The sequence below is a fragment of the Arenimonas fontis genome (assembly GCF_008386465.1).
Lineage (GTDB): Bacteria > Pseudomonadota > Gammaproteobacteria > Xanthomonadales > Xanthomonadaceae > Arenimonas > Arenimonas fontis.
The window spans coordinates 1-112,170 of the sequence record NZ_VUOD01000001.1 but is presented as its reverse complement, the minus strand read 5'-3'; the positions used below and the strand labels follow the sequence as shown (position 1 = coordinate 112,170).

Here is a 112,170-nt window from a genome sequence, read left to right as displayed (position 1 = left end):
GCGGGTGCTCCAGCGTGCGGTCTACCACGTGCAGTCCTCCGGCAAGAAGGAGGTCACCGGCGCCAACGTGCTGGTGGCCATATTTGGCGAGAAGGATTCCCACGCGGTGTACTTCCTCAACCAGCAGGAGATCACCCGCCTGGATGTGGTGAACTACCTCTCGCACGGTATCGCCAAGGTCGGCGACGGCAGCGAGGAAAAGGCCGCGCCCGAACCCAAGCCCGAAGGCGAGGAGGGGGGTGAGTCCAGGTCCAATCCGCTGCAGGAATTTGCCAGCAATCTCAACGAGCTGGCCCGCGAAGGCAAGATCGACCCGCTGATCGGCCGCGAGGCCGAGGTCGAACGCACCATTCAGGTGTTGTGCCGGCGCCGCAAGAACAACCCGCTGTTCGTCGGCGAGGCCGGCGTCGGCAAGACCGCCCTGGCCGAGGGCCTGGCCTGGCGCATCGTCGAGGGCAAGGTGCCTGCCGTGCTGAAGGACGCGGTCATCTATTCGCTGGACCTGGGCGCGCTGGTGGCCGGCACCAAGTACCGCGGCGACTTCGAGAAGCGGCTCAAGGCGGTGATCCAGCAGATCCGCAAGGAGCCCGGCGCCATCCTGTTCGTGGACGAGATCCACACCATCATCGGTGCCGGCTCGGCCTCGGGCGGCACCATGGATGCCTCCAACCTGATCAAGCCGGTGTTGCAGAGCGGCGAACTGCGCTGCATCGGCTCGACCACCTTCCAGGAGTATCGCGGCGTCTTCGAGAAGGACCGGGCGCTGGCGAGGCGGTTCCAGAAGATAGACGTGGTGGAACCGACCGTGGCCGAGGCCGTCGCCATCCTCAATGGCCTGAAGGCCCGTTTCGAGGCCCACCACGAGGTCGAATACGCGCCGGATGCGCTGCAGGCGGCGGTGGACCTGTCAGTCAAGCACATCACCGACCGGCTGTTGCCGGACAAGGCCATTGACGTCATCGACGAGGCCGGCGCCCGTCAGCGCCTGCTGGACGAGGACAAGCGCAAGAAGGTGGTGGACGTCGAGGAGATCGAGCTGATCGTGGCCAAGATGGCCCGGATCCCGACCAAACAGGTCAGCGCATCGGACAAGGACGTGCTGAAGAACCTCGAGCGCAACCTGAAGATGGTGATCTTCGGTCAGGATCCGGCCATCGAAACCCTGGTGGCGGCGATCAAGCTGGCCCGGTCCGGCCTGGGCAATCCGGACAAGCCGATCGGCAACTTCCTGTTCGCCGGCCCCACCGGCGTGGGCAAGACCGAGGTGACCCGGCAGTTGGCCCTGCAGTTGGGCATCGAGCTGGTGCGCTTCGACATGTCCGAGTACATGGAACCGCATTCGGTCAGCCGCCTGATCGGCGCGCCCCCGGGCTACGTCGGCTTCGACCAGGGCGGGCTGCTGACCGAGAAGGTGGTCAAGACGCCGCACTGCGTGCTGTTGCTGGATGAGATCGAGAAGGCCCACCCGGACGTGTTCAACATCCTGCTGCAGGTGATGGACCGCGGCGTGCTCACCGATACCAATGGCCGGGAGGCGAATTTCCGCAACGTGGTGCTGGTGATGACCACGAATGCCGGCGCCGCCCAGGCCTCGCGCCGCAGCATGGGTTTCATCGAGCAGGACCATGCCACCGACGCGATGGAGGTGATCCGCCGCTCGTTCACGCCGGAGTTCCGCAACCGCCTCGACGCGGTGGTGCAGTTCCGGCCGCTAGAGCAGGAGCACATCCTGCGGGTGGTGGACAAGTTCCTGATCGAGCTGGAAACCCAGCTGCACGAGAAACACGTGGTGCTCAACGCCACCGCCGAAGCCAGGCAGTGGTTGGCCCTGCACGGCTTCGACCCGCAGATGGGCGCCCGGCCCATGGCCCGGCTGATCCAGGACCGGATCAAGCGCCCCCTGGCCGACGAGCTGCTGTTCGGCAAGCTGGCCGACGGTGGCCGGGTCACGGTGGACGTGCGTGAGGACCAGCTGGTGGTGGAGGCCCAGCCCGAGCCGGAGAAGCTGCTGCCGGCAACGGTCTGAGCGCCGGAGCGAAGGCGGGCGGAAAACGAAACGGCGGCCCGGAGCCGCCGTTTCGCTTCCTGCCGGGCCCGTCACTTCATGCGGTAGGTGATGCGGCCCTTGGTCAGGTCGTAAGGCGTCATCTCGACCTTGACCCGGTCGCCGGTGAGGATGCGGATGTAGTTCTTGCGCATGCGCCCGGAGATGTGGGCAGTGATGATGTGGCCGTTTTCCAGCTTGACCCTGAACATGGTGTTCGGAAGGGTCTCCAGGACCGTGCCTTCGAACTCGATGGAATCGTCTTTGGACATTCGCGCCTTGTTTGGGCGGTTGGACGGAAGTCGGAAGCCGCGCATTCTGCCACGGTCGCTTCGGTGATGCAAAAAAATGGTTAAGCGGCCGGGGCTTGCGTGAGCGAGGCGGCCGGAATCGCCCCCACGGCTGCTGTCCAGGGCCCCAGCCGGCCCCCAGCATCCACCAAGGCCGGCAGACGCGCCAGGAAGTCCTGGCGGGGAATCGCACGGCCGCCCAGGAAGCGCAGGTGCGGGTTCTCGACCTGGGCGTCGATCCAGGGCCAGGACCAGCCGGACAGGATCCGCCCCAGAGCCGCCAGGGCCACTTTCGAGGCGCCGGACTGGCCACTGAACATGCTTTCCGCGCAAAAGAGCCGCCCCACCGCCACCCCGTACAGCCCGCCCACCAGGCGTTCGCCATCGAAGACCTCGATGCTGTGGGCGTGGCCGAGCCGGTGCAGCCCGGCGTAGGCCGCCTGTATCTCCGGGGTAATCCAGGTGCCGTCCTGGCCCGGTCTCGGCGCCATGGCGCAGGATCGGATCACTTCCCAGAAGCAGGTGTCGGCCCGCACCGTCCAGGGGCAGCGGCGCAGTTCCCGGCGGAAACGTGATGACAGGTGGATACCGTCGGTGTCGAAGACCAGGCGCGGGTCCGGGCTCCACCACAGCAGGGGTTCGCCCTCGGAGTACCAGGGGAAGATGCCGCGGCGGTAGGCCGCCAGCAGCCGGCGCGGGGACAGGTCGCCGCCCCAGGCCAGCAGGCCGTTGGGCTCGTCCAGGGCTCGCGACGGCGGCGGGAAATCCTCGGGCCGGTCAGGCCGCAGGCGGGGTATCGGCAGGATGCTCACGGTAGGGACTATGCCGCATCAGCCGATCCCGCCAGCGGGCTACGGCCCGGGATTCGTCCGCGCACCAGTCGGCCACTGCGGCGAAGAAGGCGGGGTTGGCCAGCCAGTGGCGGCTGCGGGTCGGTTCGGGCAGAAAGCCGCGGGCGATCTTGTGTTCACCCTGGGCGCCGGGCTCGAACACCGCCAGGCCCTCGCGCAGGCAGTAGTCGATGCCCTGGTAGTAGCAGGTCTCGAAATGCAGGCCGGGAGCGGGCCATGGGTCGCGGCAGCCCCAGTAGCGGCCGTACAGGCGATCGCGGCCGCGCAGGCAGAGGGCGCCCGCCACGGTTTCGCCGTCCCGCTCGGCCAGGATCAGAAGCAGGCCACGGGGCAGGGCCACGGCCAGGTGCCGGAAGAAGTCCAGGCTCAGGGCCGGGTGGTTGCCGTAGGCGGCAAAGGTGCCGCAGTAGAAGGCATGCATGTCGGCCAGGTCGGCGTCGCTGGCCTCGTCACCGTGGACGATCCGGAAGCGGAAGCCGGCCCGCTGCACCTTGTCGCGTTCCTGGCGGATGTTCTTGCGCTTGTGCCGGCGCAGATCGGCGAGGAAGGCGGCGAAGTCCGGCCAGCCGCGATTGCGCCAGTGGTACTGCAGGTCGGTGCGGAGCAGCCAGCCCTCGTCGAAGGCGGCGTCCTCGCCCGCTTCGTGGAAGTTCACATGCAATGAGGACAGGCCGTCGCGCCGGGCCTGTTCACGCATCGCCTCGGCCAGGAGGGCGCGGTCGCCGTCGCGCCGTGCCAGCAGGCGCGGCCCTGTCACCGGCGAGTAGGGCACCGCCACCAGCCACTTCGGGTAGTAGTCCAGGCCGGCTCGGCGCCAGGCCTGTGCCCAGGCCTGATCGAAGACGAACTCGCCGTGGGAATTGCCCTTCAGGTAGGCCGGCGCCGCCGCCACCAGCTCGCCGTCGCGCCACAGGCTGGCGTGGCGGGGCCGCCAGCCCCAGGCCGGGCGCAGGCAGCCGGTGCGCTCGAGGCCGGCCAGGAAGGCATGGGTCAGGAAGGGGTTGCCACCGTCGTGCAGGCGGTCCCAGGCAGGCGCGGGGATCTCGTCGAGCGCGTCGTGGAGACAGAGTTCTTCCATCGCCGCATCGGGATCGGCCGGTCGGGCCGGGACGAGTTCAGTCGCCCTGGTCCAGGAACTTCTCGGCGTCCAGCGCCGCCATGCAGCCGGAACCGGCCGAGGTGATCGCCTGGCGGTAGACCTGGTCGGCGACGTCGCCGGCGGCAAACACCCCCGGTACGCTGGTCGCCGTGGCATTGCCCTCCAGCCCCGACTTCACCTGGATATAACCGTTGCGCATGTCCAACTGCCCCTCGAACAACGAGGTGTTCGGGGTATGGCCGATGGCCACGAAGAAGCCCTGCACGGCGATCTCGCGGGTGCTGTCGTCCTTCGTCGAGCGGATACGCATGCCGGTGACGCCGCTGTCGTCGCCCAGCACCTCGTCCACGGTGTGGTCCCAGATGATCTCGATCTTGCCGGCCTGGGCCTTGGCGAACAGCTTGTCCTGCAAGATTTTCTCGGCCCGCAGCTTGTCGCGCCGGTGCACCAGGTAGACCTTGCGGGCGATGTTGCTGAGGTACAGGGCCTCTTCGACCGCCGTATTGCCGCCGCCGATCACTGCCACGTCCTGGTCGCGGAAGAAGAAGCCGTCACAGGTGGCGCAGGCCGAGACGCCCTTGCCCATGAACCTGCGCTCGCTTTCCAGGCCCAGGTACTTGGCGCTGGCGCCGGTGGCGATGATCAGGGCGTCGGCGGTGTATTCGCCATTGTCGCCGACCAGGCGGAACGGCCGCCGGGACAGGTCGGCGGTATGGATGTGGTCGAACACGATCTCGGTGTCGAAGCGCTCGGCGTGGGCCTGCATGCGCGCCATCAGGTCCGGGCCCATCAGTCCGTGCGCGTCGCCGGGCCAGTTGTCCACCTCGGTCGTGGTCATCAGCTGACCGCCCTGCTGCAGGCCGGTGACCAGCACCGGCTTGAGGTTGGCGCGGGCGGCATAGACGGCGGCGGCGTAACCGGCGGGGCCGGAGCCGAGGATGAGCAGGCGGCAGTGCTTCGGGGCGGTCATGTATGATGCTTCGGTGTCTGCGAAAGCTCCGTAGCTTGGAGGGCGCAGGGGGGCAAATCAAGGCGGACCGTGATTCCGCCGTGTTGCGGGCGCGGTTCCGGTGCCGGCCGGGCGCCGGGCGGCGAAATGCTGTATATACAGGCGCATAGAACAGTTTCCTGAGGTTATTTCTCGCGGTGGCGCGCTCTCCCGATCGAAGCTCACTCAATGGCACGGATCGCCGCCAGAAACTCTGGCGCGAACTGGCGCTGGTCGCGCTTTCGCCCCTGCTGCTCTACATGCTGGCCAGCCTGGTCAGCTATCACGCCGATGATCCGGGCTGGTCGCGCACCGGCAGCGTGACCGGGCCCTTGCACAACTTCGGCGGCTTGGTCGGCGCCTATTTGGCCGACCTGGCGTTCTGGTTCTTCGGATATGTGGCCTACAGCGTGCCCCTGCTGCTGGGAGGCGTCGCCTGGATCGCGCTGTTCGGGCTGGATTCCGACCGCGACGGCCGGGTGGATTTCGGCCCGGCCCTGCGCCTGGTGGGCATCGTCGGCTTCCTGGTTTCGGCCTGCGGACTGCTGCACGTGGTCGCCGGCTCGGCGCCGAACCTGCCTGCGGAATCCGGCGGCATTCTCGGCCAGCAGGTCGGCCGGGCCATGCGGGCGGTCTTCGGCGGACTCGGCGGCAACCTGTTCCTGTTCACGGTATTGCTGATGTCGGTGACCCTCGCGACCGGGCTGAGCTGGTTCGCGCTGATGGACTGGATCGGTGGCAAGGTGCTGGCCCTGGTTGGCCGCTTCGGCCAGGGCGCCCGCCAGGCAGCCGAGTGGCAGCGGGCCCGGGCCATGCGCGAAGAGCGCGAAGAAATCCGCAAGGTCGAGACGGAAAAGCGCGCCCGGCGCGAGCCGGTCAGGATCGCTCCGCCGCCGCGCCCGGTCATCGAGAAATCCGAGCGCGCCCAGCGCGAGCAGCAGATCCCCCTGTTCAATGTCGGTGGCAGCGGCGATCTGCCGCCGCTGTCGCTGCTGGACGAGCCCAGGGAGCAGGTCAAGGGCTGGTCCGAAGAAACCCTGGAAGCCCTGTCCAGGCAGATCGAGTTCAAGCTACGGGATTTCCGGGTCGAGGTGCAGGTGGTCGGCGCCTATCCGGGCCCGGTGATCACCCGTTTCGAAATGGAGCCGGCGCCGGGGGTGAAGGGCAGCCAGATCAGTTCGCTGGACAAGGACATCGCCCGCGGCCTGAGCGTGAAGTCGGTGCGCGTGGTGGATGTGATCCCGGGCAAGTCGGTGGTCGGCCTGGAGATCCCGAATGCCCACCGCGAGACCATCTACCTGAGCGAGATCCTGCGCTCCAAGGAGTACGACAAGGTCAACTCGCCGCTGGCCATGGCCCTGGGCAAGGACATCGCCGGCCGGCCGGTGGTGGTGGACCTGGCCCGCATGCCGCACCTGCTGGTGGCCGGTACCACCGGTTCGGGCAAGTCGGTGGGCATCAACGCCATGGTGCTGAGCCTGCTGTACAAGAGCAGCGCCAAGGACGTACGCATGCTGATGATAGACCCCAAGATGCTGGAGCTGTCGGTCTACCAGAACATCCCGCACCTGCTGGCACCGGTGGTCACCGACATGAAGGAGGCCGCCAACGGCCTGCGCTGGTGCGTGGCCGAGATGGAGCGGCGCTACAAGCTGATGAGCGCGGTCGGCGTGCGCAACCTGGCCGGCTTCAACCGCAAGGTGAAGGAGGCACAGGATGCCGGCCAGCCGCTCACGGACCCGCTGTTCCAGCCCGATCCCGACCTGGGCGGCGCCCCGCGGCCGCTGGAGGCCTTGCCCTACATCGTCGTGATCATCGACGAGTTTGCCGACATGATGATGATCGTCGGCAAGAAGGTGGAGGAGCTGATCGCCCGCCTGGCGCAAAAGGCGCGCGCCGCCGGCATCCATCTGATCCTGGCCACCCAGCGACCGTCGGTGGACGTGATCACCGGCCTGATCAAGGCCAACATCCCGACCCGGATCGCTTTCCAGGTCAGTTCCAAGATCGACTCCCGCACCATCCTCGACCAGTCCGGTGCCGAGACCCTGCTGGGCAATGGCGACATGCTGTACCTGCCGCCCGGCACCGCCATGCCCGAGCGGGTGCATGGCGCCTTCGTCAGCGACGACGAGGTCCATCGGGTGGTGGCGCACCTGCGCCAGGTCGGCGGCGGCCCGGACTACATCGAGGGAGTGCTCGAGGAAGTGCAGTCCCTGGGTGACGGCGTGGTGATCGGCCCAACCGGATTGCCGGAGGCCGGCGGCGCTGGCGGCGACGAGTCCGACCCGCTGTACGACGAGGCGGTGAAGGTGGTCACCGAAACCCGGCGCGCTTCCATTTCAGGGGTGCAGCGCCGCCTGAAGATCGGCTACAACCGCGCCGCCCGGCTGATCGAGGCGATGGAGGCGGCAGGCATCGTTTCGCCCCCCGAGCACAACGGCGACCGCACCGTGCTGGCGCCGCCGCCGCCGCGTTGACCGTCGGTGCCGATCGCCTCCCGCCGGTCCGGTCGCGCGGCCCGGCGGGAAGGCGGCCGGATCGGGGCCGGGGCCGTTCCGGTCGCTGCGCACATCGGCCGTTCAGGCGGGTTTGCACAGACTTCCGCCTGGTTCACGCCGTCCCGATTCCGCCATGCGCCGACTGATCGTCCTGCTGATCCTTGCCCTGGTCGTGCCCGCTGCCGAGGCCGCAGCGCGTCAGCGATTGCATGCCTTCACCGCCGCCATCGACGGCCTGGCCGGCGAGTTCCGGCAGTCGGTGTACGGGCCGCAGGACGAGGTGATCGAGGAATCCGGCGGCGCCGTCAGCCTGAAAGCGCCCAGGCAGTTCCGCTGGGAGTACCGCGCGCCTTATCCGAGCCTGATCGTCGCCGATGGCGATCATGTATGGATCTATGAGCCGGACATGCAGCAGGTCACGGTGCGCCGACAGGGTCTCGAGGAGCAGGACAGCCCGCTGGCCGTGCTGCTGGACCCGGACGAACTCGACCGCCAGTTCCGGGTCGAGGAGGCCGGCGTTTCCGACGGCCTGGAATGGCTGGCACTGACACCGCGCAAGCCCGACGAGGCGCCGTTCGCCCGGGCCAGGCTGGGCTTCGATGCTGGCGGCCTGGCGCGCATGGAACTGGTGGACGCCCTGGGCCAGCGGACGGTGATGACGTTCTCCGGCTGGCGCCGCAATCCGCGGTTTCCGGCCGATGCCTTCGTGTTCACCCCGCCCGAAGGCGTGGACGTGGTCGGCGAGGTCGGCCTGTCGGCCGAAGTGATTCCACTGGCGGAGTAGGGTCCGGGCAGGTCCGGGTTCCCGTCGGCCCGCTGGCCGGCGAGAATGGCCTCGTGGCCCGCAAACCAAAATCCGCGCCCGTCGGTTCCGGGGCCTTGTTCAACCCGCCGGAGGCGCTCAAGCCGCTGGCCGAACGCATGCGTCCGGCCTCCCTGGACGAGATGGTCGGCCAGGCGCGACTGCTGGCGCCGGGCTCGGCCCTGCGCCGGGCCCTGGAAGCAGGCCGGGTGCACTCGATGGTGCTTTGGGGACCGCCCGGTTGCGGCAAGACCAGCCTGGCGCTGCTGATCGCCCGTTATGCGGAGGCCGAGTTCGTGGCCATCTCGGCGGTGCTCGGTGGTCTGCCCGAGGTGAGGCAGGTGCTGGCGGTGGCCGAGCAGCGTTTCGCCGGGGGCCGGCGCACCGTCCTGTTCGTGGACGAGGTGCACCGCTTCAACAAGGCGCAGCAGGACGCCTTCCTGCCGCATATCGAGCGCGGCAGCATCCTGTTCGTCGGTGCCACCACCGAGAACCCCAGCTTCGAACTGAACTCGGCGCTGCTTTCACGCTGCCGCGTGCACGTGCTGGAGCCGGTGTCGGCAGCGGACATCGTACGGGCGCTGCGGCGCGCACTGGACGACCGTGAGCGTGGCCTGGGCGGCTTGGGCTTGCGGGTGGCGGAGCAGCGCCTGCAGGAGATCGCCGCCGCCGCCGACGGTGACGTGCGCCGCGCCCTGACCCTGCTGGAGATCGCTGCAGAGCTGGCCGGCGGCGAAGGCGGCGAGATCACCGGGGCCACCCTGGCGCAGGTGCTGGCCGACCGCAGCCGCCGCTTCGACAAGGGCGGCGAGCAGTTCTACGACCAGATTTCGGCCCTGCACAAATGCGTGCGCAGCTCCAACCCGGACGCCGCCCTGTACTGGCTGGCGCGCATGCTGGATGGCGGCTGCGATCCGGCCTACCTGGCCAGGCGCATCACCCGCATGGCGGTGGAGGACATCGGCCTGGCCGACCCGCGCGGCCTGCAGCTGGCCATGGAGGCCTGGGAGGCCTACGACCGCCTCGGCAGCCCCGAGGGGGAGCTGGCCCTGGCCCAGGCGGTGATCTACCTGGCCTCGACGGCCAAGTCCAACGCCGGCTACGTGGCCTGGAAGGCGGCACAGGCCGATGTGCGCGAACATGGCACCCAGGAGGTGCCACTGCACCTGCGCAACGCGCCGACGAAGCTGATGAAGCAGCTCGGCTACGGCGCCGGCTACCAGTACGACCACGAGGCCGAGGGTGGGGTAGCCCTGGACCAGACCGGTTTCCCTGAGGCCTTGGGCGAACGCGTCTATTACCAGCCGGTCGAACGCGGCCTGGAGACCAGGCTCAAGGAGAAGCTAGACCGGCTTCGCGGCGAGCGGGCCGAGGCCCGCAAGCGCCGGGGCTGACGCAGCAGCGTCCGGCGCCGCACCCTGCTTCGGCGCGCCGGCGCTAGGCCTGGCCGCAGGGCCGATTGCCGCCCGCAGGGGGCGGGCGTAGGCTGGACCGGCCTTGGGGAGCGGCGCAGGGAGGAGAAACGGATGAGGCGTTGGCTGGTCGCCGCCGTGCTCGGCGGCATCGTGGTGTTCTCCTGGGGATTTCTGTCGCATGTGGCCCTGCCGCTGGGAGATGTAGGCCACTACCGTGCGGACAGGGAGGAACCGATCCTGCAGGCCATGCGGGAAAACCTGCCGCGTGAGGGGGTGTACATCCTTCCCGGCCTGGATCCGGAGCAGTGGGGCAATCCCGAGGCCGAGGCCGATTATGTGGCCCGGGCCAGGGCCAATCCCTACGCGATGGTGATCTACCAGCCGGTCGGCCGGGACGGCCTGGACATGACCCGGGAGCTGCTTGTCGAACTGGTCTCCAACCTGCTGGCGGCCGGCCTGGTGGCCTGGGTTCTGGGCCTTGGCACCTTCGGCTTCGGCCGGCGGGTGGCCATCTCCACCGGCATGGGCCTGTTCGGCTGGCTGATGATCGGCGTGCCTTACTGGAACTGGTACCGCTTCCCCCTGGACTTCACCCTGGCGGGCCTGGTTCAGCACGTGGCGGGTTGGAGTCTCGCCGGCCTGGCGATGGCCTGGTGGCTGGGCCGGAAGGGCGGCTGAGCGGCTCGGCCCTGTTCGTTGCGACGACGGGCTGGGAATGGCGATAATGCCCGGCCACGTTTCATTTCCGGAATGAACCCATGCTCGACCCTCATCTGCTTCGCGGCCAGCTTGCCGATACCGCGACCCGCCTGAAGGCCAGCCGCGGCTTCGAGCTCGACGTGGCCGGCCTGGAACGCCTGGAGGCCGAGCGCAAGCAGATCCAGACCCGCACCCAGGACCTGCAGAACCTGCGCAACACCCGCTCCAAGGCCATCGGCCTGGCCAAGACCAAGGGCGAGGACGTGGCGCCGCTGCTGGCCGAAGTCGCCGGCATCGGCGACGAGCTGAAGGCCTCCGAGGAGCGGCTGGAGCAGATCCGCGCCGAGTTGGAGGCCATCGCCCTGCGCATCCCGAACCTGCCGGACGAGAGCGTGCCGGCCGGCGCCGACGAAAGCGCCAATGTCGAGCTCAGGCGCTGGGGCGAGCCGAGGCAGTTCGACTTCCAGGTAAAGGATCATGTCGAGCTTGGCGCCCGCGAGGGCTGGCTGGACGGCGAGTCGGCGGCCAGGCTCAGCGGCGCCCGCTTCACCGTGCTGCGTGGCCCGCTGGCGCGCCTGCACCGGGCCCTGGCCCAGTTCATGCTGGATCTGCACGTGGGCGAACACGGCTACCTTGAGTGCAACGTGCCGCTGATCGTCGGCGCAGACAGCATGCGCGGCACCGGCCAGCTGCCGAAGTTCGAGGACGACCTGTTCGCCATCCGGGTGGGTGACAGCCGTCGCTACCTGATCCCCACGGCGGAAGTGCCACTGACCAACCTGGTGCGCGACAGCATCGTCGAGGCCGAGGCCCTGCCGATGCGCCTGGTCGCCCATTCGATGTGCTTCCGCGCCGAGGCAGGCAGCCATGGCCGCGATACCCGCGGCATGATCCGGCAGCACCAGTTCGAGAAGGTCGAGCTGGTCTCGATCACCCGTCCGGCCGATTCCGATGCCGAGCACGAGCGCATGACCCGCTGTGCCGAAGTGGTGCTGGAGAAGCTGGGCCTGCCGTACCGGCGCATGCTGCTGTGTGGCGGCGACATGGGCTTCTCGGCCCGCAAGACCTACGACCTGGAAGTCTGGCTGCCCAGCCAGAACACCTATCGCGAGATCAGCAGCTGCTCGAACTGCGGCGATTTCCAGGCCCGGCGCATGCAGGCGCGCTGGCGCAACCCGGAGACCGGCAAACCCGAGCCGTTGCATACCCTCAACGGTTCCGGTGTCGCGGTTGGCCGCGCGCTGATCGCCGTAATGGAGAACTGCCAGAACGCCGACGGCAGCATCAGTATCCCCGAGGTGCTGCGACCCTACATGGCCGGACAGGAGCGCATCGGATGAACCACCCGGACCTCAACGACCTGCAGTTTTTCGCCATGGTGGTCGAACATGGCGGTTTCGCCGCCGCCGAGCGCGCCCTGGGCGTGCCCAAGTCGCGCCTGAGCCGGCGCATTGCCCAGTTGGAAAACGACCTGGGCGTGCGCCTGCTGCAGCGCTCGACCCGCAAGTTCGCCGTCACCGAAGTCGGCCAGAGCGTTTACCGCCATGCCCAGACCATGCTGGCCGAGGCCCAGGCCGCCCGCGAGGCGGTGGACCGGGTCAGTGCCACGCCGCGCGGCCTGATCAAGGTCAGTTGCCCGGTGTCCATTTCCCAGGAGCTGTTGGGGCCGATCCTGCCGGACTTCATGCGCCAGCACCCGCAGGTGCGTATCCAGCTGCACGTCAGCAACCGGCGTGTGGACGTGATCCAGGAGGGTTTCGACGTCGCCCTGCGCGTGCGCAGCCAGCTCAACGAGGACGGCGAGATGGTGGCGCGCAGCTTCGGCCAGCTCCGTGAACTGCTGGTGGCCAGCCCGCGTTACCTCGACCGCGTGGGGCGTCCCCAGGTGCCGGCCGATCTGGCCGGCCACACCACCCTGAGCATGCGCGAGGACGATGCCCGCCAGCGCTGGACCCTGCATGGGCCCGACGGCCAGGTCGAGAAGGTGGATCTGCAGCCGGTGCTGATGGCGCACGATTTTTCGACCCTGATGGCCGCCGCCCGCGAAGGCCTGGGTGTGGTGCTGCTGCCGGAGCTGACCTGCGCCGAGGCCATCCGCAAGCGCGAGCTGGAGGTGGTGCTGCCGCACTGGAACCTGCCGCAGGGCATCTTCCACGCCATCTACCCCTCGCGCCGCGGCCTGCTGCCGGCGGTGCGCGTATTCATCGATTTCCTGGCCGAGCGGCTGCCGCCGGCGGTGCAGGAAAGCAAGCTCAAGTGCGGCACCCCGGGCGGCATTCCCTGCGAGTGAGCGCCTGAGGGGCAGGGCGGCCGGTTCGCGCAAGGCGCCGGCCGCCGAAAATCGAAGGAAGGGTGGCCGAGCGGTTTAAGGCAGCGGTCTTGAAAACCGCCGTGGCAGCGATGTCACCGTGGGTTCGAATCCCACCCCTTCCGCCAATCCTCAGACCGGCGCCAGCATCCGCAGCGCCGTGCAGGTCGTCAGGGCGATGACGCATTCCGGCAGGGCCTGGCGGCGCAGGAACAGCCGGCCGAGCAACAGCCCGGATACCAGCGCCTGTACGGCGGCGGAGAACGATCCGGCATTGATCAGCACCTGCAGGCCGCTGCTCCAGAACAGGGCGAAGCGCGGTCCATGCGATTGCATGGCCAGGGCCAGCGCCCAGGCGCGGAAGGCCAGTTCGTGCAGCAAGGGGAAAAGCAGCAGGCTCAGGGCCAGGAAACCCGGTCCGGGCGTTTGCGCGGTCGCCGGATACGGAGGCGGCAGCAGCCAGTCGAGCGCCATCGGCGCGAGTGTCAGCAGGAGCCCGGTGGCCAGACCCTGCCGCAGCGCTTCCAGATCCCAGCGCGACCAGGCCAGCGAAGCGGCCAGGCCGAAGCGGTCCATCGCCGCCCAGAACAGCAGTCCCAGCGCCGCCGTCGGCATCGCCGCCCAGAGCACGGCCTGGACGGCGAAGTCGCTCGGGTCCCGTGCGTCCAGCGGGCCGGGCAGATCGTCGAACACGAATACCGGCTGCTCGCAAGGGTGCAGACCGGCCGCAATGGCCTTGGCCCGGAGGATGTCGTAGGCGATTTGCAACTCGTTGTCCCGCAGCCCGCGGAAACCCAGGCCGACCGCGCTCCGGCAGCCGGGCGGCGGCGTAACCGACCGGGTTGCCAGGATCACGTCGGCAATGCCGAAGGCCGGATCGTCGAACCGGACAGCGGAAACCGTGACGAGCGCCTCGGGTGAATCTTTCAGCCACAGCTCCACCCGGCCATGGCCTTCGGCGAACCGGCTTGCCTGGTCGGCGATCGCCAGGCTGGCCAGCAGGACGAAGGGAAGCAGCACTGACAGGGCAAGCAAGCGTGAGCGCCGCCAGAGACGGGTGCGCAGCGGCCAGGGTGGCCTACGAAAGCGGATGCGTGGTTCGTGCCTGCTGATCACGGCGACCTGCGCGCTTTTCCGTACACGGGTACGAGCTTTGCGAAGTATGCCGGGAGCGCTCGGGCCGGAATGTAGGAAAACGACTACCACGGTCGGCGCGGAAACACGGCTTGCCGTCGCTGCCGGGCTTCCACTAGTTTCTTCCGCAAGCCGGAACGGCACGCGAGGGGAGCGCGATGATCCGAGTGTTCATAGTGGACGACCATGCGCTGGTGCGGACGGGGTACCGCCTGATCCTGTCCGGCGAGCGCGACATGGAGGTGGTGGGCGAGGCGGCGACCGGGGAGGAGGCGCTGCCGCAGTTGCGCCGGCTCAAGCCCGACGTGCTGCTGTGCGATCTGCATCTGCCGGGCATCAGCGGCCTGGACGTGACCGAGCGGATTGTCCGCTCGGCCCTGGAGACCCGGGTCGTCGTCGTGTCCATCCAGGAGGACGGGCCGATGCCGCGGCGGCTGATCGAGGCCGGTGCCTGCGGTTACGTCGGCAAAGCCTGCGATGCCGAGGAACTGCTGCGCGCCATCCGCGAGGTGGCGCGTGGCCGCCGCTACCTGGCCAGCCAGGTTGCCCAGCATCTGGCCTTCTCCGGCCTCAGGGGGCCGGAATCGCCCTTCGACAAGCTGTCACCGCGCGAACTGGAGGTGGCACGCATGCTTTGCACCGGCATGCGCATGGAGGAGATCGGTCGCCGGCTGAGTCTGAGTGGCAAGACCGTCGCCACGCACAAGTACCGCCTGTACGACAAGCTGGGTATCCGCGACGCGATCGCACTGGCGCGACTGGCGGCCCAGCACGGCCTGTCCGATCCGGCCTATTCGCTCTGACCGAACGCCCGCCCCAGGGCGCCGGCGGCGTCAGCCGCTGCGTCCTGGGAGGTCAGGCGGAGACGCTCAGGCGCCTCCGGTCTTGCCGGTCCGGGAATCCGGTTCCTCCAGCGCCCACTGGGCCGGCGCCACCGGCGTTGCAGGCGTCACCGCGGTGCCCGCCGGTTCGGGGCCGGCGATGTCGGCTCCTGCCTCTTCGGCAGACGCCGCCTCGGGCGGGGGCGCCGAAGCAGGGTCCGGCACGACGACAGTTGCCTGCTCCGGGGCATGCGTGGCCGGCTCGGGAGGGATCAGGCTGGGCTGGATCGGACCCAGCTGAGCCGGGGCGGGCTGGGCCGGCACGGGCTGGACCGGGACCGGTTGTCGCGGAGGTGCGGCGTCCGCTGAAGTCGGAGCTTCGGCTTCCGAAGCCGAAATCTCCACGGCAGGCGCAGCGTCCGGAGCCGGCGCTTCCACCGCGACCGCTTCCGCAGCCACGGCCGCCGGTGCAGTGGGCGCCTCCGCAACCGGCCCGTTCGCGACCGGCACGTTCGCAACCGGAGACCTGCCGGTCGGGATCTCTGCAGTCGCTTCTCGCGCAGCCGGGATTTCTGCGGTCTCGCTTTCCGCGCTTGCCATGTCCGCGCTCGGTTCCGCCGTTGCCGCGGCGGCCGTCACTTCAGCCGGGGCGTTCTCAGCCGGCTTCCGAGCGGCCGCCTGGGTGCCGGTAGGCTCCTCCTGAGCGGGCCGCGTCGGCAGGAGGGTGTCGGACGGGGCGGCGGCATGCACCGGTTCGATATCGTCGAAATCGGACTCCACCGACGCTACCGGCGCGGTCGTCCGGACCGCCCCGGCGGCGATCTTGTCGGCGTCGTCGTCTGCGCCCGGTTCTTCGTCTTCCGCGTCCGACCGTTGCTCGGCGGACGTCCCGTTGGCCTGTTCCGGGGCTCCCGAGGCGGCGGCCTGGCGCCGGCGGCGACGTCCTCCCCGACGACCGCGGCGGCGACGGCCACCGCCCTCGCCAGCGGCGGCCTCGGTGCCTGCGGTGGTCGCCTGATCGGCGCCAGCCGCAGCCTCTACCTGGGCCTGCACGGCTTCGGTCATGCCGGCCTCGGCATCTGCCTCGGAGGCCGCCGCGGCGGCGGCAGCGGCGGCCTGGCGGGCGGCCCGGGCCTCGCGGCGCTCCTGCTCGCGCCTCTGGTTCTCCAGGCGCTGCTGCTCGCGGCGTTCGGCATCCTTCTTCTGTTGCTCTTCCCGACGCAGTTGCGCTTCCTGGCGTCGCCCTTCGTCCTGGCGACGCGGCTCCTCGCTGCGCTCCGGCTTGCCCTGACGCTGCTGCTGCGCCTGCTGCGGCTGCTGCGGCTGCTGCGCGCCGCCCCTGCCACGACCGCGGTCGCGACGGTTGCGGTCGCGCCGACTGCCGTTGCCGTCACCATTGCGCTCGGTCCGGGCCGGGGCGGAGGTTGCCGTGGCCGCAACCGCCTCGTCGCCCAGGAACAGGGCCTTGAGGCGGGCGAAAAAGCCGCGTGGCTGCATGGGTGCCGGGGCGGGAGCGGCGACCGCGGGCGCCGATGCCGTCTCCGGCTCCTCGCGTACCGGAGCCGGCATGGCCGGGCGCACGGCGGTCACTGCCGGCAGTTCGGGCACATTGATGTGGGCGCGGGTCAGCGCATGCACAGCCAGCTTGCGCGGTGTGGTGCGCTGGTAGCTGGGCTTGCCGGTTTCCTCGCCCAGCTCGTTCTCCCGCACCCGGGTGATGTTGAAGTGCGGGGTCTCGAGCTGATCATCGGCCACTACCACCACCGGCGCGTCGTGCCGGGTCTCGATCTCGACCAGGGCGCGGCGCTTCTCGTTGAGCAGGAAGTTGGCGATCTCCGGCGGCGCCTGCACCAGCACCTGGCCGGTGTTCTCCTTCATGGCGTGCTCTTCGGCCAAGCGCAGGATGGACAGTGACAGCGATTCGACACTGCGCATGCGGCCATGGCCCTCGCAGCGCGGGCAGACGACCTGGCTGGACTCGCCCAGGCTGGGGCGCAGGCGCTGGCGCGACATCTCCAGCAGGCCGAAGCGGGAGATCCGGCCGATCTGCACGCGGGCCCGGTCATGCTTGAGGGCCTGCTGCAGGCGTTCCTCGACCATGCGCTGGTGCTTGCCGGAGCCCATGTCGATGAAGTCGATCACCACCAGGCCGCCGAGGTCGCGCAGGCGCATTTGCCGGGCCACCTCATCGGCAGCCTCGAGGTTGGTGTTGAGCGCGGTTTCCTCGATGTCGCCGCCTTTGGTGGCGCGGGCCGAGTTGACGTCGATGGCGGTCAGGGCCTCGGTCTGGTCCACCACTATCGAGCCGCCGGAGGGCAGGCGCACCTGGCGCTCGTATGCCGCCTCGATCTGCGATTCGATCTGGTAACGGTTGAACAGCGGGGTCGGATCCTCGTAGAACTTCAGCTTGCGCAGGTTCTGCGGCATCACCGACTGCATGAAGTCGCGCGCTTCCTCGTACATCTCTTTGGTGTCGACGAGGATTTCGCCGATGTCGGCGCGCAGGTAGTCGCGCAGGGCACGGACGATCAGCCGCGATTCCTGATAGATCAGGAAAGGGGCGGGCTTGGACAGGGCCGCGTCGGTGATCGCCTTCCAGACCTGCAGCAGGTAGTCCAGGTCCCACTGCAGCTCCTCGGCGTCGCGTCCGACGCCGGCAGTGCGGATGATCACCCCCATGTCGTCGGGGATCTGCAGCTTGTCCAGGGCCTCCTTCAGGGCCTGGCGGTCCTCGCCCTCGATCCGGCGGGAGACGCCGCCGGCGCTGGGCGAGTTCGGCATCAGCACCATGTAGCGGCCGGCCAGGGAGATGAAAGTGGTCAGGGCGGCGCCCTTGTTGCCACGCTCCTCCTTATCGACCTGGACCACCACCTCCTGGCCTTCGCGCAGGAACTCCTTCAGCCCGGCCTTGTTCGGGTCGACGCCGGGGACGAAGTAGTCGCGGGAGATCTCCTTCAGCGGCAGGAAGCCGTGCCTGTCGCCGCCGTAATCGACGAATGCCGCCTCCAGCGAGGGCTCAAGGCGAACGATGCGGCCCTTGTAGATGTTGGACTTCTTCTGTTCCTTCGAGGGCTGCTCGATGTCGATGTCGTACAGGTGCTGGCCATCGACGATCGCCACGCGCAGTTCTTCGGCCTGCGTGGCATTGATCAGCATGCGCTTCATTGTCTTGGATTCCTCACGCGCTCTAACCGCGAGGAACGCCGGGGTCCGCGCCCGATACAGCCGGTCCGGGGCGCCTGGCGCGCCCGGACCCGGGAGGAACTTCCAGCGCTTCGGTACCTCGGGCGTACCCGCGGGAGCGCTACGTTTTCTGTGTCCGGTGGGGCCCGGGACCCGCCTGGCGGCCCCGGTGTTCGCGACCCTCGGGGGCCACGGCAATATCCGTCCGCCTCCGGCACCGGCTAACATGGTCACCCCCGTGGGGTGTGGTAGCGGTTCCTCGGGATTCGCCAGGGGCGGGTTTCGGCCTGCAGCCCTGCGAAATCAGGACGTTATCTCGCGAAGCGATTGTATAGGCGGAAGCCCCATGGCGGCAAATGATGTCTCCAACGGCGTGAGACTCGTTCGGGTGCCCGAGGACCGGGACGGCCAGCGCCTGGACAACTTCCTGTTGCTGCAGCTCAAGGGTGCGCCGCGCAGCCTGGTCTACAAGCTGGTGCGCAGTGGTCAGGTGCGGATCAACGGCAGGCGGGCCAAGGCCGACAGCCGGCTGGCGGGCGGCGACGAAGTGCGCATACCGCCGGTGCGCCTGGTCGAGGCCGGGGAGCAGGCACCGCCGCCAAAGGCGCTGCTGGACAGCCTGGCCGGGCAGATCCTCTTCGAGGACCGCTGGCTGCTGGCGCTGAACAAGCCCAGCGGCCTGGCCGCCCATGGCGGCAGCGGCGTACGGGTTGGTGCCATCGAAGCGCTGCGTGCGCTGCGACCGGGCGAGCGGCTGGAACTGGTGCATCGCCTGGATCGCGATACGTCGGGCGTCTTGCTGGTGGCCAAGCGTCGTTCGGCCTTGCTGGAACTGCAGGCCTTGATGCGCGGCGACGACGACGAGGACGGGCCTGGCAAACGTTACCTGGCCCTGCTGGTCGGCCGCCTGCCGCAGGGGCGGACGACGGTGGACGCGCCGCTGCGCAAGTCGGTGCTGCAGGGCGGCGAACGCATGGTACGGGTGGATCCGGCCGGCAAGCCCTCGCGCAGCCATTTCACTGTGCTCGAACGCCGCGGCGGGCATAGCTTCTGCGAAGTGCTCATAGAGACCGGGCGTACGCATCAGATCCGCGTACATGCCGCCCACCTGGGGCATCCGGTGGCCGGCGACAGCAAGTACGGCGACCGCGAGGCGAACAAGCGCCTGGCCGAACAGGCCGGCCTGCGCCGGCTGTTCCTGCACGCGGCCTCGATCGAGTTCGCCCTGGAGGGTGGCAAGCGGCCCTACCTGATCAACGCGCCGCTGCCGCCCGAGCTGACGGCGGTGCTGGACCGCCTGGGCTGAGCGGTCGGCCTCAGGCCAGCAGCAGTTCGGCCTTGGCGGCGCAGATCAGATCGTTGCGGCTGGGCCCGCCGACATCGTGGGTCGAGTAGCGCACTACCACCCGGTCGTAGTGCACACCGAGGTCGGGGTGGTGGTCTTCCCGGTGCGCCACCCAGGCCAGGGCGTTCACGAAGGCCATGGTCCGGTGGTAGTCCGGGAAGCGGAAGGTCTTGCCGATGGCGGCACCGTTCCCGATGACCTCCCAGCCGGGCAGGGCGGCCAGCCCCTCGCGCAGCTGCGCGTCGGACAGGCGGTGTTCCGGGCCCTTCAGGGGCTGGCAGCGCTGCTGCGCGAGTTCATTGATCGTGGTCATGACAGCGTTCTCCCTGGAAGCCCACGAAGTATAGGCGCCGGCCGTACAATGCGCGCCATGATCAGCATCTCCGAAAGCGCCCAGGGCTATTTCCGCCGCCTGCTCGAGCAGCAGGGCGGCGATGCCGTGGGCATCCGCCTCTCCGCCGTCAATCCAGGCACGCCGGCCGCCGACGCGCGGCTGGAGTTCTGCGAAGCCTCTGACCTGGATGGCCAGGAGTGGGCGGTGGAGTGCGCGGGTTTCGTCCTCTACGTGGACGGGCCCAGCGTGCCGTACCTGGATGCCGCCGAGATCGACTTCGTGCAGAACGCCACCGGTGGCCAGTTGACCATCCGGGCACCGCGCATCAAGGGCCAGGCGCCGGGCGAGGGCGCCTCGCTGGTCGAGCGCGTGCGTTGGCTGCTGGACAGCGAGATCAACCCGCAACTGGCGGCACACCGGGGGCGTGTTTCGCTGGAGGCGGTGGATGCCGACGGGGTCGTCTGGCTGCGCTTCGGCGGCGGTTGCCACGGCTGCGGCATGGCCGACGTGACCCTGAAGCAGGGCATCGAGAAGACACTGCGCGCGCGCCTGCCGGAGGTGCGCGAGGTGCGCGACGTCACCGATCACGACTCAGGCACCGACCCGTACATTTCCCGGGGCTGAACGCCGATCGGGGCGTCTGGCCGGTTTAACCCTTCCTTATCGGGGTCGCTGGTTAGGCTCTCGCGGTCTTTCCCAGGGATCGGGTGCAGGTGAGGTCGGAAGAACCGCTGCAGGACCCAGCGCTGGTCCTTTCCGAATGGCAAGGCCGCCGGCCGGGCCGATCCTGGGCGGAGCCGCCCGTGCTTGGCCGCAGGCAGCGGGTGGTGCTGTTCCTGTTGCTGGCTCTGGGTCATGGCCTGGCCATCGTCGCGATGGTGCTGGGCAGTCGCGCGGACGAGTCACTGGCCCAAGCGCGGGTGACAGTTCTCGAGTTCGTCAGTCCCGAGCCGGTACCTTCGCCGCCGCCGCCCACGAAGCAGGCGCCTGTTCCGGTCACATCGCCGGCGCCAAAGGCGGGGCGCCGCCCACGTCAGGTCCGGGCAGAACCGCCGGCGACCACAGGGGGCGCCGAAGCGCCGCCGCCCGGAAGCCTCCGCCTGTTCGAAGCCGATGGCTCCCTACACCTGCCCGACGAGGTCAAGGACCAGCTGGCGGAGGTGGAATCGGCCGACCGGGAGTTCCCCTGGAAGTTGGCAGGCGTGGTCGAGGCCGGAGCCTTCCTGGAGCGCCCGCCCGCCATCGAATACCGGGAAACCGAGTTCGAGCGGTACTGGCGACCGCACGACAAGGACCTGTTGACGGACCTGCTCGAGGCCGCCGTGGAAGCGACCACGGGCGAGGTCAGGATCCCGGTACCGGGCAGCCCCGGAACCTCCATCGTCTGCAAGGCCTCGCTGCTGGCAGTGGCGGGCGCATGTGGCGTGGTCAAGCACGACGAGGGCTACCGCTACCCCGACCCCAATGTGCTGACCCCCGAACAGGACCGGCAATGCGATCTGCTCTGGGAACAGATCGTGCAAGCCGGCAGCCAGGAGCGTTGGCGGCGCCTGCGGGCGATCTACGACGGTACCTGCCGCAAGCCACTGGCCAGCCCTTCGCGCATGCCCCCGCCCGCGGACTGAGGGGTGCAGGCAAGAAAGAAGGGGCCCTGAGGGCCCCTTCCGTCATCGTTCCTTCGAGGTCGGCGTCAGCGCTGTCCGACCTTGCTCAGATCGTGCAGGTCGCCGGGCTGGCTGGCGTAGAACGCGGCGAGGTCATCGATGTCCTGATCGCTCAGGCCACCCGCGAAGCCGGCCATGATCGGATTGTTGCGCTCGCCGGAGCGGTAGTCGCGCAGGGCCTTGACCAGGTAATCGGCATGCTGGCCGGCCAGCTTGGGGTAGGTGCCGTCCAGGCTCTCGTTGCCGGTCGGGCCGTGGCAGGAGGCACAGGTCTTGGACTTTTCCTGACCGGCCACCGGGTTGCCGGCCGGGACGGTCGCGAAGGCGGGCAGGGTCAGGGCAAGCAGGGCCAGGGCGGAAACGGTGCGAATGCTCATGTCGTCGGGCCCTCAGTTGCTCGTGGCCGGCTTCAGGCTGGCCAGGTAGGCAGCGATGTCGGCAATTTCCTGGTCGGAGAAGCTTTCCGCCTGGGCCTTCATGGTCGGATGCTTGCGATCGCCGTTGCGGTAGGCGGTCAGTGCGGCGATCAGGTACTGCTCATTCTGGCCGCCGACCTTGGGAACCCGGTAGCTGGGGTAGGCGTTCTTGTAGTCGGCGATGCCGTGGCAGCCGGTGCAGGTATAGAACAGGGCCTTGCCCTTCTCGGGGTCGCCCTTGGCATGAACGGGCAGGACGGCCATGGCAAGGGCCAGGCCGGCGGCAGGCAACAGGATTCGCTTCATCAGGTGGATTCCGGCTCGAGAATGGGTCGGACGGGCGTAAACCCGAAGTATAGCCGCAGCATCCGAGCCCAGACAGGGGGTTGCGTCGGGACGCCGGGTGCCGGGCGGCCGCGACGTCTCGGCCCCGGAGGTCATCCGTACTTCCGGCATATGTGCCCCCGGCCAGACCCATGTACTGTTCTATTCAACTAAAACACCACCGCCAGAGCCCGCGACAATGAAGACTTCCAGCGCTCCTTCCCCACTTCATGCCTTGGCCGTCCTGGCCCTCGCGGCAAGCCTGGTCCTGGCGGGCTGCGGCGGTGGTTCCGCGCCTGATGCGCAGGCCGCCGACGCCAGCGGTGCCAAGGCCGGCGAGACCGGAAAGGATGAGGCCCCTGCAGTTCCGGTCGAGGTCGCCCGGGTCACCCGCCGGCCGATCTCCGCCAGCTACACCGGTACTGCCAACCTCGAGGCGCCCGCCGAGGCACAGGTGGTCGCCAAGACCTCCGGCGTGGTGTTGCAGATACTCGCCGAGGAGGGCGACGTGGTCCGCGCCGGCCAGGTGCTGGCCAGGATCGACCCGGAGAAGCCGCGGCTCGAGATGGAGCGTGCAAGGGCCACGGTACGCAAGCTGGAGAACAATTACCGTCGCGCCCAGGAGCTGCTCGCTTCCCGCCTGGTCAGTGCCGAATCGGTGGAGCAGATCCGTTTCGACCTGGAGTCCGCCCGCGCCAGCTACGAGTTGGCGCGCCTGGAGCTGTCCTACACCGACATCGTCGCGCCCTTTGACGGCGTGGTGGCGCAGCGCATGGTCAAGGCAGGCAATCTGGTTCCGCTGAACGCGCCCGTGTTCCGCATCGTGGACAACACACGCCTGGAGGCAGTGCTGAACGTGCCCGAGCGCGAGATGGCCACGCTCAAGCCGGGCCTGCCCCTGCGCATGAGAGTGGACGCCATCCCCGGTCGGATATTCGACGGGCGGGTGGATCGGGTCAGCCCGGTGGTGGACGCCGGTAGCGGCACGTTCCGCGTGGTAGCGGCTTTCGCCGGCGGCGATACCCTGCGGCCGGGCATGTTCGGTCGTATCGAGGTGGTGTACGACGAGCGCGACGATGCGCTGACCATGCCGCGGGTGGCCTTGCTCGAAAACGAAGGCGAGCCGGCCGTGTTTGTCGTGCGCGAGGAGAAGGCAGTGCGGGTGCCGGTGCAGTTGGGCTACGTCAACGGCGAGTTCGCTGAGGTTCGTGCCGGGCTCAGCGAAGGCGATGCGGTGGTCACCGCCGGCAAGGTTGCCATTCGCGACGGCTCGACGGTCGAAGTGATCAATGCCGATGGCGCCGCCGAGTCCGACGGCGGCGCCCAGGCCGTCGCCCAGGCGTACTGACCATGGGCATCGTCGAGTTCTCGACCCGCCGCCGCGTGACGGTGGCGATGGCCACGGTCACGCTGGTGCTGTTCGGCCTGATTGCCGCCTTCGGGTTGAAGGTCAATCTGCTGCCGGACTTGAGTTACCCGACGCTGACGGTGCGGACCGAGTACACCGGCGCCGCCCCGGCCGAGATCGAGACGCTGATCAGCGAGCCCGTCGAGGAAGCGGTCGGCGTGGTAAAGAACCTGCGCAAGCTCCGTTCCGTATCGCGCACCGGCCAGAGCGACGTCGTACTGGAATTCGCCTGGGGCACGGACATGGACCAGGCCAGTCTGGAGGTGCGCGACAAGCTCGAAGTCCTGAATCTGCCGCTCGAGGCGGAGCAACCGGTACTGCTGCGCTTCAACCCATCTACCGAGCCGATCATGCGTCTTGTCCTGGCCGGCACCGGCGAGCTGAGCGGCAGCGAGGAAGCCGAGCTGATGCGGCTGCGCCGGTATGCCGAGGACGAGCTGAAGAAGCGGCTGGAGCCGGTGGCGGGCGTGGCCGCAGTCAAGGTGGCGGGCGGCCTCGAGGACGAGGTTCAGGTACTCATCGACCAGGGCAAGCTGGCGCAGCTGAATCTGTCGGTGGGTGCGGTGATCGATCGCCTTCGGCTGGAGAACGTCAATGTCTCCGGCGGCCGCATTGAGGAAGGTTCGCAGCGCTACCTGGTGCGTACGGTCAACCAGTTCACCGACCTGGAGCAGATGCGTGCGCTGCTTGTGGCCAATGTGGACGGCGTTCCGATCCATCTGCGCGACGTGGCGACCGTCCAGCAGGGCTACAAGGAGCGCGAGGCGATCATCCGCCTGGGCGGGCGCGAAGCGGTGGAGCTGGCGGTATACAAGGAGGGCGACGCCAATACGGTGGCGGTTGCGGAGGCGGTGAAGGCGGCGCTGGAGCGGCTGCGTGCCGACCTGCCGCCCGGTTCGGCGCTGACCACCATCGAGGACCAGTCCATCTTCATCAAGGCCGCCCTGGCAGAGGTGCGGCATGAGGCGGTGATGGGCGGTCTGTTCGCGATCCTGCTGATCTTCTTCTTCCTGCGCGACGGCTGGAGCACCTTGGTCATCGGCCTTTCGCTGCCGGTTTCCATCATCGCCACCTTCTTCTTCATGGCGCAGTTCGGTCTCGACCTGAACGTGATGTCGCTGGCCGGCCTGGCGTTGGCCACGGGCATGGTGGTGGACGATTCGATCGTCGTGCTCGAGAGCATCGCCAAAGCGCGCGAGCGCGGACTGGGCATCCTGGAGGCGGCGGTGACCGGCACCAGGGAAGTGGCCATGGCGGTCACGGCGTCTACCTTGACTACGGTCGCGGTGTTTCTGCCGCTGGTGTTCGTCGAGGGGGTCGCGGGCCAGCTGTTCAAGGACCAGGCCCTTACCGTGGCGATTGCCCTGGTGATCTCCCTGGCCGTATCGCTGACACTGATTCCGATGCTTTCCTCGATGAAGGCGCGGGCGCCGATGGCGTTCGATCCCGAAACGGACACTGGCCGGCCGATCTGGCGCGAGGTGGTGGCGTTGTGGGCGGATTTGCTTAGGTTGCCGTTGCGCCGGGTCCGGGCGGCGTTCGCGCGGAGCCTGCCCAAAGGGGTTCTGACGTCGCTGGCCGCAGTCGCACTGCTGCCGATCTGGTTGTTCTGTCTCGCGGTCGTGTTGCTGGTGCTGCCTTTCGCCTTCCTGCTGCCCTGGCTGGTGATGGCCTTCGGTTGGCTGTTGGCCAGCAACGGCCGCGGCCTTTCGTTGGTGATCGGTACGGCGCTGCGGGCGGTCGGCCGGGTAGTGCTGAAGCCCTATGACTGGGCCGAGAGTGCCTACCGTCGCCTGCTGCCGAAGGCCCTGGACCGTCCTTTGCCGGTCCTGGTCTTCGCAGCCTTGGCATTCGTTCTGGCGCTGCTGATGGCCCGCAGTCTCGGTACCGACCTGATTCCCCAATTCGCCCAGGACCGGTTCGAGATGACGGCCAAGCTGCCACCGGGTACGCAGTTGCGCGAGACAGATGCGCTGGTCAAGGCGATCCAGCAGGCCCACGGCAAGGACGACGGCGTTCAGGCGCTTTATGGCGTCAGCGGCACCGGTACCCGGCTGGATGCCAACCCGACCGAGTCCGGAGAGAACATCGCCAAACTGACGGTCGTGATGGGCCAGGGCTTCGGCCCGAGCGCGGAGGCGCGTCAGACCGAACGCATGCGTGAGACCATGGCTTCGTATCCGGATGTCCAGGTGAAGTTCGGACGGCCGCAGGTGTTCAGCTTCTCCACGCCGCTGGAGATCGAGTTGCGCGGCCACGATCTGGCCTCGCTCGAGCGCGCCGGCAGGCAACTGGCGGCGATGCTCGAATCGGACCCGGGCTTTGCCGACGTCAAGTCCACGGTGGAGCAGGGCTTTCCGGAGATACAGATCCGGTTTGACCAGGAACGGGCGGCTCAGCTCGGGCTGACCACGCGCGAGATCGCCGACCAGGTGGTGCGCAAGGTTCGAGGCGAGGTGGCCACCCGTTACAGTTTTCGCGACCGCAAGATTGACGTACTGGTGCGGGCCAGGGAGCAGGACCGCGCCTCCGTGGAGGACATTCGCCGGATCATCGTCAATCCCGCCAGCGACCGGCCGGTGACGCTGGCGGCGGTGGCCGATGTAGTCGCCACCACCGGTCCCAGCGAGATCCACCGCGTGGACCAGGTGCGGGTCGCGGTGATGTCGGCAAACCTGCGCGATCTCGATCTCGGCACCGCGGTTCAGCGCGTTCGGGCGATGGTGGCGGAGAATCCGCTCGGTGCCGACATCCGCATGCATATCGGCGGGCAGGGCGAGGAGCTGGACGCGTCCATCAGGTCATTGCTTTTTGCGTTCGGGCTGGCGGTGTTCCTGGTTTACCTGGTGATGGCCTCGCAGTTCGAATCGCTGCTGCACCCGTTCGTGATCATGTTCACGATCCCGCTTGCCATCGTCGGCGCGGTGCTTGCGCTCTGGCTGAAGGGCTCGCCGATTTCGGTGGTCGTTTTCATCGGCCTGATCCTGTTGGTTGGTATCGTCGTCAAGAACGCCATCATCCTGATAGACAAGGTCAATCAGCTGCGCGAGGAAGGCGTGCCCAAGCGTGAAGCGTTGCTGGACGGCGCCTATTCCCGCCTGCGGCCGATCATCATGACCACCGCCACCACCCTGTTCGGTTTCGCGCCGCTGGCCTTCTTCGGTGGCGAAGGAGCCGAGGTCAGGGCACCGATGGCGATCACAGTGATCGGCGGGTTGGCGGTATCGACGCTGCTGACTCTGGTGGTTATTCCGGTCGTCTACCAAATATTGGACCGCAGCAGCGACGCGGTTTTCCGTGAGCGTCGGGAGCGTGCCCGGGCATTGCTGCGGCTGCGCAACCAGCCGGTGGAGGACGTGCCGTGAGTCCGGCCGAGCTTAGCCTGCGTCGTCCGGTCACGGCAGTGATGTTCTACGTCTCGCTGGTCGTCATTGGACTGATTGCGGCGTTCAGGCTGCCCCTGGAGATGTTCCCGGACGTCAACGTTCCGTTCGTGATGGTGGACATTCCCTATCCGGGCTCGACTCCCGAGGAAGTCGAGCGCACTATCACCAGGCCGGCAGAGGAGGCGCTGGCAACCCTGTCCGGCATCCGTCGCATGGGCTCCACCAGCCGACCGGATGGCGCGAACATCTTCATCGAGTTCTCGGACTGGGATCGCGACATCGAAGTTACCGCCAGCGAGGCGAGGGACCGGCTGGACGCCATCCGCAACGAGCTGCCGGACGACCTGCAGCGCTATCACGTGCTGAAGTTCTCGCCGGCGGATCAGCCGGTGCTTCGGGTGCGTTTTGCCGGCGATCGGGACTTCCGCAACGAATACGCCCTGATCGACGAACAGTTCAAGCGGCGCATCGAACGCCTGTCAGGTGTCGCCCGGGTGGACATCTCGGGTGCGGCGCCACCGGAAGTCGAAATCGCAATAGACCCGGATCGCCTTTCCGCACACGGGCTTGGCCTGAACGAGCTGGCCGAACGCCTCCGATCGGTGAACTTCTCCGTGTCAGCCGGCGAGATCGACGAGGGAAGGCAGCGGCTTCGCGTGCAGCCGGTGGGCGAACTTGGCAGCCTGGACGAGCTGCGCGGGTTGGTGCTGACCCGCGAAGGCCTGCGTCTCTCCGACATCGCCGTGGTCAGGCTCAAGGGCCAGAGCGTGGATTATGGACGCAGGCTGGATGGCCGTCCGGCCGTGGGCATAGACATCTTCCGGGAGCGCAACGCAAATCTCGTGGAGGTTTCCCGCGAGGTCATGGCCGAGCTCCGGCGCATCAATGCCGAGCCGGAGTTCCGGGACGTCCAGCTCAACGTCATCGACGACCAGGCCGACGGCGTGACCGGGTCGATAAGGGAGCTGGTGGAGGCGGGTCTGGTCGGGTCTCTGCTATCGCTGATGGTGCTGTTCTACTTTCTCAGGCACTGGCCGTCCACCTTGATGGTCACTCTGGCCATTCCGATCTGCATCGTGATGACCTTGGGGGCCATGTACTTCTTCGGTATGAGCCTCAACATCCTGTCCATGATGGGCATGCTGATCGGCATCGGAATGCTGGTGGACAATGCCGTGGTGGTGGTGGAGAGCATCTACCAGTACCGCGAGAAATACCCTGGCAATCCTGTGCGTTGCGCCATCGAAGGCACCCGGGGGGTGCAGGTGGCGATAAGCGCCGGCACCCTGACCAGCATCATCGTGTTCGCTCCAAACCTGTTCGGCGAACGGAACTTCCTTAGCATCTACCTTGGCCAGGTAGCTATCACCATCACCATCGCGCTGCTGGCGTCGTGGCTGGTGGCAGTCAGTCTGATCCCGATGATTTCCGCGCGGCTGAGGACGCCGCCGGCAGTGACTGCCGAGCATGGTTTCGTGCCCGCGCTGACCCGGCGCTATGCACGTCTGCTGCGATGGAGCCTTGATAATCGTGGCAAGGCATTGCTGGCAATGATGCTGGTGGTTCTGGTCAGCATCGTACCGATGACCAGGACCCAGATGGACTTTTTCCGCAACGAGGTCGGGCGGCGTCTGGAGATGTACTTTGACTGGAAAGGCGCCTACAGCCTCGAACAGATATCCGACGAGGTGCTCAGAGTCGAGAACTTCCTGCACGCCAACCGGGACAAGTATCAGATCAAGCAGGTCTACTCCTGGTTCAGCGAACGGGGATGGGCTGGTATCCAGGTGACCCTGCGTGATCCCAACCCAAGTCTTTGGGACAAGCTGCTGCTGCGCAAGACCGAGCCCGGGCTGCTTTCTTCGGAGGAAGTTCAGGAGATGCTGCGCAAGGACATCCCGCGTACCGCCCGGGCCGACATCGGTTTCCAGGGCGGGGGCAACCGCGACGGCGGCGACGAAGGGATCCGGGTTTACCTCAACGGAGACTCGACGGAAACGCTGCAGGAGATTGCGGAGAACCTGATCCCGATGTTGTCGAGCAGGCCGGAGCTGCGCGACGTGCGGGTGGACATCGGCGACGAGAATGCCGAGGTGCAGGTAAGCGTGGACCGGGAACGCGCCGCCGCGCTCGGCTTCAGCGCCCAGGAGGTGGCCACTTACGTGGGAATCGCCCTGCGCGGCACCCCGCTACGGGAGTTCCGGCAGGGGCAGAGCGAGGTGCCGGTGTGGGTCCGGTTCGACGGGTCCGAGGAGTTCCGGATGGAGGATATGGCGGCGCTCACGCTGCGGCGGTCCGATGGAACCAGTGTGCCACTGCTGTCGGTCGTTGACGTCCAGGTGCGTCGCGGCGCCACCCAGATCCGTCGCGAGAACCGCCAGACGTCGCTCGTGCTGCAAGCCAACCTGGCCAAGGATGTGACCCTGCCAGACGCCCGCAAGGCGATCGAGGCAATCCTGCAGACGGCAAACTTCCCGTCGGGCTATCGCTGGAGTTTTGGCGGCTCGTTCCAGCAGGACGACGATGCCGGTAAGCAGATGGTGTTCAACCTGCTGCTGGCAATGGTGATGGTCTACCTGGTGATGGCGGCGCTGTTCGAATCCATGCTGTTTCCGTCGGCGATCATTAGCTCGATCTTTTTTTCCGCCCTGGGCGTATTCTGGTTGTTCGCCTTCACCGGCACCACGTTCACCATCATGGCGTTCATCGGTTGCCTGGTGCTGATGGGCGTTGTCGTGAACAACGGCATCGTGCTGTTCGAACACATCAACGGCTTCCGCCGTGCCGGCATGGCGCGCACGGACGCACTGGTCCATGGCTGCAAGGAACGCCTGCGGCCGATCCTCATGACCACCTGCACCACCGTGCTGGCGATGCTGCCGCTGTGCATCGCCGGAACCCAGCTCGGTGGGGATGGCCCCGCCTACTACCCGATGGCCCGCGCCATCGCCGGAGGCCTGGTGTTCTCGACCCTGGTCAGCCTGTTGTTCCTGCCTACCATCTACGCATTGATGGACGATCTGCGCAGCTGGACCGGAGCGCTGCTGGCCAGGGCACGCGCCCGGGCACTGTTCGCCCGAGGCGCGGGCAGCGGGGGCTGACCGTATTCAGGCCAGGCGGCCGACCAGATGGGCACCGGCGAGCCAGACGGCGATGCCGGTGCCCAGGCTGGTGAGGAAGAAGTTCAGCAGGACACGTGCAACCCGGTTGCGCCACCAACCCGACAAGTGGCCGGTATCCTCGCGCAGTCGCAGAAAGTCGGCATAGGTCGGTTTGCGCACCCATGCCTCGACCAGCGCGCTGACCGTGCCGGAGGCGAGGGCAGGGTGCAAGGGTGTCAATGGCGAGGCGACGAAGGCGGCCAGGATGCTCAGGGGGTGACCGCCGGCGGCCAGGCAGCCCAGGGCGCCACCGACGGCGGTGATCAGGGCCCATTGCAACAGCAGCTCGCCGCCAAACTGCAATCCACCCTGCCAGGCGCCCCAGGCGAAGCCGCCCAGCAGGAACACGGCCAGGAGCACCGTAAACCAAGGGAAGTTGCTGCGAGGCGGCAGGGCTTCGAGCTCGGACAGTTGCGCGGCTGGTTCGCCATGATCTTCGGCCAGGTGACTGGTCAATCCCGCCAGGTGGCCGGCTCCCACCACCACCAATACTTCCCGGCACCCCTCGGTGCCGATCTGGCGCAGGCTGGCCGCCATGTAACGGTCGCGCTCGGCTATCACTGCCTCGTAGACCTCCGGCGTACCCTGGGCGAACTCGCTGAAGCTTGCTTCCAGCACGTCGCCCTGCTTGAGCCTTTCAATTTCGTCCGCCTCGACCTCATGATCGGCGAACAGGCCTGCGGCGAGACCGGCAAGCAACTTCGCCCGACGCCACCAGCCCAGCCGACTGAAGGCGCGGCGCAGGGTGATGCCGACATCGCGATCCACCAGGGCCAGCCGCAGCCCGCGCTCGGCAGCGCCGACGGCAGCCGCCTTCAATTCGGCGCCAGGCTCCACGCCCAGGTGTTCGGCCAGCCGGCGCTGGTAGGCGGCGAGGGCCAAGTTGGCGGCCACCAGGCCGGTCTTGCCCTCACGGATGATCTGGAACAGGTCCAGCCCCGCCAGCGCGTCGGGGTCGGTCAGCGCGCGGTGTCTCTGGGCATCGAGCTCGACCGCGATAGTGTCGTAGCGGCCACTGGCGATTGCGGTCTCGACCGCGACGACGCTCGCGCGCGACACGTGGGCCGTACCTAGCAAGGTATAGCGCACGCCGTCGCGTTCGACGATCCGGTACGGCTGGCCGTCCAGGCCGGTCCGGCTGTCAGACAACGCGTTCAATCCCGGTACCGCTTCAGCAGATCCTGATAGGCGTCTATGCGCCGGTCCCGCAGGAAGGGCCATATGCGCCGGACCTGCTCGCTGCGGCCCAGGTCCACGGCAGTGATGAGTACATCCGGATCATCCGTGCCGGCCTCGGCCAGCAGCTCGCCCTGCGGGCCAAGGACATGACTGCTGCCCCAGAAACGGATACCGGACGTGCCCAGCGGCGAGGGTTCGTGACCGATCCGGTTGCAGCTCAGCACCGGCAGACCATTGGCCACGGCGTGGCCGCGATGGCTGAACATCCATGCCTCGCGCTGGCGGGTGCGTTCCTCGACCGCGTCGTCCGGATCCCAGCCGATGGCGGTCGGATAGAGCAGCAGCTCCGCCCCGGCAAGAGCCATCAGGCGGGCCGCTTCGGGGTACCACTGGTCCCAGCAGACCAGCACCCCGAGCCGGCCGACACTGGTGTCGATCGGCTCGAAACCCAGATCGCCCGGCGTGAAGTAGAACTTCTCGTAGAAGCCCGGGTCGTCGGGAATGTGCATCTTGCGGTATTTGCCGGCCAGGCGGCCGTCCCGGTCCAGCACTACCGCAGTGTTGTGATACAGGCCGGCGGCGCGACGTTCGAACAGCGAGCCGACGATGACCAGGGCATGCTTCTTCGCCAGGGCGCCCAGGCGGTCGGTACTCGGGCCGGGAATGGGCTCGGCCCGGTCGAACTCCGCCGTGGATTCGTGCTGGCAGAAGTAGGCGCCGTTGTGCAGTTCCTGCAGCAGCACCAGTTCCGCGCCGCGGGCAGCGGCTTCGGCGACGCGGGTTTCGATGCTGGCCAGGTTTGCGTCCACGCTTCCGTGGTCGCGGTCCTGTACCAGGGCAACGGTAAGAGTTCGCTTGCTCATGCCAGCAGGCCTTCGGGAAGTTGCATGGTGACGCAGTGCAGGCTGCCGTTCTGCCAGATCAGCGGGCGGCAATCCACCGGGACGATCTCGCGGCCGGGGAAGGCGCGGGCCAGTACGGCGGCGGCTTCCGCATCCGCGGGATCGTCGTAGGCCGGCATCAGCACGGCGCCGTTGACGATGAGGAAGTTGGCGTAGGAAGCGGCCAGGCGTCGGCCCTCGTCGAGGATCGGCCGCGGCCAGGGTAGTGGGAACAGCCGGTAGGGCCGACTGTCGGCGGTTCGCAGGGCGGCGATCTCGCCGGCCATGGCGGTCAGTTCGTGGTAGTGGCTGTCGGCCGGATCGCCGCAGGCCTGGAAGACGATGCCGTCGTCCGGGGCGAACCGGGCCAGGGTGTCGATGTGGGCATCGGTGTCGTCGCCTTCGAGATACCCGTGCTCGAGCCAGAGCACCCGGGACTGGGCCAGGCTGTCGGCGAGCACCTGGGCGAGCTCGTTCCGGGACTGGTCCGGATGGCGTTCGTGCAGGCAGCGCCAGGTGCTCAGCAGAGTGCCGGCGCCGTCCGTTTCGATGGCGCCGCCTTCCAGAGCGAACTCGACGCGCCGATAGGCGGCCGCCACCAGCAGACCGGACTCCCTGAGCCGGGCCACCAGCCGGTCGTCCCGGCCGGCCTGGAACTTGCCCCCCCAGGCCGTGAACCGGAAGTCCATCAGCCGGAAGCCGGCGCCTTCGCGCAGGGTGATCGGTCCGGAATCGCGCAGCCAGGTGTCGTCGTACTCCACTTCAAAGAAGCGGACCCGCTGCATATCCACACCGGCAGTGGCAAGGACCCCGCGGGCATGTTTGCGCAGGGCGGCGTCGGCGACGCAGACCAGGGCGGGCTGGAAGCGGGTGATGGCCGAGACCAGGGCGACATAGGTCCTCTCCACTCGGGCCAACCGGGGCGCCCAGTCAGTGCCTTCATGCGGCCAAGCGAGGAGGACGGCGGACTGGGGTTCCCACTCCGCCGGGAAACGCAGGGGTGCCGTCATCGCGGACTTACTCGATCGGCTTGGGTCCGATTTCGGCCTGGTGGGCCTTGTTGAGCACCGCGTTCACCACATGGTTGTGCTCGAAGTACACCGTGAACTCCGGGTAGACCCAGCGGGTGATCGGCGGGTTGTGCCGATGGTCGCCGGGGCCGGCCACCGGCGGAAACTTCTGCTGCGGCGCGCCGAAGGCCTTTTCGACCTGGGCCATGCTCTGGCCCCGGGCCGGCAGGGTCTTGCCCTGTGCGGCCTGGACGCGCTCGATCAGCAGGGTGTCGGCGGCGGCGGGTGCCTGCAGAAGCAGGCCGGCCGCCAGGGCGAGGGATACGGTCAAGGCCTTCATGTCCACCTCCGCGGTCTGGTCGGGTTGACGTTCCGGACCGGGATGATGGCAGAAGCCGCCCGGACCCGCCATCGGCGCTTGCCGTGTCGGGGCGCCGTGCCCGGCAGAAAAGGAAACGCCGGCTGACGCCGGCGTCCCGTAAGCTCCTGGGCAGCCGGCGCTCAGCGCTGGCGGGCCTTGAAGCGGGGGTTGGACTTGCAGATCACGAAGACCTTGCCGCGGCGGCGCACGACCTTGCAGTCGCGATGGCGGGTCTTCGCCGACTTCAGGGACGAGAGCACTTTCATGGCGGATCCTTGGTGGCAGGGCGGTTAAAGACGCGGGATTATAGCTGCCTCGAAAACCGCTTGCAATACAGACTCTTGGGCCTCCGCCAGGGGGGCGGTTCAGGGCGTGTAGGCCCGGGTCAGGGTGTTCAGATGCACCCGTTCGGCGTCCCGCAGCAGCGGCGAGAGCAGCATCATCACCTGGACGATGCCCTGGCGGATGGCCTCGTGCTCGTCCCGGTCGCCGCGGACGCTGGCATAGTTCAGCCAGAAGGTGGCGACCACCAGGATGTTGGTGGCGGTGGCTTCGACCTCGGCGGCCGAGGCCCGCATCACTCCGGCCTGGACCAGGCCGCGCATGCTGGTCTGGGCGTTGTCCGCGGCCCGCTTGAGTATCCGGCCAAAACGCAGGCGAAGACGCCGGTTGCGGCTCAGTATTTCGACGATGTCCCGGTACAGGAACCGGTACTCCCAGATGCACTCGAACACCAGGTGCAACTGCAGCCAGATGTCCTCCAGGTCGCGAAGCCGACCCTCCGGCGCGGCGAGGGCTGCATCCATGCGCTCTTCATAGCGCTGGAACAGTTGCTCGATGATGTCGTCCTTGTTGCGGAAATGGTAGTAAAGGTTGCCCGGGCTGATGTCCAACTCGTCGGCGATATGGTTGGTGGTGACATTTGGCTCGCCCTGTTCATTGAACATGGCCAGTGCGGCATCGAGGATGCGCTGGCGGGTCTGCCGGGCCATCGCTGGCGTCGTCAGCCGCGCAACTGCCTGACCAGGGCCACGTACTTCTTCATGGCCTCTTCCGCGGGCATGCCGGCCAGCTTTTCCCAGGCCTCGTACTTGGCGGTGCCGACGAAGTCGAAGAAGCCGGGGCGGGGCCCCTTCACGTCACCCTCCGAGCCCTGCTTGTACAGGGCATAGAGCCTGAGCATGGTGTCGTTGTCGGGCCGCTCGGGCAGGTCCATCACGTCCTTAGCGGCTTGCTGGAACTGTTTCTTCAGATCGGCCATTGCGGTTCCCCCGTGCCTGTGCCGGTGAATAGCACGCACCCGCGGGGCGGTCAACGCGGGGTTTGCCGGCTCCCCGGGGCTCTGGCAACTTAGGCGTGCCGGCCGGCCGTCCCGGCACGGCGGCAACCACAGGCGGCAATCAGGGCAGGGGATAGGTCAATGAGCTATTTCGTCACCGGCGGTACCGGTTTCATCGGGCGTTTCCTGGTCAGCAACCTGCTCAAGCGCAAGGGCACGGTCCATGTGCTGGTGCGCAAGGGATCGGAGAAGAAGCTCGACGACATCGCCGACCGCATGGGTTGGGATCGCAAGCGCGTGGTTGCGGTAGCCGGCGACCTCTCCAGTCCGAGACTTGGCCTGAGTCCGGCGCGGATCAAGGGCCTGGCCGGCAAGGTGAAACATTTCTTCCACCTCGCTGCCATCTATGACCTAACCGCCGATGCCGAGAGCCAGCGCATTGCCAACGTCGAAGGCACCAGGCATGCGGTCGAGCTGGCCATGGCGCTGAAGGCCGGTTGTTTCCACCATGCCAGTTCGATCGCCGCGGCGGGCCTGTATCCCGGGGTGTTTCGCGAGGACATGTTCGAGGAGGCAGAGGGTCTGCGCGATCCGTACCTGCGCACCAAGCATGAGTCCGAGGCGATCGTCCGCAAGGAATGCCGGGTGCCGTTCAGGATCTATCGGCCCGGCATCGTCATTGGCCACTCGCGCACCGGCGAGATGGACAAGATCGACGGCGTCTACTACCTCTTCACGTTGATCAAGAAGCTGCGCCAGGCGCTGCCACAATGGATGCCGACCCTGGGTGTCGAAGGCGGGCGCATCAACGTCGTGCCTGTGGATTTCGTCGCCGACGCCATGGACCACATCGCCCACAAGCGCGGCCTGGACGGACAATGCTTCCATCTGGTGGACCCGCAGCCGATGCGGTTCGGCGAGTTGATGAACGTGTTCTGCCGCGCCGCGCACGCACCGGAGATGACCATGCGGCTGGACGCTCGCATGTTCGCGGTGGTGCCGGCGCCGGTGCGCGGTGCACTGGTCAATCTGCCGCCGGTCAAGCGGTTCACCGGCATGCTGCTCAAGGACCTGAAGATCCCGGAAGCGGCGCTCGGTTTCATTACCTACCCGACCCGGTTCGACACCCGCAATGCCGAGCGCGCGCTAAAGGGCAGCAAGGTGCGCCTGCCGGATATCGGGGACTATGCCTGGCGGATATGGGACTACTGGGAACGGCATCTCGACCCGGACCTGTTCGTTGACCGTTCGCTGCGTGGCAACGTGGAGAACCGCGTGGTGCTGATCACCGGCGGCTCGTCCGGCATAGGCAAGGCGACGGCCGAGAAGGTGGCGGCGGCCGGCGCCAGGGTGATCATCGTGGCCCGGGGCAAAGAGGAGTTGTTCAAGACACGGGACGAGATCACTGCGGCGGGAGGCAAGTGCTGGGCCTATCCCTGTGACCTGACCGACATGGCGGCCTGCGACGAACTGGTCAGGACGGTGCTGGCCGAACACAAGGCGGTAGACATCCTGATCAACAACGCCGGCCGTTCGATCCGTCGTTCCATCGAACTCAGCTACGACCGCTTCCACGATTTCGAGCGGACGATGCAGCTGAACTACTTTGGCAGCCTGCGCCTGATCATGGGGTTCCTGCCAACCATGGCCAAGCGCCGCAAGGGCCACATCATCAACATCAGTTCGATCGGCGTGCTTGCCAGCTCGCCGAGATTCTCGGCCTACGTCGCCTCCAAGGCGGCGCTCGACGCCTTCAGCCGCTGTGCCCAGGCCGAGTTCAGCGGCAAGAACATCGCCTTCACCACCATCAACATGCCGCTGGTGAAGACACCGATGATCGCTCCGACCAAGATCTACGACGCCGTGCCGACGCTGACGCCGGACGAGGCTGCCGACCTGGTGGTCAAGGCGATCATCGAACGGCCAAGTCGCGTCGCTACCCGCATGGGCATCTTCGCCGCCACGCTGAACGCGCTGGCGCCGAAGGCTTACGAGGTGATCATGAACACGGCCTTCGAGATGTTCCCGGACTCGGCGGCTGCCAAGGGCGATCGCAAGGCAATCAAGGACGAACGGCCGACCAACGAACAGGTGGCTTTCGCCGCCCTGATGCGCGGAGTGCACTGGTAGCGTGCCGGGGCGAGGGGGGCGGCTCGCCGGGTTCGCCCGGCCGCCGTCGCTACTTGCACTGACGCCAGCGTACCGGCGACTGGCTGCCCGGAGGCGGTTCGAGTTGCAAGCGGGAGAAACGCAGCTCTTCGTACTCGACGAGGATGGCGCAGGCGTCGTTGACCAGGCCGCGATCCATACTGTCGGGGCGGGCCATGTTCACCACCAGGGTGGACTGGGTGGACCAGACCGCCGACTTCGCTTCTTCCAGCACCGCCACCCGGGCCGCCGCGGTGGCGCGGCGATTGGCCCTCTCTTCGTCACTGAGGCTTTCAACCTGTTCGAGGACGCGCCTGGCCTCGGCGACCTGCCGGCTGGCTTCGTCCGCGGGTGATGCGGGACCGGCAGTTGCCGCTGCCGGTTCCGGTGCTGGGGCGGCCGACGAGGCCGGTACACCGGTCACGGCCGCTGCCGCGGTCGCCGGCGGTGCCGGCTCGGCGACCCACGCCGCCAGGTACACCAGCAGGCCCAGCGCGAGACTGCCGGTCATGCCCCATTGTTTACCCCGCCGCGTTTCCGATGCGGCCTTTTCGCGCACCGCCTCTACCATCGCGGCGGGCGCGAACGGCTCCACCTGCGGCCACAGGCTCGGTCCGTCGATCAGTTCCACTTCGTAGCGGCGGGCCAGATCACGGGCAAATCCCTCGGCGCTGCCGAGGGTGACGAGGATGCCGCTGGCCGCTCCCTGCAGTTGCACGGCATTGGCGAAATCCCGGACGTTCGCTTCGCCCAGGCGGTAGGCCGTGCCATGCTTGTAGCCGACCAGGCAACGCTGGCCGTCCTTGAGCAGGACGAACTCGGTACCGCCGTCGCCCGGCTGACCGCTGGAAGGCGCTTCCCGGTACCCCTTCTCGGCCAGCGCCTGCAGGACCAGGCCGGCACATTCCCGCCACTTCATTCCGGCCAGGGCCTGGATTCCGGCCAGGGTCTCGGCCTTGCGACGACGATGCACTCCGAACCACCAGAAACTTCCGGCCAAGGCCGCGAGCGAGGTGGCGATCGCGAGGATCAGGGGGGGCATGCCGAGCATCCGACCGACTCCGGGTCACCAAAGGGGTGCAAAGCATAACGCCAAAAGACGACGGGCCCGGCTAGACCGGGCCCGTCGCCAGGCAGGTAAAGGGTCCGCCAGCCCGAAGCCGAAAGGGGAGGGAGCGAACGACTCCGTTCCGGCTGGCGGACGTCAACGGTGCGGCTCAGGCCTCCTGCGGAGGCACCGGCCTCGGCGCCTTGGGCAGGGCCGGCTTGCGCGGCCGGGCGGTGGCCTTCGTCGCGGACTTCTTGCCGAGGCTGCCGGGACGCCGGGTCGCCTTCCTTGCCGCCTTCTTGCGGGCTGGCGCCTTTCCGCCCGAGAGCTTGCGCAGCTCCGAGGTCAGCGCGTCCACCCTGGCGCCCAGCTCGTCCAGGTCTTCCTTGCCCGGCACGCCCAGGCGGTTCAGCGCACGCTGGACGCGCTCCTCGAACACCTTCTCCAGACGGTCCCAGGTGTCCGCGGCGCGCTCGCGTACCACGCCCACCCTGTCTTCGACCGCATCGCGCACCGCGTCCACCTTGCCGGTGGCCAGCTTGCGGGTGGACGTCTCCAGGCTCATGCCTTCCCTCACCAGCGCCTCGAACAGCTTCGAGCCTTCGTTCTGGGCGCGCTGGAAGGCGCCGATGCCGGCAGCCCAGATCTGCTGGGCGGAGCCCATGATGGAACGGGACAGCTGCTCGGCACGGGCCTGCAGGTCGGCGGCGCTCGGCTTGGCATTGGCCTTGGCGCGGGCGGTCTTCTTCAGCTTGGCCATGAGTGTGTCGGCTCCTGTACTCGGATCGGCCCGCACGCGGGCCTAGTGTGGCGCAAGATGCGCCGGCGGTCTAGAGCATTCACACCACCGGGGCAAACGGTTCAGCCGCGGCGAGGGTTCGCCCGGCCGCTGCCCCGCAGCAGCGCGTCCACGTCGTCCAGGGCACGTTCCAGTTTTGCCTCGGTGACGGTGCGGCGCCGGGCCGGCGCCAGGCCGGCGAGCAGGGAAGGTGCCGGGTCGTCCAGCACTTCGGCGCGCAGGTGCAGGCCGTGCCTGGCCAGCAGTGGCCCGATCTCGGCCCGGCGGCGGCGCAGGTCGTTCAGTGTGCAACGGAAGGCGTGCTCGCAGACCCGCTGCCGGGCCGAGTAGCCGAAGACATTGGTGTAGAACATCTCGCCGTCGTCCTCGTTGGGCTCGAACACCAGCTGGTCCACCTGCGGATAGCGCTCGGCGTACTTTTCCAGGCCGACCCGCATGCGCGACTGCAACATGGTGCGCACGGTCTGGGAAAGCACCATCGGCAGACCACCCTCGGCGAGCTTGTCCCTACCCTGGCGGGGTTTCTCGGTGGCGCGCTTGGCGTTGTAGGGCACGAACGGGTTGATCCCGATCATCAGGTCGATGCCATGGTCCAGCACGACCGACGCATGCATGGTCCGGCGCAGCGCGCCGTCGACGAAATGGTGGCCGCGGATGTCCACCGGCGGGTACAGGCCCGGCAGGGCGGAACTGGCCTGCACCGCCTTGGAGATCGGCACGTCGTCCCAGCCCGGGGCGCCGAAGCGCACCGCTTCGCCGCTATCCAGGTCCACCGCCACCACGTAGAGTCTGGCGGCCAGCTCCCGGAAATCGTTGCTGCGTCCATGCAGGGTGAATACCTGGCTCAGGAAGCGTTCGATGCCGGAGTTGTCGAAAAGGCCGGTGGGGATGGCGCCGCCGATGCGGCCGACCAGGTCGGCCAGGTGCGAACCGGTCGGGTCGGTCAGGACACCCTGCCACCATTCGACCGCCAGTCGCGGCAGGGCGATGGCCCGGCGCAGGTACTCGCCGAAGGCCGGGCGCAGAAACATTTCCGGACGGAACTTCACGTCCGGGCTGTCGCCGGTGATGAAGATGCGGCACATGTCGGCGGTGTCCAGCCGATTGGCCAGGCCGGCCGCCAGGAAGGCGCCCGAGCTGACCCCGACGTAGACGTCCAGCCGGGTGAGGTCCAGCCCGTCCATGGCGACGTCCAGGGCCCGCAAGGCACCCAGTTCGTACATGCCGCCGATCGGGCCGCCGCCGGCCACGGCCAGGCCGATGCGGCCCGGGCTGGCGCGCCGGCGCTTCCGGGCGGGTTGGATTACGAGCATCCTGTGTGCGTTCCTGGACCAAGGGCGCCCGGATTGTAGCCCCTGGCCCGCCCCCTACAAGCGATGCCGTCCGCCTGCCCATTCCCGCATCCGTGAGCGAGATCCTGCTGCGCCGGCGGCTTGCCAGGCGTTTGGCCTGGCAACGCCGCCTGAACGACCCGGTGGCCGAGCCCCGCAACCGGCTGGCGACCCTGCCACCGCTGCGCGCCTGGCAGGCCGACCGGCTGCGGGCGAGCTTCCGGGACTTTCTGGAGCGGCCGGGAACCCGGGCTGCCGCGCAGTTTTTCCTGGACGACCTGTACGGTGACCGGGATTTCTCCGGTCGTGACCGCGATGCCGCGCGAGTGTTGCCGGCGATGGTCCGGCTGCTGCCGGCGGCCCTGTCGGAGGCGGCGGTCGAGGCGGTCGAGCTGGCGGTGCTCAGCCATGCGTTCGATCTGGCAATGGCGACTGTGCTGGCCAAGCGCCCTGACCCGCATGCGCCGATCACCATGGCGGATTACGGGCAGGCCTACCGGGAAACGGGCTGCCCGCGCCTGCGCCGGCATCAGATCGGCCTGATCCTGTCGCTGGGCAGGACACTGGAGGCCGCCGTGCGCCTGCCGGGCGTCGGGCGATTGCTGCGTGCCTCGCGGCTGCCGGCGCGCCTGGCGGGGGTGTCGGAACTCCAGGGCTTTCTGGAGAGGGGGTTTGCCGCCTTCGCCGGCCTGGAGGGCGCGGGCCGGTTCCTGGACGCGATCGCGGAGCGGGAATACGCCGCGTCGCGGCGGCTGTTCGCGGGCGACCCCGACCCGTTCCGGCTCAACCGAAAGCCTCGTCCAGGTAACGGTGGATCTCGTTCTCGACCGTCGGCTTGAGCGCGAACAGCAGAAAACCCAGCCGGGCTACCACCCGCACTTCCGTCGGCCCGACCTCGATGCTGCCGTCGACGCCGCTGCGGGAGAAATGCAGCGTATTCCCCTGCCAGCGGCAGTCCACCTCGAAGCGCTCGGCCAGATGGTCGGCGACCTTCTGGATGGCCGCCTTGGCGCGGTCGGCGGGCAGGGCATGCTTTCGGCGGATGTCTATGTCGGACATGGCGGTCTCCGTGAGCGGCCCATTCTGATCGGAATTGCCGTATCCACCAAGCATGCCGACGCCGACCCCATGTTAGATTGCGCCGCGGAGGACACCGGATGCAGTTGAGCTTTCCCAACGGCGAACACCCGAACCTGCCCCTGCAGGGGGAGGTCACGATAGGCAGCCGCGGTAGCCGGGTGCAGTTGAGCGGACTGGGCCTGGCGCCCCTGCATGCAAGTTTCGTCGCCGACCGGCGCGGGCTTTGGCTGCGGGTGCCGGCGGGCGTACCGGTGGTGCATGTCAACGCCCGCCCGGTGCGGAGGCTGGCCCAGCTGCGTCCGGGCGACCTGGTCTGCCTGGACCGTCTGCGGGTGCTGGTCCGCGACGACGACGACCCGCCGATCGAGCGGCGCATACCCGCCGCCGCACCGGCACCAATGAGCGAAGCGCAGCGCGTATCGGCGGCACGGGTGGTGCTGCGTGGGCAGAGTGGCCCGCATTTCGGCCGCAGCCTCACCCTCAGCGAGCCACGTCTGATCGGCCGCTCGGCCGCAGCCGATCTCCGTCTCGACGATCCGGCGGTGGCCGAGCGGCATGCCGTGGTGGAACTGCACGGCGACCGCATCGTGTTGCGCTCCCAATGCGCGGAGCCGACCCTGGTCAACGGCGTGCCGGTGCTGGATGCGGTGCTGGCTCCGGGCGACCAGTTGCAGGTCGACCAGTACCGCTTCGTGCTGGAGGCGCCGGGCCTGCCTCAGCGTGGCCAGGCGGGAGCCGCCCGGATCGCCGCCAATCCGCACACCCAGACGGTGCCGGCGGTACGGGTGCCGGTGGCCCGGGATCCGGTTCCGGGCGAACCCTCGGGAGAGGCGCCGAAAGAGGCCGGCGGCGGCCGCGACCCGGGCGCACTCTGGTGGCTGATCGCAGCCGCCACCGTGCTGGCGGCGGCCTTGACTGCGCTGCTGGTCTACGCGCCCCGGGTCGGCTGAGCGGCTACAGGACGCCGGCGGTGGCGCCAGTGCCAGCCCAGGCGCAGGCCCAGCAGCACGGCCAGCAGCGCCGCATACAGCAGCGGCTCGCGCAGGTCCGCCTTCACCAGCCACAGGTAGTGCAGCACCGCCAGGATGCCGGCTGCGTACACCGCCTTGTGCAACTGTCCCCAGCGCCTGCCGAGGCGGCGCATCCAGCCGCGGGTCGAGGTCAGCGCCAGGGCCAGCAGCAGTAGCCAGGCAGAAAACCCGGCGGTGACGTAGGGCCGCAGCACGATGTCCTCGAGGATCTGCCGCCAGTAGGCGCCGAGGTCCAGCACCAGGTACACCCCAAGGTGCAGGCAGGCGTAAAAAAACGCGTACAGGCCCAGCATCCGGCGGAAGCGGATCGGCCAGCTTCGGCCGGACAGCCGGCGCAGCGGCGTCATTGCCAGGCAGACGAGGAGCAGGCGCAGGGCCCAGTCGCCGGTGCCGTGGGTCAGGGCCGCGACCGGATCGGGACCCAGGTCGGCGCGGATCGCCCGCCAGGCCAGGTGTGCAAGCGGGGCCAGCAGCAGGACATGGGCAGCGGCCTTGAACCAGAACCAGCGCCAGTCCACCCGGCTCAGAACCATTTGCGCAGGTCCATGCCGGCGTACAGCGAGGCCACTTGCTCGCCGTAACCGTTGAAGGGCAGGGTGGGAATGCGTCTGGCGAACAGGTTTCCGCCCTCGCCGGCGATGCGCCGTTCGCTGCGTTGGCTCCAGCGTGGATGCGGCACGTCGGGATTCACGTTGGAATAGAACCCGTACTCGGAAGGCTGCGCCATGTTCCAGGCGGTGGGCGGCATGGACTCGGTGAAATCGATGCGGACGATCGATTTGATGCTCTTGAAACCGTATTTCCACGGTACGACCAGCCGCAGCGGCGCGCCGTTCTGGTTGGGCAGGTTGCGACCGTACATGCCGGTTGCCAGCAGCGTCAGCGGGTGCATGGCCTCGTCCATGCGCAGGCCTTCCCGGTAGGGCCAGTCGAGTACCGGCAGGCGTAGACCAGGCATCCGGGCCCGGTCGGCCAGGGTGGTGAAGGCGACGAAGCGGGCACGCGAGGTCGGCCGGAAGCGGCGGATCACCGCCGCCAACGGAATGCCCAGCCAAGGGATGACCATGGACCAGCCCTCGACGCACCGCAGCCGGTACACACGCTCCTCGACGGTGTGCGGTCGCAGCAAGTCGTCGAGGGCGAAGGTGCCGGTAACCTCGGCCTCGCCACCGACCACCACCACCCAGGGCTCGGTCGGCAGGGTATGGGCGTGGCGGGCCGGGTCGGCCTTGCCGGTGCCGAACTCATAGAAGTTGTTGTAGCCGGACGCGTCCTCGAAGCGGGTCAGCGGTTCGGCGCTGCGGAATCCGTCGGGCCCGTCGTCGGGTTCCGCAACCGCCAGGGCCTCCTCGTCCTCGGCGCCGGCGCAGCCGGCCAGGCCGGCCAATGGCACTCCGGTGGCGGCCAGGATCAGGCGCCGTCGGGCCAGCCAGACCGGTTCCGGGGTGATTTCCGAGGCGGCAACGGGGGGCAGGCGGAGGCGAGGCATGGGCGGCTCCCGGCGGTTCGGGCCGATTCGGCTGGCTATACTCCCCCAAGAGTGCGAACAGGGGGTCCGGGATGCGCCTGACCGAGGCTTTCGCGTCATCGGAAAGCATCGTGGCGGTGATGCGCGCCAGCGACGGCGTGTTCCTGGACGTCAATCCCGCCTTCGAGCGTAGCACCGGCTGGCGTCGCGAGCAGGTGATCGGCCGGATTCCGGTGGAGATCGGCCTGTGGCAGGACCCGGGGTTCCGCTCGAAGATATGGAGTGTGCTGCGCGGCGACCACCGGGCGGTCGCGGTGCCCACCCGCATCGTCTGCGCCGACGGCAGCGTCCGGACCGGGCTGCTGAGCGCGGAGTTCGCCAGCGAGGCCGGCCAGCCGGTGGTGTTCTGCCTGCTCTACCTTCTGCCTGAAGGCGAAGACGCTGCGGGCGAGGAGACCGATCACCGCTTCTACCGCTCGCTTTACCTGGCCGCGTCCGAGGGGCTGTACCGCAGCCTGCCCGGCGGTGGATTCCTGGACGTGAATCCGGCCATGGCCCGCATCTTCGGCTATGCCTCGCCGCAGCAGATGCTGGCCGAGCTGGCCCGGGACGCGTCCAGTCTTTACGTGGACCGGGAGCAGGTGTCGCAGCTGCACGAGGTGCTGCGCTCTGGTGGGCGGCTGGAACGGGCGCGGGCCCGGGTTCGCCGTCGCGATGGCAGTGTCATCTGGATCAGCGAGAACGCCCGGGCGATTTTCGACGAAAACGGCCAGGCGCTGTTCTTCGAAGGCTCGGTGGTGGACATCACCGCCCAGGTCGAGGCCGAGGAGGCCCTGAAACAGTCCCAGGCCCTGTATCAGGTGCTGGTCGAGAACAGCCGCGACGGCGTGTTCCTGATCCAGCGCGGCAAGGTGGTCTTCGCCAATGAAGCGATGGCGGGCATCCTCGGCTACCCGGTGTCCGAGCTCACCGGCATGGAGTACATGAACCTGGTGGATCCCGAGGACCTGGCCGCGCAGGCCGAGCGGCGGGCCCGGCGCGAAGCCGGCTCGCGCGAACTTCAGGTCTACGAGGTGCACCTTCTGCGCAAGGACGGCCAGCGGATCCTCTGCGAAGTGAGGGCGGACGCGGTCGAGTACCGCGGCGACATCGCCTCCACCGGCACCTTGCGCGACGTCACCGAGGAGCGGCGGCGGCAGCGGGCGGTCGCCGAAGCGGAACGGCGCTACCGCGAACTGTTCGAGACGTCCCCGGCCGGCCTGTTCCGCAGTGCCCTCGACGGCCGGATCATGGAGGTCAACCAGGTGCTGGCCCGGTTGCTGGGTCACGAGAGCCCGGACCACCTCAAATCGGCCGTGCGGAACATGACCGGCCTCTATGCCGATCCCGCGGAAAGGCCGCGCCTGGTGGAGCGGGCCTTGCGGGAAGGCGGCTTCAGCAATCATGAGACCCGGGCCCGCATGCATGACGGGCGGGAGAAGTGGGTCAGCGCCAGCGTGCGGCTGATCCGGGACGAAGCCGGCCAGCCCCTGCACTTCACCGGGTCGATCCTGGACGTGGACGAACGCCACGCCATCCAGCAGGCCCTGCAGCGCTCCGAAACCCGCTACCGCACCCTGGTCGAGCATAGCCAGGTCGGCGTCTACGTCATGCGGGGCGAGCGCTACACCTATGTCAACCAGGCCTTTGCCCGGATGATCGGCCGCAGCGAGCACGAGATCGAGGGCCAGGACTTCCGCGCCATCATGGCACCGGAATCGGTGCCGGTTTCGGAAGAGCGCGACCGTCGGCGGGCCGCTGGCGAGCCGGTGCCCGGCGACTTCGAAACCTGCCTGCTGCACAAGGATGGACGCCGGGTCTACGTGCGGGTCAGTATCGGACCGGTGCTGCTGGATGGCGTGGAGCACCTGACCGGCACGGTGCTGGACATCACCCGGCAGCGCGAGGCCGAGGACCGGTTGCGTTTCCATGCCACCCACGACCCGTTGACGGGCCTGCCCAACCGCATGCTGTTCAACCAGCGCCTGGCCGAGGCCATGTCGGCAACGGTGGGGCAGGGCGACGGCGGTTATGCGGTGTTGTTCCTCGACCTGGACGGTTTCAAATGGGTGAATGACAGCCTGGGTCACGGTGCCGGCGACCGGCTGCTGGTTCAGATCGCTCGCCGCCTGGAGGACAACTTGCTGCGGCACGCCCTGATCGCCCGCTACGGCGGTGACGAGTTCACCTTGCTGCCGGACGGCCCCTGCAGCCTGGACCGGGCCGTCGAAATCGCCAGGACCGTGCTGAGGGTATTCGAACAGCCCTTCGAGATCGCCGGCCAGCAGGTGTTTTCCGCGGCCAGCGTCGGCATCGTGCTCGGACGGCGCGAGTACGAGTCGCCGGACCAGGTCCTGCGCGACGCCGACACCGCCATGTACCGGGCCAAGGCCGCCGGCAAGTCCGGTTTCGTGGTGTTCGACGAAGCCATGCACCAGGAGGCGCTCAGTCGGCTGCAGCTCGAGACCGATTTCCGGCTGGCGCTGGAACGCGGCGAGTTCCGTATTCATTACCAGCCGATCGTGGACCTCGGCAGTGGTCGGCTGGTCGGCGCCGAGGCGCTGGTGCGCTGGTGCCATCCGCTGCGCGGCCTGCTGGTGCCGGCCGATTTCCTGGCGGTGGCGGAGGAAACCGGGCTGATCGTCGAGATGGACGCCTGGGTCCTGAAGGAGGCCTGCCGCCAGCTGGCCGTCTGGCGAAACCGCTTTCCGGACTGGCCGGAGCTGACTGTCAACGTCAACGTGGACGAGAAGCAGATGGTGTCGGCCGGGATCGTCGAGGAAGTGTTCTCGCTGCTGCAACGGCACGGCTTGCCGCCGGCCAGCCTGCGCCTGGAAGTCACCGAGACGGCCTTCCGCACCGGCCGCGCCCAGGCCGAGCAGCGGCTGCTGGCGCTCAAGGCCCTGGGCGTCGGCCTGGTGGTGGACGATTTTGGCACCGGTTACTCATCCCTGGAGTCGTTCGCGGCATCGCCGTTCGATGCCCTCAAGATGGACCAGGTGTTCATTCGCGACATCGCCAGCAATCCGCGTCACCGCGCCATCGTCCGCACCATCGCCGGCTTCGCCCGCGAGCTGGGCCTGGCCATGACCGCAGAGGGCATCGAAACCGGAGAGCAGCGCGTGATCGCGGCCGAGCTCGGTTGCCAGTACGGCCAGGGCTACCTGTTCGCGCGGCCGTTGCCGGCGCAGGAATTCGAGCAATTGCTCCTGGGCGACGCCCGCATCCTCGGCTGACCCGCTGCCCGAAGTGCGGGCGCCGTGTTAGCCTGCATCCGCAGTTCCGAGGTGAATCCATGACGCGTGCCTTCAACTTCAGCGCCGGCCCGGCCGCGCTGCCCGAACCCGTGTTGCGCCAGGTCCAGGAGGAACTGCTGGAATGGCGGGGCGAACGGGCATCGGTGATGGAGGTCAGCCATCGCGGCAAGGCTTTCGTGGCATGTGCGGCCGAAGCCGAGCGCGATCTGCGCGAGCTGGCGGGGGTGCCGGACGACTACGCGGTGCTGTTTCTCCAGGGTGGCGCCACCCTGCTAGCGGCGTTGTTGCCCATGAACCTGGCCGGCCCGGAGGCGGGCGCGGACTACGTGCTGACCGGCCATTGGGGCGAGAAGGCGCTGGACAACGCCAGGGTCTCGTTGCGGGCGCGCGTGGCGGCCAGTGCCAAGGCCGACGGCTATGACCACGTGCCCGACCCGGCGGGCTGGGACCTGGATCCGGACGCGGCCTATGTGCACATCACCAGCAACGAAACCATCCACGGCGTGGAGTTTCGCCAGGTACCGGACACCGGCGACGTGCCCCTGGTGGTGGACGCGTCCTCGAACCTCTTGTCGGAGCCGTTGGACGTGCGCCGGTTCGGGGTGATCTACGGTGGCGCCCAGAAGAACCTGGGGCCGTCGGGCCTGGCCGTGGCCATCGTCAGACGCGACCTGCTCGGCCGGCATGGCCGCTTGCTGCCGCCGATATTCGAGCTGCTGAACCAGGTCAAGAACGACTCCATGTTCAACACCCCGCCAACCTTTGCCTGGTACGTGCTGGGCCTGGTGCTGAAGTGGATGAAGGCGGAGGGCGGCCTGGCCGCCCTTGGCGAGCGCAACCGGCGCAAGGCCGAGCGCCTGTACGCAGTCATCGATGGCTCTGGCGGCTTCTACCGCAACCCGGTCCGTCCGGAGGCGCGCTCGCGCATGAACGTGCCCTTCACCCTGCCGGATCCGGCGCTTGATCCGGTCTTCCTCAAGGAAGCGGAAGCCGCCAGTCTGGTCGGCCTGAAGGGTCACCGGGCGGTGGGCGGAATGCGCGCCTCGATCTACAACGCCATGCCCGAAGCCGGCGTCGCGGCACTGGCGGACTTCATGGCCGACTTCGCCCGACGGCACGGCTGAACCATGGCGGGACGGCAGGACTGGCTGGCCGGGCCCGGCGGAGCGCTCCGCGGCGAGATCAGGGTGCCCGGCGACAAGTCGGTCTCGCATCGGGCGATCATGCTGGCGGCCCTGGCCGACGGTTGCAGCCGCATCGAGGGTTTCCTGGAGGGCGAGGACACCCTGGCGACGGTAGCGATCTTCCGGCGCATGGGGGTGGACATCGGGGCGCCGTCCCCCGGCGAACGGATCGTGCGCGGGGTCGGGCTGCACGGCCTGCGGGCCCCGCAGGAACCCCTGGACTGCGGCAACTCCGGTACCGCCATGCGATTGCTGGCGGGGTTGCTGGCCGGGCAGTCCTTCGACAGTACCCTGGTCGGCGACGCGTCGTTGTCGCGCCGGCCGATGCGGCGCGTGATCGAGCCGCTGGCACGCATGGGCGCCCGCATCGAGGCCGGGGAAGGCGGTTTTCCGCCACTTACAATTCGCGGCAAGAATGATCTTCAATCAATTGATTTCAATAATGAAATAGCTAGTGCGCAGGTGAAGTCGGCGGTGCTGCTGGCCGGCCTGTACGGCCGTGGCGAAACCCGGGTCCGCGAGCCCCGGCCCAGCCGCGACTACACCGAACGCATGCTGGCGGCCTTCGGTTGGCCGGTGCGCTTTCGTACCGGCGAGGCGGCGCTGGAGGGCGGCCACCGCCTGCGCGCCACCGAGGTGCGGGTGCCGGCCGATTTCTCCTCCGCGGCCTTCTTCCTGGTGGCCGCCAGCCTGGTGCCGGGCAGCGAGCTGCTGCTGCGCGGCGTCGGCATGAACCCCCGCCGCACCGGCCTGCTGGCCGCGCTTCGCGCCATGGGTGCCGACATCCGCGTGGAAGCCGAGGGCCGGCAGGGAGGGGAGCCGGTGGCCGACCTGCGGGTGCGCCACGCACCGCTGCACGGCATCGAGCTGGACGAGGCGCTGGTGCCGGACATGATCGACGAGTTCCCGGCCCTGTTCGCCGCCGCCGCCCTCGCGCGGGGGCGCACGGTGGTGCGCGGTGCCGCCGAACTGCGGGTCAAGGAATCCGACCGCATTGCTGCCATGGCCAGTGCCCTGCGCGCCCTGGGCGCCCGGGTCGAGGAACGGCCCGACGGCGCCGTCATCGAGGGCGGCCGCCTGCATGGCGGTGACGTCGACAGCCTGGGCGACCACCGCGTGGCCATGAGCCTGGCCGTGGCCGCCCAGCTGGCGGACGGCGAGGTGCGCATCCGCGACTGCGCCAACGTCGCCACCTCCTTCCCGGATTTCGCCGGGCTCGCCGCCGCCGCCGGTTTCGGCCTGCGGCCCGCAGGCTAGAATGGCCGCCATGCAGACGATCCCCGTGCTGACCATCGATGGTCCCTCCGGCTCCGGCAAGGGCACCATCAGTCGGGCCGTGGCCGATCGCCTGGGCTGGCACTACCTGGATTCCGGCGCCCTGTACCGGGCGGTCGGCCTGGCCGCCGCCTGGGAGGGCCTGGACCTCAGCGACGCCGAGGCGGTGGCGAACTGCGCCGCCCGCACCGACATCCGCTTCGAAACCGCGGGGGAAGGCGAGCCCCGGGTGATCGTCAACGGCAAGGACGCCACCCGCCTGATCCGTACCGAGACCGCCGGCGCCGCTGCCTCGGCGATCGCCGCCCATCCCCAGGTTCGGGCCGCCCTGGTGGCGCTGCAGCACGGTTTCCGGCGCGCGCCCGGCCTGGTCGCGGACGGTCGCGACATGGGTACGGTGATATTTCCGGACGCCCGCTGGAAGGTGTTCCTGACCGCCAGCGCCGAAGAGAGAGCCAAAAGGCGCCATAAACAGTTGAAGGAAAAAGGGGTTTCGGTTACCCTTGCCGGCCTGCTGAACGAAATCGCCGCTCGGGACGAGCGCGATGCGAGCCGTTCGGTGGCGCCCCTGAAGCCCGCGCAGGACGCGGTCGTCGTGGACTCCACCGGCACGCCCATCCACGAGGTGGTCGAGCGTGTCCTGGCGGTGCTTCCGGAACAGCTCCGGCAGCCTCGCCGCTAGAACCGCAGCATGCCGCCGGCGGCGGCGATTCCCCAGGCAGGCCAGCCCCCGTGCCAGGACGGCGCGGGCTCGTTGTTTCCAACCAATGCGCGCAAGCGCCAACAGGTGGGTCGCGGCGGAGCCGCAGCCCGTGTGTCCAACCCGAGTAACCTGACAATGACTGAATCTTTCGCTGAACTGTTCGAGCAGAGCCAGACCGAGCTCGCCAAGCTCAAGCCGGGCGCCATCGTCACCGGCACCGTGGTCGAGGTGCGCGCGGACGTGGTCGTCATCAATGCCGGCCTCAAGTCCGAGGGCATCATCCCGATCGAACAGTTCCGTAACGAGGCCGGCGAGATCGAAGTGGCCCCCGGCGACACCGTGAAGGTGGCCCTCGAGTACCTGGAGAACGGCTTCGGCGAGACCGTGCTGTCGCGCGAGAAGGCCAAGCGCGCCATGGTCTGGGACGAGCTGGAGGCCTCGATGGAGGCCGGCGAGATCGTGACCGGCCGCATCTCCGGCAAGGTCAAGGGCGGCTTCACCGTGGACATCCGCGACGTGCGCGCCTTCCTGCCCGGTTCCCTGGTGGACGTGCGCCCGGTGCGCGACCCGGGTTATCTCGAGGGCAAGGAACTCGAGTTCAAGATCATCAAGCTTGACCGCAAGCGCAACAACGTGGTCGTCTCCCGCCGCGCCGTGGTCGAGAGCGAGAACAGTGCCGAGCGCGAGCAGCTGCTCGAGCGCCTGCAGGAAGGCGCGATCGTCAAGGGCGTGGTCAAGAACCTCACCGATTACGGCGCCTTCGTCGACTTGGGCGGCATCGACGGCCTGCTGCACATCACCGACATGGCCTGGAAGCGCGTGCGGCATCCGTCCGAGGTGGTCAACGTCGGCGACGAGCTGGACGTGCGCGTGCTGAAGTTCGACCGCGAGCGCAACCGCGTCTCGCTGGGCCTGAAGCAGCTGGGAGACGATCCCTGGGAGAACATCGCCCGTCGTTACCCGACCGGCACCCGTCTGTTCGGCAAGGTTTCCAACGTCACCGACTACGGCGCCTTCGTCGAGATCGAGCCGGGCGTCGAGGGCCTGGTGCACGTGTCCGAGATGGACTGGACCAACAAGAACGTCAATCCGTCCAAGGTCGTGCAGGTCGGCGACGAGGTCGAGGTGATGGTGCTGGACGTGGATGGCGAGCGCCGCCGCATCTCGCTGGGCATCAAGCAGTGCACCCCGAACCCGTGGGAAGCCTTCTCGGCCCTGCACAAGAAGGGCGACAAGGTGTCCGGCCAGATCAAGTCGATCACCGACTTCGGCATCTTCATCGGCCTGGACGGCGGTATAGACGGTCTGGTGCACCTGTCCGACATCAGCTGGAACACCACCGGCGAGGACGTGGTCCGCAACTTCAAGAAGGGCGACACCGTCGAGGCGGTGGTGTTGGCGGTGGATCCGGAGCGCGAGCGCATTTCCCTGGGCATCAAGCAGCTCGAGCAGGACCCGGTCGGCCAGTACATGGCCGGCACCCAGAAGGGCAGCATCGTCACCGGCGTGGTCAAGGGCGTGGACAGCCGCGGCGCCACCATCGAGCTCGAGGGCGGCGTCGAGGGCTATATCCGCGCCAGCGACATCGCCAAGGAGCGGGTCGAGGATGCCAGCCAGCACCTGAAGGTCGGCGACAAGGTCGAGGCCAAGTTCATGGGCATGGACCGCAAGGGCCGCATGCTGCAGCTCTCGATCCGGGCCAAGGACGAGGAAGAGCTGGCCGAGACCCTGGCCGAGGTCAACAAGTCCTACGACGCTTCCGCCGGCACCACCAAGCTGGGCGCCCTGCTGCGAGAGCAGCTGAACAAGGGCGAGTGACCGCCACCGCGACGCGGCCCGGGTTCGCCCGGGCCGCGGCTTTCCCGCGATACGAGGGGTAGTCCGGAGATGACCAAGTCCGAGCTGATCGAAGTGCTGGCGCGTCGCCAGGCCCACCTCAAGGCCGATGACGTGGACCTGGCGGTCAAGACCCTGCTCGAGATGATGAGCGGCGCCCTGACCCATGGAGAGCGCATCGAGATCCGGGGCTTCGGCAGTTTCTCCCTGCACTTCCGTCCGCCGCGCATGGGCCGCAATCCCAAGACGGGAGAATCCGTGGCCTTGCCCGGCAAGTACGTTCCCCACTTCAAGCCCGGCAAGGAGCTGCGCGACCGCGTCAATGCCGGCAACGCCGCCGACCCGGCCGAGGCTGCCCCCGGCGAGGGCTGAGCTTCCGCGCCCGCTGGGCTAAGCTTTGCGGGACCCGATACAGGATCCTGAGCGGATGCGCCTGATCAAAGCCTTGCTGGCCCTGTTGTTCGTCCTGCTGGGGGTGCTGTTCAGCGCCCTCAACCGTGATCCGGTGCAGGTGGATCTGGGCTTCGCCGCGGTGGACACCTATCTCGGCGCGGCCCTGTTGTTCGCCCTGCTCGTCGGCGCCGTCCTGGCGGGCTTGGTGTTGCTGGCCGGAGTGGTCTGGCCGCGCCGCCGCCGCACCGGCGAGCCGGCCGTTCCGGCCAAGGCCGGCGACCCGGAAGGCCATGACTGAATACGCCTGGTTGTTGCTGTTGCTGCCGGTGGCGGCAGCCAGCGGCTGGCTGGCCGGCCGCCGTGGTGGCGAGCGCAAGGGCGGCGCGCGGGTTTCGCGCCTGTCCAACACCTACTTCCGTGGCCTGAACTACCTGCTCAACGAGCAACAGGACAAGGCCATCGAGGTTTTCCTGCAGATCGCTGCGGTGGACAAGGATACGGTGGAGACGCAGTTCGCCCTCGGCCACCTGTTCCGCCGCCGTGGCGAAGTGGACCGCGCCATCCGCCTGCACCAGAGCCTGGTGGCACGCCCCGGCCTGAGCGACGAGCAGAAGACCCGGGCAGTGCTGGCGCTGGGCGAGGACTACATGCGGGCCGGCCTGCTGGACCGCGCCGAAACCCTGTTCACCGACCTGGTGAGAGTGGGCGTGCAGGCGCCGCAGGCGCTCAAGCACCTGATCTCGATCTACCAGGCCGAAAGGGACTGGGCCAAGGCCATCGAACATGCGCGTCAGTACGAATCGGTGAGCGGAGAGCCGATGGGCAGGCTGGTGGCCCAGTTCCATTGCGAGCTGGCGGAGAAGGCCCGTCTGGGCGGCCAGCCGGAACAGGCCCGCGAGCACATCTTCGAAGCCTATGCAGCCGACAGTCACTGTGTCCGTGCCGGCCTGGTCGAGGGCATGCTGGAACAGTCCCTGGGCAATGACGCCGCGGCGATCCGGGCTTACGAGAGGGTCGCCCGTCACGACATCGAATTCCTGCCGGAGATCCTGGAGCCGCTGCTCGGTTGCTACGAGCGTCGCGGCGAGATGGCCCGTGCCCGCGGCTTCCTGATGGAGATGATCGAGCAGTACCCGGGCATTTCCCCGGTGCTGGAGCTGGCGCGTATCCTGCAGCGCGACGAGGGAACCCGGGCAGCCCTGGAATTTCTGGCCGGACAGCTACGCCAGCGGCCGTCGGTGCGGGGCGAGGCGGCCTACATCGAGCTCAGTCTCAAGGACCCGGACAATGACCCGGCGGCCACCCTGCGCACCTTGCGTCACATTACCGAGCAGCTGCTGGTGCGCACACCGGGTTACCGCTGCCAACGCTGCGGCTTCGGCACCCGAGCCCATCATTGGCAGTGTCCCGGTTGCAAGTCCTGGGGCAGCGTGAAGCCAGTGCACGGAGCGGTGACGGAGTGAGTACCGCCGGCTTCCCGCCGCTGTGGCCGGCCTGGCTTGGCGTCGCTATGGCCACCGCCGCCCTGTTGGCCTGGGTATGGCGAGGCTGGGCCCTGCGGTACGGCATCGTGGACCGGCCCGATGCCCGTCGCCTGCATGCCGAAGCGACTGCCCGCGGCGGCGGCATCGGCATCGTGGTGGCGCTGCTGGCAGCGGCTACGCCGGCACTGGGTGAGAGAGCGACGGCCTTCGCCCTGGGCTTGGCGCTGGTCGCCGGCACCGGCCTGCTCGACGACCTGAAGCCTTTGCCGGCGGCGGCCAAGGCACTGGGTCAGGCTCTCGGCGCCCTGCCGCTGGCCTGGGTAGCGCCGCTGGCGTCGCCATGGCCGGACACCGTGGTGGGCGTCCTGATGGCCTGGCTGCTGGTCATGGCCTTGGTCAACATCTGGAACTTCATGGATGGCAGCAATGGCTTGGCCGCAAGTCAGGCGGCGCTGTTCGGGCTGGCCCTGGCTGGCATGACCGATGGCGCAGCCGCCTGGCTGGGTCTGGTGCTGGCGATGGCCTGTCTGGGGTTCTTGCCGGCGAACCTGCCGAGGGCGCAGGTGTTCCTGGGCGATGTGGGTAGCCACAGCCTGGGATTTGCCGTCGCAGCCGGGGTATTGATTGCCGGCAGTGGCGGATTACCGCCCTGGCTGGCCCTGCTTCCCGCCCTGGCCTTCGTGACGGACGCCACTCTGACCTTGGCGGGCCGGCTGCGGCGCGGGGAGAAGGTCTGGCTGGCCCATCGGGAACATCTTTATCAGCGGGCCATCGCCGGCGGGGTGGGGCACGGTACGGTTTGCCTGGCTTATGCCGTCGTCACTGCCGCGCTGGCGGGCGCCGGTGTGGCGCTGGCGCGCCAGCAGCGGGAGGTTTCGCTCGCCGGCGCCGTCGTCGGCGCCGTGCTGGTCCTGGTCCTTTACCTGTCCTTGCGTCGGCGATGGCCGATGTCGCCCCACCTCCGGGAGTTGCAGCAATGAAGTTCGCTCAAGGCTCGGCAGCGCTGCTGGTGCCGCGGTTGCTGATCGTCGTGCACGACTTGCTGATGATCGCCTTCGTCTGGTCCGGTTTGCGTTGGCTGGCCAGCGTCGCCGGCGCACCGCCGGCGTCGTCGCTGCTGCTGGAACTGCTGATCGCCATGCTGGTCCAGGGTGTCACCCTGCAGATGGTCGGCCTGTACCAGGGCCTGTGGCGCTTCGCCAGCCTGCCGGATCTGGCCAACCTGGTGCGGGGAGCGCTGATCGGCGTGGTGCTGATCGTCGCGGTGCTGTTTCTGCTCGGACGCTTGCCCGAGGTGCCGCGGCGGGTGTTGTTCCCGTACCCGGTGGCGCTGGTGGTGATGCTGGGGGCGCCGCGCTTCCTGTACCGGCTCTGGAAGGACTACCAACACGCCAAGCACGGCAGCGGTACCCGGGTGCTGGTACTGGGTGCCGGCCGGACGGCGGAAAACCTGCTGCGCGAGTTGCGCGCCGACGGTCGTTACCAGCCGGTCGGCCTGCTCGATGACCAGGCCGGCCTGAAGGGCGCGAAGCTGCAGGGCGTTCCGGTGCTCGGTACGCTCGACGACCTGCCGTACATCGCCCAGGAAACCGCTCCGCAGCTGCTGGTCATCGCCATGCCTTCGGCCACCGCTGTCGAGATGCAGCGGGTGGTGGCCCTCTGCGACGAAACGGGGCTGCCATTCCGCACCGTGCCTCGATTGGCCGACATGCTGGAGGGCAAGGCACGACGGCTGGAGCTGAGCGAGGTCCGGATCGAGGACCTGCTGGGACGCAAACCGGTGGAGTTCGAGCCCGTGTCCACCTGCATCGCCGGCAAGCGGGTGGTGGTCACCGGCGCCGGCGGCTCCATCGGTTCGGAGCTTGCCAGGCAATGCGTGGCGGCCGGCGCCGCAACGGTGGTGTTGTTCGAGCGTGCCGAACTGCCTCTCGTGGAGATCGCGGAAGAGCTTGGGCGCGACCATCCGCAGACGGAAATCCGGCCGTTTCTGGCCGACTGCGGCGACCCAGCTGCCTGCCGCCTGGCCTTCCAGGGCGGTGTGGACTTCGTTTTCCATGCCGCCGCCTGCAAGCAGGTGCCCTTGCTGGAGGGCCAGGTCCGCGAAGCCCTGCGCAACAACGTGGTGGCCACCGCTACCGTCGCCAGGGTGGCGCGGGAAACGGGCGTGGGCAGCTTCGTGCTCATCTCCACCGACAAGGCGATCTGCCCGGTCAACGTGCTCGGAGCCAGCAAGCGTTTCGCTGAATTGGCCAGCCAGGCGGTGTTCGCAGACGATGGCGTCAAGCTGGCGGTGGTCAGGTTCGGCAATGTGCTCGATTCGGCGGGAAGTGTGGTCCCGGCGTTCCGGCGCCAGATAGCCGCCGGAGGGCCGGTCACGGTCACCCACCCGGAAGTGACCCGCTATTTCATGACGATTCCGGAGGCCTGTCAGCTGATCCTGCACTCGGTCAGCCTGGACGAGCTGTCCAGCGCGGTGTACGCCCTGGACATGGGCCGTCCGGTCGCAATCCGGGAGCTGGCCGAGCAGATGATCCGGCTCAGCGGCAAGCGACCGGGTATAGACATCGCGGTCACCTACACCGGCTTGCGGCCCGGAGAAAAACTCCACGAAATCCTCTTCGATCCGTCTGAACGTTATCAGCGCACCCGACACCCGCGCATCCTGCGCGCGCTGCCGCGACAAGCCGATCTGGAACGGATCCGTGATTTGCTGGACAGGCTGGATCAGCTACTGGCCGGTTCAGCCGGCGAGGACGAACTGTTCGCATTGCTTTGCGAGGCCGTACCCGAGTATGTGCCCGGCGGCGAACAGGACGAACAGCGCGCCGATGGCCGGAACGGACCCGGTGTTCCGGAGCCTGGTGGCGTCGCGCGAGCCGGTTGAGCCATGGTGGACTCAGGTTCCGGTTACTACCGGGACGCCGCGCCAGCGGCGCCCGCCTGTCCCGCTCTCGCTGCCGACGTCGAGGCCGATACCGTGGTCGTCGGCGGCGGCTACGCAGGCTTGAATACCGCCCTCGGCCTGGCGGAACGGGGCCATCGGGACGTAGTGCTGCTGGAGGCCCGCCGGGTCGGCTTCGGCGCCTCGGGACGCAACGGCGGTTTCGTCTTCGGCGGCTTCTCCCGCGGCGAAAGCGCGCTGCTGGCCGATCTGGGTCCCGAGCGGGCCAGACGCCTGTACCTAGGTACGCTGGAGGCCGTGCGGCTGATCCGCAGACGCATTGACCGTTACGGGATTCGCTGCCAGGCCGTAGACGCCGGCGTGCTCTGGCTGAACTGGTTCCGCGACCCGGAGGTACTGCGCCGGCGCCAGCGCCTGCTGGCCGACCATTTCGGCGTGCACTGGCAGTGGCTGTCTCGCGAACAGGTCGCCCAACAGGTGCTCAGCCCCCGTTACTCGGAAGCGCTGTTCGAATCCGAGGCCCTGCATTTCAATCCGCTGGCCTATGCCAGGGGCCTGACCGCCGCGGCGATCGCCCAGGGGGTGCAGGTCTACGAAGACACGCCGGCGGTGCGCCTCGAGAAGGACGGAGCAGGGTGGCGCGTGCGGACGCCCTCCGGAATCGTCCGCGCCCGCCGGGTGGTGCTGGCCTGCGGGGGCTACCTGGCCGGATTGCACCGGCAGGTGGACGCAGCCGTGCTGCCGATTGCCACCTACGTGATGGTGACCGAGCCGCTGGGCGCCAGCATGGCCACGATCCTGCGAACCCGGGCGGCGCTGTACGACACCCGTTTCGCCTTCGATTACTACCGGCCGACGCCGGATGGACGGCTGCTCTGGGGCGGCCGGATTTCGGTAAGGGACCGGTCCGCGAAAGCGGTGGAGCGGTTGCTGCGCAAGGACATGACGCGGGTGTTTCCGCAGCTGGAAGGCGTGCGCATCGAACATGCCTGGTCGGGCCTGATGAGCTATGCCAGGCACGAGATGCCCCAGATCGGCGAAGTCGAGCCCGGACTGTGGCTTGCCCAGGCCTTCGGCGGTCATGGTGTGGCGCCGACCACCTTTGCCGGCGAACTGCTGGCGGCGGCAATCGCCGAGGGCGATGGTCGCTGGCGGGAGCTGTCCGGGTTCGGCCTGTCGTCGGTGCACCGGCCGTTCGGCCTGCTCGCCGCGCAGTTGGCTTACTGGTGGCTGCAGGGCCGCGATGCCTGGAAAGACTGGATGGAGAGGAGGCCGGGATGAGCGCGGCGATGCCGGAACTGAGCTGGTCCGAGTTCGAGAAGGTCTGGCTGTGTGCCGGGACGGTGCTGAAGGTCGAACCCTTCCCGGAAGCGCGCAAGCCGGCCTGGAAACTGTGGGTGGACTTCGGCCCGCACGGGGTGAAGAAAACCAGCGCCCAGGTCGCGACACTCTACTCGGTCGAGGATCTGCTGGGACGGCAAGTGGTCGGCGTGATCAACTTCCCGCCCAAGCAGATCGGGCCGTTCCGCTCCGAGTTCCTGCTCACCGGCTTCCCCACCGAGGCCGGCGTGGTCCTCACCGCCCTCGAGCGCCCGGTCCCCAACGGCACCCGTTTGGCCTGATTTTCCTGACGCGGATTTACGAGGATGGGCGCGGATCGGGCGTTCTTTGCTTCCTGATCAGCCTTGTCCGGGCAAATCCGTGTCAACAAGAGAACCCCCGGTCGCCCGGGGGTTCGGGAGGAGCGGCGGAAGCTCAGAGCGCTTCGAAGATGCCGGCGGCGCCCATGCCGGTGCCGATGCACATGGTGACCATGCCGTACTTCTGCTTGCGCCGGCGCAGGCCGTGCACGATGGTCGCCGTGCGAATGGCGCCGGTGGCGCCCAGCGGGTGACCCAGGGCGATGGCACCGCCCAGCGGGTTCACCTTGGCCGGATCCAGGCCGCAGTCGCGGATCACCGCCAGGGCCTGGGCGGCGAAGGCCTCGTTGAGCTCGATCCAGTCCAGCTGCTCCGCGCTCAGGCCGGCCTGCCTGAGTGCCTTCGGGATCGCGGCGATCGGGCCGATGCCCATCACTTCCGGTCGCACACCGGCGACCGAGAAGCTGACGAAACGGGCCAGCGGGGTCAGGCCGTAGTCCTTGATCGCTTGCTCGGAAGCCAGCAGCACGGCGGCGGCGCCATCGCTCATCTGCGAGCTGTTGCCGGCGGTTACCGTGCCGCCGGCGCGGAACACCGGCCGCAGCTTCGCCAGGCCTTCGGCGCTGGTGTCGGCGCGCGGGCCCTCGTCCTGTTCAACCAGCAGCTCGCGCAGGCGCACGGTATTGCCGGCAAGGTCGGGCTGGTGCGAAATCACCCGGTAGGGCGTGATCTCCTGCTTGAACTCGCCGGCAGCCTGGGCGGCCAGGGCCTTCTGGTGCGAGGCGAGGGCAAAGGCGTCCTGGTCCTCGCGGCTGACCTTCCATTCCTCGGCCACCTTCTCGGCGGTGATGCCCATGCCATAGGCGATGGCGACGTTGTCGTCCTGGAAGACCCTGGGGCTGAGCGCCACCTTGTTGCCCATCATCGGCACCATGGACATGGATTCGGTGCCGCCGGCCAGGACCAGGTCGGCCTGGCCGAGGCGGATCTGGTCGGCCGCCAGCGCCACCGCCTGCAGGCCGGAGGAACAGAAGCGGTTGATGGTCTGCGCCGCCACCGTGTTGGGCAGGCCGGCCAGCAGCACGCCGATGCGCGCCACGTTCATGCCTTGCTCGCCCTCGGGCATGGCGCAGCCGATGATGGCGTCCTCGATGCGCTTGACGTCTATGCCCGGGGTCTGGGCGACCACGGCCTTGAGCACATGCGCCAGCATCTCGTCGGGGCGGGTGTTGCGAAAGACGCCGCGCGGGGCCTTGCCGACCGGGGTGCGGGTGGCGGCGACGATGTAGGCGTCCTGGATCTGCTTGCTCATTGTCTTAGTTCCTCAGCGGCTTGCCGGTCTTGAGGGTGTGCATGATGCGTTCCTGGGTCTTGGGCATCTGCGCCAGGGCGATGAAGTGCTCACGCTCCAGCGCCAGCAGCCAGTCCTCGTCCACCAGGGAACCGCGGTCCACCTCGCCGCCGCAGAGGACGGTGGCGATGCGCTTGCCGATCTCGTAGTCGTGCTCGGAGATGAAGCGGCCCTCGAGCATGTTCTCCAGCATCATCCGGAAGGTGGCGATGCCGACATCGCCGGCCACCTGCGCGCGGCGGGCGGGCAGGGGCGGGCGGTAACCCGATTCGGCCAGGGCGCGGGCCTGGGCCTTGGCCACGTGCAGCAGCTCGTAGGCGTTGAACACCACCACGTCGCTTTCGCGGGCCAGCTTCAGCTCCTTGGCTTCCAGGGCCGAGCCGGAGACCTTGGCCATGGCCACCGCCTCGAACCAGGGCTTGAGCACGGCGAAGACGTCGCCGCCTGGGCCGGCCGCCGCCGAGGCGCGCACGGCGATCTCCTTCAGGCCGCCGCCGGCCGGCAGCAATCCCACACCGGCCTCGACCAGGCCGATGTAGCTCTCCAGGGCCAGCACGGCGCGGGCCGAGTGCATCTGGAACTCGCAGCCGCCGCCCAGGGCCATGCCGCGCACGGCCGCCACCACCGGCACCAGGGCGTACTTGATGCGCTGGCTGGTGGCCTGGAAGGTTTTCACCATGGCCTCGAACTCGGCCAGCTTGCCGGCCTGCAGCGAGGCCAGGGCGCCGCTGAGGTCGGCACCGGCGGAGAAGGGCTCCTTCGCCTGCCACAGCACCAGGCCGCGGAAGTCGCGCTCGGCGATGTCCACCGCCTTCTGTATGCCGGCCAGGACGCCGTCGGAGACGGTGTTCATCTTGGTCTTGAAGCCCAGCACGGCGATGCCGTCGCCGTCATGCCACATGCGTACCGAGTCGTCCTCGAAGACGGTCTCGCCGGGGTTGGCACGCTCGCCCAATACCGGATCGGGAAAACGCTGGCGGTTGTAGACGGCCAGGTTGGAGCGCGGCAGCAACTCGCCGCGGGTCGGGCTGAAGCTGCCCTGGGCGGCATGCACGCCGTCGCGGCCGTCGAACACCCAGTCCGGCAGCGGCACCTGCGCCATGGCCTTGCCGGCGACGATGTCCTCGGCGATCCACTCGGCCAGCTGCTTCCAGCCGGCCGCCTGCCAGGTCTCGAACGGACCCAGGCTCCAGCCGTAGCCCCAGCGGATGGCCAGGTCCACGTCGCGGGCGGTGTCGGCGATCGAGTCCAGGTGGTAGGCGCTGTAGTGGAACAGGTCGCGGAACAGGGCCCAGAGGAAGCGGGCCTGCGGGTGCTCGCCGGCGCGTAGCCTGGCGAACTTCTCCACCGGGTCCTTGAGCTTGAGGATCTCGACCACGCCCGGGTCGGCCTGGCCGGAGGCGGGGCGGTAGTCCTGCTTGCCCAGGTCGAGCACCAGGATGTCCTTGCCCTTCTTCACGTAGATGCCGGCGCCGGCCTTCTGGCCCAGGGCACCCTTGTCGATCAGGGCCTGCATCCACGCCGGGGTCTTGAAATAGGCGTGCCAGGGGTCGTCCGGCAGGGTGTCGGCCATGGTCTTGACCACGTGCGCCATGGTGTCCAGGCCGACCACGTCCGAGGTGCGGTAGGTGGCCGACTTCGGGCGGCCCAGCAGCGGGCCGGTCAGGGCATCCACCTCGTCGAAGCCCAGGCCGGACTCGGCGGTGTGGTGCAGGGTGGAGAGGATGGAGAAAACGCCGATGCGGTTGCCGATGAAGTTCGGCGTGTCCTTGGCGTAGACCACCCCCTTGCCCAGCGTGGTGACCAGGAAAGTCTCAAGTCCTTCAAGAACTTGTCGATCAGTCTTGCGGCAGGGGATCAACTCTGCCAAGTGCATGTAGCGCGGCGGGTTGAAAAAGTGCACGCCGCAGAACCGGGAGTGAAGTTCTTCAGGAAGAACATCCGCCAAGCCATTGATCGACAAACCTGAAGTGTTGGAGGCCAGGATGGCGTGCGGGGCCAGGTAGGGGGCGATCTTCCCGTACAGCGCCTTCTTCCAGTCCATGCGCTCGGCGATGGCCTCGATCACCAGGTCGCAGCCGCGCAGCAGCTCCAGGTGCTGGTCGTAGTTGGCCGGGGTGATGGCGGCGGCCAGGGACTTGCTGGCCAGCGGCGCCGGGGAGAGCTTGCCGAGGTTGGCGATGGCCTTGTCCACCACGCCATTGGCCGGGCCCTCCTTGGCGGGCAGGTCGAACAGGACGGTGTCCACGCCGGCGTTGACCAGATGGGCGGCGATCTGCGCGCCCATCACGCCGGCGCCGAGCACGGCGACCTTGCGGATGAGAAGTTGCGACATGGGGTACTCCGTGGGGAAACGTTGAACGGATTCGGCCGGGAGGCCGCGGCTCAGGCCGGGGCACGCAGGCCGGCGGCGGCGAAGCGGATCAGGGCCTGGGCGGCCTTCTCGCAGTGGACCTTTTCCGGCACGCCGGAGGGGCGTTTGATCAGGCCGAAGTCGGACATGGCGTAGGTGAGGGCGCCGGCGGTGAAGTCCAGGCGCCAGTACAGGTCCTCCTTGCCCAGGCCCGGCAGGGCCTGATGGATGGCCTTGGCAAACTCGCGCAGGACGTGGCCGTAGTTATCGGACAGGAACTTGCGCAGGCCATCGTTTTTCTCGGCATAGGCCCGGGCCAGTACCCGGACGAAGGCAGAGCCGCCGTGTCGGTCCAGGGTCAGGGCCAGGGGCGGTTCGATGAAGGCGGCCAGGATGGCCTCGAGGTCGCCGGGTTTCTCCTCCCTGGCCTTGCGCAGCAGGGCCAGGCGGCGTTCGCTCATTTCGTCCATCCGGCGCCGGAAGACCTCGTTGACCAGGTTTTCCTTGCTGCCGAAGTGGTAGTTGACCGCGGCGATGTTGACGTCGGCCCGGCTGGTCACCTGACGGAGCGATGTGCCGGCGAAACCGTGCTGGGCGAACAGCTCCTCGGCGGCGCCGAGGATGCGTTCCTTGGTGTTGAAATGGGTGGTGGACATGGCCTGCCAGCGTTCGATTGAAACGGGTGTTGGCGATTATGCCCGGCCTGGCGCCAGGGTCAAATGCCTGGCTCAAACGTGTGCGGGGGAGCCGGGGCGGGCGCGACGCCCGGCAGGCGTCGGCGGATCCTGCCGGAAATGTCCAAGGACTTGCGCTAAACCCGTGTCGGGTCGGGGTTTTGTGCTAGATTGACTGGCCCCGGAATCCCAGCATCGTCCGGAACCCCCAACATCCTCACAATGGAGCAGCACATGGCGCTGGAGCGCACCCTTTCCATCATCAAGCCCGACGCGGTCGCCAGGAACGTCATCGGCGAGATTTACAGCCGCTTCGAAAAAGCCGGCCTGAAGATCATCGCCGCCAAGATGAAGCACCTCAGCCGCAAGGAAGCCGAGGGCTTCTATGCCATCCACCGCGAGCGGCCGTTCTTCAACGCGCTGGTCGAGTTCATGAGTTCCGGCCCGGTGATGATCCAGGTGCTCGAGGGCGAGAACGCGGTGGCCAGGAACCGCGAGCTGATGGGCGCCACCAACCCGAAAGAAGCCGCGCCGGGCACCATCCGCGCCGACTTCGCCGAAACCATCGATGCCAACGCCGTGCACGGTTCCGACAGCCTGGAGAACGCCGCGATCGAGATCGCCTACTTCTTCAGCACCACCGAACTCTGCCCGCGCTGAGGGCCGGAGCCGCCGTGATCGGGTCATCCGACAAGTCCATCCCGCCGCAGGTCGAGCAGGCGCCCGCCGGCCAGGCCCGGGTGAACCTGCTCGACCTCGATCGCGCCGGCATGGAGCGCTTCTTCGCCGACACTCTTGGCGAGAAGCGCTTCCGCGCCCACCAGGTGATGAAGTGGATCTACCACCAGCACGTCACCGACTTCGCGCAGATGACCGACGTTGGCAAGGCGCTGCGCGCCAGGCTCGAGCAGCACGCCGAGATCCGCCCGCCCAAGGTCCTGTTCGACAAGCCCAGTGCCGACGGCACCCACAAGTGGCTGCTGGGCATGGACGCCGGCAACGCCGTCGAGGCGGTGTTCATCCCCGACAAGGGCCGCGGCACGCTGTGCGTGTCCAGTCAGGTCGGCTGCGGCCTGAACTGCCAGTTCTGCTCCACTGCCACCCAGGGCTTCAACCGCAACCTGAGCACCGCCGAGATCATTGGCCAGGTCTGGGTGGCGTCGCGGCACCTGGGCAACAAGACCCATCTCGACCGCAAGCTCACCAACGTGGTGATGATGGGCATGGGCGAGCCGCTGTTGAACTTCGACAACGTCGTCCGCGCCATGAGCCTGATGCGCGACGACCTCGGCTTCGGCCTGGCCAACAAGCGCGTCACCCTTTCGACCTCCGGCCTGGTGCCGATGATCGACCGGCTCGCCGAGGAAAGCGACGTGGCGCTGGCGGTGTCGCTGCACGCGCCCAACGACGAGCTGCGCACCGAACTCATTCCGCTCAACAGGAAGTATCCGATCGCCGAGCTGATGGACGCTTGCGTGCGCTACCTGCGGCGCAAGAAAAAGGGCGAGTCCGTCACTTTCGAATACACCTTGATGAAAGGCGTGAATGACTCGCCGGCGACGGCCCGGGAGCTGGCGCGGCTGATGAAGTCCTTCGCCAACCACATGCAGTATGCCGATGCCGCCAAGGTCAACCTGATCCCGTTCAACCCGTTCCCGGGTACCCGTTTCGAGCGTAGCGGCGAGGCCGAAATCCGCGCCTTCCAGAAGATCCTGCTCGACGCCGGCGTGCTTACCACCGTACGCCGGACCCGGGGCGACGACATTGATGCCGCCTGCGGCCAGCTCAAGGGCCAGGTCATGGACCGCACGCGCCGCCAGGCCGAATTTCGCCGCAAGCTGGAACAACAGGGAGTCTCTGATGCCGCCTGACGCCGGTCGTGCGTTTCTTGCCGTACTGCTTGCAGCCCTGCTGGCCGCTTGCGCCGGTACCGGTGGAGCGACGCCGGCGACCGGAGGGCGCGGCGCCGAAATGAGCCGCCAGGGCAACGCCAACCTGCGCCTGGCGCAGAGCTACCTGCAGTCGGGCAAGCTCGAATACGCCCTGGACAGGGCGCGTCGCGGGCTCCAGACCGATCCGGATTCCGCCGATCTGCACGTCGTGATGGGCATGATCCAGGAGCGTATCAACCAGCCGGCCCGGGCCGGCGAAAGCTACGCCCGCGCAGCGCGCCTGGCGCCAGGCTCAGGCCACGTGCGCAACGCCTACGCCGTGTGGCTTTGCCAGCAAGGGCGTCATGACCAGGCCGAAACCCAGTTCGCCGCGGCGTTCGCCGACCCGTTCTACGGAAACAAGCACCAGGCTTATTACAACGCCGGCCGATGTGCCTGGCTGGCCGGCCGGCCGACGGTCGCCGAAACGCACCTGCGCAAGGGCCTGGACCTGGCCCCCGAGGATGCCGCTCTGCTGCTGTTGGCGGCGGAGGTCGAGTATGCCAACGGCGACTACCTGAGCGCCCGCGCCTTCCTGCAGCGCAGGGAGGCGGCCGGGGCCAGCACCCCGGAGTTGTTGGACCTGGCCGCCCGCATCGAGGAAGCCGCGGGTGATCGTGCCAGCGCCGACCGTTACCGCCAGCGCCTGCGCCAGCAGTTCCCAGACTTCACGCCGACCGCGCCGGAGGGGGCGCGCCAGCAATGAACCAGGAAGCTACACAACAGCCGCTTTTCGATGATCCGATTGGCCTGCAGCTGCGCCGGAGCCGTGAGCAGCAGGGCTTGAGTCCGGAGCAGGTCGGCCAGCAACTGCGCCTGCCGCTGGCCATCGTCGAGGCCATGGAGCGAGAGGACTGGGATAGGCTCGGCGCCCCGGTCTACGTGCGCAGCTACCTGGGCAGTTACCTGCGCCTGCTCGGCCTGCCGGAATCGCTGGCCGAGCCGGTGATCCATCGGGCCCGTCCGCCGGAGCTGGTGAGCATGGCCTCGCAGTCGCGCCTGCGTCATTCCCTGGACAGGGGCATCCGCAGCGCCGTTTATCTGGTCATGACCGCCGTCCTGGTCGTGCCGGTCGTGCTGGTGGTCAGGCACTTCCAGTCGGTCGAACCGCCGGCGCCCCTGACCCTCGAGCCGGAGGTGGTGCTGGAGCGTCCAGAGACCCTGGCCAGCGGCGGCAGCCAATCGCTGCCCCTGCCCGCCAGGGACGCCGGCACGACCGCCGCGGGCGCGAACGATGTCGGCCCCGATCCGGTGATGGCCTCGATCGCACCGATGCCGGCCCCGGCGCCGGCAGCTGACACCCTGGTGCTGCGCTTCCACGGCGAAAGCTGGATCGAGGTGCTTGACGCCAAAGGGGAACGGATGGAACGGGCATTGATCCCGGCGGGCGAAGAGCGGAGTTACGACATCGGCCGGGTGGCCAACGTGACGGTCGGCAACGCCGATGCCGTGGAAGTCCGGGTGGCCGGTCGCGAGCTGGATCTGGAACCGTTCCGTTCGGCGAACGTGGCTCGCTTTGCGGTATCCTCCGACGGCGAAGTCAGCGGGTCGCGGCGTTGAGGCGCGGCCGTTGTCCCGACCCCTTCCCCGCGCCCGGTGCCGGGCCGCAAGAGTGATGCATGAGCCAGCTAGACGAACATGAACAGGGCGAACGCGTTCGCACCTGGTTGAAGAACAACGGATCCTCGCTGCTGATGGGCGTTGCCCTGGGGCTGGCGGCCCTGTGGGGCTGGCAGTGGTGGCAAGGACAGCAGGCGAACCGGCAAGCCCTGGCGGGTGGCGAGTTCCTCGCCTTCGGCAAGGCGCTGGACGCTGGGGAAATCGACAAGGCGGAGGCCTTCGCGAGTTCGTTGCGGCAGAACCACGGCGGCGGCCCCTATCCGGCCCTCGTCGCCCTGGCCCTGGCCGAGCACAAGCTGGCAGAGGGGCAGGGCGAGCAGGCACTGGCCGAGCTGGACTCCGTATCGCGCGAGGGTCTGGAGGCGGAGCTGGCCGACCTGGTGCAGCTGCGGGCAGCCCGGGTGCTGTTGACACTGGGAAGGCACGAAGAGGCGATCGATCGCCTGGCCGGTCTCGAGGCCGGTGGCCGCTACGTCGCCGCGGCCGCCGAGTTGCGCGGCGATGCCGAACGTGCCCTCGGCCGTCGGGAACAGGCACGCGAAGCCTATGCCCGGGCCCTGGCCAATCTCGACGAGGCGGCGGCGATCCGGCCGTTGCTGGAAATGAAACTAGCCGATGCCGGCGGGCAGCCGTCCGGCCAGCCGGAGACCTGAACGCATGCGCATCCGTACCCTTGTACTCGCCCTGGCGCTGACCGTTTTCGCGGGCGGCTGCAGCACCATCAGGGGCTGGATCGCCAGCGATGCCGAGAAGGCGCGCGGACCGGCCGAGCTGACCGAAATCCAGGCATCGGCCACGGTCGAACAGGTCTGGTCCATCAACCTCGGTGACGAGCAGCAGCGCATGGGCTTGCGCCAGCAGGTGGCGATCGAGGGCGACAAGGTCTTCGTGTTCGACGACGAAGGCGAGGTGATGGCTGTGGACGCCAATACCGGCAAGCCGGTATGGCGCACCCTGGCTGCGGAGCGCAGAAGCGATGGCAGCGCCTGGAAGTTCTGGCGCAAGCGCATCGCCGACGGCGGCATCACCGGCGGCCCGGGCGTGGGCGGCGGCTTGGTGGTGGTCGGCGGCCGCAACGGCGAAGTCGTGGCCCTGGATGCAGGCACCGGCGCCGAACGCTGGCGCGCCAAGGTCACGTCCGAGGTCATCTCGGCGCCGCTGGTGGCTGGCGACCGGGTGGTCGTGCGCAGCAACGATGGCCGCACGTTCGGCCTGGACAGCGCCGACGGCGCTCGCCGCTGGGTCTACGACCGTGGCATCCCGGCCTTGTCCACCCGGGGCAACGCGGCGCCGGTTAGCGATGGTCAGCGGGTCTACCTCGGTTATGAGGACGGCAACGTGGTGGCGCTGCGGCTGGGCGACGGCAGCGTAGCCTGGATCCAGCGCGTGGCGGCACCCGAGGGCCGCAGCGACCTGGATCGGATGGCCGACGTGGACGGCGAGCTGGCGCTGGGATACAGCGAGCTTTACGCCACCAGTGTCGGCGGCCAGACCATGGCCATCGTGATGGCCACGGGCCAGCCGCTGTGGTCCCGCGATACCGGCACCTACGGCGGCTTGGCCCTGCTGGCCGACCGCCTGATGCTGGCCGATCCCGACGGCACCATCTGGGCCCTGGATCGCAGCAGCGGCAGCGCCTTGTGGAGACACGATGTGCTGGCGCGCCGTTGGCTGAGCAGCCCGGCGGTGCATGGCGACTATGTGGTGTTCGGTGATGTCGAAGGCTATCTGCACTGGATCAGCCCGGAGGACGGCCGCGTCGTCGCCCGCGAACGCCTGGACCGGGCACCGATCCGCGGTACGCCGCAAGTCTCCACCACCACCGGCCTGTTGTTCGCCATAAGCGGCGAAGGCAAGCTGTCGGCCTACCGTTTGCGCTGAGGCGCCGAACCCGGCCGGGCCTGGCGCCCGGCCGCAAGCATTCCGCCGGAGAGGCCATCGTGCTGCCATTGGTTGCCCTCGTCGGCCGTCCCAACGTCGGCAAGTCCACATTGTTCAATGTGCTCACGCGCAGTCGCGATGCGCTGGTGCACGACGAGCCGGGCGTGACGCGCGACCGCCATTACGGTATTTGCCGGCTGGACGAAAGCCGGCCATTCGTGCTCTGCGATACCGGCGGCCTGTCCGGCGAGGAAGAGGGCCTGGCCGGCGCCACCGCCCGGCAGGCGAGGGCGGCGGCCGAGGAGGCCGATCTGGTCCTGTTCGTGACGGATGGCCGGGAGGGTCCCTCGGCCGTGGACGAAGCCATCCTGGCCTGGCTGCGCCGCAGCGGTCGCCCCTTTCTGCTGGTGGTGAACAAGGTGGACGGCATCGAGCCCGGGGCTGCGTTGGCGGAGTTCGCCGGTTTCGGCGTCGAACCGTCCTTGCCGGTTGCGGCGGCGCATCGCCGCGGCATCGACGAGCTGCTGGCCGCCGTCCTGATCCGCCTGCCCGAGGACGGCGACGCCGAGGTACTTGCCGACGAGCCGGACAGGGTGCGGGTGGCGTTCATCGGCCGTCCCAACGTCGGCAAGTCCACCCTGGTGAACAGGCTGCTGGGCGAGGAGCGCATGATCGCCTCCGAGGTTCCCGGCACCACCCGTGACTCGATCGCCGTGGATCTGGAGCGCGATGGGCGCAAGTACCGGCTGATAGACACCGCCGGCCTGCGCCGCCGGGCCCGGGTCGAGGAGGCGGTGGAGAAGTTCAGCGCCTTCAAGACCCTGCAGGCCATCGAGAGCTGCCAGGTGGCGGTGGTGTTGCTGGATGCCAGCGAGGGCATCACCGAGCAGGATGCCACCGTGCTGGGCCATGTGCTGGAGGCCGGACGCGCCCTGGTACTGGCGGTAAACAAATGGGACGGCCGCACATCCTACGAGCGCGAGCAGGTCCAAACCATGCTCGAGCGCAAGCTGCAGTTCTGCGAATGGGCTGAACGGGTGACCATTTCGGCCAAACACGGCACGGGCCTGCGCGAGCTGTTCCGGGCCATCCATCGCGCCCATGCCTCGGCGACCCGCGAGTTCGGCACTGCCGAGGTGACGCGGGCATTGGAGATCGCGGTGCAGGCCTTTCCGCCGCCGAACGTGCGCGGGCACGCCCCGAAGTTGCGCTTCTGCCACCCGGGCGGCAGCAATCCGCCGACTTTCGTGGTGCACGGCAGCCGCTTGCGCACCCTGCCGGACAGCTACCGGCGCTATCTCGAGAACTTCTTCCGCAAGCGCTTCAAGCTGGTCGGCACGCCGGTGCGCTTCGTCTTCAAGGAAGGCGAAAACCCCTACGAGGGCCGCCGCAACGAGCTCAGCGAACGGCAGGTCCGGCGCAGGCGCCGGTTGCTGCGTCACGTCAAGCGCAGGTGAACGTGTCCGGCGGGCTGGCCCTGGGGGTGCTGGCCGGCGGCCAGGGTCGCCGGGTCGGCGGCCGTGACAAGGCCTGGCTGGCGCGCCAGGGGCGCAGCCAGCTGGAACATCTGCTTGCAATGCTCCCCGTCGGGGCTTTCAGCGAACGCCTGGCCAGCGTGCGTTCGGACGATCCGCGCTGGCAGGCCTTCGGATTCCGCTGCGTATCGGACTTGCGCCCGGGCTTTGGCGGCCCGCTGGCCGGGCTCGAGGCCCTGGCCACCGCCAGCCGCAGCGATCGGCTGTTGGCGCTGCCGGTGGACGCGCTGGACCTGCCGGCGGACCTGCTGCCGCGCCTGCGCGCTGCCTGCACCAGCGATGGTGCCTGGTTGCGCGATCGCAGTGGTCTGCAGCCCCTGATCGGGCTGTGGCGCACCTCGGCCTTGCGTGCGGCCGCTGCGTCAGCTCTGGACCGCGGCGAACACGCCGTGCATCGTGCCCTGGCGGTGCTGTCGCCGGCAGAGCTGGATATCTCCCCTGCCGGGGTGGGCAACGCCAACACGCCTGCGGACTTCGATCCGACATGAAGCCACCGTTCCCGGCCCCCATCGATTTCGCCCAGGCCTTGGCCATTCTCCTCCGCGTGGCGGAAGAACGGCGGCTGGCCGCAGAACGCGTGCCGCTGCAACGCGCCTTCGGCCGCGTGATGGCGGCCGACCTTGTCGCGGGCTCGTCCCTGCCGGCGTTCGACAACGCCGCCATGGATGGTTTCGCCGTTTGCGGCCTGCCGGTGCCGGCGCAGGGCTGGGCACTGGTGGGCGAGCAGTTCGCCGGTGCCGACCGTGGACTGCGCCTGCAGCCGGGCCAATGCGTCCGCATCACCACCGGTGCGCCGGTCCCCATGGGCACGGAAGCGGTATTGATCAAGGAAAACGCCCGCGAACAGGACGGCCGCGTGCTGACCGATGCCGGACCGTCACCGGGGGCCAACATCCGTCGTGCCGGCGAAGACCTGCGGCCCGGGCAGCGCGTGCTCAGCGCCGGCCAGGTGCTGACGCCTGCGCGGATCGGCCTGGCGGCGGCGCTGGGCGAAGCGGAACTGGAGGTGGCGCGCCGCCCGACCGTGGCCATCTTCACCACCGGCGACGAACTGCGCCCACCCGGTCAGGCCCTGGCGCCTGGCGAGTTGCACGACAGCAACCGGCCGCTGTTGCAGGCCCTGCTGCAGGCCGAAGGGCTGGAACCGGTGGCCTGGCCGAGCCTGCCCGACGAGCCGGCCGTGCTGGCGGCCGCCCTTGCAGATGCTGCGGCTGCTTTCGACCTGGTGGTTACCTGCGGCGGCGTGTCCGCCGGCGAAAAGGACCATCTGCCGGCCTTGCTGCTCGAACATGGCCGGATGCATTTCTGGAAGGTGCGCATGAAGCCGGGCATGCCGGTGCTGCTGGGGGGCTGGAACCGTGCCTTGGTGCTGGGCCTGCCGGGCAACCCGGTGTCGGTGCTGGCCACCTTCATCACCCTCGGCCGGCCGCTGCTCGACGCCTTGCAGGGCAGGGCGGAACCGCGGCCCGCCTGGACGGCGCTTCTGGCGGCGCCGGTGAGCAAACGGCACGGCCGTCGCGAGTTCCTGCGCGGGCGCCTGCGTACGGACGGGCGCGGCCGGTTGCTGGTCGAGCCCGATCCGGTGACCGGTTCACACCGGCTGGCGGCCGCCGCCCATGCCGACGTGCTGATCGACCTGCCCGAAGGCGAGGGAGAATTTCCCGAAGGCGCATCGGTGCCTTGCCTGCCTTGCGCCCCGGGCCGGGGCTAGACTGCCGGCATGAACGGAATCGAAGACATCAGCCCGGCCGAGGCGCGAAGGCGCATGGCCGCGGGCAGCCGCCTGGTGGACGTGCGCGAGCCCGGCGAGCACGCGTTGGGCCTCCCCGAAGGCGCCTTGCCGCTGCCACGTGCCGCGCTCGAGGCCGACCCGGAGCGACTGACGCCCGATCGCGAGGCCGAACTGCTGTTGATCTGCGGCAGCGGCCGACGCTCCCGCCTGGCCGCCGAGGCGCTGAGGGCCAAGGGCTACCGGCGCCTGTGCTCGGTGGAGGGCGGTTACCAGCGCTGGTGCGCCGAAGGACTGCCGACCGTCAGCGGCGCCGACGAGGATGCCGACTTCCTGGAACGCTATTCGCGCCACCTGCGCCTGCCGCAGGTCGGCCTGGAAGGCCAGCGCAAGCTGGCCCGGGCCAGCGTGCTGGTGGTCGGCGCCGGTGGCCTGGGCTCGCCTGCCGCCTGCTATCTGGCCGCCGCCGGCATCGGCCGGCTGCTGATCGCAGACGATGACGTGGTGGAGCGCAGCAACCTGCAGCGACAGATCCTGCACAGCGAGCAGCGCATAGGCCTGCCCAAGGTGGAGTCGGCGGCCGCCTCGCTGTCGGCGCTCAATCCGCGGGTGAGGATCGAGCCGCGGCGGGTGCGGGTCACTGCCGGGACCGTAGACGAACTGGTGGCCGGCGTGGACCTGGTGCTGGACGGCGCCGACAACTTCCCGGTGCGCTACCTGCTTTCCGACGCCTGCGTGAAGCACGCCAAGCCCTTGGTCTACGGCGCGGTGCATCGCTTCGAGGGCCAGATCAGCGTGTTCGACGCCGGCCGGCAGCGGGGCAGGGCGCCTTGTTACCGCTGCCTGTTCCCGGAACCGCCGGCGTCGGAGGACGCGCCGAACTGCGCCGAGGCCGGTGTACTGGGCGTGCTGCCGGGCGTGATCGGCCTGTTGCAGGCCACCGAAGCGATTAAGCTGATCCTGGGCATCGGCGAGCCGCTGACCGGGCGGCTGCTGCATTTCGACGCCCTGGGCATGCGCTTCCGGGAAACGCGGTTGCCGGCCGATCCGGAATGCCCGGCCTGCGCGCCCGGAAGGCCCTTCGCCGGCTACCAGGCCTTGGCCGAGCTATGCGGGTTCAGGACCTGAGCCGCTTCTCGAACCAGTGCTCGGCGTAGGGGTTGTCGTTGTAGCGCGGGATCTCGCGGTAGCCGTTGCGCAGGTACAGGGCCATGGCTTCGGTCAGGCGGCCGTTGGTGTCCAGGCGCAGGCGCCGGCAGCCCATGGCTCGGGCTTCGGCTTCGAGCCGGTCGAGCAGGTGCTGGGCGATGCCCAGGCCGCGCAGTTCCGGCGCCACCCACATGCGCTTGATCTCGGCAATGCCGTGCGAGAGCTTGCGGACAACCCCGCAGCCGACGGCACGGCCATCCAGCCGGGCCAGCAGCAACAGTCCCCTGGGCGGGCGCATGTCGTCGCTGGTAGTGACGGCGCCGCGACTGGGATCGAAGCCGGTTTCGAAGCGCCGGGAAAGCTCGGCGTAGTAGGTGTCCAGGCACTGCCTGGCTTGCGGCTCGTCCGGATCGGCGGTTTCGATGCGCACGGCCGAGGCGCGCAGCAGGTTTTCGACCTCGGTCATCGCCTGAACCAGACGCAGGCGCCGCGACTCGCTCAGCGGCGCCAGCAGGGAGGCGGCGAAGTCGTGCGACTTGCGGTCCAGCACGGCGTACTCGCGTTTGCCCTTGGCAGTCAGGCGGGCGATGCGGACGCGGGCGTCGCCCTCGGCCCGGGCGGTTTCCACCAGGCCTTCGGACTCGAGGGCGCGCAGCAGCCGGCTCAGGTAGCCCGAATCCAGGCCCAGGCCCTCGCGCAGTTCGCGCAGGCTGCGGCCGTCCTTGCCGATCTCGAAGATCAGGCGCAGCTGCGCCAAGGGCCGGCCGCGGCCGAGGTAGTCGTCGTTGAGCACGCCGATGCGCTGGGTGACGGCGCGGTTGAAGCGGCGGACCTGGGCGACCTGGTTCTCGTCCATTGCCTGACCCCGGTCAGATATCTGGAAGATGCCTGACTTTAGTCAGAAGATCGCCCTTCGTCCAGCGGCGACGGTGCGCAGGCCAGGGCCCGGCGTAGCAGGAAGGCCCGTTCGGCGCTATTGCGGGTGAGGGCGGCGGCCTGCTCGAAGGCGGCCCGGGCCTCGGCCAGGCGGCCCAGGCGGTACAGGCAGTCGGCGCGGGCGGCCGGCAGCGGCGCGTAGCCTTGCAGGGCCGGCACCTTTGTCAGCAGCGCCAGCATCCCCAGGCCGGTTTCCGCCCCGAAGGCCATGCTGTGGGCGATGGCGCGGTTGAGTTCGACGACGGGCGAGGGCACCACGATTCGCAGGCGGTCGTAGAGCGCGGCGATGCGAGGCCAGTCGGTGGCCTCGTAGTGGCTGGCGCGGGCGTGGCAGGCGGCGAGGGCGGCCTGCAGGACATAGGGCCCTTCGGCGCCGCCCAGGGCTTCGGCGCGGGCCAGTGCGTCCAGGCCGCGGCGGATCAGAAGGCGGTCCCAGCGGCGGCGATCCTGCTGCGGCAGCGTGAGCAACTGGCCATCGGTGCCGACGCGGGCCTGCAGGCGCGAGGCCTGCAATTCCATCAACGCAAGCAGCCCCAGGACTTCCGGTTCCTCCGGCGCCAGGCCGGCCAGGCTGCGGCCCAGGCGCAGGGCCTCCTCGCAGAGCGCCGGCCGGATCGGATCTTCGCCGGCGGTGGCGGCGTAACCTTCGTTGAAGATCAGGTAGACCACTTCCAGCACCGAGGCCAGGCGTTCGTCGCGCTCGCGCCCGCGCGGAACTTCGAACGGCAGGCCGGCCTTGGCCAGGCTGCGTTTGGCGCGGACGATTCGCTGGGCGATGGTGGCCTCCCTGCTCAGGAAGGCGCGGGCGATGTCGTCGGTGGTCAGGCCGCCGAGCAGGCGCAGGGTGAGGGCGATCCGTGCATCCACCGGCAACAGCGGATGGCAGGCGGCGAAAATCAGGCCGAGGCGCTGATCCCCGATATCGTCGTCCATGGCAGCTTCCAGGGCTTCCAGGCCGGGTGGTGGCTGCAGCATGGCGTCATGGACCAGTCCAGCGTGTTTTTCCGCCTGCACGCGGTCGCGCCGAAAGGCGTCGATGGCGCGTCGCTTGGCGGTGGCCATCAGCCAGGCGCCGGGCTTGTCGGGAATGCCGCCACGTGGCCAGTCGGCCAGGGCCGCCACGAAAGCGTCCTGGACCAGTTCCTCGGCCCGGTCGATGTCGCCCAGCATCCGGACCAGGCTGGCCAGCAGCCTGGTCCGTTCGATGCGGAACACCGCCGCGATCGATTCCCGGGTGGCGACGGCATCCACCGTCGTCGCCGGCTCCGTCAGTTGTGCTCGCCGGCCAGGCGGCGACGGGTGCGTTCGTGCAATTCCGTCGCCTCGGGCGTCATCACCTCGTCGAAGTCGGACAGCTCGTAGAGAGGCCGGATCTCGATCTCGCTGGGACCGGGCATGGGATTGGGGCAGCGCTTGACCCATTCGACGGCCTCGGCCATGTCCTTGACCTCCCAGATCCAGTAGCCGGCGACCAGCTCGCGGGTCTCCGCGAAGGGGCCGTCGGTGACCGTCCGGCGCGGGCCGTCGAAGGCGACGCGCTTGCCCTGGGAGGACGGCTTGAGGCCGTCGCCGGCCAGCATCACGCCGGCGTTGACCAGCTCCTCGTTGAACCGGCCCATGGCTTCCGCCAGTTCGGAGCTGGGCATCACGCCGGCCTCACTGTCTTCAGTCGCCTTGACCATCACCATCACACGCATCGTCGTTCTCCTTGGGCTTGGGAATGCAGTGGCTTGCCGGAATGGCCCCGGGCCATTCTTGCCAAATACGACGAACGGAAGGGGGTGGAATCGACAAGCAAGGGGGCGATCATGGCGCCAGGCCCGGTGGGCACGCCCAGGAGCCTTGCCTGGTTATTTACATAATATACATTATGCGAAATTTGTGCCGGGATAGGCTACCTGATCAGGCGTTGGACCTTCCCGACCTCCCCCGGCTCCAGCCCGCCGATTCGGCGCAAGCATGAAATCTCAACAGCCACCGTGCCTTACGCCAGGCAAGCCGATGAATGGATGCGCCCGCCGACTATACGAAGAATAGGTTCTCGGACATGTGGACCTTTCGGCCGACTGGTCAGGCTGGCGATTGCGTGGCCGCTGACTCATCTCCCCCGATGGCGATCGGATCACGCCCGAGCGCCTGCGAGGGCTGATGTTCCGCGAAACTCTGCATCGGCGCTGGCGGAAAACGAGCCCCGCCGCTGCCCGAGGCGACAAGGTCGTCAGGCTCGGGCTCAGGGAGCCCGCCGTTCCGCCAGCCGGAACGACCAGGCCGCCCCGATCCACATCCCCGAGAACACCAGGCTGATCGCCGTCTCCAGCAGGTGGCCGGTGGCGAGTGCGTAGAAGCTGCCGCCCAGCTGCGCCAGCGCGATCACCGTCATGGCCACGGCCAGCCCATGCGGGCGCAGCCGCGACAGCAAGGCGCCGATCACGGCGATGCCGACGATGCCGAAATAGATGAGGTTGGCCGGGTTCTCCGGCTCGCCCAGGAAACCGACCGCCAGATTGGCCCAAGTTTCCAGGAAGCCGGTCAGGGCGGCCAGGGCCGCGCCGGCGCGGTAGGCCAGGCGCTGGTCGCGGCTCATGCCGCCGGAGCGGCGCAGGGCCAGATCCACCAGGCCGCACACGGTGGCCAGCATCACGCCCGCCACCAGGAAATCCAGCGCGTCCCAGTCCACCTCCTCGGTGAACTGCATGGCGATCGCCGGCAGCAGCATCAGGGCCACTGCCCCGCCCCACAGCAGCAGGCGCAGGATGCCGTCACCTCGCGTGCCGGTTCCGTCCAGTCGTCCGTTCATGTCCACGCTCCTCCCATTGATCTGCTGGTGGCGCGAGTCTTGGGCGCGATTCTGGCAGTTGCGGGGCGTCGTCGGGGCAATTCGCCGACCGGATGCATCGGCAGGTCGCGTCGGCGCACCGGCGTGATTGACCTTCCCCCGATGGCAATCCGCAAGATCGCCACCCCCCGACCCGGCCCGAATGCCATGTCCGCCCCGGTCCTCCACTGCTCGCCCGAATACCTGAAGCTGAACCCGCAGGCGCGGGTTCCGACCCTGCTGGTGGACGATGCCGCCGCGACCGAAGTGGTCGTGGTCACCGACTACCTCGACCGCCTGCGCTGGAGCGCCTCGGCGCTGCCGGAAGGCCAAGGCCTGGCTCCGGACAGCCCGCGCCTGCGCGATGCGCTGGCGGCCGACCCGGTATTTGCCCGGGTGCCAACCGACGAAGGCATCCGTATGGTCAGTATCGACATCATGAAGCAGGGCGCCCACGCCTATTTCGCCCCTGTGAGATGGGCAGTGTGCGCCCTGCGCCGCGCCGCGGAAAATGCTTTCGGTGAGTCCAGCCCGCCGCAGAACCGCATCAAGCTGAGTTGATTGTCGGCCCTCAGGCCGCCACACCCTCCAAACCCCCGGCCTGGCGCCGGGGGTTTTTCGTATCTGGCCGGGAAACGCCCCCCTGTGCGGGATAGGGTTCCCGGGCCACCGAGCGCCGGTCCTGGGGTAACCTGCCCCTGTAGTCCACCCCGGCAGGGGTCCGCCCAGCTGGAATGCTGGCTCATCAACGCGGCGGCGTCATGCACGCCGTCCATCCACCCGCGCGGGAGAGTCCTCCCGTCGGGGGTCTCCGTGCGCCTCTTGTCCACGGAGACAACCATGAAACGAAACGTCGGAACGACCATCATTCCCGACTTGTTCGGTGCTGACGGTCCGACCCAAACCAGGCCCGCGCTCAAGGGGGTGGCTCCCGCGTCAGTCTCGAGCGGCTCGCCGACCGAAAGGAGTAAACTCCGCCCATGCCCTGGCTGTCACTGCTGCTGCGCGCCCTGCTCTCCCTGGCCCTGGTGGCCGGGGGGATTCCGGGTGCGGCGATGGCGAGCCATGCAGCGGTGGATCATGCTGCGACCCATCAGGCTGCCACCGATCAGGCTGCGACGGCCGACACGATGGCCGGCGTGACTGCGGACGCCGGCGCCGGGCTACCGCCCTGCCACGGAGAACCGGAGCCGGCCAGCCAGCCGCCGGCCGGCGACGATTGCTGCGGCAGTCCCGAGCATCCTGGCTGCGACTGCCCCTGCCTGGGCCACCTGGCCGCCGTCGAGCGGCTGCCGCCGAAGCTGGTCCCGCCGGTGCCGGCCGCCGCACCCTCGCCCGATCCCTCGCCCAGCCCGCCGGCCGGTATCGCCGCCACGCCCCTGCGGCCACCCATCGCCTGAGTCCGCCCGCGCGGCTAGGCCGCGCAGTGGTTCCGGTCCGCCGACCGGTTCGTGCCCCTCGTGGGCGTTCGCGATGGAGTCCAATCATGTCCCTGTCCCCTGCCCGCGCCAGCCTGGCGCTGGCCCTGCTGACCATCCTGGCCGGCTGCGCCTCGCTGCCGCCCCGACCGCCGGATGACGAGATCCGGCCGCTGCTGCACGCGCGCGGCGGTCCCGCCCTGCCCGTTCCGGATGCGGCCGACCCGGTGCCTGCCTGGCTGGCCGAACCGCTCACGCTAGAGCGTGCCGTCCAGATCGCCTTGCTGCGCAGCCCCCAGTTGCAGCTCACCTATGCCGAACTCGGTCTGGAGCGCGCTGAAGTGCTGGAAGCGGTCCAGGTCGACAACCCGGCATTCTCGATCGGCCGCGAGCGGCTGAGTCCCGGAGACGGTACCGTGCGCCTGGCCGGCCTGTCGCTGCCGCTGGGCGAGCTCATCGCCGCGCCCTTGAAGGTGCGCCTGGCCGAGGGCGAGTACGAACGTGCCCGCCTGCGCCTGGCCCAGGCCGTGCTGGACCTGGCGCTCGATATCGAGGCGGCCTGGTATCGCGCTGCCGCCGCCGAACAGGTGGCCGGCATGCGCGAGGCGGTCTCCGAAGGCGCGCAGGCGTCCGCCGAGCTGGCCGGGCGTTTTCACGCCGCGGGCAACATCAGCCAACTGCAACTACGCCAGGAGCAGGCCTTCGCCAGCGAGGCACGTATTGCCGCCGCCCGGGCCCGGGCCGAGGCGGTGCGCGAGCGGCTGGCCCTCAATACCCTGCTCGGCCTGAATGGCGCCGATGCCCGGTGGGCTGCCGCCGAGGGCTTGCGCCTGCCGGTGAGCGCGGAAGACGACGTGGACGCGCTGGTGCGCCTGGCCCGCCGCGACAACCTGCAGCTCCAGGCCGCGCGCCTGCGCGCCGACACCCGGCTGAAAGCGGCTGGTATCACCCGCGGACTGTGGTGGCTGCGGGGCGCCGAGTTCGAGTTCTCGCGCGAACGGGAACCGGACGGCAGCCGCAAGCAAGGGCCGGGACTGGCGGTCGAACTGCCGCTGTTCAACCAGGGGCAGGCCGAACGCGCTCGCGCCCAGGCCCTGCTGGACGAGGCCCGGGCCAGGTTGGCCATGGCCGAGCTGGCGGTGGTCGAGGGGGTGCGTGCCCGGGCCCAGGCCGTGGCCGAGCTGCGCGATGTGGTGGCCCTGCACCGTGATGCGCTGGTGCCGCAGCGTGAGGACATCGTCGCTCGCCAGCAGGAACGGCAGAACTTCATGCTGATCGGCGTGTTCGAACTCGTGCAGGCCAAGCTGGCCGAGTACGACGCCTACCAGGGTTATATCGAGGCCCTGCGCGACTACTGGCTGGCGCGGGTCGAGCTCAGCCGCGTCGTCGGCCAGAGGCTGCCAAGCGCCGATGCGCCGGGCGAAACGGCGCCGACGCTGGAGCAGATCCTCGGTCCGCAGACGGGCGGACACCAGGGCCACGGAATGCCCGAAACAGCCGCCGAAGCCGGCACGGAAGAAGCCGGGCCGGAGCAGGACGAAGACCAGCACAAGCATCACCACCACCAGGGATCGGCGGCCGTCAAGGCCGCCGGTGAGGCTGAGGACAAAGACCAGCACAATCATCACCACCACCAGGGAGATCAGCCATGAGCCTGACCCGACGCGATCTGCTGCTTGCCGCCGGCGCCAGCCTGGCCGTCACGCCGGCCGTGGCCGGGGCCCAGGCAGCGCCAGCCAAGCCAGAGGAGGCGCCGCCGGTGCGGCGCACGCCGGCCGGGCGCGTGCGCACGCTCAACGGCTGGTCCCTGCCCCACCGCATGAACGGGGGCGTCAAGGAGTTCCATCTGGTCGCCGAGGAAATCGAGCATGAGTTCGCCCCCGGCTCGAAGGCGATCTGCTGGGGCTACAACGGCAGTACGCCCGGTCCCACCATCGAGGCGACCGAGGGCGACCGGGTACGCATCTACGTCAGCAACCACCTGCGGGAGCCGACCACCATCCATTGGCACGGCCTGATCCTGCCCAGCGGCATGGACGGCGTCGGCGGCCTGTCACAGCCGAAGATCCAGCCCGGCGAGACCTACGCCTATGAGTTCACGCTGCGCCAGCACGGCAGCCACATGTACCACCCGCACGCCGACGAGATGGTGCAGATGGCCATGGGCATGATGGGCCTGTTCGTCATCCATCCGCGCGGTGGCGACCATGTGGACCGTGACTACGCACTGCTGCTGCACAACTTCGCCTTGCACCCAGGTACGCGCCGGCCCGACCCGGCGGTGATGCAGGACTTCGACCTGTGGACCTTCAATTCCAAGGTTTTTCCCGCCATCGAGCCGATCGTGGCCCGCAGCGGCGAACGCGTGCGCATCCGGGTCGGCAACCTGAGCATGTGGAACCACCCCATCCATCTGCACGGCGTCCAATTCGAGGTGACCGGTGGCGACGGCGGCCGCTGGCCGAAGGCGCAGTGGCGGCGCGAGGTCACCGAGATCGTGGGTGTCGGCCAGATGCGCGACATCGAGTTCGTGGCGGTGCCGGGCGACTGGGCCTTCCACTGCCACATGTCGCACCACACCATGGGCCCGATGGGCCACGACATCCCCAATACCCTGGGCGTGGACCAGCGCGGGGTCGAGGAAAGGATCCGGAAGATGCTGCCGGGCTACATGGCCATGGGCCAGCACGGTATGTCCGAGCACCAGGAACACACCGACAGCGGCCACATGAAGGGCCCGGAGAACACCCTGGCGATGATGGCTGGCAAGGGCCCGTTCGGAAACATCGAGATGGGCGGCATGTTCACCGTGGTGAAGGTCCGCGACGACATCGCGCCGGGCGACTTCCGCGATCCGGGCTGGTACCCCAATCCGCCGGGTACCGTGGCCAGGCGGGTCAGTTCGGATCCGGGTTTCGGCACCCCGGTCCGTCGTTCTGGTTCATGAGGAAAATCAAATGAAAAACATGGTTTTGTCGAACATTCTTAAGGTCGTATCACTCGTCGTGCTGGCCCTGCCCGGCCTGGCCGCCGGCCAGGACCGCAGCCCGGTCGAGCATCCGCTGGATCGGCCGCTGGTCACCGTGCACAAGACTCCCTGGTGCGGCTGCTGCAGCCTGTGGATCGAGCACATGCGCGAACACGGTTTCGAGATCAGCGTGATCGAGGCGGCCGACTTGGGGCCGGTGAAGCAGCGGGTCGGTGTGCCGGCCGGCAAGGGCTCCTGTCACACCGCCGAGGTCGAGGGCTATTTCATCGAGGGCCACGTGCCCGCCGAGGATGTGCGCCGCCTGCTGGCCGAGCGGCCCGCCGCGCGTGGGCTGACGGTGCCGGGCATGCCGGCCGGTTCGCCGGGCATGGAGCGGCCCGACGGCTACGTCCAGCCCTACAGCGTCGAGCTGATCGGCGAGGACGGCAGCGCCAGCGAGTGGGCCCGGCACGGCGCGGGATGGGGGAACTGAGCGGGAAACCCGGCCTGCAACGGGCCGTTGCAGGCCGGCCGGCGCCCCTCGCTTGACCTTGACATCGTGGGAAGCCGAATCCTCGGTGGCGGTGACATGCACCGCATCCGGAGTCTTCTCATGCACACACCGTCCTCTCCGCCCGCCGCCCTCGCCCAGCCCTTCCGTTTCGGCATAACCGGCATGACCTGCGCGTCCTGCGCCGGCCGGGTCGAGCGGGCCCTGACCGCCGTGCCGGGCGTGCTTTCGGCGAGCGTGAACCTGGCCGCCGAAACGGCGACGGTCGAAACCGACGGCAGTGCCTCCGCCGCAGCCCTGGCCGAGGCGGTCCGGAAGGCCGGCTACGAGGTGGCGGCCGCGGTTCCCGCCGATGCCGCAGAAGGCCCCGCAGGCGGCCCCGGTGCAGCACCGGCGCCCGTCCGCACCGCCGCGCGCGAACGCCGGCACCTGATCATCGCTGCCCTGCTGTCCCTGCCCTTGGCCCTGCCGATGATCGGCATGGCCTTCGACGCCCACTGGGCGCTGCCGGGCATGTGGCAGCTGGCCTTGGCCACGCCGGTGCAGTTCTGGCTGGGGGCCCGCTTCTACCGCGCCGGCTGGCGCGCGCTCAGGGCGGGCACCGGCAACATGGACCTGCTGGTCGCGCTGGGTACCAGTGCGGGCTACGGCCTGAGCCTCTACCACCTGCTGTTCAGTCGCTCCCACCAGGGTGAGCCGCCGCTGTATTTCGAGGCATCGGCGGTGATCATCACGCTCATCCTGATGGGCAAGTGGCTCGAGGCCAGGGCCAAGCACCAGACCACTGAGGCGATCCGGGCCCTGCAGGCCCTGCGTCCCGCCATCGCAAGGCTGCGCCGCAACGGCGGCGAAGAGGTCGAGGTGCCAGTGGACCGGGTCCAGCCTGGCGATCTGGTCGTGGTCCTGCCCGGCGAACGGGTACCGGTCGACGGCGAGATCATCGAGGGCCGCAGCCACAACGACGAGTCGCTGATCAGCGGTGAATCACTGCCGGTGCCCAAGGAACCCGGCGAACGCGTCACCGGCGGCGCCGTCAACGCCGAGGGACGCTTGCTGGTGCGCGCCACCACGGTCGGCGCCGAATCGGCCCTGGCGCGCATCATCCGCCTGGTCGAGGACGCGCAGGCGAAGAAGGCGCCGATCCAGCGCATCGTGGACCGGGTGAGCGCGGTGTTCGTGCCGGTGGTGGTGCTCATCGCCCTGGCGACCCTGCTCGGCTGGGGTTTGGCCACCGGCGACTGGACCCGGGCTACGCTCGATGCCGTGGCGGTGCTGGTGATTGCCTGCCCCTGCGCCCTTGGCTTGGCCACGCCGACCGCGATCATGGCCGGCACCGGCGTGGCGGCCCGTGCCGGCATCCTGATCAAGGATGTCGAGGCTCTGGAAACCACCCGCCACCTGCGCATCGTGGCCTTCGACAAGACCGGGACCCTGACCACGGGCAGGCCGCGGCTGCTGGCGGTGGCCGCTGCCGAGGGCAAGGATGAACGGGAGATGCTGCACCTGGCCGCTGCCCTGCAGCAGGGCAGTGAGCACCCCTTGGCGAAGGCAGTGCTCGAGGCCGTCCGCGAAGAAGGCCCGCTACCGTCGGCGGCCAGGGCCGTCTCGGCGCTGCGGGGCCGTGGCGTCGAGGGCCGGCTGGACGGCCGGCGGCTGGTACTGGGCAGCGGGCGCCTGATGCGTGAGCTCGGTGTGTCGCTGGGCTCGCTGGCGACAAGGGGCGAGCAGGAGGCCGGCCGGGGCCGCTCGGTGTCCTGGCTGGCCGTGGATGGCGGCGACGGCCTGCGCCTGCACGGCCTGCTGGCCTTCGGCGACCCGCCCAGGCCGGAAGCCGGGGAGGCGGTGGCCAACCTGCGTGCCCAAGGCATCCGCCCGGTAATGCTTTCGGGCGACAACGCCGGCGCCGCCCGCGCTGTCGCGGCGGCGGTCGGCATCGCCGCGGAGGACGTTCGCGCCGAGGTACTGCCGGATGACAAGGCCGAGCATATCCGGGCCCTGGCGGCCGATGGCCGGGTCGGCATGGTCGGCGACGGCGTCAACGATGCCCCGGCCCTGGCCGCCGCCGACGTCGGTTTCGCCATGGGCGGCGGCACCGACGTGGCCATGCACGCGGCCGGCGTCACCCTGATGCGCAACGATCCGCGCCTGGTCGCCGATGCGATCGACATCTCGCGCCGTACCAGCCGCAAGATCCACCAGAACCTGTTCTGGGCTTTCATCTACAACGTGGTCGGCATCCCGCTGGCGGCGGCTGGCCTGCTGAACCCGGTGATGGCCGGCGCCGCCATGGCCCTGTCCAGCGTCAGCGTGGTGGCCAACACCCTGCTGCTGCGTCGCTGGCAGCCGCGGGCCCGGCACTGACATGAGGGACGAGCATGGCGATCAGGACACCGCGACCGGAACTGGCGGACGCCCGCCGGCAGGGCCTGCACAACATCGGCGAGGCCTCGGCCCTGAGCGGGGTGTCGGCCAAGATGATCCGCCACTACGAGGGCATCGGCCTGATCCCGCCGGCCGCGCGCAGCTTCGCCAACTACCGGCTCTACAGCGCAGCCGACGTGCACCGCCTGCGCTTCATCCGCCGGGCCCGCGACCTGGGCTTTTCGATGAAGCGGATCGAGACCCTGCTGGGGCTGTGGAGCGACCCGCAGCGCAGCAGCGCCGAGGTCAAGCGCCTGGCGCTGGAACACGTCGCGGAACTGGGCGAGCGGATCCGGCAGATGCAGGCCATGCAGCGCACCCTGCAGCACCTGGCACGTGGCTGCCAGGGCGATGACCGGCCCGACTGCCCGATCCTCGACGACCTGGCCGGCAGCCCTGTCTAGACTTCCACCAGGCGCCAGCCTGTCGGCGCGCCCCAGTCCTGCTCGCCGATGACGGCGACGATGCCCGGCCAGGCGGCGATGGCCAGCATGCCGCCGTCGGGCAGTTGCCAAGTCAGCGCTTCCGCCTGCTCCGCCGCTGCCGGTTCACACTGGAGGCGACGCGCCCTTCCCGGCAGCAGCCCCTTGCCGCACCGCTTCCCTTCCGCCTCCTTGAGGGCCCAGTAGCGGTAGAAGGCGCGGGCCCTCTCCGGCGCCGGCTGCGCGGCCAGGCGCTCGCGCTCCCCGCGGGTGAAGACGAAGGCGGCCAGACCGTCGAGGTCGCGCGGCCGTTGCGGGTATTCGAGATCCAGGCCGACCGGCCCGTTCGCCACCGCGACGGCGATGCGCTCGCCGCTGTGGCTGATCGATACCCGCAGCGGTTCGCGCCAACCGCTGCGGGTGAGCCGTGGCGGCTCCCCTTCCGGGTGCTGCCAGTGCCAGTCACCTGCATGGCCACCGAATCCCCTTGCCGCCAGCGAGCGGGCCAGCCAATGCCCGGCCAGGTACTGGTCGCGCCGGCGTGGCGCCCGCATCGCCGCCAGCCGCGCCCGCTCGGCCTCGCTCAACCAATCCGCCGCCGTTCCCGACGGCGGGATGGCCTCAGCGACGCGCAGCAGGCAGCGCAGCATCTCCGCGGCCGGGATTCAGGGCGAGGCCACGGCCAGGCGGATGTCCTGGGCCAGGTTGTTGGTCCACTGGAAGTACTTCGGGTGGATGTAGGCCTTGCCGCGCTTCTCGCGGTAGTTGAGGTTCTCGCTGGAGACGTACTCGATGCGGAAGCTGGACTGGTCATAGACCACCGCCACCACCACGGTGTGCTTGCCGCGGATGACGTTGCGCAGTACTGCCCGCCCCGGCTGGTCCTCGACCAGGTGCCAGCCGCGCGGAATGCCCGCGGTAATGACCGCTTCCCGAACGTCTTCCAGGCGGGGCGTGCTGCCGCCTGGGCCGACGACCGTTATCTGCTGCGGCGGCTCCAGCCTGTCTACCCGCGCCGCGGCAGGCGTCGCGGCCAGGGCCAGGACGAGGAAGGTCGGGACGAGGAATCGCTTCATGCTTGTCTCCATTGCCGGGTTCGTCATTGCGGCCAGCGGCGGAGGATCAGCGAAGTGTTGATACCGCCGAAGGCGAAGTTGTTGCTCATGGCGTATTCGATGTCCATCGCCCTGCCCTCGCCGGCGATGTAGTCCAGCTCGGCGCAGCGCGGGTCCGGTTCGCGCAGGTTGAGGGTAGGATGCATCCAGCCCTCGCGCATCATCTCCAGGGCCACCCAGGCTTCCAGCGAACCGCAGGCGCCCAGGGTGTGGCCGGTATAGCTCTTCAGCGCGCTGATCGGGATCCGGTTGCCCAGCACGGCGGCGGTGGCGGCGCTTTCGGCGACGTCGCCATGGTCGGTGGCGGTGCCGTGGGCGCTGACGTAGCCGATCGCCTCCGGCGGCAGGTCGGCATCCTCCAGTGCCAGGCGCATGGCCACCGCCATGGTGTCGGCATTGGGCTGGGTCACGTGCCGGCCGTCGCTGTTGGTGCCGTAGCCGACGATCTCGCCGTGGATGCGGGCACCGCGCGCCAGGGCGTGTTCCAGCTCCTCCAGCACCAGGGTGCAGGCGCCCTCGCCCACCACCAGGCCGTCGCGACCGGCATCGAAAGGTCGCGGCGTGGCGTCCGGCTCGTCGTTGCGGGTGCTGGTGGCGAACAGGGTATCGAACACCGTCGCCGAGGTGACGTCGAGTTCCTCCGAGCCGCCCGCCAGCATTGCCAGTTGCCGGCCGCTGCGGATCGCTTCGTAGGCATAGCCGATGCCCTGGCTGCCGGAGGTGCAGGCGCTGCAGGTGGTGACGATGCGGCCGGTGATGCCGAAGAACACGCCCATGTTCACCGGCGCCGTGTGCGCCATCATCCTGATGTAGGTGGTGGCGTTGATGTACTGGGTGTTCTTCTCGGCCAGGGTACGGCCGAAATCGCTCATTGAGGCCGGCGTGCCGGCCGAGGAGCCGTAGGAGATGCCGACCTTGCCGCTGCCCAGGATCGGGTCGCCCAGCAGGCCGGCGTCGGCCAGGGCGCGCTCGCTGGCCAGGGTCGCCAGCAAGGCGACGCGCCCCATGGCGCGGGTGGCCTTGCGGGTGTAGTGCGCCGGCAGCTCGAAATCCGCGCAGGGAACGCCCAGACGGGTATTCAGTCCGCGGAACTCGCCCCACTCGTCGAAGCGGCGGACCGCGTTGCGGCCGGATTTCAGCCAGGCCCGCACGCTCGGCCAGTCGTGACCGAGGGGACTGATCACCCCGCGGCCGGTGACCACCACCCGCCGGCTCACAGCATGCCCCCGTTGACCGAGATCACCTGCCGGGTGAGATAGCCGGCCTCGTCGGAGATCAGGAAGGACACCACCGCCGCCACGTCCTCGGGGCGGCCGAGCCGGCGCAAGGGAATCATCGGCAGCGCCTCCGCGATCACGTGTTCCGGCAGCATGCCGGTCTCGATCAGGCCGGGGGCGACGCAGTTGACCGTGATTTGGCGCTTGGCCAGTTCCAGGGCCAGGGCCTTGGTGGCGCCGATCAGGCCGGCCTTGGCGGCACTGTAGTTGGTCTGGCCCCGATTGCCGGCAAGCCCGGACACCGAGGCGATGGTGACGATGCGGCCGGGCTGGCGCCGGCGCACCATCGGCATGACCGCCGGCTGCAGCACGTTGTAGAAGCCGTCCAGGTCGGTGCGGATCACGCTGTCCCATTCCTCGGCGCTCATGGCCGGGAAAGCGGCGTCGCGGGCGATGCCGGCGTTGAGGACGACGCCATGGTAGGCGCCGTTGGCCTCGGTATCGGCGCTGATGGTGGCAGCGCAGGCGGCGCGGTCGGCGATGTCGAAGGCCAGCACCCGGGCTTCGCGGCCCAGGGCCCGGATCTCCGCGGCCGCGGCTTCGGCCTGTTCGCGCCGGCTGCGGCAGTGTACGGCGATGTCGAATCCGTCGCGGGCCAGGCGCAGGGCGATGGCCCGTCCGATGTCACCGCTGGCGCCGGTGACGAGAATGCAGCGATTGCTCATGAAGCGGAGTTCCCCAGGAAGGCGTCGGGATCGGGTGGCTCGAAGACCGAGACGTTGGCCGTGGCCAGGACCTCGCCGGCTTCGAGGATGCGGCAGGCGAACATGCCCAGGCCGTTCTCGCCGAACAGCTCGCGGCGGCCCTCTATCTGCAGGCATTGGCCCGGATGGAAACCGGGGCAGCTGGCGCGGTAGCGGCGGGTACCGAGCAGAAACCCCGGCTTTACCGCCTCGCCGCGCGACAGTGCGCGGGCGCCGGCCCAGGCGGCGATGGCCTGGGCCATGTACTCGATGCCGGCGAAGGCCGGGACCATGCCGCCGTCCAGCAGAAGATGGTCCTCCCCGACCACCGCCTCGGCCAGCACCTGGTTCTCGTCGCAATACAGCACCCGTTGCAGCCACAGCATCGGCTCGCGGTGCGGCACCAGACGTTCGATCGGCAGGGAGGCTACTACGTCGTTCATTCCGCTTCCAGCACAAGGGCGATGTTGCTGCCGCCGAAGGCGAAGGACTGGCTGAGCACGCGGCGCAGTCGCGACACCGTCTCGCCGGGGCGCGCCAGCCGCACCGTCGCCAGCGCCGGATCGGCCTCGCCGTCCCACCAGTGCGGCGGCAGCCGGCGCTGCGGATTGCGGGCCAGGCACAGCCAGGCGACGGCCGCCTCGATGGCGCCGGCGGCGCCGAGGGTGTGGCCGGTCATCGGTTTGGTCGAGCTGGCGGGACAGTCCTGGCCGAAGATGCGGTGATGCACGCCCGCTTCCATCGCGTCGTTCTGCAGGGTCGCGGTGCCGTGCAGGTTGACGTAGTCGATCTCCTGCGGGCGCCGTCCTGCCCGCGCCAGCGCCTCGCGGATGCAGGCCTCGGGGCCGGCGCCGGCGGGATCGGGAGCGGACATGTGGTGGGCGTCGGCGCTCTCGCCCCAGCCTGCCAGGCGCACCGGCCCCTCCTGCCGCGTCAGCAGGAACAGGGCCGCGCCCTCGCCGATGTTGATGCCTGCGCGATGCCGCGAAAAGGGATTGCAGCGGCGGTCGGACACCGCGCCCAGGGAATCGAAGCCGGCGACGGTGAAACGGCAGAGCGAATCGGCGCCGCCGGCGACGACCGCGTCGCAGAAGCCCGCCTGCAGCAAGCGCGCGGCCGAGGCCAGGGCCTTGGCGCTGGAGGAGCAGGCCGTGGAAATGACATGGGCCGGCCCACGCAGGCCCAGCAGCTCGGCCAGGAAGCGTGCCGGCGTGCCCATTTCCTGCTGCCGGTAGTGGAAGTCCTCCGGCCAACGGCCGGTGGCGATGCGATGGATGTTGGCCTGCTCGCTTTCGCCAACGCCGGAGGTGCTGGTGCCCAGCACCACGCCGAGGCGCATGGCACCGAAGCGTTCCGCCTCGGCGGCGACGGCGTCCTGCAGCGAAGCCGCCGCCAGGGCCAGCAGCGCGTTGTTGCGGCCGCGAAGAGGCAGCGGCCAGTCGGCCAGCGGATCCAGCCCGCCCGGCACCCAGCCCAATGGCATGGGCCGGCCCGGGCTGCAGGCCTCGCTGATTTCAAGGCCGCGCGGCCGGTCGGCGGCGAAGAGACCGGCGGCGACTTCGTCCACATGGCGGCCGAGCGCGCAGGCCAGGCCCAGCTCTCGCAGGAAAACCGCGCTCATGGCAGCTCCCGCGTCTCGATGATCAGCTCGTAGCCCGGCCGGCGCAGGCGGACGCGCTTGTCGTCCAGATGCACGATCTCGACCAGGGTGCTGCGGCCATGGCGCAAGCGCCGGCCATCTCTTCCCTCCTCCAGGGTCCAGCCGGTGGGCATTGCCGCGCGGATCGCCTCGGCCGGCCAGTAGACCAGTTGCACATCATCCAGCACCCGCTCCGGCGACAGCGTCAGCGGCGCCTGCGGCGCTCGCGACTGTTCCAGCGCCTGCCCGTCCCAGCGCAGCACCAGCAGCACTTGGCCGAAGCGGTGCAAGGCCAGTTGCAGGCGCTGCGCATCGGCTTCCAGGCGCGCGTCCAGCACATCCTCACCGCCGGCGTGGCGGAAGCTCAGGCGCTGGTCCGCCGCCAGCGGTGCCGGCAGCAGCGCCGGCGCCAGCCGCAACGGTGGCGGCAGCGGCGCGGGCCTGCCGCGGGCGCCGGCGCAGGCCGACAGGGCCAGCAGTATCGCCAGCGCCGCCAGTCTTGCCAGATCAGATGATGGCCTCAGGCGGAACACAGCTCCTCCAGCACCGCCAGCCGGCGCCCCTCGGCGACGTAGGGGTTGTTGGTGTCCCAGGCGTAGCCGGCCAGGATGGCGCAGATCATGCGCCGGATGTCCGGGTTCTGCCGCGGATGGAAGATGATGTTCTGGAAGCCGCCGGCGTACCAGGAGTCCACGAAGCGGCGGAAGGTGCTCACGCCCAGGCGCAGCGGCCGCTCGTATTCGGTGTCCCAGTTCACGTTCTCGCCGGCGAAGCGGCGGCGCAGGCAGTCGGCGGCCAGGGCCGCCGACTTGAAGGCGATGGTTACCCCCGAGGAGAACACCGGGTCGAGAAACTCGCCGGCATTGCCCAGCAGCGCGTAGTGGCGGCCCCAGAGCGACTTCACGTTGGCCGAATAGCCAACCAGGCGGCGCGCCGGCATGGTCCACTCGGCCTTGTCCAGCAGCCGGGCCAGGCCGGGCTCCTGCGCCACCATGGCCTTCAGGCGGGTGTTGTCGTCCCCGGCCGCCTGGCTTTCCAGGTAGGCGGCCTCGGCCACCACGCCCAGCGAGCAGGTGCCGTTGGAGAACGGGATCGTCCAGTACCAGACATCCTGGCGGTCGGGATGCACCGAGATCAGGATCTTGTTGCGGTCGAAACCGCCGTCGGCCGGGATGTTGTCGCGGACGTGGGTGAAGATGGCGCCACGCACCGGGAAGCCCGAGGGCGTTTCCAGGTCGAGCAGGCGCGGCAGTACGCGGGCGAAACCGCTGGCGTCGAGCACGAAGCCGGCTTCCACCTCGTATTCCCCGCCCTCCGGGTCGCGGACGCGGACCAGGGCGCGCTCGCCTTCCAGGTCAAGCGCCAGCACCTCATGCCGGAAGCGCAGTGTCGCGCCCATGCGCTCGGCCTCGCGGGCGAGGATCTCGTCGAAAGTGGCGCGCTGCACCTGGTAGGTGGTGCCCCAGCCCGAGCTGAACTTGTCGCGAAAATCGAAGATGGTGTGGCGGCCGGCGCGGGCGAAGGCAGCGCCGTTCTTGTACTGGAAGCCGGCCTCGACCACGGCCCGCAGCATGCCTGCGGCCTCCAGGTACTCCATGCTTTGCGGTAACAGGCTCTCGCCAATGGAGAAGCGCGGGAACTGTTGCTTTTCCAGCATCAGCACCTCATTGCCCTGCCGTCGCAGCAAGCCTGCGGCCACCGAGCCGGCCGGTCCCGCGCCTATGATCAGCAGGTCGGTCTTTTCGCGGCGCAGGCTCATGAAGGCATCCCCTTGAGAGTCGGTGCAGTATCGGTTCGAAGGCCGGCCGGCCGGAAGCACGGGCTGAGCAGCCAGACCAGGCCGATGCCCAGCAGCAGCGTCAGTCCGAAGCCGTGCAGCGCCGGCGTGGCGGAAAGCGCCAGCAGGCCGAAGGCAAGCCAGGTGCTGGCGGCTCCCAGGCAGACAGCCAGCCAGGCCGGCGGATCGTCTTCGTGCTCGACCAGGAAGATGCCGTAGTCCACCCCCACGCCCAGCAGCAGCAGTTGTGCGAGCACGCCGAACAGTTGCAGCGGCACGCCGAACCAGCCCAACAGGCCCAGGCTGATCGCCGCTGCCAGCACCGTCGGCGCCAGCACCCGCCAGGCCTTGCGGCGGAAGCGCAGCCAAAGCGACAGGGCCACCGCCGCATAACCGACCAGCAGCAGCCACTGCATCAGTACCCGATAGCGGCTCAGCACGGCGGAAAAATCGGCGCTTCGGTCCACCCAGCGCACGCCTTCCAGTCCATCGGCGGCGGCGGCGGCGCGGGCCAGGCCCTCCTGACCCAAGCCTTCGAGCAGCACCAGGCTGACCCAGGCGCCATCGTGCCGGCCCAGCCATTGTGACCGCAGCGCTTCGCCCGGGGCGGCGGCCAGGGCGACCTCGGGCAGCAGCCAGAAGCCTTGCGGTGCCGGCGCCCCCGGCGCCTGGCCGATCCGCTGCCGGATCCGCTCGAAAAGCGCGGTCTCGAGTTCGCGGACGATCCGTTCGTTCCGCTGCTGCCGGGCGATCGACGGTACCAGCTGCGACACCGCCCGCCAGCCGCGCAGATGGCCCTCGTCCACGCCTGCCTGCAGCCGCCCGGCCAGCGCTTCCTCCAGTTGCAACAGCGTCTGCGGATCCGCGGCGCGCAGCAGGTAGAACTGGGCCGGGCTGGGCAGGCCCAGGCGCTGGCTGATCTCCCGTTCGTCGGCCAGCAGGTCCGGCGGCGAGGCCTGCAGTGCCCGCAGGCCATCCTCGCTGCGCAGCTGCAGCCAGCCGCCCGCCGCGGGCAGGAGCAGCAGCGCCAGCAGCATCCAGCCGCGTCGGCCGGCCGGCCAGCGCGGCCAGCGGTGCAGACTCTCGGCAATGGCGCGGGCGAAGGGGCTCTGGCGCGGACGGCCCGCATCCAGCCAGGGGAACCACAGCAGCACGGTGGCAAAGGCGCCGGTCAGGCCGGCCACGGAAAACAGCGCCATCTGCCTCAGTCCGGGCATGGGCGCGATGCCCAGTGCCAGGTAGGCCAGCAGGCTGGTCGCCAGCGCCAGCAGCAGCGCCGGCGCAAGCTGCCGCAGCAGGGTGCGTGGCGGTACTCCCGGCTGGCCCTGGCGCGAGGCGAAGTAGTGAATGCCGTAGTCCTCGGCGACGCCGATCAGGGTGGCGCCGAAGACCAGGGTCAGCAGATGTACCTGGCCGAACACGAGCCGGGTGGCGGCCAGGCCGCACAACACGCCGACCAGCAGCGACAGTGCCACCATGAACAATGGCCGCAGGCTGCGGAAGCTCAACCAGACCAGCAGCAGCACCGCCGCCATCGAACCCAGGCCGATGAGGCTGATCTCCTGGTGGGCGCGCACCGCCGCCGCCTCGGCATGCAGGGGCACGCCGGCGCGCAGCATCCGCACCGGCATCCCCGAGGCGGCCGTCGCCGCGTCCAGCGCGGCCTGCAGGCGCCGCTGCAGATGCGGCTCCCCATCCAGGTTGAAGCTGGGGCGGCTGTAGCGCAGACGCAGCAGGACCCAGTCGCCGGCGCTGTCGGGTACGCTCAGCAGTCCATCGCGTCGGCGGATATCGCCCGCCCTCGCCTGCCAGGCCTCGCCCCACAGGTCCAGGGGGTCTTCGGCCCAGGGCAGCAGGCCGGAGGAAGCACCTGGCGCGTACAGGCGCCGCAGGGCCTCGTCCGCAAGCGTGTCCGGCGAGGTCGCCTGCAGGCGCCGCAGTTGAGCCTCGGTGATCAGGCCACGCCGGTAGGGCGCCATGACGCCCAGCGCGGCGATCGCCTTCGCCGCATCGGTGCTTTCAGGTTGCAGCAGCCCGTCTTCCCGCAGGTGCGTCAGGAAGGCTTGGGCGGCGGCGCGGGTGGCCGCCCAGTCGCCGCCGCGCAGCAGCACCACGACTTGCTGGCTGGCGGCCTCGGCCAGGGCATCGGTGGCTGCCTGCAGCGCCGGGTCGGCGCTGCCGGGCAGCAGGGCGAAGACATCGCTGTCCAGCCTGCCCTCGCGCCAGAAACCGACCTGCTGCCAGCCGAGCATCGCCACCAGCAGCAGCCAGGCCAGGGCAGCGCCCGGCCACAGCCTGGTCCACTTTCGATCACTCAAGACGGGCGGCCTCCTCCGCGGCCGGGGCGGCGGCGGTCTCCAGCCCGGTGAAACGGATCAGCGTCGTCTCGTCCGCGCGCTCGATACGCACCTCGCGGACATGGCGATCGCCGGCCAGCTCCAGCAGGCCGAAGGCCGTGCCCAGGACAGGATCCCGCGGCGACAGGCGCAGGCGCCAGGCGTGCTCGCCCGCCGGCAGTTGTTCGGTCCGGAACCGATCCTGCAGCGACTTCAGGTCGCCGCCGAGCAGGGCCAACAGCATGCCGGTCACCTGCCCCGCCCGGTCCTCGCCGGTGCCAGGCAGCGGCCGCCGGGCTCCGTCCGGGCCGATCTCATACATCTGAGCGGTCGTCACCACCAGCGTGGAGGGAAACGGCTCCCGCGTCTCCCAGAGCAGGCCGCGGCCACGCAGCAACAGGAAGCGGCCCTGCGAGCGCAGCGGCGCCTGGAAGCCGGCGATGCGCTTTTCCTGGACGAAGTCGCCGCGCAGTACCGCCGGGCTTTCCAGCGGCGGCAACTCCATCGCGGTCGCCGGCATCGGCGCCAGGGCCAACAGCAGCGCAAGCAGACCGGTGACCATCAGGCTTCCCGCCCCAGCTTGCGCGCCAGCACCTGCGGCGAGACCAGGCACATCTCGCCGGTGCGCAGATCCACCGCCACCTGGATGGTGTGGGCGCGGGTCAGCACTTCGCCGGTGTCGGCGTCGCGGATCAGGTAGTCGATCTTCAACCGGTTCTCCCACTCGACCAGCGTTGCCCGGACCTTCAGGCGCTGACCGTAGCGGGCCGGCCGCACATATTTGCAGCGCATGTCCACGACCGGCCATGCGTAGCCGGAATCGCGCATCTGCGGATAGTCGTAGCCGAACGATTGCAGCAGCGCGCAGCGGGCATGTTCGAAGTAGCGGACATAGTTGCCGTGCCAGACCACGTCCATCGGATCCAGGTCGTGGAAGGCAGGGCTCAGTTCGATTTCGGCGTACAGCTCAAGCTTCATAAAGCGGCCACTCCTCGGCGCGGATGGCGGCCAGCAGGGCCCGCAGCTCGCCGTCCAGGGCACGGTCCTCGACCAGAAGCGGTATGCGCGCTTCCAGGTCGGCCTGCATCGCCGTCGCCTCCGGCGCCAGCTGCGGCTCGCTGCCAGTGCGCCGGCGCAGGGCCAAGGCCTGGCGCGAGGCGATCAGCATGGCCGCCGCCACCTGTTCGGACAGCTCGAGCACACGCAGCGCGTCGCGGGCGGCGATCGTGCCCATGCTGACCTTGTCCTGGTTGTGGCATTCGGTCGAGCGCGAGAACACCGAGGCAGGCATGGTCAGTTTCAGCGCCTCGGCGGTCCAGGCCGACACCGAGATTTGCAGTGCCTTCAAGCCATGGTTGAGCGGCGCGCGCACTCCCTCCGCGCCGGACAGGTTGGCGGGCAGGCCATGGTTGTAGCGGCTATCCACCAGTACCGCCAGCTGCCGGTCCAGCAGGTCGGCTAGATTGGCCACCAGGTTCTTCAGGCTGTCCATGGCAAAAGCGATGTGGCCGCCGTAGAAATGGCCTCCATGCAGGACCATTTCCTGCTCGGCGTCTATCAGCGGATTGTCGTTGGCGCTGTTGAGCTCGTTCTCCAGCATGCTCCGCAGCATCGGTAGCGCATCCTCGAGCACGCCGATCACGTGCGGGGCGCAGCGCAGCGAATAGCGGTCCTGCAGGCGTTGCTCGTTGCGCGGCGGCCGGTCCGAGGCCAGGTCCCGGCGCAGACGCGCGGCCACGCGCTGCTGGCCGGGATGTGGTTTGGCCGCGAACAGCGTCTGGTCGAAGTGGTGGGCGTTGCCAGCGCTGGCGGCGACGTTCCAGGCGGTCAGGCGGGTAGCCAGGCGGCCCAGATAGTCGGCCCGGCGCAGGGCTAGGCAGGCCAGGCCGGTCATCACCGCGGTGCCGTTCATGATGGCCAGGCCTTCCTTGGGGCGTAGGCGCAGCGGCCGCAGTCCGTGCATGGCCAGGGCCTCGGCGGCGGGCATCAGGCGCCCGTCGTGCCAGACCTGGCGCTCGCCGCAGAGCGCGGCGGCGACATAGGACAGCGGCGTGAGATCACCGCTGGCGCCGACCGAACCCTCGGCCGGGATCAGCGGCAGGATGTCGTGTTCGAGCAGGGCCTGCAGCTGTTCGAGCAGGGCGATGCTGACGCCGGACATGCCCTGGACCAGGGACTGCAGGCGGGCGAAGAGGACGGCGCGGGTTTCCTCCGGCGTCAGCCAGCGGCCCAGGCCGACGCCGTGGTAGGTGTAAAGGTGCCGCGGCAGCTCGGGTACCAGCGAGGGCGGGATGGCGACGGTGCAGGAGTCGCCGTAGCCGGTGCTGACGCCGTAGACCACGCCGTCCTCGGCGATCAGGCGGTCCACCAGGTCGGCGCCGCGCTGGATGCGGGCCCGGAACGCCGGATCTGTGGACAGCGAGGTGCGGGCCCGGCGCAGCGCCACGTCCACCACGTCCTCGATGCGGAGCGGCCGACCATCCAGGGTCAGGCGACGGATATCAGCGGTTGCGGCCATGCGCGGCGGAGTCCCAGAACGGAAAGAAGTTGAACCAGTCCAGCGGTGAGCGTTTCAGACACTCTCCCAGCCAATCGGCGAAGCGTGCGGCACAGGCATCCAGAGCCTGCTGCCGGTCGTCCCGTGGCAGGCGGACGCGCTCGGCCAGCAGTTCGACCCGGGCGTGGTAGCCATCCCCTTCGTGCAGACAGGCCAGGCCCCAGACCGGGCAGCCCAGCACCGTGGCGACCAGCCAGGGCCCGGCCGGAAAATCGGCCGGCTGGCCAAGGAAGCCGGCCCGCGCCGTGCGATCGCCCCGTACCGGAACCCGGTCGGCGGCGATGGCCAGGAACTCCCCTTCCGCCACCCGCCGCGCCAGCTCGCTGGCCATGCCCGCGTCGAAGGCCGTGACCTGCACCAGCCTCAAGCCCAGACCGGGATTGAGGCGCGACAGGATGCGGTTGAACCTCTGCGCATGCGCGGTGTGGACCAAGGCGGTGACCCGCAGGCCCTCGCGCCAGTCCGCCGCCATCTGCATCAGTTCGAGGCAGCCGACGTGGGCGGTGGCGATTATACCGCCCCGCCCCGCCTCGATCGCCGCCTTCAGGCTCTGCTCGCCATCGCCGCCGAAGCGCACGCGCTCGCGCGGGTAGCGGCCGCCGACCGCCAGCATCTTGTCCAGCAGGGTCTCGGCGAACAGCAGGAAATGCCGCAGCGAATCCATCCGCGTCGGTGCCCGGCCGAGGGCGCCGGTGCTGGCCTGCAGCCGCTGCAGGTACTCGCGCGAGGCGCGGCGGGCCAGTGGCACCGCCAACCAGTAGGCCAGCACCACCGGGTAGAGGCAACAGCGGAACGGCCAGCGGCCCAGCAGGCGGTACACGCCGTAAAGCAGCCAGGTGCCGGCGACGAACGTGTGTTCGCCCAGCCCGGCCCAGTGCAGGCGGCCGCTCATGCCCGCCTCCGGCGCCGGGCGAGCAGCAAGGGCAGGCGCGCCAGCATCCCGAAGAACAGGCGCGCATGCATGGCCGAGATGCGCAGGTTGTCGCGCAACAGGTCGAAATGCGAAACGCCGTCGGCCGGATAGGTGACCCGGGTCTCCAGGTTGCGGACCGCTACGCCCTGCCAGTGCAGGCGCACGATCACTTCGGTGTCGAAATCCATGCGCCGGCCCAGCTGTACCCGCTCCATCAGGGCCAGGGTCGGCGCCAGCGGATAAAGGCGGAAGCCGCACATTGAATCGGCGATGTCCAGCGACAGCGTGTTGATCCAGACCCAGACGTGGGTCAGGTAGCGCCCGTAGAGGCGGGAGCGCGGCACGGAGCGGTCGTAGACCGGACGCCCATTGATCACTGCCTGCGGGAAGCGCCGGCCTTCCTCGATGAAACGCGGCAGGTCGGCGCAGTCGTGCTGGCCGTCGGCGTCCAGCTGCAGGGCGTGGCTGTGGCCGCGCCGGGCCAGTTCCCGGAAGCCGGCCATCACGGCCCCGCCCTTACCCTGATTGTGCTCCAGGCGCAGCAGGCCGACCTGGCCGTCACCGCTGTCGGCAAGCTCGCGCAGGACGGCGGCGCAGCACTCGCCGGAGCCGTCGTCCACCAGCAGGATGGGCAGGCCATGCGGGCGCAACGCGGCAACCACGCTACCGATGGCGTCGGCATGGTCGAAGACCGGGATCAGCACTGCCGGCGAATAGGCGGCCTCAGCCATCGTTGGCCCCAGGCAGGGAAAGCCGCCCGCTCGCATGCACGCCCCGCTCCGATTCGAAGCGGAAGGCCAGTGCGTCCGGCAGCCGCGACAGTTGCAGGCGCAGGCGCTGGCCCGGCCGTACCAGTTGCTGGAACTTGATCGCCTCCATGCCCTGCGGCGAGCCTTCCAGACCGAAGGCTTCCCGGCCCAGGCGCAGGGCCCAGTCCAGCATCACCACGCCCGGCAGGATGGGCTGCTGCGGGAAATGGCCCTGGAACCCTGCCAGTCCCGCATCGGCCTGCAGCTCCAACTCGGCTTCCGTCGGCGTCCGCCGCAGCCAGTGCGGCTCCGGCATGCGCGGGCGGAACAGCTCCAGCAGGCGGTGTTGGCCGGCCTTGCCCTGGGCGTCGGTGGGCAGGGCATCCAGGAAGCGCCAACGGCGCGGCAACGCAACCGGGTCCGCATGGCCCTCCAGCCAGGCGCGCAGGGCCTTGGAGAGCGCGCCCCTGCCCTCGGTTTCAAGCAGTTGCCGGCCGACCTCGCTGGGCACGGCCGCCACGCCCAGCACGGTGCGCGGTCCTGGCAGGGGCAGCACCTTCAGTTCGGAGAGCAGCGGCGAGGCGGCCAGGCGGCGCTCGATCGCGTCCAGGGAGATGCGCCTTTCCTCGATCTTGAGGATACGGTCGGCCCGGCCCAGCAGTTCGAAGCTGCCCTCCGGGCCCGGCCGGGCGCGGTCCTGGCTGCGGTACCAGGCGTCTTCGGCCAGATGCGCGGAACGGATGGCCAACCGCCCGTCCTCGACCCGCACCTGCACGCCCGGCAAGGGTTGCCAGGGCAGGAGCGGCCCACCGCCACGACGCCAGGCGATGCCACCGGTTTCGGTACTGCCGTAGACCTCGATCGGTTCCTGCCCCCACAGCTGCCGCACCGCGTGGGCAGCATCTGCCGGCAGCGGGCCGCCGGAACAGAAAACGGCGCGCAAGCCCTGGCGCAGGCACGTCCAGTCCTGGTTATCCGGCAGGCGCTTGAGGTGGGCAGGGCTGGATACCAGCAGCAGCGGCTCCGGGCCCAGCGCCGCCAGTTCCTCGCTGTGGATGCGGCGCCGGCGGTGCAGGGGCCGGCCGGCGGCCAGCGGCCAGAGCACGCGGAACAGCAGGCCGTAGATGTGTTGCTGCGAGACGGTGCCCTCGACCCGGGCGCCGGTCAGTTGCGCACCGAACTGCGCCTCCAGGGCAGCGACTTCGTTCTGCAGCTGCTCCAGGCGCTTTTCGACGGCGACCGGTTCGCCGCTGGAGCCCGAAGTGAACAGCACCAGTCGGCATTGCCGCGGATCCAGCTCGCGGCCGCTTGCCGGGCTGCCGTCCGCAGGTGCGGGCAAGGCGCCGGGGAAGTTGCCGATGTAATGCGTCACCGACGGCGCCAGCGCGGCGAGGGTCGCCGGCAGCGTGTCGCCGGGCAGCCAGGGGCGGCGGCCGGCCTGCCAGGCGCCGAACAGCGCGGCGGCGAAGTCCAGGGCATCGTCCAGGTGCAGGGCGACATCGCCCCCTGGCAGCGAGGCCAGGAGGTCGCGCCAGCCGGCGACGCGGGCCAGCCAGGCCCGGCGGTCGGTACCGTCACTGCCGACAGGGCGCGAGTCCGGCGCCGCCCCGGCGAGGCTCAGCCCGGCCAGCGACAGGAAGGCGGGTTCAGCGGGCATGTTTCGGCCTCAGCCACCACTCGCCCAGGAACATCATGCCCATCAGCACGTAGGCGATGGCGCCGTTGTACAGGGCCCAGGCGGCATCGCTGCCGGCCAGCGCCGTCCACAGCGCCACCGCACCGTTGCCGACGAAAAACAGGCACCAGGCCCGGGTCACCTTCACCAGCCAGGGCCGGGCTTGCCCGGGCAGGTCCGGGTGGCGCAGGCGGGCGATGCGTTCGATCACCGTTGGCGGATGCCGCAGGCTCCAGCCGAACAGCGCCAGCATCACCGTGTTGACCACTACCGGGTAAAGCTTCAGCGGCAGGCCCGCGTTGCCCAGCCAGGCCAGTAGCGAAAGCAGGGCCGCCGCGCCCGCCGCCAGCAGCCAGGCCGGCTGTGGCGAGGCGAAGACCCGCAACAGGGCGACGACGAGCAGGATCAGGGCCAGGTTGCGCGGTTCGAAGCGGGCCAGGCCCAGCCAGATGGCTAGCGGATACAGCAGGGTCGCCAGCCACGCCAGCGCGGCTGCGGCGCGCGCCATCATCCGCCGGCGTGGGTTTCCACGCCGCCGTGCATCATCGTGTGCAGGGCATCCACCACGTTCTGGATGGTGCGCACGGAACGGAAGGCCTCCGGTTTGAGGTTGCCGCCGAGCAGCGGCTTGAGCTGCACGATCAGGTCCACCGCATCGATGCTGTCGATGTCGAGGTCCTCGCCCAACCTGGCGTCGGGGCGGACCCGCTCCGGGGCGATGCCGAAGGTTTCGCCGAGAATGGAAGTGACGTGCTCGAAGATCTGCTGCTTGTCCATCGTCCTGCTCTTGCGTCTGCGTCGGCCGTCTGCTCAGGCCTTGCGGTTGGCCGCCACGAACGCGCTCAGGGCGCGCACGCTGGCGAAATGCCGGCGGGTGTCCTCGGAGTCTGCGCTTAGGACCACGCCATAGCGCTTCTGCAGGGCCAAACCCAGCTCCAGCGCGTCTATCGAATCCAGGCCCAGCCCCTCGTTGAACAGTGGTGCCTCCGGATCGATGTCGTCCGGGGCGACGTCCTCCAGCGACAGCGTGCTGATGATCAGTTCCTTGATTTCAGGTTCCAGCGCCGACACGTGCCAACTCCGTCTTGTAGAACTCGTCCAGGTATCCGGTCAGGCGCCTGGCCGCCAGCGCCTCGCTGCCGGCGGCCAGGAACGGGGCCACCGGAATGTCCGGCAGTACCTCGATCCTGACGTGGAAGCGCCGGGGGGGCACACGATACCACTTCTCCCCCTTGCCCAAGGTCCGCGGCGTGCAGGTGATCAGGACCGGCGTCATGTCCAGCCGGCCGCGCACGGCGATGTTGGCCGCGCCCCGCTGCAGCGGGCCCAGTAGCTGTCCGCGCGGGGTCCGGGTGCCCTCAGGGAAGATCAGCAGGCGGCGCCCGGCGCGGACGCTGGCGATGCAGTCGTCCACCAGGCCCGGACCCAGGTGGTTGCGGACGTAACCGGTAGCCCGCACCGGCCCGCGGGTGAAAGGGTTTTCGGCCAGGCCGGCGCGGACCACGCAGTCGGCGTCCTCCACCAGCGAGACGAGGAAGACCACATCGATCAGGGTCGGATGGTTGGCCAGGATCAACAGGCCCGGCCGTCGCAGCCGCTCGATGCCGACCAGTTCGTAGCTGAGCACGCCCAGTGCCCGCATCAGGCCGACGTGGCCGGCGAAGCTGCGACGGATCACCCGCCGCGCCAGCAGGCCGCGCCGATCCTCGTCGCGGACGAACAGGCGCAGCAGCGGAAAGGCCAGCAGCCACAGCAGCAGGCCCCCGAGGCCGAAGGCCGCGAAGGAGACACCGGTGCCGCAGATCCGCCAGAGCCGGTTCAGCCGCTCACGCATGGCGCCGCCACACCCAGCGCCGATCGCGGGACGGCCAGGCGGCACCGCCGGCCAGCAGCTGGCGAAGCACCTCCAGGCCATGTGGCAGCGACGCCGCCTCCGGGGACGGCGCCGGTGCCGGGTCCCCTGCCGGGGACAGCGACAGCGTCGGCAGACCCTCGCCTGGCGGGACCAGGCGCCAGGCCCAGGCCCAGCTGCATTCGGGTTCGTCGCGGAAGGCCTCGTAGGCAGACGGAATCGGTGCGTCGTAGGCCACCAGCAGCACCGCCGGCGCGCCGTCGGCCAGCAGGCCCAGGGCCTCGACCACGCCGGCTTCTACGCTGGCCTCGCCGGCCGCCACCGCCAGGTAGTTGCCGGTCATGCCGCGGGCGATCGAGTACTGCGCGGCGATCGCGTTATGGGTGGACAGGCCGAACTGGGTCGGCGAAAGCGGCTCGCCGCGGGCCAGGCCGTCCAGCATCTCCTGGGTGCGGTGGATGTCACCGTGGCGGGAGGCGAACACCATCGGCAGGCCTGCCTCGGCCTCCGGCTGGCAGCGCCAGGCGACCTGCAGGGCCAGGCGTCCCAGGGTGCCGAGCCGGCGCCGTTGCATGGCCGGCATTTCCGCCAGTGCCGGCACCGGCTCGCCTTCCGGCAGGAATGGCGCGCGCGCCCAGGCCTGCCAGGCCTGCCGGTCTTCGATGCCGGCCGCGCAGGCCGACCACGTCTCGATACTGAACCGCCCAGGCATCCCCTGCCCCTGTCGCTCCGGTTCCGGAGCGCAATCATCTACCCCTGCGGCCGGCGATGCAGCAGCAATCCGCAGGCCCGAAAGCCGAAGGCCCGCTTTCGCGGGCCTTCGTGCGTCTCCTCGGTCTTCACCTCGGGACGTCTGGTTTGGCGTCCCCACGGGGATTCGAACCCCGGTCGCTACCGTGAAAGGGTAATGTCCTAGGCCTCTAGACGATGGGGACTTGAAATGTTGGTGGAGCTAATCGGGATCGAACCGATGACCTCTACAATGCCATTGTAGCGCTCTCCCAGCTGAGCTATAGCCCCACCGATGGAAGAGACGCGCATTCTAGACAGCGGCCCGGAATGCGTCAAGCGCAGACGGCGCTGCGTTCACCGGCCGGGGCGGGATCGTCGGCATTCATCAGGCTGTGGGGGCCGTGTCCCTGCCCCTCAAGATAGTCCAGCCACTTGTTGAGGAAACCGTTCATCCTCAGCCGGTGACCCACCATCACTTTCAGGCTGGGACGCAGGCCCAGCACGTCCTGCCAGTGGCGGCCGACGTAGCAGTGCGTGGCCTCGGCCTGACGGGCGTCGCGGTACAGGCGCACGTAGGCCGACGGGTCGGGTTGTCCGGTGACCAGATCGCGCATGGCATAGCTCAGCCTGAGCTCCACCGTATACGGGTGCCGGGCCAGTACGTCCACGTGCAGGTCCAGGCCGTCGCGGCCACGGGAGACGTAGGCGCCCTGGTCCAGGGCCTGGGGCTGGAACAGGCGGCTCAGGCGCAGGAAATTCTCCCCGTAAAGGCCCATGAGCCAGGTGAACCGGCCCATGCGCGGGATTGCGACGCGGTGTGTTTCCGTGCTTGCCATGGGCCCGATGCTAGCAGGCTTCCGGCCCGGCGCACGCGACCGGAAGATGCCCCCGGACTGTCGCCCTGGCGCCCGGGAGCATCCCCGGGCGAACACCGGTGCGCGCCGGCCCGCCCCGTCTCAGAACATGACCCGCTCCAGGCCCAGCCGCTCGAGCACCTTGCCGGCGATCTCCTCGATCGAGGAATGGGTGGTGCTGAGGGTGGGGATGCCCTCGTGGCGCAGGATGGCCTCGGCGGCGGCGACTTCGGCCCGGCAGGTTTCCAGGTCGGCGTAGCGCGAGTTGGGCCGGCGCTCGGTGCGGATCTGCCGCAGGCGTTCCGGACTGATGGTCAGTCCGAACAGCTTGCTTCGGTAGGGGCGCAGCCGCACCGGCAGCTCGCGCCGCTCCAGGTCCTCGGGCGTGAGCGGATAGTTGGCCGCCTTCACGCCGTAATGCAGGGCCAGGTAGAGGCAGGTAGGCGTCTTGCCCGAACGCGACACGCCGACCAGGATCACGTCGGCCTCGTGATAGTCCAGGTCGATCCCGTCGTCGTGGCTGAGCGCGTAATTGGTGGCGCTGATACGGCGCTCGTAGGCCACCGGGTCCACCAGGCCGTGGGCGTGGCCGATGCGATGGCTGCGTTTGACCCCCAGTTCCTGTTCCAGCGGCTGGATGAAGGGCTCGAACACGTCCAGCATCAGGGCCCCGCATTCGAACAGCCGGGCATTGAGCACGGGTTCGACGATGGTATTGACCACGATCGGGCGTTTGCCGGTGCGTTCGCCGGCCGCCTTGATCTCGGCGATCACCTGGTCCACGCGCTCGTGGCTGTCCACGAAGGCGATGCGCCGGGTCGAGAACTCGACGCCATTGAACTGGGTGAGCAGGCTGTGGCCGATGGTTTCGGCAGTGATGCCGGTGCCGTCGGAAACGTAGAACACCATGCGCCGGTCCGGCATACCTGCCTGTCCTCCAAGTGGTTGATTATTTGAGCGAAAGCACGATTCCGGGGGCAATTCAAGCTTGTCCGGAAGGGGCCGGGGACCGCATCATACGCGGCTCACCCCCCGAGCCGGCGGGCCGGATTGCCGGCCGCCGACCCGCAAGCGACACGGAGAGCGATTTGAACGCCGACGTCCTTTGGCTGCATGAACTCCGTCTGGCCGACCTGGGCCAGGTCGGCGGCAAGAATTCCTCGCTGGGCGAGATGATCGGCCAGTTGTCCCACCTGGGCGTGTCGGTGCCGGGCGGCTTCGCCACCACCGCCGACGCCTTCCGCCGTTTCGTCGCCCACAACGACCTGAGCCAGCGCATCTTCGACCGTCTGGCCACGCTCGATGTCGAGGACGTGGACGCCCTGGTCAAGGCCGGTGCCGAAATCCGCGGCTGGGTGATCGATGCGCCGCTACAGCCAGAACTGGACCAGGCGGTGCGCAAGGCCTACCGCAAGCTCTGCGCAGACGCCGGCGTCGAGAACGTGGCGGTGGCCGTGCGCTCCTCCGCCACCGCCGAGGACCTGCCGGACGCCAGCTTCGCCGGCCAGCAGGAGACCTTCCTCAATGTCAGCGGCGAAGAGGACGTGGTGCGCAAGGTCAAGGAGGTCTTCGCCAGCCTCTACAACGACCGCGCCATCGCCTACCGCGTCCACCATGGCTTCAGGCACGAAGACGTGTTCCTCTCGGCCGGCGTGCAGTTGATGGTGCGTTCGGACGTCGGCGCTTCCGGCGTGTTGTTCACCCTGGACACCGAATCCGGTTTCCGCGACGTGGTCTTCGTCACCGCAAGCTGGGGCCTGGGCGAGAACGTGGTGCAGGGCGCGGTGAACCCGGACGAGTTCTACGTCTACAAGCCGACCCTGCAGGCCGGCAAGCCGGCGGTGCTGCGTCGCACGCTCGGCGCCAAGCAGATCCGCATGGTCTATTCCGACCGGCCGGGCGAGCGCGTGCGTAACGAGGACACCCCGGCCGAGCTGCGCAACCGCTTCTGTATCGGCGATGCGGAAGTCGAGGAACTGGCCCGGCAGGCGCTGATCATCGAGAAACACTACGGCCGGCCGATGGACGTCGAGTGGGCCAAGGACGGCATCAGCGGCAAGCTCTACATCGTCCAGGCCCGTCCGGAGACGGTGAAGTCGCGCGCCCACGCCACCAGGATCGAGCGCTACCAGCTCAAGGCCCGCGGCGAGGTCCTCAGCGAAGGCCGCGCCATTGGCCACAGGATCGGCAGCGGCGTGGCCCGGGTGGTGCGCAGCCTGGAGCAGATGAGCGGCTTCCAGGCCGGCGACGTGCTGGTGGCCGACATGACCGACCCCGACTGGGAGCCGATCATGAAGCGCGCCGCCGCCATCGTCACCAACCGCGGCGGCCGCACCTGCCACGCCGCCATCATCGCCCGCGAACTGGGCGTGCCGGCCGTGGTCGGCACCGGCGACGCCATGGCCACGATCAAGGATGGCCAGGAAGTGACGGTAAGCTGCGCCGAAGGCGACACCGGCTACATCTACGCCGGCAAGCTGGACTTCGACCTGACCACCACCGACCTGGGCAACATGCCCCCTGCCCCGCTCAAGATCATGATGAACGTGGGCAATCCCGAGCGCGCCTTCGACTTCGCCCAGCTGCCGCACCAGGGCATCGGCCTGGCCCGGCTGGAGTTCATCATCGCCAGGCAGATCGGCGTGCACCCGCGCGCCCTGCTCGAGTACGAGCGCCAGCCGGCCGGGCTCAAGGCCGAAATCGACCGCATCACCGCCGGCTACCCCGGCCCGGTGGAGTTCTACGTCGAGCGCCTGGCCGAGGGCATCGCCACTCTCACCGCCGCCTTCGCCCCGCACCCGGTGATCGTGCGCATGTCGGACTTCAAGTCCAACGAATACGCCAACCTGGTCGGTGGCCGCGCCTACGAGCCGCACGAAGAGAATCCGATGATCGGCTTCCGCGGCGCCTCCCGCTACATCCACCCGGATTTCCGCGAGTGCTTCGCACTTGAATGCAAGGCGGTGCGCAAGGTCCGCGAGGAAATGGGCCTGGAGAACTGCTGGATCATGATCCCCTTCGTCCGCACGCTGGACGAGGGCCGGGCGGTGATCGAGGAGCTGCGCCGCAACGGCCTGGAGCGCGGCAAGCACGGCCTGAAGGTCATCATGATGTGCGAGCTGCCGTCCAATGCCCTGCTGGCGGAGGAGTTCCTGGAGATCTTCGACGGTTTCTCGATCGGCTCCAATGACCTGACCCAGCTGACCCTGGGCTTGGACCGCGACTCCGGCATCGTCGCCGGCCTGTTCGACGAGCGAAACGCCGCGGTGAAGAAGCTGCTGGCCATGGCCATCTCCACCGCCCGGGCCAAGGGCAAGTACGTCGGCATCTGCGGCCAGGGACCCTCCGACCATCCCGACCTGGCCGAGTGGCTGATGCAGCAAGGCATCGAGTCGGTGTCGCTGAATCCGGACACCGTGGTGGATACCTGGTTGCGGCTGGCCAGGCTGAAGGCTTCCTGATGCTTCGGGCCGCTGCCCCTGCTCCTGCTTCGGCGACTCCTCCGGCCGATCCGCTGGCGGGTCGGGTGGATGGTCTGGAAACCGCCCTGGTCCAGATGCTGGGGGCCAGCCCCTGGATGGTGCGCATCGCCCTGGCCCTGCTGATCGGCCTGGTCGGCTGGTGGGTGCTGAAGCTGCTTGTGCGTGGCCTGGACCGGGTGATGCAGCGGGCAGGCATGGATCAGATCCTGCGCGATTTCCTCCGCAACCTGGCCCGCGCCATCGGCCTGGTGGTGGTGCTGGTGGCGGTGCTGGACGCGCTCGGCGTGCCGACCACCTCGCTGCTGGCGGTGCTCGGCGCGGCCGGCCTGGCCATCGGCCTGGCACTGAAGGATTCGCTGGCGAACATCGCCTCGGGGGTGATGCTGATCGTGCTGCGGCCGTTCCGCGCCGGCGACGTGGTCGAGATCGCCGGCCGCACCGGTGTGGTCGAGCGGGTACGGATCTTCCATACCGTGCTCCGCACCTTCGAGAACCACGAGCTGACCCTGCCCAACGGGCTGATCACCGCCGAGCCCATCCTGAACTTCACTGCCCGCGGCATGCGCCGCATCGACCTGCCGGTAGGCATCGGCTACGGCGACGACATCGGCAAGGCGCGCGCGGTGCTGCTGGAGATGGCGGCGGCGCAGGCGGCCGTGCTGACCGAGCCGCCGCCGGAGGTGATCGTGGACAGCCTGGGCGACAGCGCGATCAACCTGGTGCTGCGGGCCTGGGTGAACACGCCGGACTTCGCGCCCACCCGCAGCGCCCTGCTCGAAGGCATCCACCGCGAATTCGGCAAGGCCGGCGTCTCCATCCCCTTCCCGCAGCGCGACCTGCACGTCTACCACCACGGCCGGCCGCCGGAAGGCAGCGAGCCGCGGACCATCGCCTACGACGGCGACTGAGGCAGGATCAGCCCGGCCGCTTGCCGCCCAGTGTGCCCATGTGGGCGCGGTAGTGGGCCAACTCCGCCACCGACTCGCGGATATCCGACAGGGCGGTATGCGCGCCCTGCTTGTTCACCGCCGCCAGCACCTCGGGCGCCCAGCGTCGGGCCAGTTCCTTCAGGGTGGACACGTCCAGGTTGCGGTAATGGAAGAAGCGCTCGAGTGTCGGCATGTGCCGGGCCAGGAAGCGGCGGTCCTGGCAGATCGAGTTGCCGCACATCGGCGACTTGCCGGCCGGCACCCACTGCGCCAGGAAGTCGAGGGTGCGCCGCTCGGCCTCGGCCATGTCCACCTTGCTGTCGAGCACCCGCTGCCAGAGGCCGCTGCGGGTATGGGTGTTGCGGTTCCACTCGTCCATGGCCTCGAGGCACGCCAGCGGGTGGCGGATGGCCAGCTCGGGGCCCTCGGCCAACACCTTGAGATCGCTGTCGGTAACCAGGGTGGCGATTTCGATGATGGAATCGCTGTCCGGGTCCAGGCCGGTCATTTCCAGGTCTATCCAGATCAGGTGGCGTTCGTCGGCGGGCATGGCAGGCTGGCGGCTCGGGACTGGCCGGCATCATACTTCAGGCCATGGACCCGCTCGCCCCGCTCGACCACTACCGCATCCTCACCTCGATGCTGGCCCCGGCCCTGTTGATGGCGGCCACCGGCTCCCTGCTGATATCGGCCAACAACCGCCTGGCGCGGGTGGTGGACCGGCTGCGCAGCATCATGGCCCGGCTGCGCAGCGCCGACGCCCAGGCCCGCCTCGCGCTCGAGGACCAGGTGGCCCGGCACCGGCGCCGCGCGCAGCTGGTGTTGCGTGCCTGCCAGATGGCCTATGTCGGTCTGGGCTGCTTCATCGGCACCAGCCTGGCGCTGGCGGTGGACGCCTACTTCGGCTTCCGTGTCAGCCTGCTGCCGACCGCACTGGCGGTGCTGGGCGTGCTGGCTCTGCTGGTGTCCAGCATCTGCATGGGCCGGGAGGTGGGCCTGGCGGTGCGCAGCTTCGACCACGAGCTCGACATGGAGCTCGAACGCCACCCCGACTAGCCCAGCCCTTGTTCTGACCCCACGCCACACCGGGGTCCGCCACACCGGGGTCAGAGTAAAGGGTCTGACCCCGGGGTCAGAGTAAAAAGGGTCAGAACAAACCCGCTACGCCTAAAGGGCGGGCTTGGCGCGCTTGCGGCGGAAGTAGTCGGTGAGGCGCTGGCCGGCTTCCTCGGCCAGCAGGCCGCCGTCGACCTGGACGCGGTGGTTGTGGCGGGAATCCTCCAGCAGGTCGAAGACGCTGCCGGCGGCGCCGGTCTTGGGGTCGCGGGCGGCGTAGACCACCCGCGCCACCCGCGCGTGCACCAGGGCCATGGCGCACATGGCGCAGGGTTCCAGGGTCACGTAGAGGGTGGTGCCGGTGAGCCGGTAATTCTGCAGGCGCTGGCCGGCGCGGCGCAGGGCCACGATCTCGGCGTGGGCGGTCGGATCGTGTTCGTTGATGTTGCGGTTGGAACCCTCGGCCAGCAGCTCGCCCTCGGCGCTGACCAGCACCGCCCCCACCGGCACCTCGTTGTCCTCGCGCTCGGCCCGGTCGGCCACCGCCAGGGCCTGGCGCATCCAGCGTTCGTCCTCGGCGGTGAATTCGGGGTAGCGGCGCATGGGAAGGCCTGTGGTGGAAGCGCGGGAATTGTACGTCCGCCAACACCCGTCCCGCGACCGGGGCCCTGGCCCCTCCACGCCTCCGTTTCCGTGAATGCAGCCGACCGCAACCGCACCGGAGACCGGCATGACCCGAACCCTAGTCGCCCTGCTCCTTGCCTGCCTGGCGGCCGCCGCGATGGCGGCCGAGCCCGCGACCGACGAGATCAACGCCCTGTCCCTCTACGCCGGCACCCGCCAGGTGGACCACCAGGGCCAGCCCGTCAACGATTCGCACCTGCTCAACGACGGCGTCGCCACCCGGCACAGCCAGTTCGAGGTCAGCCGTACCGGCGAGCCCACGCTCAGCCTGGTCTTCCAGCTGGCCGAGCCCTACGACCTGCACCGCCTGGAAGCGGTGAACTCCTTCGAGGAGGACGGCTACCCGGGCATCTCCACCCGCCGCCTGCGCCTGGAGCACGGCCCCTCGCACGAGGGGCCGTGGACGCCGGTCACCGAGGTCGAGCTGGCCAAGGGCACCAAGCCGCAGGGTTTCGCCTTCCCGCCGGTGAAGAACGTGCGCTACCTGCGCGTGACCTTCCTGGAGAACTACGGTGAGGAGCGCTGGTGGAACCTGACCGAGCTGGCCGTGTACGGCCGCCGCGTCGCCGAGCGCGGCGCGGCGGACTTCTCCGGCACCTGGGAAACCACCTACGGCTTCATGCACCTCACCCAGGAAGGCGAGCGCGTCTACGGCTGCTACGGCAGCGAGGGCGCCAACCTGGTGGACGGCGTGGTGGACGGCCAGTCCTTCTACGGCAGCTACACCGAGGGCAACACCGTCGGCCCCATGTCCTTCGTGATGACGGTGGAGGGCGAGATGTCCGGCATCTACGGCACCGGCTTCATCGACCCCACCCGCTACCGCTGGGACGCGGTGCGCACGAATGACGCCCAGGCCATCAACTGCGGCGGCCAGGCCGACGAGGAATCCGAAGGCATCGCCGACGAGCTGGCCAACAACGGCCGCGTCGTCCTGCGCGGCATCCTCTTCGACACCGGCAAGGACGTGATCAAGCCCGAATCCATCCCGGTGCTGGAGGAACTGGCCGAGGCCATCCGCAAGGCCGGCGGCCGCTACCTGATCGAAGGCCACACCGACAACCGCGGCGGCGAAGCCTTCAACCAGACCCTGTCGGAGAAGCGCGCCGAAAGCGTGAAGCGCTGGCTGGTCGAGCACGGCATCGACGCCGCCGCCCTCTCGATCGAAGGCCACGGCATGAGCCGCCCGGCCATGCCCAACGACACCGACGCCGGCCGCGCCGCCAACCGGCGCGTGGAAGTGGTGAAGCTGTAAGCCGGCACAACCCGGTGCGGCCGCATCCCGCGGCCGCACCGTCCTTCCTCAGGCCGCCGCCAGTACCTCGACCACTTCGCGGAAGTGCCCGTCGCGCTCGGCCCAGCGCAGCGGCAGTACGCGCTGCACCAGAATCTCCTGCGGCGTCGGCTGCTGCCCGAACAGGGCCATCACCTCGTCCATGTACTCCTGCAGCGGCTGGTAGTCCCCGCGATCGGCCTGGCCGGGCGTGAGGTCGGTGCGGACCGCCGGCGGCGCCAGCTCGATCACCTCGACCTGGCCGCGCAGGTGCGCCCGCAGCGAGACCGTGTAGGAATGCAGCGCCGCCTTGGTGGCGCTGTAGGTCGAGGCCCGCGCCATCGGCACGAAGGCCAGGCCGGAGGTGACATTGACGATGGCCGCATTCGGCTGCGCCTTCAGCGATTCGATCAGGGCATCGGTCAGCCGGATCGGCGCCAGCAGGTTGGTGGCGACGGTGGCCTCGGCATCGGCCAGGTCGCGCCGGCCGCTGATGTCCTCGAAGCGCATGATGCCGGCGTTGTTGACCAGCACGTTGAGCCCCGGGTGCTCGGCGACCACCTGCCGGGCGAAGGCGGTGATGGCGTCCCGGCTCTCCACGTCCAGGCGCATGGCGCGCATGCCGGGACGCCCGGCGATGGTCTCCTGCAGGGCCTCCAGGCGCCGGCCGGCGACGATGACGGTATTGCCCAGGGCGTGGAAGCGCCGGGCCAGCTCGCGGCCGATGCCCGAGCCGCCGCCGGTGATGAGAATGGTGTTTCCGCTGAGTTGCATGGCTGTCGCTCCGTGGTGGGTGGCAGTGGCGACAGGCTGGGCACCGGGCCCTGGCCATCGAGCTGCAGCCGGGCATCCTGGGCGAACTGGCGGCGGATCTGGGCGCGGCCAAGGCGCCCCGCCCGGCCGGCTTCCGCACCCTCTTCGTCGAGGACACCAATGCCACCCTGCTCGATTGCGCCAAGCGCCTGGTGCGCCTGCTGGACCGGCCCGAGGCCGTGCCCCTGCTGCACGAGGGCATCATGCGCGAGCTGCACTACTGGCTGATCACCGGCCCGCACGGCCCGGCCCTGCGGGCGCTGTCGGAACCGGCCAGCCTGGCCCGCCGCCTCGGCCAGGCCATCACTCTGCTCCGCCAGAACTACCGCGAACGCATCCCGCTGGAACGGCTGGCGGCCGCCGCCGGTATGAGCCTCACCGCCTTCCACCGCCACTTCAAGCAGCTGACCTCGCTGACGCCGGGCCAGTACCAGAAGCGCCTGCGCCTGGTCGAAGCGCGCCGGCTGATGCTGGAAACCGGCTACACCGCCACCCGCGCCGCCCTGGAATGGACCGAGGCCCTCACCCACCTGGCGCAAACGGGCAGCATCCGGTGAGGGGGCGCTGAGTGCCCTTATTCCACTCCTGTCGCAAGTTGGGCTCTTGCGGCGTCGGAGCCGCCGCCTGCCTGATAGGAATTGTCCGACCATCCAGAAACTGGTCTAATCCAGCTTCGCTGCGGGCTCGGCTCGGAGGGGGGGATGGCGGCAGGAAACGCGGACTTCCGCTGGGGGGTCGAGCGGAGACTCGAGTTCATCGAGTTCCGGCTTTTTTGGGAAGGCCGTGTCAACCGTAGCGATTTGATGGCCACCTTCGGGATCTCGGTCAACCAGGCCTCCGCCGACCTGAACCGCTACCTCGGCATGGCCCCGGACAACATGCGCTACGACAAGAGCGCCCGCACCTACGTCCGGGGCGACCGCTTCGAGCCCCTGTTCCTGAGACCGGACCCGGCCAGCTACCTGTCCCAGCTGCGGTCGATCTGCGACGGCATCGCCACGCAGGAGGAAACCTGGATCGGCCAGCTGCCGGCCTTCGACACAGTCCCCAGCCCCGTTCGCGGCATCGATGCCCATACGCTGCGCCGCGTCATCGAAGCGATCCGTACCAGGCAAGCGCTTGAAGTCGAGTACCAGTCCCTTTCCAGCCCTGCCCCGCGCTGGCGCTGGATCGCGCCGCATGCCATCGCCTTCGATGGTTTTCGCTGGCATACGCGGGCTTGGTGCTTCATCGACTCCTGTTTCAAGGACTTTCTGCTGGCCCGTACTCTTGGCATTCGCAGCACCCGCCCCAGCGAAATCGATGCCAACGAGGACACCGACTGGCACACGAACGTCACACTGGAAATCGGTCCGCACCCGGGCCTGTCCGACGCTCAGAAAAAGGGGCTCTGTTGAATTTCAAGTGGGTTGCCGGGCATGAGGGTTGATCACTGCGAAGTCGAGCTTGCCGGCGATCAGGAAGATGACGGTTCTGATAGTGGTGAAGCGGGTGAAGCCGCGAGCGCGGCGCTTGGCGGACTGAAACAGGCCGTTGAGCGCTTCGAGGAAGCCGTTGGT

The 112,170-nt window shown here is 69.0% G+C and carries 107 protein-coding genes and 3 tRNA genes (1 of these 110 only partly in view); 53 read left to right on the top strand and 57 right to left on the bottom strand.

Annotation, left to right across the window (positions count from 1 at the left end; genetic code table 11):
• Positions 1–2,026, top strand: partial view of an ATP-dependent Clp protease ATP-binding subunit ClpA gene (gene clpA / locus F0415_RS00550; protein ID WP_149859245.1) — the 3' portion only. Its footprint begins 251 nt before the window's first position; 2,026 of the gene's 2,277 nt are visible here — the last part of the coding sequence; the start codon falls outside the window, past its left edge; its stop codon occupies positions 2,024–2,026.
• A 71-nt stretch (positions 2,027–2,097) separates the two neighbouring features.
• Here clpA and infA read toward each other — a convergent pair whose 3' ends face one another.
• The 4 genes from infA to trxB form a co-directional block, all read right to left on the bottom strand.
• The gene (infA, locus tag F0415_RS00545; protein WP_149859244.1) at positions 2,098–2,316 is read right to left on the bottom strand and encodes a translation initiation factor IF-1; all 219 of its coding nucleotides are present in this window, start codon (positions 2,314–2,316) and stop codon (positions 2,098–2,100) included.
• 80 nt (positions 2,317–2,396) lie between these two features.
• Entirely contained in the window at positions 2,397–3,146 is a 750-nt protein-coding gene (gene aat, locus F0415_RS00540; RefSeq protein ID WP_149859243.1) for a leucyl/phenylalanyl-tRNA--protein transferase, read from the bottom strand.
• Complete coding sequence (locus tag F0415_RS00535) at positions 3,112–4,263, bottom strand: GNAT family N-acetyltransferase (RefSeq protein ID WP_149859242.1); 1,152 nt, start codon at positions 4,261–4,263, stop codon at positions 3,112–3,114. Before F0415_RS00535 ends, aat begins: the two co-directional genes overlap by 35 nt.
• A 37-nt stretch (positions 4,264–4,300) precedes the next feature.
• On the bottom strand, positions 4,301–5,254 hold the full coding sequence (trxB, locus tag F0415_RS00530; protein WP_149859241.1) for a thioredoxin-disulfide reductase: 954 nt from the start codon (positions 5,252–5,254) through the stop codon (positions 4,301–4,303).
• A 158-nt stretch (positions 5,255–5,412) separates the two neighbouring features.
• On the opposite strand from trxB, the gene F0415_RS00525 reads away from it, so the two are divergent.
• The 7 genes from F0415_RS00525 (at position 5,413) to F0415_RS00495 (ending at position 13,125) form a co-directional block, all read left to right on the top strand.
• A complete protein-coding gene (locus F0415_RS00525) occupies positions 5,413–7,752 on the top strand; it encodes a DNA translocase FtsK (RefSeq protein ID WP_246149825.1) in 2,340 nt (779 codons plus the stop codon).
• A gap of 154 nt (positions 7,753–7,906) precedes the next feature.
• Positions 7,907–8,557: an outer membrane lipoprotein periplasmic chaperone LolA gene (lolA, locus tag F0415_RS00520; protein ID WP_149859240.1), complete on the top strand. Its 651-nt coding sequence runs from the start codon at positions 7,907–7,909 to the stop codon at positions 8,555–8,557.
• 137 nt (positions 8,558–8,694) lie between these two features.
• Positions 8,695–9,969 carry a replication-associated recombination protein A gene (locus F0415_RS00515; RefSeq protein WP_149859573.1) on the top strand — a complete coding sequence of 425 codons (1,275 nt, stop codon included), beginning with the start codon at positions 8,695–8,697 and terminating at the stop codon, positions 9,967–9,969.
• Positions 9,970–10,101: 132 nt separating this feature from the next.
• Positions 10,102–10,668, top strand: a complete 567-nt coding sequence (locus F0415_RS00510) for a hypothetical protein (RefSeq protein WP_149859239.1) — start codon at positions 10,102–10,104, stop codon at positions 10,666–10,668.
• A gap of 80 nt (positions 10,669–10,748) precedes the next feature.
• Positions 10,749–12,029, top strand: a complete 1,281-nt coding sequence (gene serS / locus F0415_RS00505) for a serine--tRNA ligase (RefSeq protein WP_149859238.1) — start codon at positions 10,749–10,751, stop codon at positions 12,027–12,029.
• Positions 12,026–12,979 carry a LysR family transcriptional regulator gene (locus tag F0415_RS00500; protein WP_149859237.1) on the top strand — a complete coding sequence of 318 codons (954 nt, stop codon included), beginning with the start codon at positions 12,026–12,028 and terminating at the stop codon, positions 12,977–12,979. The genes serS and F0415_RS00500 overlap by 4 nt, the downstream gene beginning before the upstream one ends.
• 56 nt (positions 12,980–13,035) lie before the next feature.
• A tRNA-Ser gene (locus F0415_RS00495) sits at positions 13,036–13,125 on the top strand.
• Positions 13,126–13,129: 4 nt separating this feature from the next.
• Here F0415_RS00495 and F0415_RS00490 read toward each other — a convergent pair.
• Entirely contained in the window at positions 13,130–14,032 is a 903-nt protein-coding gene (locus F0415_RS00490; RefSeq protein WP_149859236.1) for a CPBP family glutamic-type intramembrane protease, read from the bottom strand.
• Positions 14,033–14,289: 257 nt separating this feature from the next.
• Here F0415_RS00490 and F0415_RS00485 point away from each other — a divergent pair, with 257 nt between their 5' ends.
• Complete coding sequence (locus tag F0415_RS00485; RefSeq protein ID WP_149859235.1) at positions 14,290–14,934, top strand: response regulator; 645 nt, start codon at positions 14,290–14,292, stop codon at positions 14,932–14,934.
• Between the two features lie 66 nt (positions 14,935–15,000).
• On the opposite strand, the gene rne is transcribed toward F0415_RS00485, so the two are convergent.
• Positions 15,001–18,117, bottom strand: coding sequence for a ribonuclease E (gene rne, locus F0415_RS00480; protein ID WP_149859234.1), 3,117 nt, complete (start codon positions 18,115–18,117; stop codon positions 15,001–15,003).
• A gap of 364 nt (positions 18,118–18,481) precedes the next feature.
• Here rne and F0415_RS00475 point away from each other — a divergent pair, with 364 nt between their 5' ends.
• Complete coding sequence (locus tag F0415_RS00475) at positions 18,482–19,441, top strand: RluA family pseudouridine synthase (RefSeq protein ID WP_149859233.1); 960 nt, start codon at positions 18,482–18,484, stop codon at positions 19,439–19,441.
• Between the two features lie 10 nt (positions 19,442–19,451).
• Here the strand turns inward: F0415_RS00475 and F0415_RS00470 are convergent, their stop codons facing one another.
• The gene (locus tag F0415_RS00470) at positions 19,452–19,793 is read right to left on the bottom strand and encodes a 4a-hydroxytetrahydrobiopterin dehydratase (RefSeq protein WP_149859232.1); all 342 of its coding nucleotides are present in this window, start codon (positions 19,791–19,793) and stop codon (positions 19,452–19,454) included.
• 57 nt (positions 19,794–19,850) lie between these two features.
• On the opposite strand from F0415_RS00470, the gene F0415_RS00465 reads away from it, so the two are divergent.
• Both F0415_RS00465 and F0415_RS00460 read left to right on the top strand, forming a co-directional pair.
• On the top strand, positions 19,851–20,438 hold the full coding sequence (locus F0415_RS00465; protein WP_149859231.1) for an NfuA family Fe-S biogenesis protein: 588 nt from the start codon (positions 19,851–19,853) through the stop codon (positions 20,436–20,438).
• Between the two features lie 179 nt (positions 20,439–20,617).
• Positions 20,618–21,439 carry a hypothetical protein gene (locus F0415_RS00460; protein WP_149859230.1) on the top strand — a complete coding sequence of 274 codons (822 nt, stop codon included), beginning with the start codon at positions 20,618–20,620 and terminating at the stop codon, positions 21,437–21,439.
• Between the two features lie 65 nt (positions 21,440–21,504).
• Here the strand turns inward: F0415_RS00460 and F0415_RS00455 are convergent, their stop codons facing one another.
• Entirely contained in the window at positions 21,505–21,855 is a 351-nt protein-coding gene (locus F0415_RS00455; RefSeq protein ID WP_149859229.1) for a c-type cytochrome, read from the bottom strand.
• A gap of 12 nt (positions 21,856–21,867) precedes the next feature.
• On the bottom strand, positions 21,868–22,158 hold the full coding sequence (locus F0415_RS00450; protein WP_188310256.1) for a c-type cytochrome: 291 nt from the start codon (positions 22,156–22,158) through the stop codon (positions 21,868–21,870).
• A 259-nt stretch (positions 22,159–22,417) separates the two neighbouring features.
• On the opposite strand from F0415_RS00450, the gene F0415_RS00445 reads away from it, so the two are divergent.
• The 3 genes from F0415_RS00445 to F0415_RS00435 are packed head-to-tail and all read left to right on the top strand — an operon-like array spanning position 22,418 to position 30,113.
• Positions 22,418–23,566 (top strand): efflux RND transporter periplasmic adaptor subunit, encoded by a 1,149-nt coding sequence (locus F0415_RS00445; protein ID WP_149859227.1) that lies wholly within the window; start codon positions 22,418–22,420, stop codon positions 23,564–23,566.
• 2 nt (positions 23,567–23,568) lie between these two features.
• Entirely contained in the window at positions 23,569–26,991 is a 3,423-nt protein-coding gene (locus F0415_RS00440) for an efflux RND transporter permease subunit (RefSeq protein ID WP_149859226.1), read from the top strand.
• Positions 26,988–30,113 carry an efflux RND transporter permease subunit gene (locus tag F0415_RS00435; RefSeq protein WP_149859225.1) on the top strand — a complete coding sequence of 1,042 codons (3,126 nt, stop codon included), beginning with the start codon at positions 26,988–26,990 and terminating at the stop codon, positions 30,111–30,113. Before F0415_RS00440 ends, F0415_RS00435 begins: the two co-directional genes overlap by 4 nt.
• A 6-nt stretch (positions 30,114–30,119) precedes the next feature.
• Here the strand turns inward: F0415_RS00435 and F0415_RS00430 are convergent, their stop codons facing one another.
• From F0415_RS00430 to F0415_RS00400, 7 genes are all read right to left on the bottom strand, one after another.
• Positions 30,120–31,331 carry a TraB/GumN family protein gene (locus tag F0415_RS00430; RefSeq protein ID WP_425457794.1) on the bottom strand — a complete coding sequence of 404 codons (1,212 nt, stop codon included), beginning with the start codon at positions 31,329–31,331 and terminating at the stop codon, positions 30,120–30,122.
• The gene (locus tag F0415_RS00425) at positions 31,328–32,215 is read right to left on the bottom strand and encodes a carbon-nitrogen hydrolase (protein ID WP_149859223.1); all 888 of its coding nucleotides are present in this window, start codon (positions 32,213–32,215) and stop codon (positions 31,328–31,330) included. Before F0415_RS00425 ends, F0415_RS00430 begins: the two co-directional genes overlap by 4 nt.
• Entirely contained in the window at positions 32,212–33,243 is a 1,032-nt protein-coding gene (locus F0415_RS00420; protein ID WP_149859222.1) for an agmatine deiminase family protein, read from the bottom strand. The genes F0415_RS00425 and F0415_RS00420 overlap by 4 nt, the downstream gene beginning before the upstream one ends.
• A 7-nt stretch (positions 33,244–33,250) precedes the next feature.
• Entirely contained in the window at positions 33,251–33,583 is a 333-nt protein-coding gene (locus F0415_RS00415) for a hypothetical protein (RefSeq protein ID WP_149859221.1), read from the bottom strand.
• A gap of 161 nt (positions 33,584–33,744) precedes the next feature.
• A complete protein-coding gene (gene ykgO, locus F0415_RS00410; protein ID WP_005913193.1) occupies positions 33,745–33,870 on the bottom strand; it encodes a type B 50S ribosomal protein L36 in 126 nt (41 codons plus the stop codon).
• Positions 33,871–33,969: 99 nt separating this feature from the next.
• Positions 33,970–34,596 (bottom strand): TetR/AcrR family transcriptional regulator, encoded by a 627-nt coding sequence (locus F0415_RS00405; protein ID WP_149859220.1) that lies wholly within the window; start codon positions 34,594–34,596, stop codon positions 33,970–33,972.
• Between the two features lie 11 nt (positions 34,597–34,607).
• On the bottom strand, positions 34,608–34,865 hold the full coding sequence (locus F0415_RS00400) for an acyl-CoA-binding protein (RefSeq protein WP_149859219.1): 258 nt from the start codon (positions 34,863–34,865) through the stop codon (positions 34,608–34,610).
• A 159-nt stretch (positions 34,866–35,024) separates the two neighbouring features.
• Here F0415_RS00400 and F0415_RS00395 point away from each other — a divergent pair, with 159 nt between their 5' ends.
• Entirely contained in the window at positions 35,025–37,013 is a 1,989-nt protein-coding gene (locus F0415_RS00395; protein WP_149859218.1) for an SDR family oxidoreductase, read from the top strand.
• A 49-nt stretch (positions 37,014–37,062) separates the two neighbouring features.
• Here the strand turns inward: F0415_RS00395 and F0415_RS00390 are convergent, their stop codons facing one another.
• The 3 genes from F0415_RS00390 to F0415_RS00380 form a co-directional block, all read right to left on the bottom strand.
• Positions 37,063–38,073: a restriction endonuclease gene (locus tag F0415_RS00390; RefSeq protein WP_188310241.1), complete on the bottom strand. Its 1,011-nt coding sequence runs from the start codon at positions 38,071–38,073 to the stop codon at positions 37,063–37,065.
• A 175-nt stretch (positions 38,074–38,248) separates the two neighbouring features.
• Entirely contained in the window at positions 38,249–38,839 is a 591-nt protein-coding gene (locus F0415_RS00385; protein ID WP_149859216.1) for a phasin family protein, read from the bottom strand.
• Positions 38,840–38,940: 101 nt separating this feature from the next.
• Positions 38,941–40,191: a patatin-like phospholipase family protein gene (locus F0415_RS00380; RefSeq protein WP_149859215.1), complete on the bottom strand. Its 1,251-nt coding sequence runs from the start codon at positions 40,189–40,191 to the stop codon at positions 38,941–38,943.
• 92 nt (positions 40,192–40,283) lie between these two features.
• Between F0415_RS00380 and F0415_RS00375 the strand changes: the two genes are divergently transcribed.
• Positions 40,284–41,048 (top strand): DUF8198 family protein, encoded by a 765-nt coding sequence (locus tag F0415_RS00375; RefSeq protein ID WP_149859214.1) that lies wholly within the window; start codon positions 40,284–40,286, stop codon positions 41,046–41,048.
• On the opposite strand, the gene F0415_RS00370 is transcribed toward F0415_RS00375, so the two are convergent.
• Positions 40,993–41,268: a polyhydroxyalkanoic acid system family protein gene (locus F0415_RS00370; RefSeq protein WP_149859213.1), complete on the bottom strand. Its 276-nt coding sequence runs from the start codon at positions 41,266–41,268 to the stop codon at positions 40,993–40,995. The two genes, F0415_RS00375 and F0415_RS00370, sit on opposite strands and share 56 nt — an antisense overlap.
• A gap of 98 nt (positions 41,269–41,366) precedes the next feature.
• Here F0415_RS00370 and F0415_RS00365 point away from each other — a divergent pair, with 98 nt between their 5' ends.
• Positions 41,367–42,239: an FHA domain-containing protein gene (locus F0415_RS00365; RefSeq protein ID WP_149859212.1), complete on the top strand. Its 873-nt coding sequence runs from the start codon at positions 41,367–41,369 to the stop codon at positions 42,237–42,239.
• Here F0415_RS00365 and F0415_RS00360 read toward each other — a convergent pair.
• Together F0415_RS00360 and msrP are read right to left on the bottom strand one after the other, a co-directional pair.
• Positions 42,218–42,853 (bottom strand): protein-methionine-sulfoxide reductase heme-binding subunit MsrQ, encoded by a 636-nt coding sequence (locus F0415_RS00360; RefSeq protein WP_149859211.1) that lies wholly within the window; start codon positions 42,851–42,853, stop codon positions 42,218–42,220. The two genes, F0415_RS00365 and F0415_RS00360, sit on opposite strands and share 22 nt — an antisense overlap.
• Entirely contained in the window at positions 42,844–43,809 is a 966-nt protein-coding gene (msrP, locus tag F0415_RS00355) for a protein-methionine-sulfoxide reductase catalytic subunit MsrP (RefSeq protein ID WP_149859210.1), read from the bottom strand. Before msrP ends, F0415_RS00360 begins: the two co-directional genes overlap by 10 nt.
• 71 nt (positions 43,810–43,880) lie before the next feature.
• Between msrP and F0415_RS00350 the strand changes: the two genes are divergently transcribed.
• The 12 genes from F0415_RS00350 to F0415_RS00295 all read left to right on the top strand — a co-directional run bounded on the left by F0415_RS00350 (position 43,881) and on the right by F0415_RS00295 (position 58,483).
• A complete protein-coding gene (locus F0415_RS00350; RefSeq protein ID WP_149859209.1) occupies positions 43,881–47,063 on the top strand; it encodes a PAS domain S-box protein in 3,183 nt (1,060 codons plus the stop codon).
• 59 nt (positions 47,064–47,122) lie between these two features.
• Positions 47,123–48,208 (top strand): 3-phosphoserine/phosphohydroxythreonine transaminase, encoded by a 1,086-nt coding sequence (gene serC / locus F0415_RS00345; protein WP_149859208.1) that lies wholly within the window; start codon positions 47,123–47,125, stop codon positions 48,206–48,208.
• 3 nt (positions 48,209–48,211) lie between these two features.
• Positions 48,212–49,525 carry a 3-phosphoshikimate 1-carboxyvinyltransferase gene (gene aroA / locus F0415_RS00340; RefSeq protein ID WP_149859207.1) on the top strand — a complete coding sequence of 438 codons (1,314 nt, stop codon included), beginning with the start codon at positions 48,212–48,214 and terminating at the stop codon, positions 49,523–49,525.
• A 10-nt stretch (positions 49,526–49,535) separates the two neighbouring features.
• Positions 49,536–50,225, top strand: a complete 690-nt coding sequence (cmk, locus tag F0415_RS00335; RefSeq protein ID WP_425457791.1) for a (d)CMP kinase — start codon at positions 49,536–49,538, stop codon at positions 50,223–50,225.
• A gap of 156 nt (positions 50,226–50,381) precedes the next feature.
• Positions 50,382–52,064, top strand: coding sequence for a 30S ribosomal protein S1 (gene rpsA / locus F0415_RS00330; RefSeq protein WP_149859205.1), 1,683 nt, complete (start codon positions 50,382–50,384; stop codon positions 52,062–52,064).
• Between the two features lie 69 nt (positions 52,065–52,133).
• Entirely contained in the window at positions 52,134–52,454 is a 321-nt protein-coding gene (locus F0415_RS00325) for an integration host factor subunit beta (RefSeq protein ID WP_149859204.1), read from the top strand.
• Between the two features lie 55 nt (positions 52,455–52,509).
• Positions 52,510–52,773 carry a lipopolysaccharide assembly protein LapA domain-containing protein gene (locus tag F0415_RS00320; RefSeq protein ID WP_149859203.1) on the top strand — a complete coding sequence of 88 codons (264 nt, stop codon included), beginning with the start codon at positions 52,510–52,512 and terminating at the stop codon, positions 52,771–52,773.
• Positions 52,766–53,938 carry a lipopolysaccharide assembly protein LapB gene (lapB, locus tag F0415_RS00315; protein ID WP_149859202.1) on the top strand — a complete coding sequence of 391 codons (1,173 nt, stop codon included), beginning with the start codon at positions 52,766–52,768 and terminating at the stop codon, positions 53,936–53,938. The genes F0415_RS00320 and lapB overlap by 8 nt, the downstream gene beginning before the upstream one ends.
• The gene (locus tag F0415_RS00310) at positions 53,935–54,939 is read left to right on the top strand and encodes a glycosyltransferase family 4 protein (RefSeq protein ID WP_149859201.1); all 1,005 of its coding nucleotides are present in this window, start codon (positions 53,935–53,937) and stop codon (positions 54,937–54,939) included. Before lapB ends, F0415_RS00310 begins: the two co-directional genes overlap by 4 nt.
• Complete coding sequence (locus F0415_RS00305) at positions 54,936–56,843, top strand: nucleoside-diphosphate sugar epimerase/dehydratase (protein WP_188310240.1); 1,908 nt, start codon at positions 54,936–54,938, stop codon at positions 56,841–56,843. Before F0415_RS00310 ends, F0415_RS00305 begins: the two co-directional genes overlap by 4 nt.
• A gap of 3 nt (positions 56,844–56,846) precedes the next feature.
• Positions 56,847–58,142 (top strand): NAD(P)/FAD-dependent oxidoreductase, encoded by a 1,296-nt coding sequence (locus F0415_RS00300; protein WP_149859199.1) that lies wholly within the window; start codon positions 56,847–56,849, stop codon positions 58,140–58,142.
• On the top strand, positions 58,139–58,483 hold the full coding sequence (locus tag F0415_RS00295; RefSeq protein WP_149859198.1) for a tRNA-binding protein: 345 nt from the start codon (positions 58,139–58,141) through the stop codon (positions 58,481–58,483). The genes F0415_RS00300 and F0415_RS00295 overlap by 4 nt, the downstream gene beginning before the upstream one ends.
• A 133-nt stretch (positions 58,484–58,616) precedes the next feature.
• On the opposite strand, the gene F0415_RS00290 is transcribed toward F0415_RS00295, so the two are convergent.
• The 3 genes from F0415_RS00290 to F0415_RS00280 are packed head-to-tail and all read right to left on the bottom strand — an operon-like array spanning position 58,617 to position 62,861.
• Positions 58,617–59,813 carry an acetyl-CoA C-acyltransferase gene (locus tag F0415_RS00290; protein ID WP_149859197.1) on the bottom strand — a complete coding sequence of 399 codons (1,197 nt, stop codon included), beginning with the start codon at positions 59,811–59,813 and terminating at the stop codon, positions 58,617–58,619.
• A gap of 4 nt (positions 59,814–59,817) precedes the next feature.
• A complete protein-coding gene (locus F0415_RS00285) occupies positions 59,818–62,187 on the bottom strand; it encodes a 3-hydroxyacyl-CoA dehydrogenase/enoyl-CoA hydratase family protein (RefSeq protein ID WP_149859196.1) in 2,370 nt (789 codons plus the stop codon).
• A gap of 50 nt (positions 62,188–62,237) precedes the next feature.
• The gene (locus F0415_RS00280) at positions 62,238–62,861 is read right to left on the bottom strand and encodes a TetR/AcrR family transcriptional regulator (protein WP_149859195.1); all 624 of its coding nucleotides are present in this window, start codon (positions 62,859–62,861) and stop codon (positions 62,238–62,240) included.
• Positions 62,862–63,113: 252 nt separating this feature from the next.
• On the opposite strand from F0415_RS00280, the gene ndk reads away from it, so the two are divergent.
• Genes ndk through moeB form a run of 10 tightly spaced genes read left to right on the top strand, consistent with a single transcriptional unit; the run spans position 63,114 to position 72,703 of the window.
• Positions 63,114–63,539, top strand: coding sequence for a nucleoside-diphosphate kinase (gene ndk, locus F0415_RS00275; protein WP_149859194.1), 426 nt, complete (start codon positions 63,114–63,116; stop codon positions 63,537–63,539).
• 38 nt (positions 63,540–63,577) lie between these two features.
• On the top strand, positions 63,578–64,750 hold the full coding sequence (gene rlmN, locus F0415_RS00270; protein ID WP_483964252.1) for a dual-specificity RNA methyltransferase RlmN: 1,173 nt from the start codon (positions 63,578–63,580) through the stop codon (positions 64,748–64,750).
• On the top strand, positions 64,740–65,516 hold the full coding sequence (gene pilW, locus F0415_RS00265) for a type IV pilus biogenesis/stability protein PilW (RefSeq protein ID WP_188310239.1): 777 nt from the start codon (positions 64,740–64,742) through the stop codon (positions 65,514–65,516). Before rlmN ends, pilW begins: the two co-directional genes overlap by 11 nt.
• Complete coding sequence (locus F0415_RS00260) at positions 65,513–66,370, top strand: helix-turn-helix domain-containing protein (protein WP_149859192.1); 858 nt, start codon at positions 65,513–65,515, stop codon at positions 66,368–66,370. Before pilW ends, F0415_RS00260 begins: the two co-directional genes overlap by 4 nt.
• A gap of 59 nt (positions 66,371–66,429) precedes the next feature.
• Positions 66,430–67,083, top strand: a complete 654-nt coding sequence (locus F0415_RS00255; protein ID WP_149859191.1) for a YfgM family protein — start codon at positions 66,430–66,432, stop codon at positions 67,081–67,083.
• A gap of 4 nt (positions 67,084–67,087) precedes the next feature.
• Positions 67,088–68,311 carry an outer membrane protein assembly factor BamB gene (bamB, locus tag F0415_RS00250; RefSeq protein WP_188310237.1) on the top strand — a complete coding sequence of 408 codons (1,224 nt, stop codon included), beginning with the start codon at positions 67,088–67,090 and terminating at the stop codon, positions 68,309–68,311.
• A gap of 59 nt (positions 68,312–68,370) precedes the next feature.
• Positions 68,371–69,768 carry a ribosome biogenesis GTPase Der gene (der, locus tag F0415_RS00245; protein ID WP_149859189.1) on the top strand — a complete coding sequence of 466 codons (1,398 nt, stop codon included), beginning with the start codon at positions 68,371–68,373 and terminating at the stop codon, positions 69,766–69,768.
• A 2-nt stretch (positions 69,769–69,770) separates the two neighbouring features.
• On the top strand, positions 69,771–70,334 hold the full coding sequence (mobA, locus tag F0415_RS00240; protein WP_188310236.1) for a molybdenum cofactor guanylyltransferase: 564 nt from the start codon (positions 69,771–69,773) through the stop codon (positions 70,332–70,334).
• Positions 70,331–71,557: a molybdopterin molybdotransferase MoeA gene (locus tag F0415_RS00235; protein WP_149859187.1), complete on the top strand. Its 1,227-nt coding sequence runs from the start codon at positions 70,331–70,333 to the stop codon at positions 71,555–71,557. Before mobA ends, F0415_RS00235 begins: the two co-directional genes overlap by 4 nt.
• 9 nt (positions 71,558–71,566) lie before the next feature.
• Positions 71,567–72,703 carry a molybdopterin-synthase adenylyltransferase MoeB gene (gene moeB, locus F0415_RS00230; RefSeq protein WP_149859186.1) on the top strand — a complete coding sequence of 379 codons (1,137 nt, stop codon included), beginning with the start codon at positions 71,567–71,569 and terminating at the stop codon, positions 72,701–72,703.
• On the opposite strand, the gene F0415_RS00225 is transcribed toward moeB, so the two are convergent.
• From F0415_RS00225 to F0415_RS00210, 4 genes are all read right to left on the bottom strand, one after another.
• On the bottom strand, positions 72,693–73,580 hold the full coding sequence (locus F0415_RS00225) for a bifunctional helix-turn-helix transcriptional regulator/GNAT family N-acetyltransferase (protein WP_149859185.1): 888 nt from the start codon (positions 73,578–73,580) through the stop codon (positions 72,693–72,695). The two genes, moeB and F0415_RS00225, sit on opposite strands and share 11 nt — an antisense overlap.
• A 38-nt stretch (positions 73,581–73,618) precedes the next feature.
• Positions 73,619–74,911: an RNA polymerase sigma factor gene (locus F0415_RS00220; protein ID WP_246149810.1), complete on the bottom strand. Its 1,293-nt coding sequence runs from the start codon at positions 74,909–74,911 to the stop codon at positions 73,619–73,621.
• A 17-nt stretch (positions 74,912–74,928) separates the two neighbouring features.
• Positions 74,929–75,357 carry a YciI family protein gene (locus F0415_RS00215; protein WP_149859184.1) on the bottom strand — a complete coding sequence of 143 codons (429 nt, stop codon included), beginning with the start codon at positions 75,355–75,357 and terminating at the stop codon, positions 74,929–74,931.
• Positions 75,358–75,890: 533 nt separating this feature from the next.
• The gene (locus F0415_RS00210) at positions 75,891–76,457 is read right to left on the bottom strand and encodes a hypothetical protein (RefSeq protein WP_149859183.1); all 567 of its coding nucleotides are present in this window, start codon (positions 76,455–76,457) and stop codon (positions 75,891–75,893) included.
• 186 nt (positions 76,458–76,643) lie between these two features.
• Here F0415_RS00210 and F0415_RS00205 point away from each other — a divergent pair, with 186 nt between their 5' ends.
• The 7 genes from F0415_RS00205 (at position 76,644) to cueR (ending at position 84,197) form a co-directional block, all read left to right on the top strand.
• Positions 76,644–77,036 (top strand): thioredoxin domain-containing protein, encoded by a 393-nt coding sequence (locus F0415_RS00205; protein ID WP_149859182.1) that lies wholly within the window; start codon positions 76,644–76,646, stop codon positions 77,034–77,036.
• 419 nt (positions 77,037–77,455) lie between these two features.
• Positions 77,456–77,875, top strand: coding sequence for a CopL family metal-binding regulatory protein (locus F0415_RS00200; protein WP_149859181.1), 420 nt, complete (start codon positions 77,456–77,458; stop codon positions 77,873–77,875).
• 86 nt (positions 77,876–77,961) lie between these two features.
• On the top strand, positions 77,962–79,545 hold the full coding sequence (locus tag F0415_RS00195) for a TolC family protein (RefSeq protein ID WP_149859180.1): 1,584 nt from the start codon (positions 77,962–77,964) through the stop codon (positions 79,543–79,545).
• On the top strand, positions 79,542–80,840 hold the full coding sequence (locus F0415_RS00190) for a multicopper oxidase family protein (RefSeq protein WP_210244142.1): 1,299 nt from the start codon (positions 79,542–79,544) through the stop codon (positions 80,838–80,840). Before F0415_RS00195 ends, F0415_RS00190 begins: the two co-directional genes overlap by 4 nt.
• Before the next feature lie 10 nt (positions 80,841–80,850).
• Positions 80,851–81,354 (top strand): DUF411 domain-containing protein, encoded by a 504-nt coding sequence (locus F0415_RS00185; RefSeq protein ID WP_210244141.1) that lies wholly within the window; start codon positions 80,851–80,853, stop codon positions 81,352–81,354.
• A 183-nt stretch (positions 81,355–81,537) separates the two neighbouring features.
• Complete coding sequence (locus F0415_RS00180) at positions 81,538–83,733, top strand: heavy metal translocating P-type ATPase (RefSeq protein WP_281286561.1); 2,196 nt, start codon at positions 81,538–81,540, stop codon at positions 83,731–83,733.
• A gap of 14 nt (positions 83,734–83,747) precedes the next feature.
• Positions 83,748–84,197 carry a Cu(I)-responsive transcriptional regulator gene (cueR, locus tag F0415_RS00175; protein ID WP_149859178.1) on the top strand — a complete coding sequence of 150 codons (450 nt, stop codon included), beginning with the start codon at positions 83,748–83,750 and terminating at the stop codon, positions 84,195–84,197.
• Here cueR and F0415_RS00170 read toward each other — a convergent pair.
• From F0415_RS00170 to ppsR, 24 genes are all read right to left on the bottom strand, one after another.
• Positions 84,194–84,865 (bottom strand): 4'-phosphopantetheinyl transferase family protein, encoded by a 672-nt coding sequence (locus F0415_RS00170; protein ID WP_149859177.1) that lies wholly within the window; start codon positions 84,863–84,865, stop codon positions 84,194–84,196. The two genes, cueR and F0415_RS00170, sit on opposite strands and share 4 nt — an antisense overlap.
• A gap of 15 nt (positions 84,866–84,880) precedes the next feature.
• The gene (locus tag F0415_RS00165; protein ID WP_149859176.1) at positions 84,881–85,291 is read right to left on the bottom strand and encodes a hypothetical protein; all 411 of its coding nucleotides are present in this window, start codon (positions 85,289–85,291) and stop codon (positions 84,881–84,883) included.
• Between the two features lie 23 nt (positions 85,292–85,314).
• Positions 85,315–86,547, bottom strand: a complete 1,233-nt coding sequence (locus F0415_RS00160) for a beta-ketoacyl-ACP synthase (protein ID WP_149859175.1) — start codon at positions 86,545–86,547, stop codon at positions 85,315–85,317.
• A complete protein-coding gene (locus tag F0415_RS00155; RefSeq protein ID WP_149859174.1) occupies positions 86,544–87,272 on the bottom strand; it encodes a 3-ketoacyl-ACP reductase FabG2 in 729 nt (242 codons plus the stop codon). Before F0415_RS00155 ends, F0415_RS00160 begins: the two co-directional genes overlap by 4 nt.
• On the bottom strand, positions 87,269–87,733 hold the full coding sequence (locus tag F0415_RS00150) for a hotdog family protein (RefSeq protein ID WP_149859173.1): 465 nt from the start codon (positions 87,731–87,733) through the stop codon (positions 87,269–87,271). Before F0415_RS00150 ends, F0415_RS00155 begins: the two co-directional genes overlap by 4 nt.
• Positions 87,730–88,911, bottom strand: coding sequence for a beta-ketoacyl-ACP synthase (locus tag F0415_RS00145; protein ID WP_149859172.1), 1,182 nt, complete (start codon positions 88,909–88,911; stop codon positions 87,730–87,732). The genes F0415_RS00150 and F0415_RS00145 overlap by 4 nt, the downstream gene beginning before the upstream one ends.
• Positions 88,908–89,462 carry a DUF3261 domain-containing protein gene (locus tag F0415_RS00140; RefSeq protein WP_188310235.1) on the bottom strand — a complete coding sequence of 185 codons (555 nt, stop codon included), beginning with the start codon at positions 89,460–89,462 and terminating at the stop codon, positions 88,908–88,910. The genes F0415_RS00145 and F0415_RS00140 overlap by 4 nt, the downstream gene beginning before the upstream one ends.
• Positions 89,450–90,688, bottom strand: coding sequence for an NAD(P)/FAD-dependent oxidoreductase (locus tag F0415_RS00135; protein WP_149859171.1), 1,239 nt, complete (start codon positions 90,686–90,688; stop codon positions 89,450–89,452). The genes F0415_RS00140 and F0415_RS00135 overlap by 13 nt, the downstream gene beginning before the upstream one ends.
• Positions 90,685–93,024: an MMPL family transporter gene (locus F0415_RS00130; RefSeq protein ID WP_210244139.1), complete on the bottom strand. Its 2,340-nt coding sequence runs from the start codon at positions 93,022–93,024 to the stop codon at positions 90,685–90,687. The genes F0415_RS00135 and F0415_RS00130 overlap by 4 nt, the downstream gene beginning before the upstream one ends.
• On the bottom strand, positions 93,017–93,604 hold the full coding sequence (locus F0415_RS00125) for a LolA family protein (RefSeq protein WP_149859170.1): 588 nt from the start codon (positions 93,602–93,604) through the stop codon (positions 93,017–93,019). The genes F0415_RS00130 and F0415_RS00125 overlap by 8 nt, the downstream gene beginning before the upstream one ends.
• Complete coding sequence (locus tag F0415_RS00120; RefSeq protein ID WP_149859169.1) at positions 93,604–94,020, bottom strand: acyl-CoA thioesterase; 417 nt, start codon at positions 94,018–94,020, stop codon at positions 93,604–93,606. Before F0415_RS00120 ends, F0415_RS00125 begins: the two co-directional genes overlap by 1 nt.
• Entirely contained in the window at positions 94,010–95,560 is a 1,551-nt protein-coding gene (locus F0415_RS00115; RefSeq protein ID WP_149859168.1) for an HAL/PAL/TAL family ammonia-lyase, read from the bottom strand. Before F0415_RS00115 ends, F0415_RS00120 begins: the two co-directional genes overlap by 11 nt.
• Positions 95,544–96,491, bottom strand: coding sequence for a lysophospholipid acyltransferase family protein (locus F0415_RS00110; protein WP_149859167.1), 948 nt, complete (start codon positions 96,489–96,491; stop codon positions 95,544–95,546). Before F0415_RS00110 ends, F0415_RS00115 begins: the two co-directional genes overlap by 17 nt.
• A complete protein-coding gene (locus tag F0415_RS00105; protein ID WP_149859166.1) occupies positions 96,488–97,243 on the bottom strand; it encodes a glycosyltransferase family 2 protein in 756 nt (251 codons plus the stop codon). The genes F0415_RS00110 and F0415_RS00105 overlap by 4 nt, the downstream gene beginning before the upstream one ends.
• Complete coding sequence (locus F0415_RS00100) at positions 97,236–98,918, bottom strand: ApeI family dehydratase (RefSeq protein WP_149859165.1); 1,683 nt, start codon at positions 98,916–98,918, stop codon at positions 97,236–97,238. The genes F0415_RS00105 and F0415_RS00100 overlap by 8 nt, the downstream gene beginning before the upstream one ends.
• On the bottom strand, positions 98,908–99,444 hold the full coding sequence (locus F0415_RS00095) for a COG4648 family protein (RefSeq protein WP_149859164.1): 537 nt from the start codon (positions 99,442–99,444) through the stop codon (positions 98,908–98,910). The genes F0415_RS00100 and F0415_RS00095 overlap by 11 nt, the downstream gene beginning before the upstream one ends.
• Complete coding sequence (locus tag F0415_RS00090; RefSeq protein ID WP_149859163.1) at positions 99,444–99,713, bottom strand: acyl carrier protein; 270 nt, start codon at positions 99,711–99,713, stop codon at positions 99,444–99,446. The genes F0415_RS00095 and F0415_RS00090 overlap by 1 nt, the downstream gene beginning before the upstream one ends.
• Positions 99,714–99,746: 33 nt before the next feature.
• A complete protein-coding gene (locus tag F0415_RS00085) occupies positions 99,747–100,007 on the bottom strand; it encodes a phosphopantetheine-binding protein (RefSeq protein WP_149859162.1) in 261 nt (86 codons plus the stop codon).
• Positions 99,988–100,770, bottom strand: a complete 783-nt coding sequence (locus F0415_RS00080) for a lysophospholipid acyltransferase family protein (RefSeq protein ID WP_149859161.1) — start codon at positions 100,768–100,770, stop codon at positions 99,988–99,990. The genes F0415_RS00085 and F0415_RS00080 overlap by 20 nt, the downstream gene beginning before the upstream one ends.
• Positions 100,763–101,500 (bottom strand): beta-ketoacyl synthase chain length factor, encoded by a 738-nt coding sequence (locus tag F0415_RS00075; RefSeq protein WP_149859160.1) that lies wholly within the window; start codon positions 101,498–101,500, stop codon positions 100,763–100,765. The genes F0415_RS00080 and F0415_RS00075 overlap by 8 nt, the downstream gene beginning before the upstream one ends.
• A gap of 147 nt (positions 101,501–101,647) precedes the next feature.
• Positions 101,648–101,723 (bottom strand) — tRNA-Glu (locus F0415_RS00070).
• 9 nt (positions 101,724–101,732) lie between these two features.
• Positions 101,733–101,808 (bottom strand) — tRNA-Ala (locus F0415_RS00065).
• A gap of 44 nt (positions 101,809–101,852) precedes the next feature.
• A complete protein-coding gene (locus F0415_RS00060) occupies positions 101,853–102,356 on the bottom strand; it encodes a DUF1249 domain-containing protein (RefSeq protein ID WP_149859159.1) in 504 nt (167 codons plus the stop codon).
• 120 nt (positions 102,357–102,476) lie between these two features.
• Positions 102,477–103,298, bottom strand: a complete 822-nt coding sequence (gene ppsR, locus F0415_RS00055) for a posphoenolpyruvate synthetase regulatory kinase/phosphorylase PpsR (protein WP_149859158.1) — start codon at positions 103,296–103,298, stop codon at positions 102,477–102,479.
• A gap of 164 nt (positions 103,299–103,462) precedes the next feature.
• Here ppsR and ppsA point away from each other — a divergent pair, with 164 nt between their 5' ends.
• The gene (gene ppsA / locus F0415_RS00050; protein WP_149859157.1) at positions 103,463–105,835 is read left to right on the top strand and encodes a phosphoenolpyruvate synthase; all 2,373 of its coding nucleotides are present in this window, start codon (positions 103,463–103,465) and stop codon (positions 105,833–105,835) included.
• On the top strand, positions 105,835–106,764 hold the full coding sequence (locus F0415_RS00045; protein ID WP_149859156.1) for a mechanosensitive ion channel family protein: 930 nt from the start codon (positions 105,835–105,837) through the stop codon (positions 106,762–106,764). The genes ppsA and F0415_RS00045 overlap by 1 nt, the downstream gene beginning before the upstream one ends.
• 7 nt (positions 106,765–106,771) lie before the next feature.
• Here F0415_RS00045 and orn read toward each other — a convergent pair whose 3' ends face one another.
• Positions 106,772–107,335, bottom strand: a complete 564-nt coding sequence (gene orn / locus F0415_RS00040; protein WP_149859155.1) for an oligoribonuclease — start codon at positions 107,333–107,335, stop codon at positions 106,772–106,774.
• Between the two features lie 44 nt (positions 107,336–107,379).
• On the opposite strand from orn, the gene F0415_RS00035 reads away from it, so the two are divergent.
• Positions 107,380–107,841 carry a DUF2721 domain-containing protein gene (locus tag F0415_RS00035; protein ID WP_149859154.1) on the top strand — a complete coding sequence of 154 codons (462 nt, stop codon included), beginning with the start codon at positions 107,380–107,382 and terminating at the stop codon, positions 107,839–107,841.
• 111 nt (positions 107,842–107,952) lie between these two features.
• On the opposite strand, the gene tadA is transcribed toward F0415_RS00035, so the two are convergent.
• The gene (gene tadA, locus F0415_RS00030; protein ID WP_149859153.1) at positions 107,953–108,444 is read right to left on the bottom strand and encodes a tRNA adenosine(34) deaminase TadA; all 492 of its coding nucleotides are present in this window, start codon (positions 108,442–108,444) and stop codon (positions 107,953–107,955) included.
• Positions 108,445–108,571: 127 nt separating this feature from the next.
• On the opposite strand from tadA, the gene F0415_RS00025 reads away from it, so the two are divergent.
• A complete protein-coding gene (locus F0415_RS00025) occupies positions 108,572–109,780 on the top strand; it encodes an OmpA family protein (protein ID WP_188310234.1) in 1,209 nt (402 codons plus the stop codon).
• Positions 109,781–109,828: 48 nt separating this feature from the next.
• Here F0415_RS00025 and F0415_RS00020 read toward each other — a convergent pair whose 3' ends face one another.
• Complete coding sequence (locus tag F0415_RS00020) at positions 109,829–110,572, bottom strand: SDR family oxidoreductase (protein ID WP_149859151.1); 744 nt, start codon at positions 110,570–110,572, stop codon at positions 109,829–109,831.
• A 2-nt stretch (positions 110,573–110,574) separates the two neighbouring features.
• Here F0415_RS00020 and F0415_RS00015 point away from each other — a divergent pair, with 2 nt between their 5' ends.
• Both F0415_RS00015 and F0415_RS00010 read left to right on the top strand, forming a co-directional pair.
• Positions 110,575–111,168: an AraC family transcriptional regulator gene (locus F0415_RS00015; protein ID WP_149859150.1), complete on the top strand. Its 594-nt coding sequence runs from the start codon at positions 110,575–110,577 to the stop codon at positions 111,166–111,168.
• Positions 111,169–111,312: 144 nt separating this feature from the next.
• On the top strand, positions 111,313–112,008 hold the full coding sequence (locus tag F0415_RS00010; protein ID WP_149859149.1) for a BrxR family helix-turn-helix transcriptional regulator: 696 nt from the start codon (positions 111,313–111,315) through the stop codon (positions 112,006–112,008).
• Positions 112,009–112,011: 3 nt separating this feature from the next.
• On the opposite strand, the gene F0415_RS00005 is transcribed toward F0415_RS00010, so the two are convergent.
• A partial coding sequence (locus F0415_RS00005) for a transposase (RefSeq protein ID WP_149859148.1) occupies positions 112,012–112,170 on the bottom strand: 159 nt, incomplete at its 5' end.

Coding starts and splice junctions, on each gene's coding strand:
- infA (WP_149859244.1), bottom strand. CDS start 2,316: ATGTCCAAAGACGATTCCATCGAGTTCGAAGGCACGGTCCTGGAGACC.
- F0415_RS00535 (WP_149859242.1), bottom strand. CDS start 4,263: ATGGAAGAACTCTGTCTCCACGACGCGCTCGACGAGATCCCCGCGCCT.
- trxB (WP_149859241.1), bottom strand. CDS start 5,254: ATGACCGCCCCGAAGCACTGCCGCCTGCTCATCCTCGGCTCCGGCCCC.
- lolA (WP_149859240.1), top strand. CDS start 7,907: ATGCGCCGACTGATCGTCCTGCTGATCCTTGCCCTGGTCGTGCCCGCT.
- F0415_RS00515 (WP_149859573.1), top strand. CDS start 8,695: ATGCGTCCGGCCTCCCTGGACGAGATGGTCGGCCAGGCGCGACTGCTG.
- F0415_RS00510 (WP_149859239.1), top strand. CDS start 10,102: ATGAGGCGTTGGCTGGTCGCCGCCGTGCTCGGCGGCATCGTGGTGTTC.
- serS (WP_149859238.1), top strand. CDS start 10,749: ATGCTCGACCCTCATCTGCTTCGCGGCCAGCTTGCCGATACCGCGACC.
- F0415_RS00500 (WP_149859237.1), top strand. CDS start 12,026: ATGAACCACCCGGACCTCAACGACCTGCAGTTTTTCGCCATGGTGGTC.
- F0415_RS00485 (WP_149859235.1), top strand. CDS start 14,290: ATGATCCGAGTGTTCATAGTGGACGACCATGCGCTGGTGCGGACGGGG.
- rne (WP_149859234.1), bottom strand. CDS start 18,117: ATGAAGCGCATGCTGATCAATGCCACGCAGGCCGAAGAACTGCGCGTG.
- F0415_RS00475 (WP_149859233.1), top strand. CDS start 18,482: ATGGCGGCAAATGATGTCTCCAACGGCGTGAGACTCGTTCGGGTGCCC.
- F0415_RS00470 (WP_149859232.1), bottom strand. CDS start 19,793: ATGACCACGATCAATGAACTCGCGCAGCAGCGCTGCCAGCCCCTGAAG.
- F0415_RS00465 (WP_149859231.1), top strand. CDS start 19,851: ATGATCAGCATCTCCGAAAGCGCCCAGGGCTATTTCCGCCGCCTGCTC.
- F0415_RS00455 (WP_149859229.1), bottom strand. CDS start 21,855: ATGAGCATTCGCACCGTTTCCGCCCTGGCCCTGCTTGCCCTGACCCTG.
- F0415_RS00450 (WP_188310256.1), bottom strand. CDS start 22,158: ATGGCCGTCCTGCCCGTTCATGCCAAGGGCGACCCCGAGAAGGGCAAG.
- F0415_RS00445 (WP_149859227.1), top strand. CDS start 22,418: ATGAAGACTTCCAGCGCTCCTTCCCCACTTCATGCCTTGGCCGTCCTG.
- F0415_RS00440 (WP_149859226.1), top strand. CDS start 23,569: ATGGGCATCGTCGAGTTCTCGACCCGCCGCCGCGTGACGGTGGCGATG.
- F0415_RS00425 (WP_149859223.1), bottom strand. CDS start 32,215: ATGAGCAAGCGAACTCTTACCGTTGCCCTGGTACAGGACCGCGACCAC.
- F0415_RS00420 (WP_149859222.1), bottom strand. CDS start 33,243: ATGACGGCACCCCTGCGTTTCCCGGCGGAGTGGGAACCCCAGTCCGCC.
- F0415_RS00415 (WP_149859221.1), bottom strand. CDS start 33,583: ATGAAGGCCTTGACCGTATCCCTCGCCCTGGCGGCCGGCCTGCTTCTG.
- ykgO (WP_005913193.1), bottom strand. CDS start 33,870: ATGAAAGTGCTCTCGTCCCTGAAGTCGGCGAAGACCCGCCATCGCGAC.
- F0415_RS00405 (WP_149859220.1), bottom strand. CDS start 34,596: ATGGCCCGGCAGACCCGCCAGCGCATCCTCGATGCCGCACTGGCCATG.
- F0415_RS00400 (WP_149859219.1), bottom strand. CDS start 34,865: ATGGCCGATCTGAAGAAACAGTTCCAGCAAGCCGCTAAGGACGTGATG.
- F0415_RS00395 (WP_149859218.1), top strand. CDS start 35,025: ATGAGCTATTTCGTCACCGGCGGTACCGGTTTCATCGGGCGTTTCCTG.
- F0415_RS00390 (WP_188310241.1), bottom strand. CDS start 38,073: ATGCCCCCCCTGATCCTCGCGATCGCCACCTCGCTCGCGGCCTTGGCC.
- F0415_RS00385 (WP_149859216.1), bottom strand. CDS start 38,839: ATGGCCAAGCTGAAGAAGACCGCCCGCGCCAAGGCCAATGCCAAGCCG.
- F0415_RS00380 (WP_149859215.1), bottom strand. CDS start 40,191: ATGCTCGTAATCCAACCCGCCCGGAAGCGCCGGCGCGCCAGCCCGGGC.
- F0415_RS00370 (WP_149859213.1), bottom strand. CDS start 41,268: ATGTCCGACATAGACATCCGCCGAAAGCATGCCCTGCCCGCCGACCGC.
- F0415_RS00365 (WP_149859212.1), top strand. CDS start 41,367: ATGCAGTTGAGCTTTCCCAACGGCGAACACCCGAACCTGCCCCTGCAG.
- F0415_RS00360 (WP_149859211.1), bottom strand. CDS start 42,853: ATGGTTCTGAGCCGGGTGGACTGGCGCTGGTTCTGGTTCAAGGCCGCT.
- msrP (WP_149859210.1), bottom strand. CDS start 43,809: ATGCCTCGCCTCCGCCTGCCCCCCGTTGCCGCCTCGGAAATCACCCCG.
- F0415_RS00350 (WP_149859209.1), top strand. CDS start 43,881: ATGCGCCTGACCGAGGCTTTCGCGTCATCGGAAAGCATCGTGGCGGTG.
- serC (WP_149859208.1), top strand. CDS start 47,123: ATGACGCGTGCCTTCAACTTCAGCGCCGGCCCGGCCGCGCTGCCCGAA.
- aroA (WP_149859207.1), top strand. CDS start 48,212: ATGGCGGGACGGCAGGACTGGCTGGCCGGGCCCGGCGGAGCGCTCCGC.
- cmk (WP_425457791.1), top strand. CDS start 49,536: ATGCAGACGATCCCCGTGCTGACCATCGATGGTCCCTCCGGCTCCGGC.
- rpsA (WP_149859205.1), top strand. CDS start 50,382: ATGACTGAATCTTTCGCTGAACTGTTCGAGCAGAGCCAGACCGAGCTC.
- F0415_RS00325 (WP_149859204.1), top strand. CDS start 52,134: ATGACCAAGTCCGAGCTGATCGAAGTGCTGGCGCGTCGCCAGGCCCAC.
- F0415_RS00320 (WP_149859203.1), top strand. CDS start 52,510: ATGCGCCTGATCAAAGCCTTGCTGGCCCTGTTGTTCGTCCTGCTGGGG.
- lapB (WP_149859202.1), top strand. CDS start 52,766: ATGACTGAATACGCCTGGTTGTTGCTGTTGCTGCCGGTGGCGGCAGCC.
- F0415_RS00305 (WP_188310240.1), top strand. CDS start 54,936: ATGAAGTTCGCTCAAGGCTCGGCAGCGCTGCTGGTGCCGCGGTTGCTG.
- F0415_RS00300 (WP_149859199.1), top strand. CDS start 56,847: ATGGTGGACTCAGGTTCCGGTTACTACCGGGACGCCGCGCCAGCGGCG.
- F0415_RS00295 (WP_149859198.1), top strand. CDS start 58,139: ATGAGCGCGGCGATGCCGGAACTGAGCTGGTCCGAGTTCGAGAAGGTC.
- F0415_RS00290 (WP_149859197.1), bottom strand. CDS start 59,813: ATGAGCAAGCAGATCCAGGACGCCTACATCGTCGCCGCCACCCGCACC.
- F0415_RS00285 (WP_149859196.1), bottom strand. CDS start 62,187: ATGTCGCAACTTCTCATCCGCAAGGTCGCCGTGCTCGGCGCCGGCGTG.
- F0415_RS00280 (WP_149859195.1), bottom strand. CDS start 62,861: ATGTCCACCACCCATTTCAACACCAAGGAACGCATCCTCGGCGCCGCC.
- ndk (WP_149859194.1), top strand. CDS start 63,114: ATGGCGCTGGAGCGCACCCTTTCCATCATCAAGCCCGACGCGGTCGCC.
- pilW (WP_188310239.1), top strand. CDS start 64,740: ATGCCGCCTGACGCCGGTCGTGCGTTTCTTGCCGTACTGCTTGCAGCC.
- F0415_RS00260 (WP_149859192.1), top strand. CDS start 65,513: ATGAACCAGGAAGCTACACAACAGCCGCTTTTCGATGATCCGATTGGC.
- F0415_RS00255 (WP_149859191.1), top strand. CDS start 66,430: ATGAGCCAGCTAGACGAACATGAACAGGGCGAACGCGTTCGCACCTGG.
- bamB (WP_188310237.1), top strand. CDS start 67,088: ATGCGCATCCGTACCCTTGTACTCGCCCTGGCGCTGACCGTTTTCGCG.
- F0415_RS00235 (WP_149859187.1), top strand. CDS start 70,331: ATGAAGCCACCGTTCCCGGCCCCCATCGATTTCGCCCAGGCCTTGGCC.
- moeB (WP_149859186.1), top strand. CDS start 71,567: ATGAACGGAATCGAAGACATCAGCCCGGCCGAGGCGCGAAGGCGCATG.
- F0415_RS00225 (WP_149859185.1), bottom strand. CDS start 73,580: ATGGACGAGAACCAGGTCGCCCAGGTCCGCCGCTTCAACCGCGCCGTC.
- F0415_RS00215 (WP_149859184.1), bottom strand. CDS start 75,357: ATGCGTGTGATGGTGATGGTCAAGGCGACTGAAGACAGTGAGGCCGGC.
- F0415_RS00210 (WP_149859183.1), bottom strand. CDS start 76,457: ATGAACGGACGACTGGACGGAACCGGCACGCGAGGTGACGGCATCCTG.
- F0415_RS00205 (WP_149859182.1), top strand. CDS start 76,644: ATGTCCGCCCCGGTCCTCCACTGCTCGCCCGAATACCTGAAGCTGAAC.
- F0415_RS00200 (WP_149859181.1), top strand. CDS start 77,456: ATGCCCTGGCTGTCACTGCTGCTGCGCGCCCTGCTCTCCCTGGCCCTG.
- F0415_RS00195 (WP_149859180.1), top strand. CDS start 77,962: ATGTCCCTGTCCCCTGCCCGCGCCAGCCTGGCGCTGGCCCTGCTGACC.
- F0415_RS00190 (WP_210244142.1), top strand. CDS start 79,542: ATGAGCCTGACCCGACGCGATCTGCTGCTTGCCGCCGGCGCCAGCCTG.
- F0415_RS00185 (WP_210244141.1), top strand. CDS start 80,851: ATGAAAAACATGGTTTTGTCGAACATTCTTAAGGTCGTATCACTCGTC.
- F0415_RS00180 (WP_281286561.1), top strand. CDS start 81,538: ATGACCTGCGCGTCCTGCGCCGGCCGGGTCGAGCGGGCCCTGACCGCC.
- cueR (WP_149859178.1), top strand. CDS start 83,748: ATGGCGATCAGGACACCGCGACCGGAACTGGCGGACGCCCGCCGGCAG.
- F0415_RS00170 (WP_149859177.1), bottom strand. CDS start 84,865: ATGCTGCGCTGCCTGCTGCGCGTCGCTGAGGCCATCCCGCCGTCGGGA.
- F0415_RS00165 (WP_149859176.1), bottom strand. CDS start 85,291: ATGAAGCGATTCCTCGTCCCGACCTTCCTCGTCCTGGCCCTGGCCGCG.
- F0415_RS00155 (WP_149859174.1), bottom strand. CDS start 87,272: ATGAGCAATCGCTGCATTCTCGTCACCGGCGCCAGCGGTGACATCGGA.
- F0415_RS00150 (WP_149859173.1), bottom strand. CDS start 87,733: ATGAACGACGTAGTAGCCTCCCTGCCGATCGAACGTCTGGTGCCGCAC.
- F0415_RS00145 (WP_149859172.1), bottom strand. CDS start 88,911: ATGAGCGCGGTTTTCCTGCGAGAGCTGGGCCTGGCCTGCGCGCTCGGC.
- F0415_RS00135 (WP_149859171.1), bottom strand. CDS start 90,688: ATGAGCCTGCGCCGCGAAAAGACCGACCTGCTGATCATAGGCGCGGGA.
- F0415_RS00125 (WP_149859170.1), bottom strand. CDS start 93,604: ATGGTCACCGGTCTGCTTGCGCTGCTGTTGGCCCTGGCGCCGATGCCG.
- F0415_RS00120 (WP_149859169.1), bottom strand. CDS start 94,020: ATGAAGCTTGAGCTGTACGCCGAAATCGAACTGAGCCCTGCCTTCCAC.
- F0415_RS00115 (WP_149859168.1), bottom strand. CDS start 95,560: ATGGCCGCAACCGCTGATATCCGTCGCCTGACCCTGGATGGTCGGCCG.
- F0415_RS00110 (WP_149859167.1), bottom strand. CDS start 96,491: ATGAGCGGCCGCCTGCACTGGGCCGGGCTGGGCGAACACACGTTCGTC.
- F0415_RS00105 (WP_149859166.1), bottom strand. CDS start 97,243: ATGGCTGAGGCCGCCTATTCGCCGGCAGTGCTGATCCCGGTCTTCGAC.
- F0415_RS00100 (WP_149859165.1), bottom strand. CDS start 98,918: ATGCCCGCTGAACCCGCCTTCCTGTCGCTGGCCGGGCTGAGCCTCGCC.
- F0415_RS00095 (WP_149859164.1), bottom strand. CDS start 99,444: ATGGCGCGCGCCGCAGCCGCGCTGGCGTGGCTGGCGACCCTGCTGTAT.
- F0415_RS00090 (WP_149859163.1), bottom strand. CDS start 99,713: ATGGACAAGCAGCAGATCTTCGAGCACGTCACTTCCATTCTCGGCGAA.
- F0415_RS00080 (WP_149859161.1), bottom strand. CDS start 100,770: ATGCGTGAGCGGCTGAACCGGCTCTGGCGGATCTGCGGCACCGGTGTC.
- F0415_RS00075 (WP_149859160.1), bottom strand. CDS start 101,500: ATGCCTGGGCGGTTCAGTATCGAGACGTGGTCGGCCTGCGCGGCCGGC.
- F0415_RS00060 (WP_149859159.1), bottom strand. CDS start 102,356: ATGGCAAGCACGGAAACACACCGCGTCGCAATCCCGCGCATGGGCCGG.
- ppsR (WP_149859158.1), bottom strand. CDS start 103,298: ATGCCGGACCGGCGCATGGTGTTCTACGTTTCCGACGGCACCGGCATC.
- F0415_RS00045 (WP_149859156.1), top strand. CDS start 105,835: ATGCTTCGGGCCGCTGCCCCTGCTCCTGCTTCGGCGACTCCTCCGGCC.
- orn (WP_149859155.1), bottom strand. CDS start 107,335: ATGCCCGCCGACGAACGCCACCTGATCTGGATAGACCTGGAAATGACC.
- F0415_RS00035 (WP_149859154.1), top strand. CDS start 107,380: ATGGACCCGCTCGCCCCGCTCGACCACTACCGCATCCTCACCTCGATG.
- tadA (WP_149859153.1), bottom strand. CDS start 108,444: ATGCGCCGCTACCCCGAATTCACCGCCGAGGACGAACGCTGGATGCGC.
- F0415_RS00025 (WP_188310234.1), top strand. CDS start 108,572: ATGACCCGAACCCTAGTCGCCCTGCTCCTTGCCTGCCTGGCGGCCGCC.
- F0415_RS00020 (WP_149859151.1), bottom strand. CDS start 110,572: ATGCAACTCAGCGGAAACACCATTCTCATCACCGGCGGCGGCTCGGGC.
- F0415_RS00010 (WP_149859149.1), top strand. CDS start 111,313: ATGGCGGCAGGAAACGCGGACTTCCGCTGGGGGGTCGAGCGGAGACTC.